Here is a 115343-nt window from a genome sequence, read left to right as displayed (position 1 = left end):
GAAAGCGCCACGCCAATGATACTGATCATGGCCGTGCTATCAATAAAATAGGTAAAGAGCATCAAGACCAAACCACAGACTAAAGGCACGGTCATTTTTTGCTTTTTGCCATACATAAAATAGCCTAAGCCAATTGAGCTAAAGATGACACCTAGAAATAGTTGGGTTGCATTCATGTGCTTTGCCATGCGTTATTTTTATCGCGAATATATTATGACAAGATTCTTAAATGAAAATTATGGTAACGCGATAAAATATCCAATACGATAATATTCACTATTTGGTCAAAACAATTATAAGGGCGTGGGATGAGTGTAATTCTACCAGTAGCACAACGTGGTGAAGAGGTTTTAAAAATTAAAGCGGCTGCTGTCGCGAACGGGGAGTTTAACAGTGAGTGGTTATTGCAACTGGCATCTGCGATGCATGCGACTATGCTGGAGCGGAATGGGGTTGGGATTGCGGCACCACAAGTTTATATTTCTAAGCGATTAATTATTGTGGCATCGCGTCCCAATCCACGCTATCCCGATGCGCCTGAAATGGATGCGGTGGTGATGGTCAATCCTGAAATTTTAGCGTTTTCTCAAGAATCTTGTTTGGGTGAGGAAGGTTGTTTAAGTGTGCCCGATGAGCGTGGGCAAGTAGAACGGGCGCAAGCAATCAAAGTACGTTATTACACTTTACAGGGTGAAGTGGTTGAAACAGCTTTTGAGGGATTTCCTGCGCGAATCATACAGCATGAGGTGGATCATTTGGATGGAATATTATTTGTAGAACGTCTGAGTTAGTTGTGTATGTAAGCACATAAAATCATTACAAAAGCTATAATTTTAATATGATCAGTCCTCTGTACTATAAGTGCTTATCTTAATTAGAACTTGAAACATTTAAAGGCTAGATGACCATGAAAACTCCACTTCCTGATTATTTGGCACATGTGATTGATGCCTGCGATATTGATAACAGTGGGCATCTCGCTGACTATATTCCTGAGTTAGCCAATGCTAATCCGAATCAACTGGCACTGGCCTTATCTACAGTTGATGGTGAAATCTATTCCGTTGGCGATGATGAGATTGAATTCACCATTCAATCCATGTCTAAACCATTCACGTATGCCTACGTGCTACAACAGCTTGGTATTGATGCTGTACTAGAGAAAGTTGGGGTTGAACCTTCGGGCGAGGCATTTAATGAAATTTCACTGGGTAAAGATCGCCGTCCGAAAAACCCAATGATTAACTCAGGTGCAATTACTACACATTCATTAATACCTGCCAAAGAAGATGTATCAGGCGCAGAAATTTTACGTCGATTTATGAGTGAACTGGCAGGACGTGAGCTGCAATTTGATCATGCGGTATATGAATCTGAGGTAAAAACGGCTTACCGTAATCTCTCGATTGGTTATATGTTAAGAACCGTGGGGATTTTGGAATCCGATCCTGAAGAGATTGTGAACGGCTATATTCGCCAATGCGCGATCTTGGTCACGGTCAAAGATCTAGTGCGGATGGGCAGTGTTTTTGCCAACGGTGGAGTTGATCCAAAAACTGGTAAACGCCTATTGAATCGGGCCGTGGTACGCCAAGTCCTGAGTGTGATGATGAGCTGTGGGATGTACGATGCAGCGGGGGATTGGCTCACAACGGTGGGTATTCCTGCTAAAAGTGGCGTGGCAGGTGGAATCTTGGGTGTGTTGCCAGGTCAGGTGAGTATTGCAGCCTTTTCTCCTCGACTCGATGAACATGGTAACAGTGTACGTGGCATAGATATCTTGGAACGGCTCTCCCGTGATATGGGCTTGCATTTGATGGAAGGCACGCCGTCTGCGCAAACCATTGTGCAGAGCCATTATCGCACTGGAAAAGATGCATCTTTGAGTGTGTATGTGCTTCGCGGTGTATTGAAATTTACTGAAGCGGAAATGTTGTTACGGACCTTGCAATGTGAGCCTGTCGATAAAAGTTCTATTGTGATTGATTTAACTCAGATTTCACTGATTCATGATGTCGGGAAACGGATGTTTCTGGAAGGGATTGATCGCTTGATTGATGATGGTCATAGTTTGCTGTTAGTTGATCCTGAGCAGCGTTTGGATCATGCACGAACGCATAAAGATCGGGTGTTGCATGTTTATCAGAATCTAGAGGATTTGATTGAAAAGCATAAAGAGCTGTAGGCGTAGAGAGCCTATATTGAAATGATATAGGTTCTAAATTAGTGCGATGTTTTTCCGATGTAAGGTTTAAACATCGTATTAAATAATATTGTTGGTTGAATTGTCGCTTGTGGGGCGTATTTACTTCAAATTTTATTTATACTGAGCCGATTAGTTTTTGCAGAATATCTAAAATGAAAAATAAAATATTGGGTTTAGCATTGATGAGTATGGTTTCACAGCCACTCTTTGCAGCTCCATTTGTTCAACCTGTGATTCAGGGTAAAACGTACAATAATTGGGAGGTGCCTATACGTTCATTGGGTAAACCGAAAAGTGTTGTTAAAGGAAAACCAGATGAATGTAACGGTGGCTATTTCCCTGATGAATATGATTATGGCAGTTTTAAACTTTTAGACACGGGTGTCATTAAAGAGGTTTATTTTAGTCAGAACAATGCGCTAGTGTTTCATGGACAAAAGATTCGTAGTGGGATAGATCAAAAGAGTTTTATGCAACAATTCAAAAAATATGAATTGTGGATGGACGCTGAAAATAAGAATGTTGTTTATAGTGGGTTGGCTGAAAGTGGAAATGATTCAATAGAATTTGTTTTTAAAAATGGAAAACTTCTAAAATATAAGTTGTTCTTTGATGATTGTTAATGATTAGGAGAGCATAAAAGTAAGAAGATAAGCCAAGGGCTAAAATTTAGGTATTTTAGCCAATTTAAAAATTAGAAGCGTGGAGAATAAACTAGATGGCGCTGATTTTTTTTAAAATAAATTGATAGATGTTCCCCCAAAAGATCATAAAAAATCCTCCACAGCTCAACAATAAGAAGCCTGCTATCGCTACATAGGAGACTTTGCTCTTAGCTTTATAGAAGTTAATGAGTTGGTCATCTTGCCATGTCTGTTGAAATTGATTTTTAGTTACGGAGTCAACCCAAGTCATCTGTTTGATCATAAATTTGTCGTTTATTTTTATAATATCTAATGTTTTGATGATTGATGACTTTTTTTGCTCATGTTTACAGATAGTTTCCAAATAATGAGAACAGTCAAAAAGATAAATTCTTTTTTGATTTTCAGTGATAAATATCGTATCTAACTTATTAAATTTTTTAATGCTGAATTCATAATTCATGCGTTTATCTGTTTCCAGATGCTGATACGGCGTTACTTTAATTATCTTCTTTGGTGTGAGAAGTTTATGAATCGTTAAAGTCAATATAAGAAGAAGAGGAACTAGGGCGCTGAAAGCGACGAGTGTTGCTAAGTTTTTTTTCTGTTTTTGATTTAATTTGAAGCTTATAGTCATTTAAAATGGAATGAAGATCAATTCTATGAACATTTAATTTTACTACAATCTCTTAAAATTTTAAAAACTAAGTTTTGATATCAAAAATTTCAAAAGTAGTTTTATTAATGAGCTATAGATCTATTGATGACATAATCATTTTAATTTTTAATCATAAAAAAACCCCTCAATCGAGGGGTTTTTTTCTTACAGCTTAAGCAATCGAATCATCTAAATTCGGTGCTAACCAACGCTTCGCTTCGTCCAGTGTCCAGCCTTTACGTTTCGCATAATCCTCAAGCTGATCTTGAGAAATCTTGCCCACATTAAAGTATTCACTTTCAGGGTGTGAATAATAGAAACCACTGACAGAAGAAGGCGGCATCATCGCAAAGTGTTCAGTCAACTTGGTACCGATCTTCGCTTCCGAACCTAACCAGTCAAATAACACCGCTTTTTCTGAATGCTCTGGGCAAGCAGGGTAACCCGGTGCAGGACGTATGCCGACATACTTCTCTTTGATCAATTCTTCATTGCCCAAAGTCTCATCAGCTTTATAGCCCCAGAATTCTTTGCGGATACGCTCATGCAAATGCTCAGCAAAGGCTTCGGCAAAACGATCCGCCAAAGACTGAACCAAAATTGCAGAGTAATCATCGCCTTTGGCTTTATATTCATTTGCCAATTCTTCAGCACCAAAGATCGATACCGTGAAACCACCCAAATAATCGGTATTCTCTTTAGAAGCACTAATAAAGTCCGCGAGAGATAAATTCGGTTTGCCTGTGACTTTGTCAGATTGCTGACGAATATGCTCAAAGGTATGCGTAACATTTTGGCCAGATTCATCAAACACGCTAACTGTATCCGCAGCTGTACGTTGTGCAGGGTATAGACCAAACACCGCGCGCGCATCAAAACGATGATTTTCGATGATGTCTTTCAGCATCTCTTGTGCTTGGTTATACAAATCAGTGGCAGCTTCACCCACAACTTCATCTGTCAGGATTTTCGGGAATTTACCTGCCAAGCTCCAAGAAATAAAGAATGGCGTCCAGTCAAAATACTCAACCAATGTCGCCAATGGATAGTTGGTAATGACTTGCGTGCCTAAACGATTTGGAATTGGTGGCACATAGTTGTCATCCACCTTGAAACCATTTTCAATCGATTCGGCATAGCTGAGTTTGGCTGCTTTCGGTTGCTTGTTGGCTAAACGCTCACGGATCTTGGCATATTCAGCACGATGTTCTGCAATAAAATTACCACGCATTTCTTTCGAGAGCAGGGTCGTTGCAACACCCACTGCACGAGAAGCATCGGCCACATAAATCACAGCATCATTCTGATATTGCGGATCAATCTTCACTGCGGTATGCGCTTTCGATGTGGTCGCACCACCAATCAATAACGGAATGTCAAAGCCTTTGCGCTGCATTTCTTTGGCAACAAATACCATTTCATCCAAAGATGGGGTGATTAAACCAGACAAACCGATGATGTCGCATTTCTCATCAATCGCAGTTTGCAGGATTTTTTCCGCAGGAACCATCACGCCAAGGTCAACGATGTCGTAACCATTACAGCCCAAGACTACACCCACGATATTTTTACCAATATCGTGTACGTCACCTTTTACGGTTGCCATTAACACTTTACCTTTCGACTGGCTACCCGTTTTTTCAGCTTCGATGTACGGGTTTAGCCATGCCACGGCTTGTTTCATTACGCGTGCAGATTTCACGACTTGCGGCAGGAACATTTTGCCTGAACCGAACAGGTCACCAACCACGTTCATGCCATCCATCAATGCGCCTTCAATCACATCAAGAGGACGTTTGGCTTTTAAACGGGCTTCTTCGGTATCTTCATCAATATACGTGGTGATACCTTTAACTAAGGCATATTCAAGACGTTTTTCAACCGATTCATTGCGCCATTCAAGGTTTTCAACTTCACGCTGAGCACCAGTATGACCACGGAATTTTTCTGCGACTTCAAGCAGTTTCTCTGTGGCATTTTGACCAGACTCACCTTGGTTTTGATTCAGAACAACATCTTCTACCGCATCTTTCAGTTCTTTGGGAATATCGTCATAAATCGCCATTTGACCCGCATTCACGATCCCCATGGTCATGCCTTGTTTAATGGCATGGTAAAGGAATACTGAGTGAATTGCTTCACGCACTGGCTCATTACCACGGAAAGAGAACGAAACGTTAGAGACACCACCTGAGATCATGGCATGCGGCAAGTTCTGCTTAATCCAACCTGTGGCTTCAATAAAATCGACGCCATAGTTGTTGTGTTCTTCAATCCCTGTTGCCACTGCAAATACGTTCGGGTCAAAAATAATATCTTCAGCAGGGAAGCCGACATCATTGACCAAAACATCATAAGAGCGTTTACAGATTTCACGCTTCCGTGCAGCGGTATCGGCCTGACCCGTTTCATCGAAGGCCATCACAATAATCGCAGCACCATACTGGCGGCATAGGCGTGCTTTTTCGACAAACTCGTCATAACCTTCTTTTAAGGAAATTGAGTTAACAACAGGTTTACCTTGTACACATTTCAAGCCTGCTTCAATGATTTCCCATTTCGATGAGTCAATCATGATCGGCACACGTGAGATATCAGGTTCAGATGCAACTAAATTGAGGAAATGCACCATCGCATTTTGCGAATCGAGCATGCCTTCATCCATGTTGATGTCGATGATCTGTGCACCAGCTTCAACCTGTTGCTGAGCCACTTCTAAAGCTTCGGCAAAGTTTTCTTCACGGATTAAACGTAAGAATTTTTTTGAACCCGTCACGTTGGTACGTTCACCAACATTCACGAATAATGAATTTTCATCAATGTTAAATGGTTCTAAACCACTTAAACGGCAAGCAGGAACAGTTTCAGGCACTTGGCGTGGCTGAATGTCTTTGACTGCATTATAAATAGCGCGGATATGGTCGGGTGTGGTACCACAGCAACCGCCCGTGATATTGATCAAACCACTTTCAGCAAATTCTTTGATGAATGCTGCCGTTTGTTCAGGTGTTTCATCATATTCGCCGAAGGCATTCGGTAAACCAGCGTTTGGATGGGCAGAAATAAAGGTATCTGCAACATCAGAAATCGTTTTCACATGTGGACGCATGGCATCTGCACCCAAGGCACAGTTAAAACCAATCGACAGTAAATCACCATGACGCACCGAGTTCCAGAACGCTTCTGCGGTTTGACCTGTTAAGGTACGGCCAGATGCATCGGTAATGGTGCCTGAAATCATCAACGGCAGTTCATGACCAAGTTGCTTGAAGACTTCCTTCACCGCAAAAATTGCAGCCTTACAGTTCAAAGTATCGAATACGGTTTCGATCAACAGAATGTCAGCACCGCCTTCAATCAAGGCATGAGCGGCTTCAATGTAGTTTTCTTTGAGTTCATCAAAAGTAATATTACGAAAGGCTGGATCATTGACATTCGGCGAGATCGAACAAGTACGTGAAGTGGGGCCGAGTACGCCTGCAACAAAACGAGGTTTCTCTGGGGTCGAGTATTTGTCACAGGCTGCACGTGCTAAACGTGCCGCTTCACGGTTGATCTCTGGAACAAGATCTTCCATGTGGTAATCCGACATTGAAACACGGGTGCCGTTAAAACTGTTGGTTTCAATAATGTCCGCGCCTGCATCTAGGTAGGCTTCATGGATGCCTTGAATAATCTGGGGTTGGGTTAAAACCAATAAGTCGTTGTTGCCTTTCAGGTCTGATGCCCAATCTGCAAAACGTTCACCACGATAATCTTCTTCTTCTAATTTATGGCGTTGAATCATGGTTCCCATCGCACCATCAATAATCAGGATACGTTGGGCAAGAAGTGATTGTAGGGTGGTAAGCGTGGACATTCAGAAACCCCAGTCGATGATGAAGATAAAAAAGCAGGGGCATTGTAACAGAAGCGAGGCAAAAGCGCGTATTTTCAGCAGTCAGCAGTGATGATTCATTGGTTCATTTTAAAATGTCATAAAAGCTTCATTTAATTGTCACAATTGAGATAGATAATGCCTAAAAAGCAAACAGTTTGTTCGAAATATGACAGTTTGATTTCATATTTCTTTGCATTTGTTGCAAAATCAGACAAACAGTTCTATCGCTGTTTTTGAATTTATAATGCATTGTTTTTTATTAATTAAAATAAAGAGTAGGGCGGGTTTATCGCAAGAAAATACAAAAAAATGTGATGAAAACATGAAATTTTGGCTTTATGTGACAGTCCTTTGTCATATAATTGTCATAATTTAATTAAACAATACAGGGGATTTTATTATCCTCTAACCGTCTACATGAATTCTAATCTTCCTCCTGTTTCGGATTCACCGCTTGCCAGCTCTCAGGCAAAATCGACGAATGTACATGTACCAACACCGAAATTCTTTATGCCGGTGTTCTTAACTGTTATTGTTGCGACACTGATTTATATCGGTTTTCAGCTTAGTGCTGACTTGGCACATGTACCGCCTTTAAGTTTATATTCAGTTATTCTTTTATCGACGGCACTCTTCATTGCTTTAGGCTTTGAGTTTGTAAATGGTTTTCACGATACGGCAAACGCTGTAGCGACGGTTATCTATACCAATGCATTACCTGCTCCAGCAGCAGTCATGTGGGCTGGTTTCTGTAACTTCCTTGGGGTTATGGTGGCGAGTGGCGCAGTTGCGTACGGTATTATTGCATTACTCCCTGTAGAGATGATCATGAATGTCGGCAGTGGTGCTGGCTTTGCGATGGTTTTTGCTCTGTTAATCGCGGCAATCCTATGGAATTTAGGGACGTGGTTTTTGGGGATTCCTGCATCAAGCTCACATACTCTTATCGGTTCGATTTTGGGTGTGGGCATCATGAACCATATCTTGAATGCGTCTGCTGGTGCGACCAGTAGTGGTATTGATATGGATCAGGTGATTAAAGTAGGTAAGGCTTTATTGTTCTCGCCATTGATTGGTTTCGCCTTTGCAGCAATCCTATTCTTATTGGTGAAGAAAGTCTTTAAACGCCAAATGGAGCTGTTTCAGCCACCAGAAGGCAATAAGCCACCACCACCACTGATTCGTGCAATCTTGATTTTTACCTGTACAGGTGTAAGTTTTGCGCATGGTTCAAACGATGGTCAAAAAGGCATGGGCTTGATCATGTTGATCTTGATCGGTTTGGTTCCATTGGCTTATTCATTGAATAAAAACTTGGATGCTCAGCATTTACAGTCTTTCGAACAACTTTCTTCACAAACTGCGACGGTTTTAAATGTTAATCAAAACGAGCTGACAGATGAAAAAGCGCGTGATGTATTAACCAAGTATATTCAAACCAAAGAGCAGACTGCTGAAGTTGTACCTGCACTTGCAAGTATGACGGCTCATTTAGGTACACGTGTTGCAGGTTATGGCGATCTTAAAGCGATTCCTGAAGCTGCTGTCAGTGAAATCCGCAATGACATGTATTTAAGTACGACAACGTTCAAACGTTTAGACAAAGCGGAAGCTTTACCAGAAATGGATAAAGACCAAGCGAAAGTGGTTAAAGAATATCGTAGTAGCTTGGATTCATTCCTCCAATATATTCCGAACTGGGTGAAAGTTGCAGTAGCACTGGCACTTGGTCTAGGTACAATGGTGGGTTGGAAGCGTATTGTAGTGACTGTTGGTGAGCGTATTGGTAAGAACCATATGACTTATGGTCAGGGGATGTCGGCTGAATTGGTCGCAATGAGCACCATTGCTGCGGCGGATGGCTTAGGTATGCCAGTATCAACCACACACGTGTTAAACAGTGCGGTTGCAGGTACCATGGTTGCGAATCGATCAGGTCTGAATTTCGCAACGGTGAAAACCATTCTTTCAGCGTGGATCTTTACCTTACCCGCGACGATTGCATTGTCAGGTGGCTTATACTGGTTGTTCTTACAATTCGTTTCTTAATCTTGAATTTCTAAGTTTAAAACAGAATTTAAAAGCTTTGCTTCGGCAAAGCTTTTTTTATTCCTGTTACTTTCATTTTTCTTCAAGATTGTCTGATTTTAGCTATCAGTTGTCCTTTTAAAGTGGGTGAGCATACTTTTGTCAATTTATGATGCCCTGAATGGCTGAATGGCTGAATGGCTGAATGGCTGAATGGCTGAATGGCTGAATGTGAATGGAATGGCTGAATGGCTGAATGGCTGAATGGCTGAATGGCTGAATGGCTGAATGGCTGAATGGCTGAATGGCTGAATGGCTGAATGGCTGAATGGCTGAATGGCTGAATGGCTGAATGGCTGAATGGCTGAATGGCTGAATGGCTAGATAAGGTGCTCGCTTAGGATAAATGATCTTAATAAAATTGGGTTTATTCCCCAAAAGAGGAATGGTTTTTCTATAATTATATCCGTTAGTATCAATAGACTGATCGTGCTAGGTTGTGTTTTCACGGTAATAATAAGCATAAAACGTTGTTCTATTTACACTCCGCCATTCTCCGATATAGAGAGTGGCTTTTTTTAGCTTTGATTTCTTGTGTCTATCATATTCAGCTAATAAAAAAAGAGCTGTCGAAACAGCTCTTTTGACATCAATAAAACAGATTAAGCTTGTTGAATACCAGCAACAACCCAGTCTTGCTGTGAGCCAGCTGGCTTCACAAAATGCCAGATTTCAGCAAAGGGTTGCGGCAAGCTATTTAAGTCTTCACTGACAGTACCTGTAAAGCGTACGCTCACGATGTATTGACCATTTTCAGTCGAACTTTCCACAACCATTGCATTGAGGTTGCTAAATTCAGCAACGTCTTGGTCTTGGTTCGACATAATGTCGCTGTACATTGAGCTATAGAGCTCAGGTGTTAAGTAACGGCGAATTTCTTCGATATTGCTTGCGCTGTTCACTGACTGGATGTGGTTAAAGCGTTGACGCGCGATACGCAAGAATGCAGCAGGTTCAGTGCCATCTGGTAACTGGTTGCCACTACTCATTGACGCGCCACCAAACGGTGCTTGTGTTGGCGCACCACCACCAACTGACTGACCAAAAATATTGGTGTTGTCGCCAGTCTGGCGAGCAGTTGGTTGAGGTGGAGTTTGACGACCAAAATTATTTTGGCCGCCATTGTTTGGAGCGTATGGGTTATTGGCTGCTAATTTTTTTTTTGCGCCTAATTTGCGGAACACAAAGAAGGCGATCGCAGCAGCAAGAAGCACCCAAAGCCAGCTAGGAATGCCACCTTTTTCTTCCTGTTGTTGCGCTTGTTGAGTTGCTTGTTGCTCAGTTGCAGTTGGGTTCTGTTGTTTATCATCTGCCAACGCATTCGCTGCAACAGCACCTACTGCAGCACCTGCGACACCCGCAGCAACCATTGTACCAACACCTGGGCCAGATTTTTGTGGCGCAGTTTGTTGTTGAGGTGCTGGAGTTGCTTGGCGTGATGGTTGGTAAGATTGGCTAGATGAACTAGATCTGCTCATGCCGTGGCTTTTACCGCCACCTGCACGCTTTGCTTCCGCAAGTGGTGCAGCAACCAAAGTTGCCATTAAAAGAGCTGCCATCAAGCCACGCTGGTGTACTTGCATCGAAAATTCCTATTTAAATCCAATTTGTAAATGTATTTATGCATGTATTTCGATGGAATTTCAATAACAAAAGTATGTTTTTTTATGTCAAGCCATTAGCCTAACTCATCACTCAACTGCATAGCTTCGGTCAGGGCTTCATGTAAGCGTGCTACGGCAATGATTTGTACGCCATCAATTGACTTCTGTGGTGCATTGCCTCGAGGTAAGATCACATACTTAAAGCCATGTTTTGCTGCTTCTTTCAGTCGTTCTTGACCATTCGGTACAGGACGAATTTCGCCAGAGAGTCCGACTTCACCAAACACAGCCAATTGCTGTGGCAAGGCTTTGCCTCTTAAACTAGAAGCACATGCCAGTAGTACCGCTAGGTCAGAACCTGTTTCGGTAATTTTTAAACCGCCAACTACATTGACATAGACATCTTGTCCTGAGGTTTGTACGCCACCATGTCTATGCATCACTGCTAATAACATATTCAAACGATTTTGTTCCAAACCGAGTGCCACACGACGAGGTTGTCCATGTGCATCATCAACCAATGCCTGTACTTCAACGAGTAGTGGGCGTGTCCCTTCACGGCTAATCATTACAATAGAACCCGGAATGGCTTCATCATAACGACTTAAGAAAATCGCCGATGGATTGGCAACTTCACGCAGACCTTTATCGGTCATGCCGAACACACCGAGTTCATTGACTGCACCAAAACGGTTCTTTACCGCACGAATCATGCGATAACGTGAATCTGATTGGCCTTCAAAATACAGTACACAATCGACCATATGTTCTAGAACACGAGGACCAGCAAGTGAACCTTCTTTGGTCACATGGCCGACAATGAATAAAGCAGTACCGCTATTCTTGGCGAAACGGGTTAGCAAAGCTGCGGATTCACGGATCTGTGAAACACCCCCAGGGGCAGATTGTAATGTTTCGGTATAGAGGGTTTGAATCGAGTCGAGGATTGCGACGACAGGACGCTCTTGTGCCAGTACTTCACAGATACGCTCGACGCAGGTTTCAGCCATCACCTTGAGTGAGTCTGTCGGTAGATCCAAACGCTGGGCACGTAAAGCCACTTGCGAAAGTGATTCCTCACCTGTGACATAAAGGGCAGTACTTTTTTTACTGGCCATATGAGTGGCTGTTTGCAACAGAATGGTAGATTTACCAATCCCTGGATCACCACCAATCAGCACCACCGAACCAATGACTAGACCGCCACCGAGCACGCGATCAAATTCGCTAATTCCTGTCGGAACGCGGGTTTCATTGGAGACTGTGACTTGATTGAGCGTAGTAATACTGGCTGCTTGCCCCGCATAGCCGCCTATTTTAGCTTGGCCGCGATGTGTTACTGCTGGCTCAATTCGAACCTCAAGCAGGCTATTCCATTCGCCACATTCAGTACATTGACCTGTCCATTTGGGATGATCTGCACCACATTGTTCACATCGGTAAACAGTTTTAATTTTTGCCATAAGATAAAATTGAAAAGTTTCTTAAAATTAGATAAAAAAGAATCAGGACGAAAATTTCTAACAATGCTGATCGTTCTTTAAGGAATAACAAAACGAAGACGGCATGATTTCGTCGCAGATTGGTTAAAGGGAAGTGCTCAGAAAAATAACATGATATACAACTTTTACAAGGTGTAGACAGTGTGTTTTTAGCAATCGCTTTTTTTGTTCAATTCACTTTTTCCATGGATGGTGTTGGTGTGTTCGCTTATTTGTTGTCATGAGGTTTTGATCGAATGGCATAGATATTGCTCATGCTCAGACGAATGGAAATTTAGCAGTGGCTATTTTTTCAAAATATATAATAAAGGTTGATGTCTATGAGTGCAGCAGAAATTGTAAATTGGGTAAATGGAATTATTTGGAGTCCAGCGCTGATCTATTTATGCCTAGGCGCTGGTTTATTTTTTTCTATTTTAACTCGGTTTGTGCAGGTTCGCCAAATTAAGGAAATGGCAAAGCTGTTAATTAATGGTTCATCCTCCGCGCAAGGGATTTCCTCGTTCCAAGCCTTGTCAGTGTCCTTATCTGGACGTGTCGGGGTCGGTAATATTGCGGGAGTGGCGGCGGCAATTGGGTTTGGTGGTCCAGGTGCTGTATTTTGGATGTGGTTGGTTGCATTTTTGGGTGCAAGTACCGCGTATGTCGAATCCACCCTCGGTCAAATTTATAAGGTCGAATATCAAGGTGAATATCGTGGTGGGCCTGCATTTTATTTTGACCGTGGTTTAGGCCAGCGTTGGTTAGGGATTCTCTTTGCGATTGCTGCAATTGTTTCTTGTGGTTTGTTCCTGCCTGGTATTCAAGCCAATGCGGTCGGTAATGCATTTACCCAAATTACAGGTCAGGGCGCCATCGTGTTTGGCAATGTCGGGACTTATAAATTATTGGCCTTAATCGTGATTGTTTCTTTATTGGCAATCATTATTTTTGGTGGAATTAAACGTATTGCCCGCTTCGCAGAGCTGGTTGTTCCATTTATGGCCTTGGGTTATATCTTGATGGCTGTAATTATCGTTGCGATGAATATCCAAGAATTACCTGGCGTGATCAAACTCATCTTTGAAGATGCATTTTCGCCAATGGCAGGGATTGGCGCTGCAATTGGTTGGGGGGTAAAACGTGGTGTTTACTCCAATGAAGCAGGACAAGGTACTGGACCGCATGCCGCTGCAGCCGCAGAAGTTCAGCATCCAGCACAGCAAGGTTTTGTGCAAGCTTTCTCCATTTATGTCGATACGCTATTTGTATGTTCTGCAACAGCCTTTATGATTTTGATTACGGGCATGTATAACGTACAGGGGACTTTAGAAGCTGGACAATTTATCGTGCAGAATGTTGCGCCTGGCACTGAGATAGGCTCACCTGCATTTACACAAATGGCGGTCAGCACGGTGTTTGGTGGTTTTGGTCAGATCTTTGTCGCTTTGGCGGTGTTCTTCTTTGCCTTTACCACGATTGTGGCCTATTACTATATTGCTGAAACAAATATCACTTATCTGAGCTATATCACCAAAACACCATCTCTTTTATTCATCACCAAATGTTTCATTATGATTTCCGTGGCTTATGGTGTACTCAGCGCAACGGGTTATATTTGGGGGATTGGTGATATTGGGGTCGGTTTGATGGCATGGATTAATATCATTGGTATTATCGTGACCTATTTTGTATGGAAACCGACCATTAAAGCACTTCGAGATTATGAAGAACAACAAAAAGCAGGCGTTAAGGAGTTTACATTTGATCCAATTAAATTGGGTATCCGTAATGCAACTTTTTGGGAGGAGCGTCTCAAAAATAAACAGAAGCAATCTTCTAATGATTGAATTATAAATCAATATTTTCTCGAGTAGAAAAAGAGTGGCTTAAATCGCCACTCTTTAATTTTGAAGTACCTTTTTATGACTGATGAGTTGCCCTCATAAGTTCATTGTATTGTTTTGGCCTTGTGCGTATGATCGAATTCAATTGTATTTAACTTGAAAAATACAGGTAAAAAATTGCTTAGCTGGAGTCAGCCAACCTAGAGATAACGAGAAAAGATACCGAAAACAGTACGAATCGTTATTGAGAGCGGACTTTGGCTAATGAACTAAAAACACTGGAGAGTTTTTGTAAAATGTCGAATCAAAATCTGAGTGAGGCTGCTGAGCAAAGCGGACTTCACCGTAGTCTATCTAATCGACATCTACAGTTGATTGCGATCGGCGGTGCAATCGGAACAGGGCTGTTCATGGGGTCTGGTAAAACCATTAGTTTGGCTGGACCATCTATTCTGTTTATTTATATGACCATTGGTTTGATGGTGTTCTTCGTAATGCGTGCATTAGGGGAACTGTTACTATCTAACCTTAACTACAAATCTTTTATCGACTTATCGACGGATTTAATTGGCCCTTGGGCTGGTTATTTTGTTGGTTGGACCTACTGGCTCTGTTGGGTCACCATTGGTATCGCAGATTTATCAGCCATTATTTACTATCTGGAATTCTTTAATGGTGGTGAGTCATTTACACCATTGGGTGGTTTACTGATCAGTACGGTGGCGATCCTGTTTGTACTGGGCTTGAACTTGGTCACTGTAAAACTATTCGGTGAAATGGAGTTCTGGTTTGCGATGGTGAAGATCACCGCGATTATTGTCTTGATTGCTGTTGGTTTATGGATGATCTTTACTGGATTTACCAATGCTTCTGGTACGGTTGCAAGTGTTTCCAACCTTTGGACACATGGTGGCATGTTCCCGAAAGGTCTTGATGGCTTCTTGGCAGGCTTCCAGATTGCGATTTTCGCCTTTGTCGGGGTGGAGTTGGTTGGGACCACGGCTGCTGAAACGCAAGATCCGAAGCGCAACTTACCGAAAGCGATTAACTCGATTCCAATTCGTATCATCATTTTCTATGTATTGGCATTATTCGTGGTGATGTGTGTAACACCGTGGGATCAGATCAATCCTAAAGTCAGCCCATTCGTTAACATCTTCTCACAAGCAGGTATTGCTTCTGCGGCAATTATCATGAACTTAGTAGTGTTATCGTCAGTGATGTCATCGATGAATAGTGGTGTATTCTCAACCAGCCGTATGTTATTTGGCTTATCAACCGATCAACAAGCACCGAAGCTATTTGGTAAATTATCGAAGTCTGCAGTTCCTGCAAAAGCATTGATTTTCTCATCAATCTGTATCTTTATTGGTGCCTTTGTTCAGTTTGTTTATAAATTACAAACGGGCACCAATGATGAAGTGACGGCGTTTACCTTAGCAACAACGCTCTCTACGATTCTGTTCATCTGTGTATGGATGATCATTATGTGGAGTTATATCAACTACCGCAAAAATCGTCCTGAACTGCATGCGCAATCAACATTTAAATTGCCTGGCGGCGTGTTTACTTGTTGGGTGGTGATTATTTTCTTCCTTGCAACGATCTACTTCCTTGCCTTGGATGAAACGACGTTGGAATCACTCAAAGTTAGCCCGCTTTGGTTCGTTATTTTGGCAATTGGTTATTTCTTCTATAAGAAGAAAAAGTAATTATTTGGCCGATTTAATCCAAAACGCCGACTTCAAAGTCGGCGTTTTTTTATGGTTATTGTTTGATTCATTCAAGTTTAGACTTTAGCCGATCTAATGATCACGCTATACTGCTCCGAATTGTAAAAGTTAGGTGCACAGATGCTTAAAGTCATTTGTTCTATCAGTGTGTTGCTGAGCAGCGTTATTTTAACTGCATGTGGTCAGTCAGGTGCATTGCAATTACCGTCTGATCAAAATCAGGATAAGCGCGCTAAATATCTGCTTTATAAAAATGAAGCACCTCAGGCTAAGGCTTCATCTGACGCAAAAGCAGATCAAGCAGAGGTAGAACGCCAAGCAACATCGTCAACGACTCAATCACAGACCATCTCACCTTAAGTTTGTAAATAAGGACATCTTCATGAGTTTCACTCGCATTAATGGAGTATTGCACGCTGAGCAATGTTCACTGGATCAGCTCGCACAGCAATATGGCACGCCTTTATATGTGTATTCAAAAGCAACTTTTGAAAAGCATTATTTGGATATGCACCGTGCTTTTGATTTTATTGATCATCAAATCTGTTTTGCGGTGAAGTCAAACTCAAATATCGCTGTTCTGCGTGTATTGGCAAAAGTCGGTGCGGGTTTTGATATCGTGACCGGTGGGGAACTGGCACGTGTTCTGGCGGCAGGTGGTGAACCGTCGAAAATCGTATTTTCTGGTTTAGGTAAATCTGAAGCCGATATCGAAAAAGCCTTAAATGTTGGGATTGCTTGCTTTAATGTGGAATCACATGCTGAGTTAGATCGGATTCAGAAAGTTGCAGCAAAACTTGGTAAAAAAGCACCGATTTCTTTACGTGTAAATCCAGATGTAGATGCCAAAACACATCCTTATATCTCAACAGGGTTGAAAGAAAACAAGTTTGGTATTCCAAGTGATGCGGTGAATGAAACCTATCAATATGCAGCGTCGTTAGCAAATCTTGAGATTGTTGGGATTGATTGTCATATCGGTTCACAGTTGACCGAGACCAAGCCTTTTGTGGATGCACTTGATCGTGTCATTTTAATGATTGAGCAATTGAAAAGCTTGGGGATCAACCTCAAACATATTGATATCGGTGGTGGTTTGGGGGTTCGTTATAAAGATGAAACCCCGCCAAGCGTTGAGGAATATGCCAATGCGATGCGTCCAGCTTTAGAAAAGTTGGGACTCAAAGTCTATATGGAACCTGGGCGTAGTATTTCTGCCAATGCAGGCGCATTATTAACAAAAGTTGATTTATTGAAACCAACAAACCATCGTAACTTTGCCATTATTGATGCGGCGATGAATGATTTAATTCGTCCTGCTCTATATGAAGCGTGGATGGATATCCAATCTGTCAATCCAAATCCTGATGTTGCAGTTAAAACTTGGGATTTGGTCGGTGCAATTTGTGAAACAGGCGATTTCTTAGGGAAAGAGCGTGATTTAGCACTTCAGGAAAATGATGTGTTGGCGGTATTAGGTGCGGGTGCATACGGTTTTGTGATGAGCTCGAACTACAATACCCGTGGTCGTGCCGCTGAAGTTATGGTCAGTGGTGATCAAGCCTATTTAATTCGTGAACGTGAAACCATAGAATCACTTTGGGAAAAAGAGCGTTTGTTGCCTGAGGAGTAAATTAAGATGTATTTAGAATTTACCAAAATGCATGGGTTGGGCAATGATTTTATGGTCGTTGACCTTGTGACCCAGCGTGCTTATTTAGATACAGTCACGATTCAACGTTTGGCTGATCGTCATTTCGGTGTGGGTTTTGATCAACTACTGATTGTTGAGCCACCTGATTTACCAGATGTCGATTTTAAATATCGAATCTTTAATGCCGATGGTTCTGAAGTCGAGCAATGTGGTAATGGTGTGCGCTGTTTCGCTCGCTTCGTACATGAGCGTCAACTCACGACCAAAACCAAAATTCGTGTGCAAACCAAAGCAGGTATCGTTGAGCCTGAGTTGGGTGCCAATGGCTGGGTTCGTGTGAATATGGGACCACCAAAATTCCTGCCAGAAGAAATTCCATTTGTGACCCAAGAGCATGAAGATATTGAAGGTTTATACGCATTAGAGCTTGCAGATAATCAGAGCATTAATATTGATGTGGTGAACATGGGTAATCCGCATGCGGTCACCATTGTTCCTGATGTATTGACTGCGGATGTTGAGCGTATTGGTCCACAAGTGGAATCACATGCACGTTTTCCTGCACGTGTGAATGCAGGATTTATGCAAATTCTGGATGAAAAGCATATCCGTTTACGTGTGTTTGAGCGTGGTGTCGGTGAGACTTTAGCCTGTGGTACAGGGGCTTGTGCCGCAGCGGTCAGTGGTATGCGCCGTGGTTTGCTGGCCAATGAAGTTGAAGTGCAGCTTGCTGGTGGTAAGTTACATATCGCTTGGCGTGAAGGTGATGTGGTGTGGATGACTGGTCCAACCACGCATGTTTATGATGCCCGTTTGGATTTAAGATATTTCCAAGGCTAAATTAGGCTGATTGTAGGTAAAAAGTCTGAGGTTAGGCTTTTTACCTTTTGTTTTTACAATAATAAAATGTGAGAAAAATGAAAAATAAGATTCGTGGTGCTATTTATGGTTTATTAATCGGTGATGCGGTTGGTGTGCCTTATGAATTTAACTTACCTGAACAACTCCCTCATATTGTTGATATCGATATGATTCCGCCTAAAAATTTTAGTCGAACCTATCCTGATATTCCAATTGGCACATGGTCAGATGATGGTGCACAAGCTTTGTGTTTATTGGCATCTTTACTTCATTGTCAAAAGTTAGATCCAGTTGATTTAATGAATCGCATTGCGAATTGGTATCAGTTTGGATATATGGCTCCTGATTATCATGTATTTGATGTGGGTGTGCAGACAGCAACAGCCATTCGACAATATTTACAAGGCACGCCAATTATGCAAGTCGCGATTGATGATGAACATGCTAATGGCAATGGGGCATTGATGAGAGTTCTACCATTAGCGTTGTGGCATCAAGGGACAGACGAGGCATTAATTTTAGCTGCCTATTTACAATCTCATATTACCCATGCGCATCTACGCTCAAAAGTATGTTGTGCTTTATATTGTTTATGGGCGAGATATATTTTAAAAGGGATGACGATTAATGCCGCGTGGTCACATGCTGTGACTATCTTAAGAGGGTATTATGGAAATCGACCAGATGAATTGGAGCAATTAGAATTTTTCATCCGCCCTGATGATTTAGAGGGAGGAACGGGAAGCGGTTATGTTGTGGATTGCCTCAAATCAGCTTATTTAGCCTTACAAGAGTCCAGCTACCAAGCCGTGATAAAAAAAGCAATTTCTTTGGGGCGTGATACGGATACAACAGCATGCGTGGCTGGTGGATTGGCAGGACTTGCTTTTGGGTATGAGGATATTCCTGCTGTATGGTTACAGCAGTTAAGAGCCAAGGAAATGGTTGAGCCTTTGCTTGCACAATTGATAGATGGCTTATGAGATGAACTTAGTCTTTCTTGCGGGCGCATCAGGCAATACACAATTTTGGAATCCGCTGATTGCACAGATTCCTCATCATTATACAAAGCAAGTGATTGCGTACCCTGGTTTTCATGGGGTGGCAACAGATCCAGACATTAACAGTTTTGATGATCTGAGTCATTATGTGCTTGCACAGATTCAACAGCCTTCTATTCTGATTGCCCAATCCATGGGTGGAATCTTTGCGATTGCAGCAGCATTACAGAAATCAGATTTGGTGAAAGGTTTAGTGTTGATTGCAACTTCGGGTGGAATTAATTTAGACCGATTTCAAGTTCAAGACTGGCGGCAGTTTTATCAGCAGGAATATATTGAATATCCTGATTGGTTTGTGACCACGAAAGTCGACTATGAGCAACATTTACCAGATATCGAGGTGGGTACTTTATTGATCTGGGGTAATCAAGATCCGATTAGTCCGATTGAGGTTGGACAATATTTAAATCAGATCTTGCAAAAAGCCAAACTCTATATCGTTGATGATGGTGATCATCAACTTGCAGAGAAATGTGCAGATGAAGTCGTCATACAAATTAATGATTATTTAAAAAATTTAGAGCAGGAATGAAATGGATATTGAGCGTGCCGTGAACAGCACGCTTTTTATTGTTTATCGTTTGCTGAAAGCCAGTTTCAATGCAAACAAAATAAAAATACTGCCTGTGATGCGATCCATGTAGCGAATAAATTTAGGTTGTTTTAAATAAGCAGAAATGGACTGCATTGCAGCGATCAGAAAAATTGACCAGATCAAGCCGATCACGACATGAATCATCACCAGCCCCATAGTCCATATAATTGGAGACGAAGACTGTGGAATAAACTGTGGCAAAAAGGAAATATAGAAAATACCGACTTTGGGATTGAGTAAATTGCCCCAAAAACCTTTAATAAACCAGTTTTGTGTTGTCACTGTTGAATCGTTTACATTCGCAAGTTGGCTACGGGGTTTTAAAAGGAGATTGAGTCCTAACCATGTCAGGTAAATTGCACCCATCCATTTCAAGGCATTGAAGGCCAGATCCGAAGTCATCAGCAACGCACCTAAACCACAGGCCACAATAATTCCCCATACAATACAGCCAAGATTAATCCCCAAAGCCGCCTGAAAGGCTTTTGCTTTGCCCTCCAAGGTGGCAGTACGAATAATCAGCGTGGTATCTAAACCCGGAGTAAGCGTGAGCAAAGTAATTGCAATGAGATAAGGAATAAGCATGGCTGTCATTGGTCAAGCACCATTTAAAACTTGGAAATGATTGTAGTACAGAGCAATAGATTCTTCGATATTTGTTTAATGATAAAGAGAAGTAAAATTTGCTAGACTGTAGCCGTAGTTATAGGCATAACACTGGAGAGCAACTTGGAAAGCCCTGAAAAACTGCTGTCCATGTGGTTAAAAGAACGGATCATTCAAAATCAGTCTGAACATACCATTGCAGCCTATCAGCGTGATTTAACCGATTTCTTTAAGTTTTGTGAATATAAACAACTGCAACTGCAAGATGTTGAAGCTTCTGATTTGCGGGAATATCTGGCGGCAAGGGTTGAGCGAGATCAACTGAGTAGCAGTAGCTTACAGCGTCATTTAACGTCAATTCGCCAATTTATGAAATGGGCAGAACAAGGTCAGTATTTAGAACAGAATCCATCTGAAGATTTTCGATTAAAACGCCAACCGCGACCTTTACCAGGGATGATTGATATTGAAACCGTTCACCAAATTTTAGACCAAGCAGCACCAGAGAAACCGATCGAACAACAATTATGGTTACGTGATAAAGCCATGCTCGAATTGCTTTATTCCAGTGGTCTTCGTTTGGCAGAATTACAAGGATTGACGATTAAAGATGTCGACTTTAATCGGCAACTGTTACGGATTACAGGGAAGGGCAATAAAACACGTATTGTTCCTTTTGGTTTAAAGGCCAAAGACAGTTTGGTTGAATGGTTGAAAATCTATCGAATTTGGCTAGGTGGCTTTAATGCGGATTCATCGGTTTTTATCTCACAACGTGGTAATGCCTTAACACCACGTCAAATTGAAAATCGGGTCAAGTTACAAGCACAACGTGCAGGTGTGAATGTCGATTTACATCCTCATTTATTACGCCATTGTTTTGCCAGTCATATGCTGTCTGCCAGTGGGGATTTACGTTCTGTGCAGGAGATGTTGGGGCATAGTAATTTGTCGACCACTCAAATTTATACCCATGTTGACTTTGAACAACTGGCAAAAGTGTATGATCAAACCCATCCGCGTGCGCAAAAAAGCTAATTCTTGATATATTATGTTGCAAAATTGAGCGTTTAATAGTCGACTACTTTTCCTGTTTATTTCTGGTATTCGTTTAATTGCTGTTCTTACTTAATTGCCACGTTTTTGCAAAATCCAAAACACTTGTAATTTTGCTAGAAACGATCAGTTACAGATCATCCTTAGTTAAATTAAAATGCCTGTTTTAGATCGTTGAATTTTATAAAATATTAAAAAAATCAAAGTTTAATATTCATCAAGTTTATAAGCTAAATTTGTAGCACCGATAATTATTTTCAATATGTGAACTGAGCGTTTCATCTTTTTTATTGCCATAGCGGAAATTGTGACTTGACCGAAATGCCAAATACATTGCAAGATAGGGCACCTAAAAAGTTTCAATCGAAGAGTTAGAATGCTCTTCATTACATTTACTTGCTTAGAACAGCCGAGGATTACATGAAGGCTCTTGTCGCTGTAAAACGTGTGGTTGATGCCAACGTAAAAGTTCGTGTTAAGCCGGACAATAGTGGGGTTGACCTTACCAATGTTAAGATGTCAATCAACCCATTCTGTGAAATCGCAGTGGAAGAAGCGGTTCGCTTAAAAGAAAAAGGAACAGTTTCTGAAATCGTTGTTGTTTCAGTGGGTTCTAAAGACGCTCAAGAACAAATTCGTTCTGCAATGGCTTTAGGTGCTGACCGTGGTATTTTAGTTGAAACTACTGATGAAGTTGGCGCTCTAGAAGTTGCTAAAATCTTGAAAGGCGTTGTTGATGCTGAAAAACCAGAACTTATTCTTCTTGGTAAACAAGCAATTGATGACGACTCTAACCAAGTAGGTCAAATGCTTGGTGCTTTACTTGGTGCAGGTCAAGGTACTTTCGCATCTGAAGTTAAAGTTGACGGTGGTAAAGTTCAAGTAACTCGTGAAGTTGACGGTGGTTTACAAACTGTTGAGCTTGCACTTCCTGCAATCATCACCACTGACTTACGTTTGAATGAGCCACGTTATGCTGCTCTTCCAAACATCATGAAAGCGCGTAAAAAACCGCTTGATACCAAGTCACCTGCTGACTATGGCGTTGCAACAGGCACTAAGCTTAAAACAATTAAAGTTGAAGCTCCTGCTGAACGTAAAGCTGGCGTACAAGTGAAGTCTGTAGACGAGCTTGTTGAAAAATTGAAAAACGAAGCGAAAGTGATCTAATACAGAAGGATAAAATCATGAGTATTTTAGTTATCGCTGATCACAACAACCAGACACTTAACGGTGCAACTTTAAACGTTGTTGCGGCAGCTCAAAAAATCGGTGGTGATATTACTGTATTAGTTGCTGGTTCTGGCGCTCAAGCAGTTGCTGACGCTGCTGCTAAAGTTGCTGGTGTAAGTAAAGTATTACTTGCTGACAATGCAGCTTATGCAAACCAATTGGCTGAAAACGTTGCTGGCTTAGTTGCTGACATCGCGAAAGGCGGATACAAATACGTATTGGCTGCTTCTACAACAACAGGTAAGAACGTTCTTCCTCGCGTTGCTGCGCTTCTTGACGTAAGCATGATCTCAGACATCATCGCTGTTGAATCTGCAAACACGTTCAAGCGTCCAATCTACGCAGGTAATGCAATCGCAACTGTTCAATCTGACGAAGCAATTATCGTGGGTACAGTTCGTGGTACAGCCTTTGATGCAGTTGCTGCTGAAGGCGGTTCTGCTGCAGTTGAAGCGGTTGCTGAAGCGAAAGATGCGGGTATTTCTAAGTTTGTAAGTGAAGAAATCGTGAAACTAGATCGTCCAGAGTTAACTGCTGCACGTATCGTTGTTTCTGGTGGTCGTGGTGTCGGTTCTGGTGAAAACTATCACAAAGTACTTGATCCATTGGCTGACAAGCTTGGTGCTGCTCAAGGTGCTTCACGTGCTGCGGTAGATGCTGGCTTTGTACCAAACGACTTCCAAGTTGGTCAAACTGGTAAAATCGTTGCGCCAGATCTTTATATGGCGATTGGTATCTCTGGTGCGATTCAACACTTGGCAGGTATGAAAGATTCTAAAGTTATTGTTGCAATCAACAAAGACGAAGAAGCGCCAATCAACAGTGTTGCTGACTACTGGTTAGTAGGCGATTTGAACACTGTAGTACCTGAATTGGTATCTAAACTTTAATTCGCTCTGAATAAAAGTTGAAGAACGCTCCGAAAGGGGCGTTTTTTTATGCCTTAAACGCTTGGGTAATTGTAATCACAGTTTATTTTGTTGTTTTAGCCATCAATGGTGGGGTATGGCTATTTTTACTGATCTGGGTTAATAAAGATCGTGTTGAGCATAATGTGCGTCGTATTGAGGTTATCTGGACAAATACATTCTGGATCCCCAGGCGGTACTTAAATAGCACTAGAATCAAAAATAAGAGCTATTTGTCGTGGGAGTCTGGGGAGGAGCTAAAGAGGGCTTGTTTACGCCGATTGGCATATCATTCATTTTCAGATGGTTTTTATTAAACAAGCTTTTGGTTGCGTTTTGCTATTTTATAAGTCAGCGACAGAATTCCATACATAAAAGGTTTAAATAAGGCTTGGATTTGGTGATCTGTAGGCTAAAACTTAATATGCATTATCGCTCTGAAACAACCAGCTAAATCTTATTTGATTCAACAGTTTTATTGAATCATTTGATGAACTTTTGCTTAAAAAGTCTACGAATCCATTTTTATTGGTGGATATGATATTTGATAATTTTAAGTTATTCATTTATATAATTTTTTTATTGTAAAAAAATGCTATTTTTAGATGCTTAAACTCACAGTTGATTTGTGCTTTGTGCTATAATTTTTCGCTGTATTTTTTATTTTTAGTTCAAGCCCTTGAGCTAAAATTTTGCAAGATTGAAGACATAAAAACAGGTACAACTCTCTACCTGTAAACAAGGAGTATGCATGAGCGTATCGGAAATCAGACCGATTGCCATTGAGGACGAACTCAAGCATTCATATCTAGATTACGCGATGAGCGTAATTGTATCTCGTGCATTGCCAGATGTTAGAGACGGTCTAAAACCTGTTCATCGTCGCGTATTATATGCGATGCACGAATTGGGCAATGATTATAACAAAGCGTACAAAAAGTCTGCTCGTGTTGTCGGGGACGTGATCGGTAAATATCACCCTCATGGTGACAGTGCAGTATACGAAACAATTGTTCGTATGGCGCAGGACTTCAGCTTGCGTTACATGTTGGTTGATGGTCAGGGTAACTTCGGTTCGGTCGATGGGGATAGCGCGGCAGCAATGCGTTATACCGAAGTTCGTATGCAAAAACTCACCCATGAAATTTTGGCTGATCTAGAAAAAGATACGGTTGATTGGGAAGATAACTACGACGGTTCTGAGCGTATTCCTCAAGTAATGCCAACGCGTATTCCAAATCTACTGATTAACGGTACGACAGGTATTGCGGTGGGTATGGCGACCAATATGGCGCCACACAACATGACCGAAGTGGTCAATGCATGTTTGGCCTATGCCAATAACCCGAATATCTCTGTAGAAGGTTTGATGGAGCACATTACTGGCCCAGATTTCCCTACAGGCGGTATTATTTACGGTAAATCAGGTATCGTAGATGCTTACCGTACCGGCAAAGGCCGTTTGCATATTCGTGGTAAATATCATTTCGAAGAAGACCAGAAAACAGGTCGTACCACGATCGTCTTTACTGAAATTCCTTATCAGGTCAACAAGGCAAAAACCATTGAGCGTATTGCCGAGTTAGTCAAAGAAAAGAAACTTGAAGGGATTTCTGAACTTCGAGACGAGTCTGATAAAGACGGTATGCGTATTGCCATCGACTTGAAGCGTGGTGAAAACGCTGAAGTTGCGGTGAATAATTTATTCTTGCATACACAATTACAAAACTCGTTCAGCATCAACATGGTCTGTCTCGACAATGGTCAGCCAAAGTTGATGAATCTGAGAGAGATTATTGCGGCATTTATTCGTCACCGCCAAGAAGTCGTGACACGTCGTACCATGTACGAATTGCGTAAAGCACGCGAGCGTGGTCATATCTTGGAAGGTTTGACGGTTGCCTTAGCCAATATTGATGCCATTATTGAAACCATCAAAACTTCGGCTAACCCAGCTGAAGCGCGCGAGCGTTTACAAGCAGGTGAGTGGGCTGGTGGTGGTGTGGTCGCATTGCTTGAAAAAGCAGGTGCTATCTCTGTTCGCCCAGATGAGATTGAAGGTGAAGACCCAACACGTCCATTTGGCTTGTCGGGTGATATCTATCGTTTGTCACCGACTCAAGTTGGCGCGATCTTAGAGTTGCGTTTACACCGCTTAACAGGCTTGGAACAAGACAAGTTACACGCAGAATATACTGAAATCTTAGGTCAAATTGCCGAATTAACTGCAATTCTGAATGATTTTAACCTACTGATGAATGTGATTCGTGAAGAGCTTGCGTTGATCTTGCAACAATATGGTGATGGTCGTCGTACTGAGATTGTCGAGTCTGGTGTTGATTTCTGCCGCGAAGACCTGATTCCTGAAGAGCAAGTTGTATTGACTGTATCTCAAACAGGTTATGCGAAAACTCAGCCACTGTCTGATTATCAAGCGCAACGTCGTGGTGGTCGTGGTAAGTCTGCAACAGCAATGAAAGATGATGACATCATCCAACATTTAATTGTGGCGTCAAACCATGCAACGGTACTGTGCTTTACCAATGTGGGTAAAGTTTACCGCTTACGCGTATTTGAAGTTCCGCAGGCTTCGCGTGGTGCAAAAGGTCGTCCGATTATTAATTTGCTTCCACTGGATGCGAATGAGACTGTGACGGCGATCTTGCCATTGACGGAATTCCCTGAAAATCACTATGTGTTTATGGCAACTGCGTCAGGTACGGTCAAACGTGTTGAACTTGCACAATTTAGTAATGTTCGTTCAAACGGTTTACGTGCAATTGAGCTGAATGAAGAAGATACCTTGATTGGTGTTGCGATTACCGATGGTAATCAGCAGATCATGTTGTTCTCGAATGAAGGTAAAGCAATTCGTTTTGCTGAAACTGATGTTCGTGCCATGGGGCGTACTGCCAAAGGTGTACGTGGTATGCGTGTCAGCTTCGCTAGCAATACCATTGAAGCTGAAGATGCCGATGTTGAAAATGATGATAGTGATGACAATGATGATTCATCAGATTCAAACTTAGTCAGCCGCATTGTTTCACTGGTTGTTGTGCCTGAAACGGGTGAAGTGCTGTGTGCATGTGCCAATGGTTATGGTAAACGTACCCCAGTTGATGACTTCCCAACCAAGAAACGTGGTGGTAAGGGTGTAATCGCGATTAAGACCAGTGAGCGTAATGGTGAGCTTGTCGGCGCAGTATCAATTGATGAAAGCAAAGAACTCATGTTGATTTCGGATGGTGGTACTTTGGTACGTACACGTGCTGCCGAAGTGGCAACCACGGGCCGTAATGCACAAGGTGTTCGTTTGATTCGTTTAAGTGATGCTGAAACTTTAGTTGGTGTGGTATCTATTGAAGCAGTAGAGGATGACGAAGAGTTAGATGCGATTGACGAAGTAGAAAATACTGAAGCTGAAGCAATCACTTCTGAACAAGTGGCGGCTGAGCCGAAAGATGATACATCTGAAGCGTAAACAATAATGTTTTTAAAAAACCCAAAGTGATCTTTGGGTTTTTTTATAACTATTGCTCAATTGACTTTGATTTTTATATATTGGTCAATCTAATGTTTTTAATTTAAATGCATAAAATATATTGATAATAAAATAAAGGAATATAAAGATGAAAGAAAATTATGCGCCTGTTTACCCCCATGATCCGATTGTTGAAATTTTTGAAAATATTTACTTACTAAGAGGCAGTATCAAGCTTGGATTTGGTCTCTCTATGAATCGTAATATGGTTATTATCAAACAAAACAATGAGCTGACTCTAATTAATGCAGTTCGGATGTCTGAAACAGAATTAGAAAAATTGGAAGCTTTAGGGGCGGTTAAACATGTCATTCGCTTAGGTGACTTTCATGGCTTAGATGATCAGTTTTATATTGATCGCTATCAGGTAACATTTTGGAGTCAATCACACCATGTGAACTACTCTGGTTTATTTCCGACAAAGACCATTCAAACAGATGTCGTTCCACCAATTAAAAATGCTGAATTTTTTATTTTTGAACAGGCAACTTGCCCTGAAGCTATTTTATATATGGAGGATAAAAAGCTTTTGATCACTACGGATAGTATTCAATACTGGAGTGATTGGAAATATTTTAGTTTACTGAGCAAAATCATCATTTACCTTATGGGATTTCGACTCGGTTTATTTATTGGCGGGCCTTGGTTGAAAAGAGTTACACCAAAATCTGGTAGCCTAAAAAGTGATTTTGATCGTCTATTGCAACTGGATTTTCAGCATCTTATTGCTGCACATGGCACAGTTCTAGAAAACGCAGCTAAAGAAAAATTAGGAAACGTCGTCAAAAAGCAATTTGGTATCTGATGATAGAAAGGAAGCTATTCAGCTTCCTTTTTTATTGGTTCCATTATAACCAAGCGATAATAAGAAATCGCCAATAATATTGCAGCAACAGTTGCAAGATAAATCAGTTTTGGTACCACAATGGCAGTTGGTACGCCCATCTGATTGAGCTGAACAAACATTTGTACACCATGGGTTGAAGGTAGTGTCCATGCAAAGTATTGCATCCAATGTGGCATGGCTTCATGTGGCCACGCAGTGCCTGTCAGCAAAAATAGGGGGACGGACGTCACCACAATCAAATGACCCACTCGTTCTGGTATATCGACCAGTGAACCGACCAGCATCCCTAATCCAATCACGCAGCTGACATAAATCGGTACGGCAAGCAGCATGCCCCAGAAATTGCCGCCATGTGGATACTCATATAACCAGAAGGTAAAGCCAAATAAATACAGGCAGCCTAAACAACCCGTGGTAAAGATTGCTGCAAAAGTGGCCCAGAACTCGACGGGTTTTGCCCCCCAGCCTTGTTCACGATAACTGGCAATCAGCATGGCAAGGCCAAGCAAAATAGTCTGATGAATAATCAAACTGGCCACAGCAGGGAAGATATAACTGCCATAACCCGACAGGGTATTAAACAAAGGAATTTGATGAATTGAAAGTTCTGGTTCAAAAGCAGAAGCATTGCCAAATTTTTCCAAATGCTCTTTTAAGGTATATTCAATTGAGCCTGCTAAGCCTACACCAACTTCTTTGGTTCGAATGAAATAAGCGGTACTGAGATATAGACCAATTCCCCCCATCTCGCCATGTTTTAAGCTATTGGTGAGATTTTCAGGAAGTAGCAAAATACCTTCAGCTTGCTGGTTTTTCACCATCCGTTGTGCTTCGAGAAAGCTATCTGTCACGGTGATGATCTTAATATGCGGGCTATTCGATGCTTGGCTAATGATTTTTGAAGTTAAAATGCTTTGTTCTTCATCCACAATCACAATCGGGATATCTTCTGCAGATTGTGCTTTATAGGCAGTAGGATAGAAAAAACTATAGAGCAAGATTGCCGCAATGAGGGTGGTAAATACCGAGCTATTGGAAAAGATATTTTTAAAGGTCTGTAGGTAATAGCCGAAAAATGATTTCATGAGCATAGCTCCTGAGTATTTTTCTTTAACAGACGGACACTTAGCACAAAAAATAAGCCTGCAAAGATCAGTAGTATCCCTAATGGAAGCAGTGAAACATACAGATCACTGCCAATTATCCATTGCTCAGTTTGTAATTTGGCATAAGGGGTATAGGGAATAATGATTGACCAGAATTGAGTAAATGCAGGGGCATTATTCAAGGGTAGGGTAATGCCTGAGAAGCTCGGTGAAGATCCGCCATAAAGCGCGATAAAACCAAAGGTTTTGGGTAAATTCTGAGTAGCTAACACCACTGTACTGCTAATCACGGCATAGGCAAAATACAGCAAAAACTGTGCAACCAGAATGAGCGTCAGTGAACCCGCGATAAAGTAACCACGTATATGTGCGAGCCAGAACATCCAGCACCAAGTCCAAGCACAGAAAATAAAGACATAGAGCAGGATTTTACCCAGTAGGCTGGAGATAATTTGTTTTGAGTTCACCCATTCACCAACGGTCTTGCGCTTAAATTCCTGACCAATGGCAAAAGCCACACAGCAACATAGGAGTAAATGTAAGACTGCTGGTACCATAAACGGTTCCAGAAATAGTTCATAACTCATGCTTGGGTTATACAAGGTTGAGATTTTAATATGCGGCGTGGGCACGTCTAAATAAGGAATAGTATTGGCTAAATAACTTTGCCCCATATAATCCGCCAGACCATTTAAGGTACTGATCAGCATGGCAGAGGAAATGGTATTCCCGATACTAAAAAAAGACTGGTTATAGGCAATGCTAATCTGCGCATCTTGGGCTTTGACCAGACGTTGCTCAGCCCCTTCAGGGATCATCACGAATCCCCACGCTTCGGTTTTATTGATGAGTCGTTCGGCTTCATCTTGGCTAGCCGTAATGGTTTTAACCTTTAAGGTGTGATTAATGCTGAGCGCATGAATCACCTTACGACTCATTTCACTTTGATCTTGATCAATCACCACAATGGGTAAATGTTCAGCTTTACCCGCTGAAAACATGCTGCCAAACAACAGAATCACCAGTAACGGGGCAATAACCGCCATAAACAAATCAACTTTATGGCGTTTTAAATAGCGCAATTCCCGCAGCATCACTGCAAACATCGCTTATTTTGCCTCTTCAATTTTAAACAAGACACTCATACCAACTTTTAAGTCTGGAATGCTTTGCTCTGGAACCAAGTGGAACTTAAAACTGCGAATATCATAGCCGCCTGTCTGACGTGTAGTTTTGATGGTTGCAAAGTCACCTTCAGCATCAATATTTTTGACTTTAAAGGTCGCTTTCTGGTTCAGCGCAGGAATAAAGCCTTCTAAAGTTTTAGTTTTATAAACGGAACTATACATGTCTTCGCGAACATTCAAGCTGATCCACAAATCATGATCTTCGATAATGCTGACTACAGGAACACCCGTTGCGACAAGTTCGGTGGGCTTACCGTAAGTTTTAGATACGGTTCCGTCTGTTGGTGAATACAGTTTGGTTTCTTCAGTCAGGGCATTGGCTTCTTTTACTGCGGCTTGAGCCATCGCAACTTGTGCATCGGCAGTTGATTTTTGTTGTTCAGTACTTCCACGTTTGGCACGGGCATATTGTTGATAAGATGCTTCGGCAGTTTCACGGGCAGAGGTTTGTGCTGCCAGCATTTCATCACGGCGTTGACGCGAGATTACACCTTGTTGAAATAAAGTTTCACCACGCTTATAAGTTGTCGCTGCTAATTCTGCTTGGGTTTTCATCGCTTGCCAATTGGCATATAGCGTTTCGATATTCTCTTGTTGAGCACCACGATATACCGTTGAATGAAAAGCGGTCGCACTTTGTAATGCCGCTTGTGCTTGTTCTTTTTTCGCTTCTAATTCAGGACTGACAAAACGAACCAATGCTTGGCCTTTTTTAACAGTTTGACCTTCAGACACATAGAACTCTTCTATACGGCTTGGAACTTTGGTGCTGATATGCACTGTTTCTGATTCAACTCGACCTTGTAACTCAATCGCTTGGGGTTGATAGGCTTTCCATAAACCAAATGCAATCAGACCCAAAAGCAGGATTAAAATAATGAAGCCGATAATTTTTGCCTTGCCTTTTTTCGGTGGCTCAGCAGGTGGTTGTTGCTGATTTGAGGTGGTATCAGGTTTGAGTGGATCCACTTTTTCTACAGGTGCAATTTGCTCAGTCCGGGTGTTGGTGTCTTGAGTTTCAGCGGCGTTACCCACTTGATCTGTATCGCGTTCTGAATTGGATGATGATTGATCTTGGCTCATAAATTTCTCCAATTAGCGGATATAGTCAGTACGTGGTTGATTAACATAAAGCTTGAACTCATCAATCGAACCATAGCTTTGTAATAAAGTCGCTAAAGATAAGATGTATTTATATGAATTTATCGCCATCTCACTTCTTAATGCGCTGAAAGCATTTTGTGCATCAATCACTTGAGTCGCCGTACCCATACCTTCTTTAAATGAAAGCTGTTGGATACGTAAATTCTCTTGTGCGGCTTTGGTGTTTTGGGTTAACAGTTGATGGCTGGTTTGAGATGCATTTAATTCGCTATAAGATTTGTACAGCACATTTTCGACTTCTTGCTTGGTGCGCTCTGTCATTAATTCAGCAGCATATTTTTTCAGTTCGGCAGCACGGATATTTTTATTGTTATCAATGCCAGAGAATAAATTGTATTTGGCCATCACACCGACAATCCAGTTCTCTTTATTGTCCAGCCCATATTCACCAAAGGCAAACAAACTTGGTTTTTTCGCAGATTGTTGTACTTTGATATTTTCGTTGGCAAGTTGGGTATCCATTTGCAGCTTTTTAATCAAACTTGAATTTTGATCATAATTTGCAAGCAGTTTGTCCAGTGAATGATTTTGGCTTGTATTTACAAACAGGGGAGTAGTGAGGTTTAGGGCTTCTTTACTCTGTAATAGGTTTTTGAGACTAAACTGGCTCGCTTGTAGATTTGACTGGGCATTTTGATAGGTACGTTCTGCATTATTCCGCGCCACTTCAAATTGCATGCGCTGGCCTTTATTAATAAAGCCTTGTTTCTCTAATTTGAGCGCGTTGTTATAGTGTTCTTGCATTGCATTTAAATTAAACAGGCTGGCATTGAGTAACTGTTGTTGCAATTGCACATTAAAATACGATTGGATCATTTCAAAACGTTGTGAATCTTGTTGTTGCTTTTCACTGATGTTTGAGCGTTGTGCTTGAATCGATGCAATTTGCTTCGCACTGCTAATTTTACCGCCAGTATAGAGCGGCATGACCATTGAGATGGAGGTGCGGACATCATGATCTTTGACTGTAACATCTAAATTATTGGGAACCTGGTTTAACCCTTCATTAACCGTCTGATCAAAACCTTGACTGACTTGATCAATTACTTCTGGCGGAAGCACGTTGCCCCATTGTGATAATTTATCATCAAACCCACGAGTGAGTGAGTTTTCCAGTCGACGTTTACTCGATTCTAGGGGTACGCTGGTTTCACTATGAAATGAATAGGCACGGGCATTTAAATCAATGCGGGGTAAGCCGAGATGTTTTACAGCTTCCATTTCAAGTTGTGAGGCCTGTTGCAAGGCTTGTTGGGCTTGTGTCGAATAGGCATTTTCCACAACATATTGTTCAGCTTCGCTATAACTCAATGTTTGTGCAAATACAGCCGTAGAAAATAGGGCGCAGCTGATTAAGCCTATACTCAAGCTTAACATTTTAGGAAAGTGCTGGACCTTAAAACTCGGTCGATCATGTCGTTTCAACATTTGGTTATGTCGCAATTTAATAATATCCTGACTAAGTCTAAATTCTTTTTGTAAAATTAAAATAATATGTTTTTAATTAAATAGTTATATCTCCACTTTTGGTGTAGTGAAATTGTAAAAAGTAGAGTTTTTAATCTAAATAAATCTTTGAAAAAAAGACGAAAATGAGCTGTTTTAATCGACTATTGAACCTTGGCCTAAAATATCATTTATACATCCAATAGGATTGAAAAATTAATATCATTTTCTTGGTTAAATTGAAATATTTACGCGATAAGCTGCTGCAAGCTTCGCCAATCTATGGTTAAATTCCCATTCCAATTTGTTCCACTTTAACAAGGGAAAAACTCATGCGTGCTTATAATTTCTGCGCTGGTCCTGCTGCATTACCTACTGCCGTTTTAGAAAAAGCTCAACAAGAATTGTTGAATTGGCAGGGCAAAGGTCTATCGATCATGGAAATGAGTCATCGTAGCAATGACTATGTTGCTGTGGCAGAGAAGGCTGAAGCTGATTTACGTAAGCTCATGAATATTCCTGAAAACTATAAAGTCTTGTTTTTACAAGGTGGCGCATCCCTACAATTTTCAGCAATTCCATTAAATCTGCTTGGCAAGAATAATAAGGCAGATTATATCCATACGGGTATTTGGTCTGAGAAAGCACTCAAAGAAGCCAAGCGTTACGGCGATATCAATATCGTTGAAGCAGGTACGCTCATTGATGGTAAACATGCGATTACTGAGCAAAGTGCATGGAACCTTTCAAACGATGCTGCTTATGTGCATTATGCGGATAACGAGACCATTGGTGGTTTGCAATTTGCTGCGATTCCAGAGGTGAATGCGCCGTTGGTTTGTGATTATTCATCTAGTATTTTGTCTGCGCCATTGGACGTCAGCAAATTTGGATTGATTTATGCGGGTGCGCAAAAGAATATTGGCCCAGCGGGTTTAACGATTGTCATTATTCGTGATGATTTATTAGATCAAGCGAAACCTGAAATTCCAAGTATCTTAAAATATGCGGATCAAGCTAAAAATGGTTCAATGGTGAATACACCTGCAACCTACGCATGGTATTTATCTGGTCTTGTGTTTGAATGGTTGCTTGAGCAGGGTGGGGTAGATGCGATCTATAAAGTGAACCAAGAGAAAGCCAAACTACTGTATGGTTATATTGATTCTAGCGATTTCTATAATAACCCAATTGCCATTCCAAACCGTTCAATGATGAATGTACCTTTTACATTAGCGGATGAGGCACTTGAAAAGACCTTCTTACAAGAAGCTGAACAACATCACTTATTGAACTTGGCAGGCCACCGTTCAGTGGGCGGAATGCGTGCGAGTATTTATAATGCTGTACCGTTGCAAGGTGTGCAAGCATTGGTGAACTTTATGGATGAATTTGCGAAACGTCATGGTTAAGCCATAAGGTGTCGAGAAAATAAAAGCCCTCAACATTGAGGGCTTTTATTTGCGAATAGGGTAGTGGTCAAAAAGTTTAAAAAAAGCCAATTCGATGAAACATGAGTGCTGCTAAAAACATACCAAGTAAAAAAAAGCAAAAAGCACCAACATCAAGTTTAAGACCTTGATCACTCGAATGAATCAGACTGGTGGTCGTTTGTTCTGGTATAATTTTCATTAGAACGCCTAAAAATGCCATTTATGTGATTTTTTGTCACTTAACTGCAGTTTTAGCATAAATATCAGTATGAATAAAGATCAATTTAACTTTATTACATACCATTTCACAAAAAACATATAAACTTCAATTCTCAGCTTGTTTCACCATTACCAACCATTTCATAATACAACACTCTATTTCATGCCATTTGTGTACATATTCGTGTACATAATGGCTTATTCTGATTTTTAAATCAGTTTTGTGTACATATTATTTTTAGAGTTTGAAATGGCATTATCTGAAGCTTGGCTAAAAGCAAATAATGGTAAAGAGCGAGAAGCGGTTGAAGTTGTTGCCGACCGTGACTCTATGAGTGTAAGAATATCACCAAAGGGTAAGATTGTCTTCCAGTTGCGCTACAGATTCAATAATAAGCAAGAAAGGGTTGATCTTGGCACCTACCCCCACTTAAGCCTTAAAGATGCACGTTTGGAAGCTACACGGCTTCGTGGCCTGTTAGATCAAAATAAAAATCCAAAACTTGAACTACTGGTCGAGAAAGAAAAGAATATAAACCCTGTCACATTCAAAGAAGTTTTTTTAATGTGGTATGAATCATATTGCTCTAAAAATAAAAAAGAACATGAAAGCATTAAGCGCATGTTTGAGAATCATCTATTTAATAAGCTAGGTAATCACCCTATAGACCGAATTGATATAAGCGATTGGCTGGGGATTTTTGAGGAATTAGCAGGGCGTATACCCGGCACAGCAAAAAACCTTTTATCAAATACTAAACAAATGCTGAAATGGGCTGCTAAGCGTAAATATATTCAAACCAATATTCTTGCTGATGTTTACCCGAAAACTGATCTTAATATTACATCGATACCAACAAAGCGCGTTTTAACTGACGATGAAATTATAGTTTTCTATGAATGCTTAAAATGGTCGAGATTAACAACTAAAAATAAAATCTTTTTAGAACTATGTTTGATCTTTGCTTGTCGTAATGGCGAACTAAGAAGGGCAGAAAAGAAACACTTCGATTTGAAGCGTAAAATTTGGAAGGTCCCACCGTCAAACCATAAAACAGGATACAAGAACGACAAGACGCTGATACGTCCTATTTTGCCTTATATGGAGGATTTGATAAGAGAGGCTATGGAGTTAAGCGAGGGTAAGTATTTATTCAGCAATGGCAAAAATATTGATGAGTATCTAACTGATCCAGCATCTACAGCATTGCCGAATAGTGTCATTGGCTGGGTGAAGCGATTCAAAAAAGAAACCATGGAACATTGGTCGCTTCACGACCTACGCAGAACAGCACGAACAAACTTTAGTGCATTTTCAAAAAACAGGGATATTCACGAGATTATGATTGGGCATGTTTTGCCAAACAACCAAGAAGTATATGACTTATATGGGTATGTACTTGAACAGGCAGAGGTCTATGAAAAATGGATTGAGAAATTACAAAGACTGAAGGGGTAAAAAAGCGGCTCATGCAGCCGCTTTCTTTCCAATACATTGTCTTTCCCATTTGTGCACATCCGATAACAGATATCGTTTAGGTGCACCACCAACAGAAGGGAAAGTAGGAGCAGGGAAAGGAATGCCCCATTGTGTTTTAACCTCCCAGCGCCAGAGCGTAACCTTGGTAATGCAGAACATCTCACATACTTGGTCAGAAGTAATATATTTAGCCATTCACCCCTCCGCATCCGCTTTTGCTTCTACAACTGCACGACATTCTTCTAGTGAGCCAACTACAAAAGACCGTTCGCCATCTTGTTCAACCCAAGTTCCGTAGACCCGATTTGAAGGCAAATGAATTGTATGATGTTCTTCAATTTCCATTATTTCCTTATCACCTAGGCTCTCACCAATGGCAGGGATGGATTCAATTGTTGTTGCAAAGTTTTCAGGTTCTTCTGCATCTTGCCACCAAGTTTCAATTTGATTCTTTGGCACCACCACGCAGCCTTCAAGCTTTTTCTGCATGTGATTGATAGCGCGTTTCCACATTGACCAGCCTGTATTAATACGATGATATAAATCGTCAGCATCACCTTTAAAATCTGGATCTATATCATCACGAACAACAAAGTTACCTGCCTCCATATCGAACTTAAGCAGTTCAAAATGCTCAGGCAGCCAATATGCCTCTTTGAATAATGGCAATTGTTCAGTCCAAAACACCTGCTTTTCTGCCAATGTTGGCTTTTCTTTACTCATCACCACACTCCCAACACCGCAATTAATAAAAGCCCAACTGCTAAATCGAGCAAGATTGATAAACCTAAAGTGAGTTCTTTCATGGGGTTACCTTCGCTTTAATACGCTCTTGATATAGTTTTGAGTAATACTCTTGAGCGTGTGGAATTTTGTCTTTGATCTTTTGAATCATTGATTCGTCGCGCTCATATCGAACAGTTGTAAGACGCTCTCGTAAATCAATCTGCTCAACAAGATCAATCAATTGTTCTTTGTCATCCCAATCGCTTGTGAGTTCTACAGGGCAAGGGAATAGCCAGAAATCAACCTCGGCAGCTTGGCAACCGTACAACCACATATAGCCCTGCATCTGCCAGTCATATCCAGACTTTTTAGCCTTTTCTTGTGCTTCATCTTGGAAGAAAGGGTGGGTGCCAATATCCCAAGTGCATTTCGTGTCGATGATCAAATCATTATTTGAATCAAGGATGTCGCACTCACCAGTGATTAAATTGTTTTCCCAGCGACCTTGATGCTTTGCATACTGTTTAAAGCGAACCTTTCCAGACAGATCAATTGCAATATCTTCTAGAGCATTCCCTTTAGCTGTGTACTGGTTACCCTTAAAATACTTGAACGTGGTTAAGTCTTCTTTAACGATTGTTCTGATTTCGGACTTTGCTGTATCCGATAGAGATTGGACCTTAAGTTGTTCAATCATTTCGTTTTCACTGTCTGAACGCTTGCGCTTTTTAATAAGAGCATCAATTTCTTCTGTTCTAAGCTCCTGAGCAATGCTTTGAGCATCGCCCATTAACTTAGATAGGCTTGAGCATCTGAATAATTTCATACTGCATTTACCTCCGCTTTTTGAGCATCAGTAAGCGCATAACCTTCCAGAACGTAGTCCTTTGAGATTGCATCTGCTTTTAGCTGCTCAATTAGAGAAGGAAAGTCCTGCTCTGAAACAGTAGGCTTTTGCACTTCAACTTCACCAACTTCTTTAGAAACTGCATTTTTAAACCAGTCTTTAGGTGTGCTCATGCCATCACGTAGACTTGTGAAAATCTTGCGTAAGGACACAATGTTGGCAGCGGTGATAGCTTCTAGACGACGTTGGATATAATCCTCAATATCCTTTTTGCTTACACTGAACTGTTCAAAAGCTTGTACCAACTTCTGTACTGCTTCTGGTGAAGTATCAGCACTCGCATGAATTGTTCTTTCACATTGAGCAACTGCATCATCAATAACATCACCTGGAATGACACCCAAGATACATGCCCGAAGTCGGCGTGCACCGTTGTTCGCTACCAACTCGTAAATATCACGTGGATCAGAAAGCTTTTTAGATCCACTGCGGGTGTAACGCATATGTGGCACTTGGAACACTTTGGTTTGACGTGTATTTGTTTCTACATCCCAAGCAAATGCCTCAACAGTAGATTCACCATTTTCCGAAGATAGTTCCCGAATACCGTACTGAATATTCCCCCAGTTTTGAGCAAGCATTTCAGCCAGACGAATAGAAGGTCCTGTAACTGAGCTGCCACCACGGGCATAAGAATAAACAGCAGATTGGGCCAAGCCAGAACGCTGACATGCATTCATGATTTTGTCGTAAGCTTCAATCGGATTGCGTGGGAACTGTTTTGCAATAACTAAAGCAGCCTGAACTTCTGCAATCGCACGCTGACTATCTGCTTGAACAGTCGACATTGCATGAGTAGTAGGGGCTGATACCGCAAATGGATTCTGTCCTACGTGTTGTACTGGCGCATTCATAACCTTCTCCTAATTTTTAAACATTTCAATGGTTTCAACACGACCATCTAAATAATGAATTTTTGCTGCACCTTTTCTTGAACTGATGTAAGTCTGTCCATCTATAAATGCATCGCCATACCCATCATGAGGAAAGGCCTTCCCATCATCGTCACTGAACCAAGTACTCCAACGGACACCACAACAAGGGCAAAAATCAGAATAATCCTCAGTGATTTCTTCAATTCTCTTTTCTGCTTCTTTAATTGAATTGGCTTCCACACAGAGGTATTCATCTACCATTTCGTTTTGGATGAAATACCCACCAGAGTTATTTTGTCTAACTGTATAAAACATGGGCTTCTCCTAATAATTCTGTTCAATGTCAGTTTTGATTTTTGTGAAATCTCTGATTAAGCTTTTTGCATAGTTGATGCGATCAATTGTTTTGAATGCATCAGATAGACCTAAACCAAATATCTCTGAACCTCGGCCTAAATAGATCACCTGAAAAGATCCTTGATCAATCGTCGCAATCACATCCTCAGCTACTGCTGTCAAAGCTATAATGCTGTGAGCTAAAACAATCACTTCCGCATTTAACTTTGCCAATTCAATGCTTTCTAAGTTGACTTGAGCGTTCATCCCTTAATCCCCCTCAGCGCTGTAACAACTTGCTTGATTTCTTCTTCGGTGCGCCAACATCCAAAGCTTGAAATGAATAGGGATTGATTGTCATCAATTCCTCTAGTCCAGTCATAGCCACACTCAATTCGAGGGCTTAAGAACCAATACTGCTCACCCACTTTCGGCTCAAAAGGCGCAGGAATCTCTAGCTCAAGCTTTATGGTGCGGGGTTTGAGGCGGAATTTAAAAGAAGGGTGACTAAACGCGCGAATTTTCCATTCATCAGTCACATCCTGAAATACGTCACCAATCATCCATTGAACTAGTTGACCATCCGCCAAAGCTCTTAACGCATCAGCCCCACTAATCAGGCCTTGTTCAACTGGCTCAAGAGTCACAGGGATTGCTTTTAACCCTTCAGTATTAATGCCTACAGCTCGACTCTTATCCCATCCTTTCAATTGGCGACTGAACACATAGAAAACATCATCTGCCGTTTTATACAGATTCAATTCACCTTGGCTATCAGATATAAATAAGCTGTAATTTCCATCTTTAGGATCATTCCGATGCAAAACAACAAGGTCTCGAAGCTGAGGGAGAGTAACTGGCGCATAGGCATCCGCATCCATAAAAACACCGCCCATTAAAATCTTAGTGTTCCCATTGGCAAATATGAAACCTGAAGTTGTTTCCCAAAAAACACCCTTATCCTCTTTGTACCACTGGAAACCAAGCTCAAAAAACAACTCCTGAGCCTCTTTACTCTCAGCCTCATCATTCACTTTGATTTTGTAGTTATTCATCTCACACACTCCAAATCGCAGGGCAGATGTGCGCATAAAGCACATATAAGAAGGCGAAAAATGCCATGTAGAACACAACCATTAAGGCTTTGATTGATTTTTGGTGGTCGATCATGGGGTGTCTCCTTTTGGTGGTGCAGGGAGTGGCATCCAGTGGGTGACAGTTTCATCCATCAACCAAGATCCATAGTCGCTATTGAATAGAGATACTTCTGCATACCAATCTTCATCACGATCGTCATAATCCTCCATGGTTTGCTCAAGTTCTTCCTTGCTTACATAACTTGCGACTGTGATTTTTAAACCATCAACTTTGTATGGAGCTTTTGAGCACAACACTAGAACAGGGGTGCTATAAGCTGGCATCTGATCTTCAACACTAATCCAGTTCATTCTTCTTCTCCGAAGCCTTAAGGCTTTCTCAATTCTTGTTCGATGGAATTAACAATCTCTTGCACATCAAGACGATCAACATAGGCGTTTAGCACTTCGCCATCTTCGTTGTAGACGTGGATGTCTTTGATTTCTTTTACTTCTGCTGCATCGAATGAACCACCTTGAACGCCATAGCTGTCACGGTATTCATCAGATACAAAGTCAACTTCTAAAGTGAATTCCTTGTTAGAAGTTTCGAAAATGGCCTGATCTTTCTTCTCGAATTCAATGAAGGTGAAAGGAGCCATTACATAGACTGGTTCTACTACTGGCTTAATATCTTGTTGTTCTTTCGCGGGGCTAAATGCATAAGCAGCAATTGCAGCGCTTACTACGCTCGCACCTACTGCCAGTTTGACTACGTTCGTTTTTATGTTCATACTTAAATCCTCTTTGAGAGAAAGCTCCGCATCCTGCAAGATTGTTCGGAGCTTTTTAATGTCTGTATGAGATAAATATAAGACAGATTATAATTATGGTCAATAAGGAAACTTATAATAATATAAATAAATTTATAAAATATATTTTAGGCAATAAAAAAGCACCCGAAGGTGCTTCTTATTTTGTGGCTAGCTTTTAAAGCAAACCACCTTTCCAAACTACACGGCCTTCAATACGAAGGTTATTCATTGTTTCTGTACTGATTTCAATGTCTGGATGATCATTCTTATCAGGATTATCAGATCTAATTACCCAATGAGTAATCATATTAACTAACCGTTTTATAAAGTATTCATTATCAATGCACATAAAGTAAATTTTAGAGCTTCTTGGCGATGTATCAGAGGTATCTATTAGTAATACTTGACCATCTTCAATGGTAGGGTACATGCTATCCCCAATTGCATGAATAACTACCAATTTTTCTTTATTTAGTCTTTGTGAAACAATCCAATCTTCACTGAAAACCAAACCACCTCTAACATCCACGTGATCAATGATAGAGCCAGATCCACAAGAACCAGCTACATCAAATTTCGGGATCAAAACATACTCCTCTTTAGAGGGTGTTTCTCCAGCTTTGTCTCCGCCAATAATGACAAAGTCTTCAAGCGACCCTTTTTGTTTATCTATGTATTCTTGACCGCTCAGCAAGAATTCACTTGATACATCGAGAGCTTTAGCGATTTGAGGCAGGTACTTTGACTGATCACTGCTGTTGTTTTCAACATGTGAAATAGTAGCTTGTGTTACTTGAGCTTCTTTAGCCAATCTTTCCTGCGACCACCGCTTTAACTTCCTGCAATGACGGACGCGATCTCCAACTGTTAAGCCAACCATGAATAGACTCATTGAATTTATAAATACCCTTATAATTTACCAACTATCTTTATAAAATAAATTATTGATCTTTTATAAGTCAAGTTATATATTATAAGAAAACTTATGGTTCATAGGATTAATCATGGATAAACCAGATTGGGCAGAGCTAATTACACGCTTAATTGATGAACGTGGTTATACCGAAGAGAGTATTGCGGATCATGTTGAAACAACACAACCAACAATTCACTACTTAAAAACGGGAAAGACACAGGACGCAAAGTACAGCACAGGGGCAGGAATTATCCGCTTGTGTTCATTAAATGGAATTTCAATCACCAACAAAAAAGCCTCAGCTACGGCAAATAGCTAAGGCTCACATTCAAACAGAGGTTACCTGTATGAACAAAGTAAATATAACACAGCAGTCGAATACAGGAAAGCACGATGCAAATTGTGTGAATCCTGCATCTTGTAAGGTGTGTAAGTCTTATGTTGAATCAATCAAATTCACACCAGATAGAGCAATCCAAGCAATGCTCAAACAATGGGGAGGATGAGATGTCTCGACTCCTTATCAGTGAGCAGCCTTTGCAATTCTCTCCAACTCTAGCAATTGAGTTAGGCAGTATTGAGGCAACTGTATTTCTACAACAGCTTCATTTTTGGGTTGGTGTTTCTCAACACCAGTTCGATGGAAAAAACTGGGTGTATAACAACATCACTCAGTGTTTGGAGATGGTCAAAAATACAATCTCAAAACGCACTTTAGAGCGAATTATTTCGGACCTAAAAAAGCGTAATTTGATTGTTGTTGATCAGCTAAATTCCAACAAATGGAACAAAACTAATTACTTCACTCTTAACTATGAAGAATTAGCAAATATTGATGCTAAATATAGCTCAAACCTTTATGCACCAGATACCGCCAAAATGGCGGAATCGATACCGCCAAAAGTGCAACATCGATCACGCCAAAATGGCGGAATCGAATCTGCCAAAATGGCGGAATGTTTACAGAAGAATACAACAGAAGAATACAAACATAATTCTTATAGCGATTCGTTTGAAAAGTTCTGGTCTGAAGTTCCAAACAAGGATGCAAAAAAAGCAGCAGCTACTGCATTCAAAAAAGCTATCAAATTAGTTTCTGTTGACGACCTGATTGTTGCTTACAAAGCGTATATCCAATTCTGTGATTCACAACAGAGATTCAAGAAAAATCCATCTACTTGGTTAAATCAAGAATGTTGGAATGATGAATCAATCAAACACTTAATTGATCAACTCAAAGGTGTTGATTCTAGTACTCCAGTTGTGACAACACAATTAATCGATTTGTCTGGAAGTAAGCCAAAAGGTTTTTTAGGAGGTAACCAATGATTATCTCTGAAATCAAAAACCTTCAAATTGAGCAAGCTGTACTGGCAACTCTTATGACTGTGGCAGGTTCTTATGCTCAGGTTGAAAGCAAGTTGGGTGAGGAAGATTTCTTTGCTTCACGCCACAAAACCATCTTCAAAGCAATTGCAGACTTGGATTCTAAAAATTCGCCATATGACGCTGTATTGGTCCATGAGTACCTTGAAAGCCACAACCAGTCTGAGCAAGCAGGTGGTGAGCAGTACTTGATGAAACTTATGGGTGATGCACCTTCTAGTTTTTACAACCTAGCGTCATACACAGAGAAACTGAAAGACCTAACAGTTTGCCGCAAGGTTGAGTTGGAAGCTCTGGATGTATTGCGCAAGGCTCGCAACTTGACTGTCAGTCGTGGTGACTTGGTTCTCAATGCTCAGACCTCATTTGCTGAGATCAACACTGAAGCAGAGACCGAATCATTGGTCCATATCCATGATGCTGCATCTCAAACTTTTGGCTACCTCAAAGAGAAAATGGAAGCCGCAGTAATGGGAAAACCATTGATCAAAGGGATTCAAACTGGAATCTATGAGTTGGACCAAAAGCTTGGTGATGTCGTGCCAGGAAGCCTTGTTATTTTGGCTGCGCGTCCTGCAATGGGTAAAACAACTTTACTCCAAACGATTGCAAGCCACGTTTCGATCTATCAACAAAAGCCAGCACTCATCATGTCAGGTGAAATGCCGAAGGATCAGATTGCGATGCGTTTGTGTTGTGCGATTGGACCTGCTGATATTGGTTTGATTCGCAACACGCCACACTTGGTCTCAAAAGAAGAATTCTCAAACTACACACAAGCGGTCGCATTGCTTCATAAAGTCCCAATGGAGATCAATGATACCTCAAGACCTTCAATCGCCAATGTACGCGAATCTATGCGCAAGATGAAGCACAAATATGGGTCATTGGGTGCAGTGTTTATTGATTACCTTCAGATCATGAAAACCACAAAGCAATTCGCTCGTGAAGATTTAAAGATTGCTTACTTCACTGGTGAGCTCAAAGCGATGGCTAAAGAGTTTGATTGTGTTGTGGTCCTTTTATCTCAGTTGAACCGTGAGCTTGAGAAACGCCCTAACAAACGCCCAATCATGTCGGATCTACGTGAATCAGGTGCCATTGAGCAAGACGCGGACCAGATCATCTTCTTGTACCGCGATGAAGTCTACAACAAGGATTCGAAATACAAAGGCATTGCTGAAGCCGTTATAGGTAAAAACCGTCATGGAGAGATTGGAACTGCATACATGCATTCTCAGTTGAAATACTGCCAATTCTCAAATCTTGATCAAGATGCAGTTGCTCAATTGCATGCAGATAGCGTTGGAGGTGCAGCGTGAAACATAACCTCATGTTAGGCGATTGCCTCGAGCGTATGAAGCAAATTGAAACGGGTACCGTGGATATGATTCTTTGTGATTTGCCATACGGTACCACTTGCTGCAGTTGGGACGCGGTTATTCCATCCGAGCCACTTTGGGAACAGTACGAGCGAGTAATTAAAGAGAATGGCGCAATTGTTTTGTTTGCAGCTCAACCATTCGCAGCAGTACTTGCGACATCAAACCTAAAACTATTTCGCTATGAGTGGATTTGGGAAAAGCCTGCAGCTACTGGATTCTTTAATGCACATTTCCAACCATTGCGTGCGCATGAAAACATCCTCGTGTTTTACAAGTCAAAGCCGACGTTCAATCCAATCAAAACGTTTGGGCATGAACGAAAGACAGCGAAGCGCAAAGACATTGGTTCAGAGCACTATGGAAAACAAGTAAACATCAAAGCATACGATTCAACAGAGCGTTACCCGCGATCAGTTCAATTGTTCAGCAGTGATAAGCAGAAATCAAACTTCCATCCGACACAAAAGCCTGTAGCTCTTTGTGAGTACTTGATTCGTACATACACAAATGAAGGTGAAACAGTACTCGACAACACAATGGGAAGTGGTACCACTGGCGTTGCTTGTGTAAACACGGGCCGTTCATTCATTGGGATTGAGCAAGAGAAAAAGTACTTTGACATAGCGCAAGAACGCATTACTCAAGCAGGTACCGAGAAAGACATGCAGCCTGATCTATTTGGAGAAGCGGTATGAAACATCCTCTAGATAATCAAACTGTGGATTGGGTTGAGAATCGTATGGTTCCAAATCTAACCCAAGTACGACAAGCACTAAAACTATTAGCTGAGCGCAAAGGCAGACCAGACTATGAGTTATGCACGGCAAAAGAAGTTAAGTGTGCATTAGAGCATGGATTGGAGCATCCATTAATCAAAGAGCTTCCGTTCTTTGAGTTGGAGCCAAGAGAAGAGGACAAACCGTTAAAGCCAGTGGTTAAAACTCACAGAGTTTCTAAAACAAGAGCTGCTAGGCAAAAGATAGAAATTGATCCAGAAGTGAAGAAAGAATTAATTGACTGGCTTGTTAGCTATAAAGGGTCATTGGCTGAATTGGGGATGTTGTCTAAATGCTCAGCTTCTCTTTTTAGTCATATTAAGACTGGTAAGCGTGGTTTTAGCTTCGATGTTTATACAAGAATCATGAAAGCACGAAAAGAATTAGAAGGATCTGCGGCATGAATAAAACCATTACTAAACGTGACTCAAGTGACGGAGAAGGGCGATGAAGAAATTAAAAGTACTAAACGCCTTTGCTGGTCTTGGTGGAAATAGTATGCATTGGGATAACTGTGAGGTAGTTGCAATTGAAGAAAATGAAAAGATTGCTGCTGTTTATCAAAAGCTTCATCCAACTCATGAAGTAATTGTTGGGGACGCTTACCAGTTCTTCAAAGAAAACCATGAGAGTTTTGACTTTGCCTGGTTCTCACCGCCATGCCAAAAGCATAGTCGAATGATGAAGGCAACACGCCATAAAGTGGCTGATTACCCTGACTTTCGTTTGTACGAGTTGATCACATTTTTACAGCATTTCTTTAAAGGTGATTGGGTCGTAGAAAACGTAGTTCCTTATTACGAGCCTTTAATTAAACCGACTAAAAAAGTAGGACGGCATTTGTTTTGGGCAAGCTTCGATATTAATGCTGAAGAAGTTAAGCAGCCAAAAGGGTTTATTAATAAATCAAACCTTCAGGGTAAGAAAGAAATGATGGATTGGCTCGGAATGCAGTTTGATGAAGTTATTTATTACAAGGGGAATCACTGTCCAGTTCAAGTTCTTAGAAACTGCGTTCATCCAGTTTTGGGTCAGTCGATATTCAATAGCTATCGTGAGGAGCAAAGCCAATGAACGCGATCAATTTCATTCAGCAGCACGGTGTTGAGAAGGCGAGGGAAGTTGTTGAGGGTGCGCCAACTGTTTATATAGGCACAGAGCAAGCACAGCTTTGTTATCGAGAGAAAGACAAAAAATACTCCACTCGTTTTAAGCCAAGCAATCTACTTGTGAATGTTTCTAGTCTCAAGCGCCTAGTTGAGAGCGTTGATCTAGTTGAGCAGTTTGGTAATGACCTAGTTGGTGCTAAGCAAATGTTAGAGTTCTCTAAGGACTGCCAAACCATTGAGCTTTCAGGTTCTGTGATAACTGTAGAGCGCCTAAAACAAGCCATAGCAGACTACGAGGCAATTTATTCTGGAGCGAAAGAATGAGCATAGATAATTTATTGGACGCTATCTCTGATTTGTGCCCAGCCAATATTCCCGAGATCGAAGCCTTACCTGTGGTAGACCTAAAAGTTGGCGATGAGTGTGTTCTTGTATGGTCAGAAGAAAAAGAGGTTTGGAAAGTAAAAGCATTTTGTTCGGATGGTGATGTTGACATTGTTGACGAGAAATACAACGCACATATGAGTGTGCCACTGCATGAATTGAGATTAGCTAAGTTTCTTTTGAAGGACTGCGAAATCCTAGACTATCCCGAAGATTACACATCCCCAAATTGCAAGAAGTTTGATGAGAAGGTGAAGTGATGAGAAGTGATTTTGAGAAAAACAGATACTGGATAGGTTTATTCAGAACTGATGTTGAATTTAATGCATTGCTTGGCGAGTTTGGAAGATACGAATTAAACGGCTCTAGAGATGTGTGTCATAGCTACGTGGAAGCCTTTAATGCCAAGTGGGAAGCTTACGCAAATGCATGGCAACACCGCCAGACCGAGGTGGATGAGCTGCAAAAGCGGGTGGATGGCGCTTACATCAAATTAGCGATGTTAAGACAAACAGAGTTATGGCGAGAAGATGACATATTTGAACTGTTTGACGAGTTAGAGCAAGCGCTCAAGGGGGAAGGATGAAAGCAATCAAGATCCCATGTGAGCATGACTTGCTTAGCAGTAATCACAACACATGGGTTGATGCTGTTATGCGCTGTAAGGGCGGAAGCCCTTACTGTGGCGCAGACGGTTATTGCCATGCTGGTGGTAGTTGTTTTGCTGATCAAGAGCTAACAAGAGAGCAAGCAATTTTAGAGGTAGATCGCTTAGCTCAAGAATTACATAACTCAAAGATTGAAAACGACAAGTTAAGAAACTCAGCTAGTCAGCTTGTTAATCAACTTGAATTGGCAAAAGAGCAGAACCTTAAAAACGGTAATGATCAAAGAGTTTTTGCATTGAAGTTTTGTATTCACGAAATCAAGAAAGCGATGGGGTGACCAATGACCACATTCAAAGAGGCTCAAAGAAGTAGATCAAAACCTGTGGCGCGCTCTAAACGCGTTCACAAGGTGCCTACAGAAGATCAAGAGCAAATCACTCTCATGTCATGGGCTCATCATGTGAAGTTTGGGAATGGTCGCCTTTCTGATTATTTGATTCATATCCCTAATGGTGGATCAAGAAACGTAATTGAAGCGGCTAAGTTTAAGAAGATGGGTGTGAAAGCTGGTGTGCCTGATCTTCAGTTGTTAGTGCCAAATGGATTGATTCATGGCCTATGGATTGAACTCAAATCAAAAGCAGGCAAGTTGCAGCCAAGTCAAAGATTGATGATGCAGCGATTAGAAGAGCAAGGTTATTTATGCAAAGTCTGCTTTGGGGCGGACGAAGCAATACAAGAAATTAAAAAATATTTATGTATTTGAGGTGACGGTATGAATGCGGCAGTAAACACAAAAGTTATGGATTGGTCTAAACGTTCAGCTCATCAGTGGTTAGAACAATATGGACTGTGGGTTAGATCAACAAAAATGAACGTATCAGCTAATCCTTTGGCTGTACTAATTGACCAAAATGACAAAACTAGATTGCGTGCTAGCCGCATTTCCATCCCATGTGATTTAACAGATGTGGAAGGAGTTGAGGTAAGTAAGTTGTTGGCAAAAATGCATAATGATAAACGAGAGTATTTGTCAGAACGAGGATGGTTATTGATTCTCAAGTATGAGAATGAGTGGTCAGATCAGTCAATTGCCAATACACATAATGTCAGCCGTGCATATGTTCGTGCAGAGATTGCAAAAGGGCTTGCTTACTTAGATGGAGTAATTGATTCATTTACCTATTGACTTGGCTGCCATGTTTGTTTAAATTTGTGATATGGTAGAACTATGTTATGGAATTTTACCAACGTTATTTTAAAAGCTCATCGAAAGGTGGGCTTTTTTGTTGTCTAAAGTTTCCTCTTTAAGCTCCTCTTTTTTGAGGAGCTTTTGTTTTTCTAAGCATTACGTCAATGGTGCTTAGGATTTATGCCCTGCTTCGGTGGGGCTTTTTATTGGAGCATCGAAATGGATGACTATTCAAAAAGAATGCGAGAAAGAATAAGAAAGGCTGATCGTGATGCGGATATACATGGGTATAAGTGTTTAGGTTCTATTCTTACTATCCTTGGTTTGGCTGTTTATGGCGCATATAGATTAATAATGGGTTGAACATGGACACAATCGAAGCTAAAAAGAACCTCAAGCGTTATGAGGATGAGATAGAGAAATATCAAAACCTATCCAGAGGCCTAATGACCAGAGACGAAATGTTAATGATTGATAAGAAAATTGCTCAATTAAAACTATGGGCAAAGAATCTTAGAAACGAACTGTATGCGTGATGCAAAGCGACTAGAGGCTATCAGGAAGCTTCCTTGCATTAAGTGTGGTGGTGGGCCAAGCCAAGCAGCACACTCTAACTTCGGCGAACATGGTAAAGGCAAGGGGATCAAAGCAGATGATAAATACACTATTCCGTTGTGCCATTCTTGCCATAGTGATTTTGATCAATACAAAACGATGGGTAGAGAAGAATCAAAAGAATGGTTCGCAAAGATGCTAGAAAAGACTGAGAGGATGCTTAACTTACAAAAAGAGGATCTGTTTTGATCCCCTAAATTTACCCAACAAACACTAATACTTTTTAAACGAACCTGTCAGCAATGGCAGGTTTTTTTATGCCTGTAAAAAGGCAACCACTGGCTAGGTTGATCCCCGAAAAGCATACTTTTCATGTTCAGTGTGCCTGCCAGTTCTTTTCTTTGAACATGAGCAAGTAAGAGGAACTCTTATGAACATGATGACAGCGCCTATTTATCATCAGAATTTAGTTACTTTCAATAATGCAAATTTAAGTATTATTGATTACAACGGTCAGCCATATGTACCAATGAGGCCCATTGTAGAGGGTATGGGCTTGGACTGGATGGGGCAATATACCAAGCTAAAACAACGCTTTGCTTCAACCATAGAGGAAATCTCTACAGTTGCCCAAGACGGTAAACAACGTGTGATGATTTGCTTGCCACTTAAAAAGCTGTTTGGTTGGATGATGACTATCAGCCCAAATAAAGTAAAGCCAGAATTAAAAGAGACCATCATTAAATATCAGGATGAATGTGATGATGCGCTTTGGAATTACTGGACAGGTAAGGTAAGCGCAAGACGTAAAGCATTTGATGAGTTAAATGAAATTGATATGGATGACAAGGTGTCAAAAGGGAAAGCCACTTTCCATAGTTTAGGCATGCACCAACGCAAAAAGGAAAAGAAAATTAATGAGCAAAAGCGCTTGAGTTGGATGAGTAAACACATAGGTTTCTTGGATTTTTAAGAATGGTTAATGTGATAGATAAAAGCCGCCAAAAAGGCGGCTTTTTCTATTTTAAAATTTAGTTTTTATAGAGGTGGGTATGAATCAAGCAGTGTTCACCATCAAAGATCATTCAGACATAACTAAAACAATGTCGTTTTTGCATACCAACTACACGCAGGCTAATTTTGAGAATAAGCCTTTGGTTGTGACGATCACACCTGAATGTAGAAAGCGTTCCCTTGCGCAAAATTCTCTGTATTGGAAATGGCTTTCTGTGATTGAGAGAAAGACAGGTAACGATAAAGATCAATTGCATTTTGAGTTTAAGAAGAAGTTTCTAATAAGTATATTGAAGCGTGACGACAAACAATATGCTGAGATGTGTTTAGCCTTGTCAGTATTAAAACAAAGCGAATCTGAGCAATTTGAGGCCATTGCAAATGGTGTTATTCGTGAGACTTCAACAACTCGGATGGATACAAAGCAATACACTGAATATTTACAGCAGATCGAGGCTTATGCACTGGCAAAGCTCGGTATTTCTCTGCCAGTACCTGATGATCTTAAATATGCATTGGAATAGAGATTAGTCTGATATATATTATTTTTTCTTAAATCAATTAAATAGGAAGAATAATGTTTGTTCAGCATAATGAATACTTTATCAACACCTCAAATATTAATTACTTTAAGTCTAATGAAAATGCATTAAAAGTTTATGTATATTTTGGGGCTACTGGTGAGGGTACTGGAGGTGGGATGGTAACTCTCAACTGTGACAGTGAAATAGAGTTTGATGAACTAATAGAAAATCTTAAGAAATGAATAAAACCGCCCAAGTGGCGGTTTTTTAATGAGGTAAATCCATGGCGGCTAAACAAACAGGTCGCCCTTCTGACTATTTGGTAGAAGTGGCTGACGATATATGCTCACTTTTAGCAAAAGGTGAGAGTTTAAACAGCATTTGCAAAAAAGAAGGCTTTCCAAGTCGAAACACTGTTTATCGATGGTTAAGAGAAAATACGGAGTTTCGTGACAACTACGCGAGAGCAACAGATGATCGTGCAGATTCAATATTCGAAGAAATGTTGGATATTTCAGACAATGTGGATCCTGAAAACGCTGAGATTGCCAAAGCTAGATTAAGGATTGATACCCGTAAATGGGTTCTATCTCGTATGAATCCTAAAAAATATAGTGACAAGCAATCTGTCGAACATACAGGAAAGGATGGAGCTGACTTAACAATCACAGTGGTTAGAAAATTTGTAGACTAAGAGGTGCCATGTGGAATTGCTAATAAAAACTCCACGATGGGCACAACCTTGGTTTAAGCCTGCAAGGTACAAAGGTGCCCATGGTGGTCGTGGTTCAGGGAAATCGCACTTTGTAGCGGAACAACTTGTCGAAGAGTGTGTGGTTGATAAAGATCTACGCGCTGTGTGCATTCGTGAAATTCAAAAATCAATTAAATACTCAAGCAAGCAATTAATAGAAGACAAAATTAAGGCCCTTAATGTCTCGCACTTATTCGAGGTGCAGAGAGATCTGATCAAGCGTAAGGGGGGTGACGGCGTTATTCTTTTCCAAGGTATGCAAGACCACACAGCAGATTCTATTAAATCTTTGGAAGGATTTAAGGTTGCTTGGGTAGAGGAAGCCAATAGACTTTCAGCAAAATCTTTACGGTTATTAAGACCCACCATGCGTGCCGAAGGTGCACAGATATGGGCAACTTGGAACCCTGAGTCAAAAGATGATCCTATTGATGATTTTTTGCGAGGTGAATTTGCACCTGAAAATGCGATTGTCATTGAAGTAAACGTCAACAATAACCCCTTTGCACCCCAAACCCTGATTGATGAATATGAAGAAGACCGCAAACGTGCGATTCGTATGCAAGCTGCAGGGGATCAAAATGCTTGGGCTATGTTTGAACACGTTTGGCATGGTGCATATATTGAGTTTAGCCAAGCAATTATCTTTTCAGGTCGTTATGTGGTTGATGAGTTTGAGCCACAATCGGATTGGACTGATGTTTATTACGGCTCAGACTGGGGATTTGCACAAGATCCAACGACATTAAACCGAATATTTATTCATGACGATGTACTTTATATTCGTAATGAAGCCCATCAAGTCGGATGTGAAATTGATCATTTACCTATGTTGTTTGATGAGGTGCCTGGTTCAAGATCACATAAAATTAGAGCAGATTGCTCAAGACCTGAAACGATTAGTTATATGAAACGGCAGGGTTTTAAAATTGAAGGTGCTGAAAAGTGGGCTGGATCAGTTGAAGACGGCGTAACCTTCATGAAGAAGTTCAAAAAGATTGTTATTCACCCAGATTGCCCAGAAACAGCAAGAGAATTCAAGCTCTATTCATACAAGGTAAACCGTGCAGGGGATGTGCTACCAGAGATTCTGGATATGCATAACCATCACATGGACGGCATTCGATATGGCATACAACCATTAATCAAAGGTCGATCTCCGAAAAAACCTGCAACTGCAGGCAGTCGAACATTTTAAAAGGTAAGAAAATGGCAAAGTCTAAGAAAGAAGACAAAGCTTCTAAAAAGGCTTTGTCTGGTGGTAGTTTATTTCAACAAAACGCCGTGTCAATGCTCTATAGCTTGGGTAAACAGCCCGATATAGATGAGGTGCTTCGCAAGGCTGGCGTTTCTCGGCATCGGCTTAAAATCTTGCTTGATGATGATGAGATTGCGCAGGCTGTTGAAACGCGTATTGATGCGCTACTTGCAACGCCGTTCCGCATTGAGCCGAGTGATACGCCTGAGGCGATATTGCTCATGCAAGAGCTTAAAGAGTGGTTCACTGAAGTAGCAACAGGCGCAATTAATGCGCTTTTTTTTGGTTACTCGGTTCAAGAGGCGGTTTACGAATTAAAGCCAGAAGGGCACATAGGTATTCAGTGGATTGGTGAAAAACCTATGCAGTGGTTTGAACCTAAGAATGATGGGCGTTTGATTTATCGACCAGAGGGCACAGGTCTAGAGATAGTTGTTGATCAAAAGCTTAAATTCTTTCTGACACGGCGCAAGGCAACCTATGAGCAACCATATGGCAAGGCACTATTGGCTACGTTGTATTGGCTAAACTTCTTTAAGCAGAATGGTTTTAAGTTTTGGGCAAAGTTTCTTGAGCGTTTTGGCACACCAATTTTATTGGGAAAATGCAAAAACTCTGAAACAAATGATATGAATCAGGCATTGCTTAACGCCCATGCTCAAAGTGTGCTTTCGATCGATGCGGAGGATGATGTTGTAGTTTTAACTGCGGGTGCAAATGGTACCGCAGGAGCATCATTTGAGACTTTCAATAATGTCCTAATTCGCCAGATTCAGAAAGTCGTACTTGGACAAACACTGACAAGTGGAACTGATGGCACAGGGAGTCGTGCATTAGGTCAGGTACATGAGAATGTTCGTAAGGATAAGCTCAATGCCGATGTTCGTCTGGTTACACCAACGTTTCAAGCTACTGTGAACGCATTGTGTTCTTTGAATGACTGGCCTAAACATGAGGTCTATTTGGGGGAGAAAACAAAGCAGCTCAATGCTGATCAAGCTGATCGAGATGTAAAGCTGAAAAATGCTGGTGCAAATCTAACTCAACAATACTTTAACCGCGAGTATGGTTTGCAGGACGGCGATGTTGCTGAGACTCCACAAGGGCAGCCAGAACAGAAATTTAAGGCAATTCCAAATCGCCGGTTTAGCTTTGCTGCAAGTGTTAAGGATATATCACAAGAACAGCAAGAGCTTGATGAATTGGCGGACGAGAAAATGCAGTTATTCTCAGATGCAACTATCAAGGATCTGATTGCAAATAGTACGAGCATTGAGGATTTGCGAGAAAAGTTGTTTGCCTTGGCTGGTGATGCTGATACTACTCAATTCAATGAACTGATGGATCGAGCTTTATTTGCTGCTGATATTCTTGGATATGTTCATTCAAAAGAGGGCCGTTAAATGGACAATATGACCCTCTTACAAGCTTTGGTGTATGCAAGATCCCGTAATATCGTTATGCCTGCTGAATATTACTTGCTTGACCTAAACTCAAGGCAATACGCATCAACGGTAAGTGGGCTTGCGAGTTTGGATCAAATTAAATCGGTTCTAAACGCCGTCTATAAGACTGTTGAGACTGGTGGAACATTTCTGGACTTTCAGAATCTAGTTGAGGCTGATGGTATTAATTTATCTGAGGCACAATTAGACAATGTTTTCAGAACGAATGCTCAAAATGCATATGCCCACGGCAAATGGTTGCATCAGCAACGCAATAAAGATAAACGGCCATACCTTGAGTATATGGCTATCAATGATAGTCGAGTGAGGCCAAGCCATTTAGCTTTGGACGGCGTTATAAGGCATATAGATGATCCATTCTGGAAAACTTATTACCCGCCTAATGGTTATCGTTGTCGATGCACAACAAGAGCGCTGACAGAAAAGCAAGCTCAATCAAAAGGTGTAACACCAGATGAGGAATTGCCAAACATTCAACCTGATTCAGGTTGGTCCTTTCAGCCATCTAATTATGATCAGCATCCCAAAAACATTCTAAATTCTAAGAATTCAAACCTGGCTAACACTCAGGATGAAAAGAAGATAATTGAAAATCTGAGTCGAGAGGCGATGACTGAGGGGGAAGCTATCAAGCAAATCAAGACGAATATTACTGAGCTTGATGATGCAAAGCGCCGTATTTTGGATGATATGGTGGATAAAACGATTAAATTAGATCCTAATATCCGCCCCAGTGACTTGCGTATCACTTTGGATTTATCAGATGACAATGAAAATGCTTTGACGAACATCTTGAAACAGTCGGAGATTCAGAAAGATCAACAAGGTACTGTGGCAAAAAGCATTTGGGACAAGATCATGGGGGCTTTTAACCGACTTTTTAGTTTTGCTAAGAACACGGCGAACAAACTCACCGGTAGTTCAATCCGTGGAATTGACGATTTAAACCTGAAGGCAGGTAATGTCATCGGGATTAAAACGCCAACGCTATTTCGAGAAGCCGAGAAAGTTGGCAAACAAATCATCATTCTTGATGCAAAAGGTGTAGCAATCGATCTGAGTAAAATCAGCAATCTAGATGGCTCACTATTAGCCCCTGATTTGAGTTTAGAAGTCGTTAGCAACTCAGATGATCAACTCGTGCTGAAACGAACTAAAGAGCAAGCTGTGCGCTATTTTATAGCAAATCAGAATGCATTCAGTCTGTATTAGTCATTTACTAATTAATTAAGCCGCCGTTTGGCGGTTTTTTTATGGAGAAAGAAAAGTGGCAGAAGAAACAAGTCAAACAAAGTTCAAGTTTGCGCTTTCTGATGTTGAACTTCCCAAAATTGAAGATGGTGATAAACGGCGAAAATTCATCGGAGTAGTTTACAACGGTGGCCGAATTGACAACCACTCATATTGGGGGCGTGAAGGCGTTGTAATCGATTTACAAAACATCAAGTTCAAGACAAAAACAGGACTTATTGAAGAGCATATAGGTGGCTTCCGCGTTGGAGTGGCAACCGAAACAACTATTGATAATTCAGTAAAGATTACAGGGCACTTTTTGAGCAATAAACGTGCTCAAGAGATTGTCAGTGATGCTGATGAAGAATTTCCTTTCCAGATGTCTTGGTGGGCAGATCCAGAAAGTGTTGAGCAGGTGCCATCAGGTCGCTCTGTCACAGTGAATGGGCAAACCTTTCAAGGTCCAGTGAATGTGTTCCGCAATGTCCGAATTCACGAATACACCATTTGCACAACTGCTGCTGATACTTCAACAACAATTGAAGCGTTTTCAGCAAAATCCAATTCAACCAAAGAGGACACCAACGTGACCGAGTTAGAGCAAGCACAAGCTGACAAAGCGAAGGCAGAACAAGAGCGTGATGACGCATTAAACAAGTTAAAACAGTTTGAAGCAAAAAAACGAACTGACGATATCACAGCACTTGAAACTGAATTAAAAGTTCAATTCAGCGCTGAAGATAAAACGGCTTATACAGCAATGGATGAATCGACATTTACTTTTACTGCTAAGCAGCTGCGTCAATTCTCATCCAAAACACCGCCATTAGGTAATTCTAATACTGGACACCTGTTCAGTCATCAGGCCAAAAATGAAGGTGAAGATCAACAAAACAAATTTGGCGCAGGTTCCCTTGTTGACCAAGCTAAAAACCGCAAGTAAAGGAGCTTGACATGGTTAAAACAGTAAATTTAACAGCAGCAATCATTACAAGCGTTATTGCTTGGGAATTAGATGGCAATCATCGTCCGAGTCGTGAAAACGCCGTCATCGCTGCAAGCCAAGATTTATCAAATGGCACAGTCATTTCTTACAACGCTAATGGTCAGGTTCAAATTTTTGGTGGTGCGACTGATGAGGTCGCTGTTGGAATCTTCATTGGTGAGCAAATTATCACTGCAGCTGGACAGACGGCGAAAGGGGTTGTGATTGCCCGTGATGCACGTTTTGTAGAAGGTAGTTTGATTTATAAATCTGGCTTGTCTAACGCCAAAAAAACGGAAGCTTTAGCAAGTTTAAAAGCTTTACACATTACACCAGTTCGAGCAGCTTAAAAGGGGCTAAAGCATGGAATTAGAATTTTCAACTGAAGAGCTATCATTAGCTATTACAAACCTACCAACACGAATTGGCGTGCCAACTGACACAGATTTATTCCGTGTTATTCCTGGTACCACAAACTCTTTTGGTGTTGAGTTTTATGAAGAAACTCAAACGTTGGTGCCAACAACAGAATGGGGTGGTGTGCCGCCAAAAAACACAAGTGGAAAGCGCCATGCTAAATCATGGAAGATTCCACACATGCCGCTTGAAGATACGGTGAATGCAGCTGATGTGATTGGCATTCGTGCATTTGGAAGTACTGCAGCGGAAACAGTAAGCGGAAAAGTGCTTGATAAGCTTCAGTTAATGAAAAATAAAATTGATGCGACTCTTGCTTTCCGCCGTATGAAAGCAAAACAAGGCGTTATTCTTGATGCTGATGGCTCTGTTATTGTCGATTATTTTGCCGATTTTGGTGTGACACGGACCGAGATTGATTTTGATCTTGGCACAGCAACAACCAATGTATTAGCGAAATGCCAGGACGTTATTGATGCAATTGAAGATGCGTTAGGCCAAGAAATGTATTCTTCAATTGAGGTTGAGGTTGATCGTGCCTTTTATGATGCTTTTACAAACCATAAAAACGTTAAAGAAGTTTTCTTGGGCTGGTCTGCAGCTGAGCAAAAATTAGGTCGCAGCAATACTTCAGGCTTTGAATTTGGCAGTATCAAGTTTGTTGTAAATCGTCAGAAAATTGGTAATACACCAGTTCATGAGCTGAAAACTGGTGCAGCTTATCCACGTGGTACACAAGATGTTTTCGTAACAGCGTTGGCACCTGCTGACTTTAACGAAACCGTTAATACTCAGGCATTACCGTACTATGCAAAACAAGACACGAAAAAATTTGACCGTGGTTTTGATTTACATACTCAGGCAAACCAACTTCCAATCGTGTTGAAGCCAAAAGCGCTTATCAAGGTTAAAACAACAACCTAAGGCGGGTGTCTATGTACGCAACACATGATGACATGGTGAAGCGTTACAGCCTGAATGAAATATCACAGTTAGAGCGTTATTTGATGGGGGATGAGTCTGTTGAAGCTGCCATAGCAGATGCAGGCTCAATCATTGACGGCTGGATTGGTGCAAAGTACGCAATCCCGCTTGAATATCCTCCCGATAATATAAAAATCTTTGTATGTGATATTGCTCGCTACTTGCTTTGGAAAAGCAAAGCATCTGAAGAAGTCCGAAGACGTTATGAAGATGCGATGAGTTATCTAAAGGGCGTTTCAAAAGGCACAAACGTTTTACTTGTTAAAAATCCAACAACCGAAGAAGTTAAACCTGCAGCAAAAACACCTGCCACTATGCCAATTGGCACAACTTACCGTGGTGGTGTTTTTAGTGATGATGTTTTAAATCAGATGCCAAGCATCAAGTGAGACAACCATGGCAGATAAAAAGGGTTTTTACTTTCAAGGTGAAGAAAAGCTGCGGGATTGGCTGCGTAAGGTTGAGGCGAAAGCTGGCGATCATAAAGATCTATATGACGAGCTGGGGGATATTCTGCTTGATGGTGTTCATGATCGCTTCAAGCGGGGTGTAGCACCCGATGGCAGACCTTGGCAGAAGTCATGGCGGGCAATCGCACAGAAAGGCCAAACATTAAGAGATACGGGCCGATTACTAAACTCGATCCGTACTCGTCTTAATAAAAACGGCGTTTCAATTCTCACTGATGTTCTATATGCAAAGCTGATGCATTATGGTGGAACTATCAGAGCCAAAGGCAAGCCATATCTTACTTTCAAAACTCCAACAGGTGGTTGGGTAAAACGCAAATCAATCTTTGTTCCTGCACGTCCTATCTTTGGTGTTTCGGAAGATGATGCACAAAACATGTTGATAGCGATTGAGGATTATTTGGAGGAGCTCTTAAAAAATGCCTGATAACTATTTTGCATTAGAGATGATCATCAAAGAGCGACTACAGGGGATTGACTCAATCCAAGCGATTTATACGCCGTTCTCCGTTGATGACATGCTTGAGTGTACGGCTGTTGCGCCGTCTATCAGCATTATTTATGTGGATGATCGCGTGGGAGAGTCAGCAGGCAACGGTTCAGCAAGTGTTGTGTACCAGCAATGGCTTGTTGTGCTCTGCGTTGAGGAAGCAGGTTCACAGCTTGAAGATACAACGCTGATTCGCAGAGCCGCTAGTCCGATGATCATTGAAATTTTAAAGCGTATGCAGGGTTTTAATCCTCAAACTTTAGGATTCAAACAATTCAAGCGAGCAAATGCTGGTGTGCAACATATGTCGGCAGCGGGCAAATTGTGGTTGCCGTATTTGTTCGAGTGTCAATTAATTAATAACTTTTGAGGTCTTTATGTCCAAGCTATATGAAGCGGTAAAGCCTATTGGTCGATTTGTACCAGGTGATTTTGTTGCTGGCTTATCTGATTCAGAGATTCTGGAGCATTTAGGCAAGGGCAACATTAAAGAGCATGTGCCTGAGCCAGTCGAAACAGCAAAAAAACTTACTAAAACGGAGGCCAAAACAGATGGCAACTGAATATATCTCGCTACAGGGTAAATTCCATTTAGCCCCAATCGTAAATGAAGTTGTTGGGGCGCTTCGCTATTTGGGCAATATGCCTGAATTCGAGGTGGGAATTACTGCAGATGTTCTTGAGCATCAAGAGAGTACAACAGGGAAACGAACAACCGATTTCACAATGGTTCAAACAACTGGCGTGACTTTCTCTGGAACGATTGAAGAAGCGAGCAAAGAGAATATTAAATATATTCTTTCTGGTGAAAACTTTGAAATCCCATCAGCAACTGTAACAGGTAAGTCATTGGGAACTGTTGTGGCTGATCAAGTGATTTTGCTTGATGCTTATAACTTGACTGCTGTTGTTGTTAAGGACTCGACAGGAACACCTGTTGAAGTACCACCAACAAAATATGTACTTGATCCAGTATTTGGAACCATCAAGTTCACTGATGTTGCTGGCCTTACAATGCCGTTAAAGATTGACTACACATCTGGTGCGGTTACTCAAACAACAATTGCATCAGACTTAGAACAAGAATACCTGTTGTATTTTGAAGGAGTGAATACGGCGAACGGTAATAAAGTTGCCATGAAGTTATGGCGAACCAAGAAATCACCCGAGGTGACTTTTCCATTGATTCATGAAGAGCTTGGGCAATACCAGATTCAAGGCCAAGCACTATCTGATATTTCCAAGGCAAGCGATTCAAAGCTTGGCTTGTATGGCCACTTTGTGAATATCCCAGCAACGCCGTAAACCCAACAACTACAGGCACAGGGGCGCTTAAGCGTCTTTTTTTGTGCCTGTACATTTAGGATTTTTTCTATGAATGACTTTTTTATTGCCAATAATGAATCATTGCCCCACACATTCATTGATCAGAAAATTGAAGTGAAGCAGATTCAAGTTAAGAACTTGGCTCGTTTCTCGGTTTATGCAATTAAGATCAAAGATGCTTTGGAAAGTTATTCAATAGAAACAATCACGCCGTTAATTGAGCCACAAATCCTCAATATCATGGGGTTGTGCTCAATAGCCACAACGTTAAGTCCAAAGGCTTTTATCGAGAATACAGCGCAAACCAAGGCCATTGCTGAGCTCGTTTTAAAAATACTTGAAGTAAATGAAGCATTTTTCAAAAAAGATAAAAGACAAAGCAGGTCGAAAAAGGAATCAAAAGAGGTCACTTGGTTTCATTCGTTCTCTTACCTGATCAAGAGTGGTCATCGCCATGATGAAATCATGAATATGACTTACGGTGCTTTCATGCATTACTTGAAAGAAGCCCAAGCACTGGAACGTCAGCAAATAAAATCGTATGCGATTGCAACTCGGGTTGCGAATAATGCGAAGCAACAGGGGTGGGATAAATATATTAAGCAATTGGATGAATAAATAACTCTAGGGTTATTGCATAAATATAACTCTAGGGTTATAATAGCATCATCAAGTTAAGAAGGTGGTAGTGTGAAAAGTCTGGATTTGATCAAGATGATTGAAACAGACGGTTGGTATCAAGTTAGGGTTACAGGAAGTCATCATCATTTCAAACACCCAACTAAAAAGGGACTGGTTACAGTTCCACATCCTAAAAAGGATTTACCAAGCGGAACTGTTAAAAGCATTTTGAAACAAGCAGGTCTTAATTGACCTGCTGTTTTCCGACTTTAGTAATACCAACCTAAAAACAAAACGCATATGGCGATTTGAGAAAGCTAATGGCTTGGAGTAAGTGAGATGTTATATCCGATTGCAATTGAAAGAGGATCTGATACTGAAGCTTTTGGTGTCATTGTTCCAGATATCGCAGGTTGTCATGGGGCAGGCGATACATTTGAAGAAGCCTTAGAAAGTGTAAAAGAAGCAATTTCAGGGCATTTAGAAATTTTGGCTGAGGATGGTGAAGATATTCCTTTAGCTTCATCAGTGGATAAATATATTGATTCTGATGAATATAAGGGCTTTATTTGGGCTGTTGTGGATGTTGATGTAAGCCGTTATCTAGGTAAGGCTGAAAAAATCAATGTCACATTGCCAAGTCGATTAATTCGTTTAATTGACGATAAAGTTGGCAAAGATCGACAGTTTAAATCTAGATCTGCATTTTTAGCTGCAGGTGCAGAAAAGCTTCTACATGCTTAATTTAAATTAACCTCCATATGGAGGTTTTTTAATGTCTGCAATTCACACAACCAAACAACATATCTTTTAAACGAACCTGTCCATAGCGGCAGGTTTTGTTGTTTTCAAAACAGGAAAAATGGAGAAAAAGTCATTTTTTCAACTGAAAGAATAAGCCTTGCAGCAAAGCGAGGTTTTTTTATGCCTGTCAAAAGGCAGTCACTGGCTAGGCTGATCACTGAAAGGAAGATGGTCATTTTGACTGTTCATGCATCTTCTTGCCAGTGCTTTTCTTTAATGAACGGTCGGAGTAAATATCATGAATATGCTTTCAACTTTAAATTTAAGAGCTGTTGTCACACAGGATAACGGTGAAGTAAAAACTACGAGTTACGCCGTAGCAGAGGCATTTGGGAAATTACATAAGAATGTCATCAGGGATATTGAAAAATTACGTTGTTCAGACGCTTTTAGAAAGCTCAATTTTGAGCTTTGTTTTGAAAACAATGAGTTACAGAATGGAAAGCCAAGAAAGTTTTATCGAATGTCGAAAGATGGTTGGATGTTCTTGGTGATGGGGTTTACAGGTGAAAAAGCGGATTTAATCAAAGAGCAATTTATTGAAGCCTTTAATTGGATGGCTCTACAACTTACCCAAAGTTTTCAATCCAAGTGGGCTAGATATAATAAAATGTGTCTTGAGTATAAAACAAGAAAAGAACAAGTGAGTTGTTCAGCGCGTAATATGCGTTATTGGCAGGACGATAAACCTTTAATTGAAAATGAATTGAATAAACTTGAAAGTGAATTATCACCACAATTAACACTTATGTGACAACGTTATGGTTTTGTCTAATTGAAGGGTCGTATTTAAAATGCGACCTTTCAATGGGTGGTTTTTAATGACTTCATTTCATCCATTTGATAAATTATGTGCGATAAATAACAATTGGTTGAAAAAATGAAATACTTAATATTAGGGGTTTTAACAGCTTTATTATCTTTCAGTGCATTTGCGTACGATACAAACTCTATGCGTTCATCATATGAGTTGGTAAGCGTTGGCGATAGTGAAAGCGACTTGTTAAGAAAAATGGGCAAACCCAAACCGCGATATTTCGTTTATCGTGATGGCCGATCATCATGCGCTGCAACTGAATACGTTTATGAATTTGATATGCATGTATATACCGTTTTAGTTTGCAACGGCGCTATTTTTAAAATTGATTTAAGCAATAAGTGAGATAAAGATGGGGATAAAATATTGCAAATCATGCAAAAAGCCCATGCGGTCCGAAGATGTTAATTGTCGAACATGTGGCGCAGAATACAAGAATAATCCTATAATTTTAATTGTAGTAGCATTACTGTTTTTTGTTGGGCTGTTATTGGCAGTGTATCTTTTCTTCTCTAAAAGCACTATGGCTCCTGTTAATGAGGGAATAAAATCAGATCCCGTAAAGAGTCTTAATACTAATTGGGTTATGGAAGAAGACACAGATAAGATGACGGATAAAAAAAATTTCTACTTGTTTAATCGGGCACTTAATGTGGATACAGGGAAATCTGTTGATGCAGGAATAACGATTGGGTGTTCTTTAAATGGTGGATTAAATGGTGTTTTTACATCAGATAAGCCAATTAAAACCAAAAACTTTAATAAAGATGGTGCTGAAGGTGAATACTCTATTAGGTTTGACGATAAACCAATGGAGAGTGGAAGCTCAACTCTAACATCCATTAATCGTGTTTTTGTTCTGAATAATAACCACCTACAACAGGTTGAAAGTAGCTCAAGGGTTTTGATTCGGATTACCACTGGGATAGATGAATCAAGAACATTTGAAATTAACTCAGTTGGCGGCGCTGATTTGTTTACAAAAATGAGAGAACTTTGCCTTTCTAGAGCTAAAGATAATAAAGCACCTTAGGGTGCTTTTTTAATACCAAAATTATACCCAACCAACACTAATACTCTTTAAACGAACCTGTCTGCAATGGCAGGTTTTTTATGCTTGAAGGAAAGTGAGATGGCTTCAAATAGTTTAGATTTTTTACTTAATTTACGTGCCAATACCACAGGATTCGACCAAGGAATTAACGGCGCAAAATTCGCCGTAAATGCCCTTGTTGGTGCTATGGCTGCTTTGGGTGTTGGTTTAGGGGTAAAGGAACTTGCAGAGGCTGCTGATAGTTATGCGAACCTTTCAGCACGTATCCAGTTATCAACAAAAGATACAGGTAATTTCACAACAGCCATGGCTGGTGTTCATCAAATTGCACTTACAACAAACTCTAGTCTAGATTCAACTGCTGAGCTTTTCACAAAGCTGAATACAGTTGCAAAAGACATGGGTATGACTCAGCAACAAGCACTGGATCTAACTAAGACTGTAACTCAAGCCATTAAACTTGGTGGAGGCTCAGTTCAAGGTTCTGAAGCTGCAGTTCAGCAATTCATTCAAGCCATGCAGGGCGGCGTTCTTCGTGGTGAAGAATTTAACTCCATGATGGAGAATGGGTACGGATTAGCCGAAGCCTTAGCCAAAGGGTTGGGAGTAACTACCGGTGAACTCCGCAAGATGGCCGAAAACGGCGAATTAGGTGCAGAGCGCGTACTAAAAGCACTTGAAAGCCAAAAGGCTGCTATTGAGGCTTCTTATGCTGAATTGCCAAACACCATCGGGAATGCCCTACAAAAGATTGCAACTTCATGGCAGATAGTTATTGGTGAGATGGATCAAGCAAATGGTGCGTCTGCAACAGTTGCATCTTGGCTTTCAGTGCTTGCTGATAATTTAGATATTGTTGAAGTTCTTTTAAATGATATTGGTGACGGATTTGTATGGTTTGGTGATCAACTTAAAAAGATTGATCCAGCAACAATTGAAGCACTTAAAACAGCTCTGTTATCTGCTTATGATGCAATTAAATCTCTTAGTTCGATAGTTGGCACAACTTTTGAAATAACAATTGATATTCTTAATACTGCACTTGCTCAAGTTTTTAATTTTTCTAGTGGCGTAGATACTGCAACTGATAATACAAATGGATTTACCAAAGCATTACAATATTTAAATGTAGCATTTGGATACCTAAATGACGGATTCAAAGCAATAAACATTGGAATACATCTAATTGCTGGTGGAGCGTATGATGCAGCTGCAGCATTTAGTTATTGGGTATCAAAAATAACATTTGGTGAAGTTTCTGCCCAAGCTCAAAGAGATTTTGAGAAACTGAGTATAGAAGCTCAAAAGCATTATAAGATTTCTGCAGACTCCGCTTTAGATTTTAAATCGGCAGGGGTAGAAGCTATTCGCCAGATTAGCTTAACTCAAGATGAGAAAAATGCTGAATTAGTTGCAAACAACCTGAAAACACTAAATGAATTAACAGCTCAAGAGCAAAAGCATGTAACTGACTATAAAGCAATTAGTGATGAGCGTATTAAGTTACAGCAACAATTGCTTGATGCGAGAAAAGCAGGTGATCAGGGTGCAATTGATGCAGCTTTAAAAGGTTTGGCTGAACTGGATAAGAAGGAAAAGGATTATCAGGCAGAAAGTAAAAAAATATCTGATGAGAAAATCAAATTAGCTCAGGAATGGGTTGATTCTCAGCTCAAGGCATCAGATGGAACAATCAAAGCAGCAGACGCAGCAACTCAGAAAACTTTGCAAACAGCTATTGCGGCACAGGGTCTAGCAATTGAGTTTGATAATGCTGGGAAAGCTACTGTTAAAGCAATGGATGAATCAGGAACGGCGGTTCAAAGCCTTGATTCGCGGTTAGCTGCTGGTCGAAAAGGTGTTGCTGCGCTTGGTTTAGACTTTGATGTATTGCTTAACAAAGTATCAGAAGGATTTACGGGTAAAATCAAAAATCTTGATGATTTTACTGATAGCCTTGAGCTGATGGGGGTTAAAGGAACGCAAGCGTCCGATACAGTTTATGCTGCATGGGTTAAGCTCTTGGAAACTGCAAAATCACCAGCCGAAATAGATGCAGCTAAAGCAAAACTCAAAGAGTATGAAGAACAGGGGGTGTTCTCAACTAGACAAGTTGAGAGTGGCATGCTTGCAGTGCAATTACAAACTGCTAAAGCGGCTGAAACTACTGATGAAGCCACCCAAGCTTTTAAGCGCCTTGGTATTCAAACTAAAGAAAATCTTGCATTACAAGCAAAGCAAGCATTATCTGATTTTGATGTTGTGCGTAATAGTGGGCAGGCTACTCAAGCCGATCTGCAAAAGGCTTATCAGAAAACGATTGACCTAGCTTATGCCAGTGGCAATGCAGCTCTAATCTCAACAGCAAACTCTAAAGCGGCTTCACTAGGGTTGCAAGTTCAAGTAGACGAAACAGGGAAAGCCTCTGTTAAGTCAATGGATGAATTATCCAATTCCGTTGCTAGAGTCGGCGACACGGCGAGAAACTCAGCAGCCCAAGGCTTTAGAGATCTAGGCCGAGTTGCGCGGGAAGAAGCGCAAAGCACTGCAGACGAGTGGGAAGCTGCTATGTCTAAGATTGATGCAGAACGCAAAGCACAAACTGCAGAAACTCAAAAAAGCTTGAACGGTATGGGTAGTGATATTTCATCAATGGCAAATGATTTTTATAAGAATCTAATTGCTACGGGCATGAGTGAAAGTCTTGCAAAAAGCTATACAGATCGTGCAAGCCGAATGATGTGGGAACAGTTGAGTCGCGGATTGGCTGGCGGCACTGTGCAGGGTCAATACGATGCTACAACAGGTCGGAATGAATCACTTGAATGGATGAATAAGATTCTTGAAGGCCAGAAGCGCAAGCAGAATGGCAAAGATGGGGTAGCGGTAGGCGGCGGTTCTAAATCACCTTCGATTCAATCACCAACAATTCAAGCGCCGTCCGTTGAGTCTCCTAAGATGCCAAACATAGATACCTCTTCATCGAAAAATGTCCGAATCGAGTTTACAAATGGCAGTGATTCTACATATGTTTATACAGATGATCAGAATGCTGATTTCACTGAGAGGTTCTTCAGAGAATTAGAGCAAGCCAAGAAAAGAACATAGGTTTAAATATGACTAAAATTATCAATTTCCCACGAAAGTCAAATGAGTTAAACAATATTGAAGAAGCATGGGAGGAAATAATGGGGGAGGTATATGCTCAAATTGGGCATAGAGTACCTAATGAATACATTGAAGAGTTTGCAAAGTTATTTAGACCTATGTTTGAAAACCTAATCCCTACCAACATTGTCTTGCCATTAATTTCAGCTCCTGAAGATCCATACTTTGAGTTAATGAAAGATACTGAAAGTTTCTTAAATTCTTATATTACACATTCAATTAGAACCCGAAGAGATAGAGAGTTGCTTTGGTTTCTTAGAGAGAAATATGGTTTTTGGGGGAACGAGTAAACATGAAATTAAAACGTAAATTGACCAATGAAACCGTCCCGCTAGAGGACGGTTTTTTATGGTCTGATGAATTTGCTTGGAAGCCGATTGAACAAAACCAAGATTACGCCGTGGACGGTACCTTGATTGTTCAGGAAGGTAAAAAGAAATCAGGCCGACCAATTACATTGTCACCACCTGAAGGCATGGGGTGGGTTAAACGAGCGGTTTTATCTAAGTTGCAGGATTGGTCAGCTTTACAAGGTGAACAATTCACACTGATTTTTGAGTATCCCCATGATACCCGCCAATTTAATGTGATTTTCAACCATCAAGACGGCGCAATTGAAGCAGATCCAGCAAAAGGGATTCCAACAGTTTCAGAGAGCGATTATTACCAAGTCACTATTAAATTCTTAGAGGTGCCAGATGCCAGTTGAAACAAACAATCTAGTTTTATATAAGTCTGAGCGCCTGACTGATACGGCGGACGGTGGCGGCAAGTATTCTGGTCAAGTCGTAGTAGATGGGGAGAGTAACAACCTTTTCCCTGATGTTTCTGAACTTGATAGAACTATGGGCCGCGTTTCGATGCGTAAGATCTTTGCAGGGATTAATAACAACGATACTGAATCGCTCATGGGTTCAACTGTTTTTGTATCGAAGAATCCACAAGACCCGAATGTTTCTGCATTGCTATTCAGTACACGTTCACATACTGATACCCGCGATTCAGCTCAAAACCGCGTTGAAAACTACTTGGCCAAAGGTGCTCAGGCCGTCGGATCTTTACTTGATGTTGCATATTCAGGTATGAAGTCAATTCAAGTGTGTATGACGCTCAACGAAACGGAAAACAGTGTCGGCGATACGATTGTTCTTGTTGCTAGTGAAGGTACAGTAAATGAATTTGCTCAATATGTACGACTAACCAAAGTTGAGACACGTTCATCATTCATTCGTGTAAATGACAAAGATGTTGAACTAAAGATTGCTACATATAGCTTTCAAGATGCGCTATCACGTGATTTTGTCGGTGTATCAGCTGTGCAATGGTACAACAACACCAAACCCGCAACAGTGGTGCGTGATACGATCATTGCAGATGCGGGCAAGTATTATGCGAGTGTAGGTCTTGCTGATAATGCAGCAGTGGGTAGTTTTTCGATTCAAGTTGATTCAATCTTTTCGCAGTTAATTCCATCTTCGCAAACTGAAACGCCGTTATTAGATTTGAATGCAGTCAGTGAGAATCCAGCATTGATTGCAGGTAACTCAGGAACGATCACTGTTCAATACACAACTATTGTGAATAATGCGCAGAGCTTATACATCGGCTCAAGTGTTTTACCTGGCTCAATGACATTTAATTTGTTTGGGCAGGCAATCACAGACAACGGCGGCACATTGCGGACTGTCAGCGGTACCCAAGTTGGTACCATTGATTATCAAACCGGCCACATTGTTTGGACCAATGCAATTGGAACTGGTACCACAACGATTAATATTGCTTTTACACCTGCATCAGCGCCTGTTCAGCCTTTTGAATCTTATGCGTTGCCTGTGACAGCAGCGAATCAAGGTACCAACTGGACTGGAACATTAACACCGATTCCTGCACCTGCTGCGCTTTCGATTTCGTTTATGTCACAGGGTAAGTTTTATACTTTAAAAGACAACGGAACAGGGCGATTGGTAGCTGCTACTGAATCCATTGGCAGTGGTTCAATCAATTATCAAACAGGCACTTGGTTGCTTACGACAGGTGCTTTGCCTGATGTGGGAACACCAATTCTCTTGCAATGGGGCAGTCCGATTGCAACTTTTGCCCGTGCTAATTTACCCGTTGCACCTGCAGGTTTAGATTTCCAGTTATTCCACAATGGTATTGTTAGTGCCACGGTGACTTGGTTGCTCGAAGGCGTTGAAAAGACCGCTACAACCAATAGTGCTGGTCAATTCGCAGGTGATGCCACTGGTAATATGACCTTTAACAATGGTAAAGGTCGGATTATTCCAAATAAGCTACCGCAGAAAAACACCGTTTTCACAATTTCATATAGTTACGGCGATGGTAAATCACAAACCAAGAATGCAACCCCTGATGTGAATCATAAGCTTATGTTCACCATTGGCACTGGTTCAGCTATTCAGCCTAGTTCTGTTGGCCTTGAAATTCCTTTGTCGCGTGATGTTGGCGTTGCAGTAGAGGGTACGTTGGTTTTGCGTGATGTGCCGATCGACAGTGTTACTGGAAATCTTGTTGATAACGCAGGCACAGTGCAAGGCACCATCATTTATGCAACTGGTGCATGTGAAGTAACTCCAGTACTGCAGAAAATGACTTACAAGACTGTCTATACACCTATTACATACTATACAGCGGGGTAATCATGGGATTTTATCTACCTCAGAATAAAGAAGTTGTTGGCTCTGTAATCAACTTAAAAGCATTTGATCCTACAGCCATTCAAGTCAGATATCGTGACACATCCGGTTCAGGGGCAAATTCAACAACAGTTACGGCGAGTAAGCTAAGCTTTGATTTAACGCAGGGTTTTGATGAGCAGATCCTGTCTGGCTCAGTGCGTTATAAGTTGGGCTCTGACACTTTTATTGATCGTTCTGGCTTGCTGTATCGCAATATTGACAGCGCAACTGGAAGCGGCACGCAGTCTGGTACCATTCAATACGGTACCGGTGTACTTGAAATGGAAAGTTGGACACCAAACGTTGATAACCTGCTTACGCTGCAGTCTTTAACAACGACGACTGATCTGTTGCCAACACATCATGTCAGCTTTCGTACTCCGACAATCCCAATTCGACCAGGTTCTTTAACAGTTGTTGTGGCGGCTATGGCTGGCGGTCAATTAACACTAACAGCCAATGAAGCGGGGATTATCGAGACTGATGAAGCGCATGGGTCAATCAACTATGAAACGGGCTTTGTAGATATCTATTTCTACAAGAAAACCAAAAAGTCTGATCATCCAGAAATTGTGAATGAGGATTGGTACGATCCGCTTTTAGACTATACAGACGGCGGGAACACTGTCTGGGTCAATGCGCCGTATTGGATCGATGCAACAACAGTCCGCTATAACGCCGTGGCATATACCTACATCCCGTTAGATTCTGAAATCCTTGGATTAAGCGCAACACGGTTACCTGCAGATGGGCGTGTGCCGATTTTCCGAGTCGGTGATATCGGTGTTATTGCTGCTTCTAAAAAGCAAGAATTACCAAGCCATGTGGCGGGTCAAACCTATGATCTAAACGATCAGCGCATCTCATGGTGTGAGCTCGAAGATAGCAACGGCGTTAAAGTACCGTTTGATATGTATGTTGTTGACTATGATTTTGGCAAAGTGACGTTAAGTGGTGACTTTGCTTTAAATACGTTGGTACCACCGATTTCGGCAGCATACCGCTATCAAGATATGGGGCTGATCAATGATGTTCAGATCAGTGGCCAAGTCACATTAACCAAGCCAATCACTCACAATTATGATGCAGCAAGTTCGATTGTGGGTTCAGCTTTGGTGATTGGGGACATGCAAAGTCGCTATTCAAATAAGTTTGTGCAAGGAACTTGGAATAATGTCTGGTCGAATGAAGCCACAGGGCAACCTATTTCGGCAAACTACAACGATGCGCTTTATCCGTTTGTTTTAACCAATAAAGGATCTATTCAAGAGCGCTGGGCATTGGTTTTTACTGATGTATCAACGTTCAGAATTATCGGTGAAGTGTCAGGACAAATTGGCACCGGTACAACTACTACAGATTGCATGCCAGTCAATCCAATCACGGGTGAGCCTTATTTTGTAATTAAGAAAGAAGGTTGGGGCGTAGGATGGGCGAGCAACAATGTACTTCGCTTTAATACTGTGGCATCAATGTATCCAGTGTGGTGCATCCGAACAGTGAAGCAGTCTGAACCAACTGTGCTTAGCGACAATTTTCAGATTATGTATCGTGGCGATATTGACCGAGATATTTAAAAATAACCCAAAGGGCTGCATGTGCAGCCTTTTTTATTGAGTAAAAATTATGGCTTCTGATGTAGATGTTCAATTCTTTACCCACTTGAATGGCCTTGTTTTATCAAACAACTGGGGTGATATGTGCCGCATGCTTGATATTTGTCTCGTCAATGGATTGGCTTTGCCGAGTGTGACAGCTGCAAGTGTTGATGCGCAGGGTGATATTAATCTAACTTTTTTTGCAGCTCATAATTCATCTTTGTTTCAAATCGTTGAGCTTTCTGGATTTTCACCATCCGAGATCAATGCGAAATACCGAATCAAAGGTGTGCCTTCAACAACACAATTGATTCTCAAGGCTGAGCATGCAGGGAAAACCATTACGGCAAGTGGATCTGCAAAATTACCATCATTTGGGTATGACCTCATTTTTAGAGATTCTGGTGATGTAAAACGAGTTTATCGAGCTAAAAACCCAAGAGCAGAGCATCCCTTTATTCGAGTTGATGAAACTATTTCGGACGGCGTAAATAGCTATAACTCGGCATATGCTAAATCAGCAATGGTCGGATTAATCGAGAACATGACCCATATTGATGATTACAACGACAACAGCAAACTTCAATTACCCTTAGATACAACAGACTTGGCAAAAAACTGGAAAATTACAGGTACCGGTGCCAATGTTGTAAAAGGTTGGGCAAGATGGCATTGGGCTGGTGGCGACTCTGAAGCAAGTACTCAGATAACCGGCAATCGACTATTCTCAATTGTGGGAAATAGAGATGCTTTTTATTTAAGTATAGAGATTGGGAAAACAACAGCGAATAGTTCAAATAATTTCTATCGACCAACTTTGTTGGGATGTGGTTTATTTGAAACCAGTTTAACAAATGATGTAATTCCGAATTGGTTTTTAATGTCTTACGGAAGTGGAATAGCGGCAAGTAGCACAACATTGAATATGAATAGAATAGGTCAATCAACATTGCCATCATGTTTACCTTTGTTCAGTAGTTCGACTCATGCAACATTTTTTACCCCGAAATATAGTATCAATCAGCGTTTTAATAATCATGTTTTAACAAATGGCATCATGCCTGATTTTCGGTCAGGATATACAAACAATTACCCCGCAAATCAAGTCAGTGCTTTAGAAATTCCAATCAATGATAATGATGGTTATTTAAGAGGTACTTTAAAACATGTTTGTTATGCTGGAAAAAATATAACTGGATTAGAAAAGCCAGCTTTCATTCTCAGCGAAAAATCAATGTATCTGGCAACTGATCAAATGGCTCTTACGGCATCTCCGTATATTGGCGGGTTGTATTTTTATTTGGGAGAATTAAGTTGAAACCTGTTTCTCGCAAAACATTTAAGTCAAATAACTTTCTTCAAGATGTTGGGTATGGCACAAAGAACACTGTTGCGTCAATCAAGGGCTCAGTTAAAAATCTGGGTGCAAAATATCAAGATGCACTGGTTGTTTTGTACAACAAAGCAAATTTAAACGTGATTACTGTTGTAAAGCCTGATGCAAACGGCGATTACAAAATCAATGCTTTAAACAATTCTGTTACGTGTTTCTTGGTGGCATTTGATAGCAAGAAGCAATATAACGCCGTGATCCAAGATGGAGTAGTGCCAAAATGAGTGTGATTCCTTCTTTAGCCGCAGGACTGGCCCAACTTCAAGCACTGGCCACGTTTTTAGATACAGGTAGCAGCAATGCTACTTTTATTTTTTATGACAATGCTAAACCCGCATCAGTGAATGTGGCTGCAGATCCAACTGCAAAGCTTGTTAAATTAACTTTCCCAAAGCCATGTTTCAAACAACTCAATACTGATGGGATAGAGCTTTTTCAAACCGATGCCGCACTTGTCACAAAAGCCGGTACGGCGGTATGGGCGAGAATCTATAACGGAAACGGCGATGCAGTTGCTGACTTTGCTGTTGGTACCGAAATTACATTGGCGCAGCCGAATTTAGCGCTTAGCAGCACATTGATGGTTAATTCATTTGTACTTAAACCAGTGACTTAAAAGAGGTGTTCATGTGTCTTACATTCCACCTGACCCGCATAATGTAAGTCTTGAGTTTAAAGATGAGTTTGGATCAATAGATCCGCACAATCTGATTTTAAATTTCGGTACTGATGAGCAAATCAATGCTGCGGTGAATGCAGTTGTTTCAACGTCATTTATAGCTGAAATTCTTGCAACGCAATACACGTACAATTCTGTTGAAGCGGTTGTCAGTACCAATTTTGAAGCTGAAATCAATGTATTAAATGGCTATTCAGCACAAGTATCTTCTGTTTTAAATACAGCATTTAATGCTGAGATTAGGGCAGTTGTAATTGATCAGTATTGTGGAGTAGAAGCAACAGTAAATACTGATTTTATCGCATTGATTAACGCCAAGTTTGATATAAATTTCACACGGGGCTTAAGCTTTGGTTGCGTGGCCATTTATCAAGATGCATTGCAAACATTGATTGAAAATCAAATAAGGTTCGGAAAACCAAGATTCAAGGCGCATAACAGCGCCTTTATTATTGAGCGTGGTTTGAACATATCAAACGCCGTGACGATAGGGTTTGATAAGGCTGCATTCTTAGAGCAGTCAGTTAGATCGGTCTTTGAAGAAACTACGGGGTTATCTAGTACTTCAAGAATTGTTTGGCAGGAAAACGATAAACGATTCATTTCTAGAACATTGGTGTTTGAAGAGTCTGAAAAGCTGTTAATCAATCGTCAAACCAGTTGGGATGAAATGATAAGAAAGCGTAAGAAATTTACGTTTAGTCATGAAGTCGCAGAAGTTTTAGAAAAGCGTTTCTGGTTCAAGCATGACAAAGGCTTGGAACTGGTCACAACTGATTCAATCCCATGGGATGTTGCAAAGTCAGTCTATTACCGCAAATCAAAAGTAGATCCAATTGAGCCACAGCCCAAGCCTGAATACGTTGGAACTTCTGATCTAAACTTTGTTTGTTTGTGTCATGACGTTGATTCTCATGATGTCATTTTAAATTTTGGTGCAGATGAATGCTTGCCAAACATTGCACCAGTCGATTGGTGGTATATCGTGAATGAAATTAAAGTAACTCGGTTAGACAATGGGCAAGTTATTCAGATTTATAATGGTGATTACAGTACCGACCGAAAGAGTTGGTCGTGGTCCTACAATCTCACAATCCCATTTTATGAAAAGTCAAAAACCGAGCCGATAGATGGTAAGCCGGTGATCTTGAAAATCATGATCAATGGCAATGAGCACAGGATGCTGCTTGAGAACATTACTCGTTCAAGACAGTTCGGCAAAGAAACTTATAAGCTTTCTGGCCGTAGTCCAACGGCGCTACTTGATGCGCCGTATTCACCGACAAGATCTTTCACTCAAGAAAATGAACGTTCTTCTGTGCAATTGGTGCAAGCTGAGCTTGATCGGGTGAATAGCGATATTGTTTTGAGTTGGGAATTAATAGATGCCTTAGGTTGGATCTTGCCGCCTGAGAGCCTGAGCTATTCAAATCTGACACCAATAGCAGCGATTAAATTGATTGTAGAGGCAGCGGGTGGTTTTATTTACAGTGAGCCCGCAAGTAATACGCTGACAATCAAGCCTCGCTATAAAAAGACTTGGTGGGATCCAATAGCGATTGATGAATATGATCGGGTAATCCCTCAAAGTGTTGTCACTGATCAATCAACAGATTATGAGCCTTATCCTGATTATAACGGCGTATATCTCACAAATGATCGTAACGGAGACACTGGGCGGGTCATCCGAACAGGTACCGCAGGTGATGTACTTCAAGAGTCGATCAATAGTCCATTACTGACATCAACTACAGTCATGCACAGCAAAGGCCGTGAAGTATTGGCCAAAGCTGGTCTAGTTGAAAATCACAGCTTATTGATGCCGATCACTCAAGAAATAGGCTTGTGTTTGCCTGGTGAGCTTGTTGTGTTTAATGGCGATTGGTGGGGTATTGTTGACGGTGTAAGCGGTTCATTCACTCATAAGCTTGTGAATCAAACTGCATCAATTGAGAGGGTGAATTGTGAGTAATATCTTTAACCGGTTCTTTGATATGTTGCCAAAAACTCCTGAGTTTATCGGGACCATTCAAAGTGCAGATCATCCAAATTACAAAGTCTTAGTCGCAGATGGTACGGGACTTGTGCTTTGTACTAGTGCAACAGTTTTTAACGTAGGAGCAAAGGTATATATCAGCGGAAATGAAATAAAGAGAAGTGCGCCCACGGGCGTTGTATATCAAATCGAAGTTTAACTAAAAGTCCAATGATGGATTGGACAATACAAGAATATCGCTTTAAGGCGATTTTTTATTATCTGGAGAAAAGTGAATGCAAGACCATGAGAAGACATTACTCACCTTATTCATCGTAGGAGGGCTAATCGGAATGAGTAGGCTCTTAGTTTCTAGCGACCCATTATCAGTACGTTTGATTGTTGGTCGAACTATTTTGGGTTCAGCTACTTCTTCTATTGCTGGTGTAGTTTTAATTCAGTTTCCAACATTAAGCCCTATTGCCTTGGTTGCTATTGCATGTGCGCTTGGAATCTTGGGCAGTACATTTATTGAAGAATACTTGAAGAAAAATGTTAATAAGTGGGGTGGGTGATGGATTGATCGATATTAATAGATAGGCAGAACAGCATGCGATCTATACATTTGTTAACTTTCTGATATTCTCTCCTTGTTTAATGGGAGAGAATAATGAATAAATTTCTTTTTATAATTTTATCTTTATTTGGAACAGGCGTTAGTGCTGCAAATTGGGAACGAGTTGGAGATAATCCATCTTCTGAATTTTACTTTGATACAGAAAGTATCAAACCAGTAAATTATAATGGTGAAACAATTATTAAAGCTTGGGAGAAGGTTATAGTTAAGAAACCAAAATCCAAAACAAAAGTTAATGATGAGATGTTATCACTAACTTATTTTGATTGTGAAAATAAACTCTCGGGTGCAAAACAAATTATAACGAGAAGAAATGGAGAAGTGTTTGACGACCTGTCTTCCACAATTAGTTCGCCAAAGCTCTCTGATTTGGTTCCAGAAAGTGCTTCAGAAGCAATGTTAGAGGCTGTCTGTTCAACCTATCAAATAAATACAGGAACTAGAAGCTACATGAAAGCAGTGAAGAATTAATTATGTAGATATTTTTATTTCAAACAGCTCAGCAGCATCAAGGATTACAGACGTATACTTGCTCAGAAGAGTAAAGGTGTTATCAAAATACTGCATTTAAAGCATGTGTTTATCTTGAATATCCTGAACTTAGACAACATAGAAGATAATTACCTAACAAACCAAACCGCCATCAGGCGGTTTTTTATTACCTAAAGGAAAGTAAAATGGATAGAAAACTTTTTTTTGATGCTGCACGTGTCATTGCTGGCGGCAAGCTTACACAAGCCCAAGTTGATGAACTTAATAAAGTTGTAGATGGATTATCTCCAGATAAGGAAATGACAACCAGCCGAGTCGGTATTGATCTAATCACAAGCTTTGAAGATACGCGTCTTAATGCTTATGATGATGGCGTAGGCGTTTGGACTATTGGCTACGGCACCACAGTTTACCCGAATGGAATTAACGTCAAAAAAGGTGATGTGTGTTCACTTGATCAAGCTAAAGCATATTTCGCTTTCGATCTAAAGCGCTTTGAACGTGCTGTGAATAGCTCTGTTAATGTTGCCATTAATCAAAATCAATTTGATGCGCTTGTAAGTCTTGTCTATAACATTGGCCAAACTGCATTTAGCAAATCAACACTTTTGAAAAAGCTGAATGGTAAGGACTATCAAGGTGCAGCTGATCAATTCCCACGATGGAACAAAGGTGGCGGAAAGGTGATGAAAGGCTTGGTTCGTCGCAGAGACGCTGAACGAGCACTCTTTCTAAAGAAGTAACTTATATGTGCCAACGATCAAAACTTGCTTCGCTTGTCACAGTGCTGTGTCTTCTGTTCTCAGGATGCACAGCTCACTCAATAAGAACAAATGTATCAGTCAGTGTTTGCTTGCAGTGTGTTCAGCATTAGCAAGCATCACTCCCTCGCAATCTCCACGCCTTTTAACTTTCTTCCTCTTGTCACCATGAATCTATTGGCCTCTCTAATTTCCAAAAACTTGATAGCCTCATCCTTTGTATCTAAAAAGACATACTGCTGAGTGATCATGCCGTTTATATCTGAATAGTCCTGGTAATCTTCAAAAAGTGATTGCTGGATGTGCAAGTATTGCTTGCCTTTCTTTATGTAGAAGTAGCGCATTTCAGATTCTCCAAAAAGTAGAAGCCCATGAGGGCTTTTATCTACTGTGTACATAAGTGTGTACATATTTGGATTTCAGTATGCTTTTATTGTATTTAAAGCATTGATATTTAATTTAAAAACAACTAAACACTAGTGGTTTTAGCATAAATATTGGCCTGAATCCATAGGTTGCCACGAATATATTGGCCAATGTTAAAGTTTTTATACAATTCATTTTTGGTGGCAATACGAATTAAGATTGCTGGTAAATCATCTTCTAATACCAGCGTGACATCATAAAGGGTATATTCATCCTGCATAAACTGCATTGATGTTTTACCGACGATATTACCTTGGAACCATGCTTCATCTTCTTGACCAAGCGTTTCACCGAATAAGTAAGCCACCATTTTAGAAAAGTCGACAGTGACAGGTTCTTGATCTTCTGGTGTTTTTGGTTGCCAGTCATTAATCAGTTCTTGTAAGTTTTCTGGTGCAATTCCATTATGTTCTGCCAAAATTGCATTTAATGCACGGTGATGTTTAATTGAAGCAGGGTCGTCAACAATGATTTTCTCATCGTCAGATACCGTTTCCAATTCATATGCCCAAGCATTAAATTGAACTTGATAGGTTTGATTCTTGTCATATTGACAGCTATTTACGCTGAATAAATTATCAAAGGCATAAATAATGGTATTTTTATTTAAGTTTAAACGTAATACCGCCTGAGTCGAAGAATTACAGCTAATAATTCGTTCGATTTGCGCATCATATTTATAAGGACTTTCAAAACTTGGAAATGCTGTTTTTAATGCACGTGGTTTTTGGTCTTCAACGGCAATAATCTGGTTGATCGAAACGGCTTGACCACTTGGGCCTTGAATCAACCAAAATGATTGATCCATCTCATGTTCATCTTGGCATAGTCCCATTGGCATTACGGGTGCATCAAGTGCCAATCCTAACCATTTGGGAACATCTGTTTCGGGCGTATCGGTCAATAAGTTCCAATGCTCGACATGATTACCGAAATTTTGATCTTGAATTTTAATGGTTTCTGGACTGTTTTGATTTTTCATAAAGCGTAATGCTAAAAAGATTGAACTTACTCTATTAAATCGAGGGTAACTGTCATATTTCAAGTCTGAATCTGTAATTCAGTACAAATTAATTTATTTTTTAGCGTGAAATATCAATATGCTGTTCAAGCACGAGACATAGCAACAATCAGCCTAATCACATGCATGATCGTCACTCTACTTTTACCGTAATCTGTTACACTCTGTTTTTTATTCTCAAGAGCTTTTGCCAACGTGCTGCCATTTAAATTGTGGGTAGATGCTGATGCTTTGCCTAAAATTTTGCGTGAAGTGATTCTGAGAGCATCTGATCGTTATCAACTCGAAGTTACTTTTGTTGCCAATCAGAATGTTGGTATTACCCCATCACTAAGGATTAAATCCATTCAAGTGATGAGTGGGGCGGACCAGGCTGATCAGGAAATCGTAGATCGCATGCAAGAGAATGACATTGTCATTACGCAGGATATTCCGCTTGCAGCACAAGTGATTGAGAAAGGTGGTATTGCCATTCATCCACGTGGTGAAATTTATACGACTGCCAATGTGAAAGCACGTCTGCATTTGCGTGATTTTATGGATACCTTACGCGGCGCAGGGGTTCAAACGGGTGGCCCGCCACCAATTTCAGAACGAGATAAGCGAGAGTTTTCTAGTTCACTGGATCAGACCATTTTAAAACAAAAACGTAAAACAGCTTCTTGAGTTTGCCATGCCATCACGTATCAATTTAATGCTGACTTATGGTCTGTTGGTCTTCATTTGGGCAACTACACCTTTGGCGATTGTATGGAGTGTTTCTGATATCCATCCGATGTGGGCATTGGTGATACGTTTTTTTATTGCCTTACCATTGTCGGTTAGTGTGTTATGGCTGTTAAAGGTGAAATTTCCGACCCATAAAGTTGCGTTATTGAGTTATGCTGCCGGTTCTTTAAGTCTGATTGGCTCACAAATTTTTACCTATGCTGCGACTGCTTATTTGAGTTCTGGTCTAATCGCTTTAATGTTTGGCTTAGCGCCAATTATGGCGGGATTGATTGGGCGTTTTGGCTTTCAACAGAAACTGGCAGGATTACAGTGGTTGGGTATGGCAACATCGATTGTTGGACTTGCGATGATTTGCTTAAGTGGCAGTCAGCAACATGTACAGCCAATTGGTATTATTTTAATGCTGGTGAGTGTTTTTTCATATTCATTATCCATTTTTTTAGTGAAAAAGATTAACGCAGACTTACCTGTTATGGCGCAGGCAACGGGTTCAATTCTAGTTTCAACACTATTGGCGATGTTATTGTTGCCTTGGATTTGGCAATATGCACCTACGCATTTTCCTTCTGTTAAATCGTTATTGGCGCTGATATATACTGTCGTTATGGCTTCGCTGATTGCGATGTTTTGTTACTTCAAATTAGTGCAGAACTTGAAAGCCACCACCTTGTCTCTGACCACGGTGATGACACCGATGCTGGCGATTTTGATCGGAGCATACTTGAACCATGAACAATTATCTGCTCAGGTTTTTATTGGGGCGAGCATTATTTTAATCGGGTTAGTCCTTTATTTCTTTAGAGACCTACGCGCATATCGCCGTTTAAAAATATAACTGATCCTTAGTTTTTAACTGGCTTCTGCGGGTTGCGTTTGTCGAATACTGGCAGCCAATTTAGCGCGATCCTGTGGGTTAAGAGTAATGAAATAGGCGCCAATTCGGAATTTACCTTGTTCTTCCGCAGTACTGTGCGCCACTTGCGCTGTTGCTGCAATATGGAAAAAGTTTTCAGGATGACTGAGGGTGATATGGATATAAGTACCTTCGTTAATATCTTGAGAACTAAAGAAACTTAAACCATTCTCAGAAAAATTGACTTGCTCGGGTACGGGCAGTAATGATTGCACGATATTGTCGTAAAAAGAGCCTGTAATCAGATTCAATTTTTGGTTAAAAAGGGATAAGATGCGAGCAATTTGTTGATCTTTTTCATTTAATTGTTCTAATTCGTAGCGAAACGCATGATCAAATTGATCTAATTCTGCAAGTAGTAGAAAATAGCGCGGTAATACGAAATGGGAATCATATGGGTCATTCAGCGCAACATCATCTGGAATGATTTGATAGTTGATTCTCAACACGGCATCAATACGAGACATCACTCGACGTTCAGTGTTGTCGTCAACAAGATGATGTTGTGAATTTTCCATAATAAATCACCTCGGACTAGATGGTATGTTTAAGCCAATTTCGCTGTATATAGGGTTGAGATACACTCGTGCTCAGCGGAGTAATCATTTTATTTCTTTTGTCGCTTTGGTTTCCATGATCGGCTTGACGCTTGGTGTCGCTGTGCTCATTACAGTATTATCTGTCATGAATGGTTTCGATCGCGAATTAAAAAATCGTGTCCTTGGAATGGTTCCACAAGCCACTGTTTCTTCTACTCAAATTCTAACAGATTGGCCTGAGCTTGTAAAAAGAGTTGAGAATCACCCACATGTAACTGGGGCTGCACCTTTTACTCAACTACAAGGCATGCTAAGTGGGCAGGGTCAAGTGGCTGGCATTATGGTGACGGGGATTGAGCCTGAATATGAAAAGAAGGTTTCGATTATCCAGAACCACATGGTCTCAGGTGATTTAAATGCATTGAAGAAAGGTGAGTTTGGGATTGTCTTAGGCAAGGACATGACCGATGCACTGGGCCTTGGCTTGAATGATAGTGTTACCTTAGTGCTGCCCGAAGCCACACCATCACCTGCAGGTGTCGTGCCACGTTTTAAACGTTTTAAAATCGTTGGTATTTTTAGTGTGGGTGCAGAAGTGGATTCAATGGTCGGTTATATCGCCTTGAATGATGCTTCTACCTTATTGCGTTTACCAGATGGTGCACAGGGTGTACGTCTTAAAGTGGACGATATTTTTGCTGCTCCCGATGTGGTTAATCAGATTGTTAAGCAATTACCTGATAATTTTTATGCCACAAGCTGGAAGGAAACGCATGGGAGTTTATTCAGTGCAGTGAAAATGGAAAAAAATCTGGTCGGTTTGCTCCTGTTTCTGATTATTGTAGTGGCCGCATTTAATATCGTATCGTCATTGGTCATGGTGGTCACCGATAAAAAGGCTGATATTGCGATTCTACGTACTTTGGGGGCTTCACCCGCATTTATCACCTCTGTTTTTATTGTACAAGGCACAATTATTGGTGTCGTGGGTACAGTGATCGGCGTTATTTTAGGGAGTGGTTTTGCATTAACAATAAGTGATTTGGTCGGCTGGTTAAATCATACTTTTGGACTGAATTTATTCAGTGGTTATGTTATTGGCTATTTACCCTCTTATTTACGTTGGCAAGATGTCCTCATTGTTGTGACCGCATCTTTGTCTATCAGTTTTTTAGCAACAATTTACCCCGCTATTCGTGCAGCGAAAACGCAACCAGCTGAGGCATTACGTTATGAGTAAGATCGTTCTAGAATCAAAAAATATCTTTAAGCATTTCGATGATGGCAAAAGTAAAGTTGAAGTGATCAAAGGCTTATCCCTTCAAGTCAACGCGGGCGAGTTCGTTTCAATTGTGGGTTCAAGTGGTTCAGGTAAGAGTACCTTATTGCATGTGTTAGGTGGCTTGGAGCAACCTTCACAAGGACAGGTGTTTTTACAAGGTCAACGCTTTGATAATTTAGGTGAAGCAGAGCGTGGCTACAAACGTAATCAATACCTTGGTTTCGTTTATCAATTCCATCATTTACTCCCTGAATTTTCTGCCTTGGAAAATGTGGCGATGCCGTTAATGTTGCGTAGAGAAAGCAACTTTAAGGATGTGAAGAAGCAAGCCGAATATTTGTTGGATCGCGTTGGGCTATCTCACCGTATGGATCATAAACCAGGTGAATTATCGGGTGGTGAGCGCCAACGTGTAGCTTTGGCGCGTGCTTTGGTCACCAAACCAGCGGTGGTGTTGGCAGACGAACCGACTGGAAATTTGGACCGTAAAACAGCGCTCAGTATTTTTGAATTGCTTACTGATTTGAAAAAAGAACTCAACATGGCGATGTTAATCGTGACACATGATGAGCAATTGGCGCAGTCAGCTGATTCAATTTTGCATATGCAGGATGGTATCTGGGTGGGTGAGCATGTTTAAACCCATTTCATTTTTTATTGGGCTAAAATATACACAAGCCAGAAAAAAAAGCCGTTTGGTGTCATTCATTTCCTTGATGACCATGATTGGTTTGACTTTAGGTGTGGCGGTACTGATTACGGTGTTATCCGTGATCAATGGTTTTGATCGGGAATTGAAAAACCGTATTTTAGGCATTGTGCCACAAGCGACCATAGCATCCAGTCAAATTATGACCAATTGGGAAGGTTTGGCGACAGATATTGCTAAACAACCCCATGTGCTTGCTGTTGCACCTTATACCCAGTTGCAAGGGATGTTAACGGCACATGGTCAAGTAACAGGGATTATGATTTCTGGGATCGAGCCGGAATATGAAAAGAAAGTGTCTATTGTTCATAATTACATGAAAGAAGGGCATTTAGAGTCATTACAAAAAGGGAAATATGGAATTGTTTTAGGTCAAGATCTAGCCGACAGCTTAGGACTGAAATTGAATGATCCTGTAACGCTAGTCTTGCCAGAAGCGAGCAATTCATCAGCAGGTGTTGTGCCTCGCTTTAAACGTTTTGAAGTGGTTGGTATATTTAAAATAGGGACTCAAGTTGATTCGATGGTTGCTTATATTGCCTTGAATGATGCAGCTACCTTATTACGCTTACCAGATGGTGCGCAAGGCATTCGCTTAAAGCTTGATGATATTTTTGCTGCACCTGAAATTTCTGAAAGCATTATCAAACAATTACCAAGTAATTTTTATGCTTCTAATTGGACTTATACCCAAGGCAATTTATTCAGTGCCATTCAAATGGCAAAAAATATGGTGGGGTTGTTACTTCTACTCATTATTATCGTGGCAACTTTTAATATTATTTCATCCCTGATGATGCTGGTCACCGATAAAAAATCAGATATCGCAATATTACGTACCTTAGGGGCATCACCGTTATTGATTACTCAAATTTTTATGGTACAGGGTACGATTATTGGGGTGATTGGAACGGGTTTAGGGACTGTTTTAGGCATTATTCTCTCTTTAAGTATTGGTGACATTGTCTCTTGGATCAATAACACGTTTGGCTTAAATTTATTAGATGCTTATTTTGTCCATTACCTGCCGTCATATTTACGTTGGCAAGATGTATTGCTGGTAGTGAGTGTCTCATTATTGTTGAGCTTGCTTGCAACAATCTATCCAGCATTGAGGGCTGCAAAAGTTCAACCTGCTGAAGCATTACGCTATGAGTAAGTGATAAATATTTTAATTTAATCTCTTGTTAAAGCCCTGAAAAAGGGCTTTAATTTTATCTTTAGAATAATTAAAACTTAATTTTAGAAAATGTTGAAAATTGTGTTAATCAGCTGGATTGCTGGTATTGCCCTGATGGGGCACGATGTTAGCTTTGCTGCACAGACTGGATGGATTTGGCTAACGCTCGCAATCGTAATCTTTGGTATGCGTTTATACTACCGAACTGTGTACTCCCAATCCGCTGCCTATACGTTTTTACTTTTGATTAGTACGAGTTGGGCCGTATTCTGTATGGGCTTTAATTATGCAGATTCAGCTTTAGAAAAACGATTAAAACTAAAAGAGCTGGAAGTACAAGCCTTTGAAGCCATTGTTTATATCAAGAAAATAGATCAGCTTTCGGCAGAGGGGCAGAAACAAATTGCAGAAGTATTGAATCGACATGCTCACCCCGTCGATTGGTTACTTTATCTGAATACAGCAAAACAACCCGCGATTCTGGACCAGACTTTGGCACTAGGCCATTATTATCGGATCTATGGCAATATCAAACCTGCACATAGTTATGCTGTTGCAGGTGCTTTTGATCAGGAAAAATGGTTTTTACAGCAAAATGTTATGTCGGCATTTTCGGTGACACAGATTCAGCCATTAAGCCGTGATGAAATCTATCGTCTCGGTTATCAACCGCATCTTAAGCAGCAGCAAACACTACAAGAAAATTTTTTGCTCAATGTTGAGATGCTGCGGTTGTCATTCCGTAAAATGCTGCAAGCGAGTAGGCTAGAGCACAACGGTTTGTTATTGGCTTTGCTGACAGGTGATGAAAGCTTGTTATCAAATCGTTTAAAGCAACAATTCCAACAATTGGGAATTTCCCATTTATTGGCAATATCGGGTCCACATGTCTTGGTTTTTGCACTGATGCTGACATGGGTGTTGACGTGCATGGTACAGCGTTATGTACCAAAATTATATTTATGGCAACCACGACAGGTTTTAGTACTGTTGCCTTTTGGATTCAGTGTACTGTTATATGTGGCCTTTGTCGGTTTTGAAATTCCTGCGCTGAGAACTTTATTAACTGTGATTATTGCCAGTATATTTATATGGTTTCGGCAGTCGATTCAGCCATTCGCACTATTGGTTTATAGCGCAAGCTTATTACTGATTTTTGATCCATTCAGTATTTTGTCTACTGCATTCTGGTTGTCCTATGGAGCGTGCTTTATTCTGATACGCATCTATCAAACCATTAGAGATACACCTCAAGAACAAGTCATCACAACGACTCAAAAACTACTTCTAGCTGCAAAACTTCTGATTGAGTCACAATGGAAAATATTTATTGCATTACTGCCTTTGGTGCTTATTTTCTTTCAGCAAATTTCATGGCTTGCACCAGTCAGTAATCTGATTGCCATTCCATTGCTTAGTGGCGTAGTGGTGCCTTTAGGGATTATCGCAGCATGTATTTGGTTATTGATTCCTGCACTAGGACAACTGCTCTTTCAACTGAGTGATGGATTACTGGCTATTTTGTTATGGCTACTCAATGGTCTACAGAAAATTTCACCTGAGTTATATGGCGTCAGTTATACACCTTGGATGCTGCTGAGTTTTATTGTTGCTATCGTGATTCTATTTCTGCCGAGAGGTATCGTCCCTAAGCTATGGTCGTTGGTATGTTTTTTACCAATTTTTCTCGGGATTAAAGTCCAGTCAACTGTATTGACTATTCTTGATGTGGGGCAAGGACAGGCCGTATTTTTACAGCATCCAGAACTGAGCTTAATGATTGATACGGGTGGGTCATATGATGAAACTAAGTTTAGCTTGGGGGAGCGCGTCATCATTCCTTTTTTAAGGCAGCAAGGGATACGGGCATTGGATCATGTGATTTTGTCTCATCTGGATCAAGATCATAGTGGCGCATTTGCAGCAATCCAAAATGCTTTTGCAATCACTCAAGTACAGTCCAATCAGCATAATGAAAAAATGCCATTTAAAAATAATTTCTCATTGTGCCAACAAGGTCAAACTTGGTCATATTCAAATCTAAAAATAGAGATTCTATCACCCGATCCGGAGGGCTTAGCTGTTGCAACACATCAGCAAAATGAACAGTCTTGTGTGGTCTATCTGCAATTCTTAAATGCTCAACCGTATCAAAATTTTCTGATTATGGGAGATGCAGGTTGGGAAACTGAATATAAACTATTGCAGCAATATCCTGATTTAAAAGTAGATATTCTAGTTTTAGGGCATCATGGCAGTAAACATAGCTCTGCCTATGATTTTTTAGCCGCATTAAATCCTAAATTAGCAATCGTTTCGGCAGGTTTTGAAAATCGTTATGGTCACCCAAGTCAGGAGCTACAAAGCCGTCTGCATGCTTTGAGAATCCCATTATTGAATACTGCTCAGACAGGCAGTCTCAGTTTTGTATTTAATAATGGTGTTACTGAATTGAAGCAACAAAGACAGCAACGAAAATGGTTACAACGAGAATAGCCTAAGTATTCTCTTGTTGTTGAGTTTGGAGACGTACTTCAGCCACTTTTGCCAGCGCTTCATTTTCATCAATATCATAGATTTTCTTTAACGCGGGATTAGCACGAAAACGCTTGTAGCTCCAGTGATAATGCTCGGGGTAACGTCGAATCAGTTGTTCTAAGGTTTGATGGATAATTAAGGTGCCATCTTCTGCTTTACCCTCATAAATCTGAGGATTGATTGGCTCGACATACATATCAAAACCATCTTGATCATTTCTCATGGCATAAAATAACAAAGCTCGCGCTTTGGTTTTTTGAATCAGTTTGGCACTGAGACTACTGGAGGCAAGCGGAATACCAAAATAATCAACCATATCTCCACCATGATCAGGGGTGTGGTCTGGAAGAATAACGGTAGTACCGCCTTGTTTTAATGCTTTAAAAATCTGTCGAACCCCACTTTCATCTGTAGGAACTAAATGGGCTTGTTCGCGACTACGTGCATCACGGACAAACTGGTCAGCATCTGGATTTTTAACTGGTTTATAGAGGATTGTCATTTGAGTGTATTTTGATAACCATGAGTTCATGACTTCCCATGTACCAAAATGAGGGATGACTAAAACTAAGCCTTTCTTTTCTGCTACAGCTTCATGGAAATAATGTTCGCCATGAATGTCGTGGATTCTTTGAATATTTTTTTCATTTGTTGAGCCCCAAATGCTTAAAAACTCGAAATAAGAGGTCAGTTCGTTTTGTATTGCCTGCTTAGTGAGTTTTTGTCTTTGTTGTTGTTCCATTTCAGGAAAAGCAATTTGTATATTCAAGCTGATAATTTTTGAAAGCTTAGAAAGCGAAAATGTATTGACTAAGGCCGCAACCAAGCGTGCAAAGAACCGCCCTAATCGGAGTGGCTGACGACTAACAAGTCTGATAAGACGATAACTTGAACTGTTTGATTTGGGCTGAGTCATGTATTCAAAATTAGAAAAATTACAAAGGGAAGTATAAAGCAAAAAATAATTATAAGTTAAAACAAGTTATTTAAACAGTTTTACGTAAATCCGCGTATATAATAAACTCACTTTTTAAAATATATTGGATTGGAATCTTATGTCCGATTGGCCACCAAAACCACAAAATGAATCTACAAATAGTAATAATGTGACAGGCAAAGAATGGCAAATTTTAGAAAAAGCTGTTCTTGCTTCTGTGGAAGAGCAACGTCGTAGTCGTCGTTGGGGCATCTTTTTTAAATGTCTAGGCTTTGCGTATTTGCTGATCGTACTGTTGGCAATGACCAAAAGTTGTACCTCGTCATCAGATAAAGCGACCACCAGTATCAGCAGCAATCACTTAGCTGTGGTCGATATCGTGGGAACCATTGATTCATCTGCAGGTCAGTCTACAGTGAATAGTGAAGATACCAATAAAGCGCTGAAACGTGCATTCGATGCCAGCGGCAGTAAAGCCGTTGCATTGAATATCAACTCACCAGGTGGTTCACCAGTACAGTCAGATGAAATCTGGCAAGAAATCCGTTACCTGAAAAAACAGTACCCCGATAAAAAAGTCTATGCTGTCATTGGAGATATGGGAGCATCGGGTGCGTACTATATTGCTTCTGCAGCAGATGAAATCATTGTTAATCCATCGAGCTTAGTCGGTTCGATTGGTGTGATTATGCCAAATTATGGTTTAAGTGGACTAGCACAGAAGCTAGGCATTGAAGACCGTACCCTGACTTCAGGCAGTAATAAAGATATTTTGAGTATGACCAAGCCACTTGATCCTGCACAAAAGCAACACGTGCAATCAGTATTGGATAATGTACATACTCACTTTATTAATGCAGTGAAAGAAGGACGTGGCAAGCGCTTGAAAAGCAATGATCCTGCAGTATTCTCTGGTTTGTTCTGGACCGGTGAGCAGGCGATTGCTTTAGGTGTTGCTGACCGTAGCGGTAGTTTGACCACATTGATGCGTGATCTAAAAGTCGAGCAAAAAGTGGACTACACGGTTCAGCGTAACCCATTAGAGTCAATCTTAGGGCGTATGGGTGCTAAAATTGGTGAGGGGATCAGTAGTTCGCTTGCGGCTCAACTTGAGACTCAGCAGAACGCGAAAATACAATAATATCTATGCTTTGATCAAAGCACTACGTTGATTTTAATGGGGCTGTGTATATCACAGCCTTTTTTATTCGAAAAATAACTGGACAGTTATCCTTTTAATTTGCAATACATCTGTAGAGCAGGATAATTGACCAATCAGTGAAAATAAAAGACAAGCTTATGAAACCTTTGATTCATTTTGCCCATGCCAATGGCGTTCCATCTAAAGTTTATCAAAAGCTGTTTGATCAGTTAAAAGATCAATACGACATTATCTATGTTGCTGAGATTGGAAATGACAAACGTTATCCAATTACCCATGGCTGGACGCATTTGGTTGACCAAATTATTGATAGCATTGTACAGCAAGCACAAGGGCGTACAGTGATTGGTGTAGGGCACTCATTAGGCTCGGTCTTGACACTGATGGCGGCTTATCGCCGCCCAGAGCTATTTTCACAAGTCATTATGCTTGATCCACCTTTAATTATTGGTAAGTCGTCTTTTATTTTTCATCTTGCCAAAATCTTTAAACCTAAATTAGTGGATAAAATCACCCCAGCAGGTTTGTCGGTACGTCGTCGTGATCATTGGGATTCGCGGGAGCAAGCTGCGGAGTTGTTAGGTTCGAGAGGTTTTTATCAGCACTTTGATCCAGATTGCTTCCAAGCCTATATTGCTCATGCTTTGACGGATGATCATCAAAATGGCGGTGTAACACTCACCATTCCTAAGGATGATGAAGTGGCCATGTTTAGAACTACGCCATCCATGTGGTGGTTACCAATGCCGAAACCTTCTGTACCTGTACATTTGGTTGTGGGACAAGACAGTGTTTTCTTAAAAGAAAAGTTCCCTCAAGTGGCGAAAAAGAAATTAGGTATTCCTTTTTCTGTCGTGGATGGTGGACATATGTTCCCCTTGGAACATCCAGTGGAAACGGTTGAGAAAATCAAAAGCTTGGTGGTTTGAGCTAATAAAAAACACATCCGAAGATGTGTTTTTTATTTTTAAAACTGAGCAAATTGAATCGGTCGTTCTAAGGGCTTCTGGTTGAAATAAGCTTGACCATTCCGCCAAGTCAGTTGGCCATTACATAGCCATTCTGCAACTTGAGGATAGATGAAATGCTCAAGTTCATGCACACGTTGTGCTAGGCTTTCTACGGTATCGTGTAAACCGACTTGAATTGCTGATTGTGCAATACTTTGTCCTGCATCGAGCTCCGCCGTGACAAAATGAACTGTACAGCCATGCAAGCGATCTCCAGTATTTAATACACGTTGATGTGTATTCACACCTTTATAAAAAGGCAGCAGAGAAGGGTGGATATTTAACATTTTACCTTGCCATTGACTGACAAAGTTCGGGGTTAAAATCCGCATAAAACCAGCAAGGATTACCAGATCAACTTGCCATGCTAATAATTGTTGATGCATGGCTGCATCGAAGCTTTCGCGATTTGGATAATCTTTATGTGAAATAACAGCGGTCGCAATATTGGCGTTCTCAGCACGCTGCAATGCATATGCATCAACTTTATTTGAGAGGACACCAATGATTTGCCCTGACAGATTTGCATCTATCAGGGCCTGTAAGTTGCTACCGTTGCCTGAGACAAGGACAGCAATTCTCATTATGCAAAGATCACGCGAATTTTTTCGTCTGCGCCTTCAACTGATTCAGCATTTTCTTGGATATAACCAATTTTCCACGCTTTTTCGCCTTGCGCATTTAATACAGCAATAGCTTTGTCAGCTTCGCTTGCATCGACTGCAATCACCATACCTACGCCACAGTTAAAGGTACGATACATTTCAAAGCGTTCTACGTTACCTTCACGTTGTAACAACTGGAATAATTCAGACCATTCCCAGCTTGACTCGTCAATGACAGCTTGTGCGCCATTTGGAAGAACACGCGGTAAGTTACCCGGTAAGCCACCACCAGTAATGTGTGCCATTGCATGCACATCAACTTGTTTGCAAAGTTCGAGTACTGGTTTTACGTAGATACGTGTTGGTTCCATTGCCACATCGGCAAGTGGGCGACCATCAACGATTTGAGTTAAGTCTACATTCTTAACATCTAAAATTTTACGTAGTAATGAGTAACCATTAGAGTGTGCGCCACTTGATGCGACACCAAGAAGTACGTCACCAGACTTCACTTTAGTGCCATCAATAATTTTGCTGTGTTCTACAACACCCACCGCAAAACCAGCAAGATCGTAATCTTCACCTTCATACATGCCCGGCATTTCAGCAGTTTCACCACCGACCAATGCACAACCAGCAAGTTCACAACCTTTACCAATTCCTGTTACGACATCAGCAGCAACATCAACATTTAAATGACCTGTTGCATAGTAGTCGAGGAAGAATAATGGCTCAGCACCACAAACAAGTAAGTCGTTTACACACATTGCAACGAGATCTTGACCAATCGTGTCATGACGGTTGAGGTTGAGTGCTAAACGTAATTTAGTCCCTACACCATCTGTTCCTGATACCAATACAGGCTCTTCATAACCTTTTGGAATTTTGCATAAAGCACCGAAGCCGCCAAGACCGCCCATTACTTCAGGACGAGTGGTACGTTTAGCGACAGATTTGATACGATCGACCAATGCGTCTCCCGCTTCAATGTCGACGCCAGCATCTTTATAGCTTAAACCAGTATTTGGGGTAGAAGTTGAGTTGCTCATAGTGAAGTCTCCGCAGTGGCGGCAGATTATAACCTGAATATACGAAACTCTTATGTTATTTATGCTCGAAAATGCTATCTTTAATTAAATTTTTTTTCCATTTATAACGATTACACGAAAAAAGGCTAGATTTTATGCAAGATCAGGTACTACGTCGTATCTTTATCCTCGCTGGGCTCGCATTATTGCTTTGGGTGCTTTATCTACTGAAGCCCATTGTGATTCCTTTTGTAGGTGCTTTTTTCATTGCCTATTTATTTAGCCCGCTGGTTGATGTTCTTGTAAAAATTAAATTGCCGCGCTGGTTAGCGATCAGTATCGTATTTATCGGGATTGGCGTAACTTTAACCATGGTTTTGTGGTTCTTAGTGCCTTTGATTTGGAAACAGTTAATGTATGCACGGGATAGTATTCCTGCAGGAATTCACTGGATTAATGCAACCTTCTTACCATGGGTGTCGCATACTTTTAATGTCGTGCCAATGGAAATTGACACGGAGCAGATCACTAAAGCTTTAATGGATTATATTCAGACCAATTACAGTGCAGATAGCATTCAAACCATGGCATTAAGAGTTGCTCAATCTGGTTTGAATTTTATCCAAATTGGCGGGGTCGTGATCCTGATTCCAATTATCTCTTTCTACTTTTTACTCGATTGGGAGCGAATGCTGCAAAGCTTTAGACGTTTAATTCCGCGTCCTTATGAAGCTTCAACTTTAACCATCGTTCGTGAATGCCATAGTGTATTAGGTGCTTTTGTAAAAGGCCAATTCCTCGTTATGCTTTTATTGGGTATCGTTTATGCTGTGGGCTTACAACTGATTGGTCTTGAAGTTGGCTTGATTATTGGAATGATTGCTGGTTTGGCCAGTATTATTCCTTATTTGGGTTTTGGTGTCGGCATTATTGCGGCGGTGATTGCAACATTGTTTCAATTTGGATTGGACTGGACGCAGATCCTTCTGGTTGGTGTTGTATTTATGATTGGGCAAATGGTCGAAGGCTATATTCTTCAACCATTCTTATTGGGCGATAAAATTGGTTTATCGCCAGTTGCGGTGGTTTTTGCTGTACTCGCTGGGGCGCAACTCGGTGGATTTTTGGGGATGCTGATTGCTTTACCTGTCGCAGCAGTCATTGTGGTACTGTTAAAACATGCACGTGATAATTATGAAAAAAGTCGACTGTATGGTTTACCAACAGAAGTTGTGTTGGTCGAAGGCGAAACTCAGCATATAAATGTTGAAACAGGTCATGTAGAACTTGATATTCATATTAAAAACTCTCAAGATACAGAGACTTCAAACTCGAATGACTTAAAGTAATTGAGGAACACATTAAACATATGCGTCAACTCCAACTGGATATAGAACCTCAACTCGATGCCCGAATCAGTGATTTTTCGGGGCCGGGTTGGGGACCTGTGGTTGATGCGGTAAGACAATTACATGCAGGCTTAGTAAGTCGATTCTATGTTTATGGTGGGGCGGGCACTGGTAAGAGCCATTTACTGTCTGCAATCTGTGACTCTTATTTGGAATTAGGTCGGCCAGCAATTAAAGTCTCATTATTAGAATTATTAGATGCTCCGATTGAAGCGATTACCTCCTTGGAGTTTTATGATCTAGTCGCGTTAGATGATATTGATGCAATTAGTGGTGTTCCGCACTGGCAAAAAGCCGTTTTTCATTTAATCAATAATCATGAAGGGCAGTTGGTTTTTTCCTCTCGTGTTGCACCTATTGAATTAAAGCTGGAACTACCAGATTTACAATCAAGACTTACCCAAGCCGTTAGTGTCAAAGTGCCAAATGGTAGTTCCTATATTGATCGACAAGCGCTACTACAGTCGGTCATGACCCGACGAGGGATTCATTTTGATCAACAGATTGTTGATTATTTATTAATGAATGGGCCGCATCAGGCATCCATTTTATTGCAAACATTAGCTCAACTTGAAAAAATGTTGAAAGGCGAAAAAACCAAGCTTTCAAATACAACGCTTAAGCAAATTTACGCATTGATTGATGAATATCGCCAATAGCATAAAATTTCTTGAGTAATTTCGAGAGCTATGACAAAGTACGCACAAAGGAATGTGCTTGCAAACTCCTAGTTTGTAAGACGAAGAAAAATGAAAAAAGAAGGAGATCGGTATGCTCAAACGGACGCTTGCCTGCGCTTTATTTGCGATTACAGGACATGCATATTCTGCGGATATTCAAGTGACAACGCTGCTTGATGATGAGAATTATACCGGTTGTTCGTTACGAAATGCTGTAGGGTTTATAAATAACAGAAGTCAAAAAGAATTCGAAAATGGTTATCGTGGATGCGGTAATAAAGATGCTAGCAGTATTATTATTTTACAGCGAGATCAGACCTATCAACTGAATAAAGCATTGGAAATTAAGGCATCAATGTCAATTCGCACCGCAAGTAGTGATGGCTTTAATGACAATAAAAAAGGTTTAAATAATGCGACACTCAAAATGGTGGGTTCGGATCGTCTTTTTGTAATTGACGATAATAATGTGGAAAGCACTTTACTTGAAGTTAAGTTAATTGAATTAAATTTACAAGGCGCCTCTCATAAAGTAAATAATGGTGGCTTGATTCTTAATCGTGAAAGTTTATCAATTGATTACTCAAGACTAACAGGTGGGTCAGCAAATCGAGGTGGGGCGATTTATAACGTTGGTATTCCATCTGGAGATAAAAAAACAGTTGGATATATTAAGGCCAGTTATAGTCTTTTTCAGAACAATAAAGCTGATCAAGGCGCAATTATTTTTAGTGAAATGCCAAGTTATTTAATTACTAGATCTGTACTGCGCGATAATGAGGGTGTGGCGGGCCCAGATGGCGCTTCACTGTATGTTTTGAATGGCTTTAATAATGACACCGTCGGCGGTGCATTAGCTGATGGAGTCTATGGAATTCGAAGCAGTACCATTTTTCATAACAAAGGTGGCTATGTTGCAAATATCCGTGAAGGCATGATTCTCAATAATAATACCATCATCAAAAATGCTGCTGGTTTGTATTTACAATCTTTAAATCGGAAAGTAACAACTAAAGAAAATGGTGAAACCAAAGTTGAGGAATTCCCAAGTGCTTATGTGTCCAACAGTATTCTGATTGCCAATGGCAATAGCAACTGTGGCAGTATTTCGACCGATACGACCATTGTACAAAGTAATTTGACGACAATGGACTGTAACCGAAATCCTGGTGACCGCTTGCCAAACTTTATGTGGAATGCAAATGATCCTGAGCAAGCAGTAATTGCTGGGGGCACAAACGATGAAGGTGTTTGCGCAGCGCCACCAGCAAAAGGTTTACTTTGCCCATATACGATTCCCAAAGACCAAATGTTAGGTTTCTTTAAGCCGCGTTTATTAACATCATATAAACAACTCACGGATTCCCTGATTGTCAACAAAGGGCGACTTTATAGTGATGGGACCAGTTTTAGTCTGGGGAATTGTGAGGCGAAAGATCAACGTGATCAAGATCGTACAGGTTTTGATGAGCTCTGTGACCTTGGTTCCATAGAATTAGTTGTGAATCGTAACAATGTCTCAGTTGAAGGAATGGATATTCGATTCAAGGAGATTGCCAAATTTAATATTTCTAGCAATTTATTAGATGGAGAGTTGTTAGATCCAAATACTTGTGAGCAGCTTTTAGGAAAACGCTCGGATGGGCAAGCTTGGCAATATGGTTGCTTGGACATCGTACAAAATCAAACACCATCTAAGGGTAAGACCACCATTGATCAAGATGGTAACGTGACCTATGTTCCTTATAGTGATTGGCATGGAGCCGATATATTTAAACTGCGTATCATGACGACGATTACACGCTTTAATAATGTAACGAACTATTATATTGAGATTCCTACAAATATTGTGCAAGACCCACCAGATACATTTAAAAGTAAAACCGTAAATGTGGGGAGTTTTGGGTTTGGTGCTATTCTTGCTTTATTCGGCTTAATAGGATTACGTCGTTTTAAATCATAATCAGGGATGTGATGAGATGAAACATTATAAGAAAACAATTTTAGCGACGATGATGTTGGCAACCATGCCATTGTTGGCTGCAACAAATAATGCACCGATCAAAGTCACAACTTTTGCAGATGAGGATGGAGAAAACGCCAATGCCTGTTCATTACGTGAAGCATTAAAAACAGCTGAAACACGCGTTGCTTACGGTGGATGTGCGGTAACAGATATCTCATCTACTAGGCAGAAGCTTATTCAGCTTGAAAAAGGCGTCTATACGCTAAAAAAAGAACTTGATCCAAATGTTAACGTATCAATTTTTGGTGCAAGTCCAGTTGATTGGGAAGGAAAGAATGTTCTTGTCAATGATGCTGTAAATCAATACCCAGCGCAAATTGAGTTGAAAACTACGATTAAAGCGGAAAACTCACGTATTTTTAATACGACACGAGGGGCCAAAAACTTAAGTTTAACCAATCTAATCTTAACTGGAGGTCGAGCTACGGATTTTGGTGGTGCCATCTATGCGGGTGCGGATGTTGTACTGCAAAGCAGCCAAATTTTAGATTCACAAGCCATCAAGGAAGGAGGGGCAATATTTATGGCAGGCCCTTCTTCGACACTGACGATGACCAAGAGTTTGATACAGGGCAATAAAGCTGAAAAAGGCAGTGTATTGTCTATGGGCTGTATGACAGACGCTCGATATATTCAAAATAACTCAGTTTTGACCGCGAATAGTTTTGTCGGAAATGGGTCGCAAAATTCAAGTAGTATGTTTGAGTTCTGTGGTGAGGTTGCTGCAAATATCAGTACCAATACAATTGCAAAAAATATTGTAAATAGCTCTACTGGTAATTTAATCAAATTTACTGGAGATACCAAAGTTGGCACTGATCCCAATAATCGTCCAAGCATTTTAAGTGATAAAAGCAAATTAGAATTAAAAAGCAATACTATTGTCGAAAATACGGCGTTCACTACGCTGCTCTACGATAAGTTGGGTCTTAAAAATTTGCTCTTTAATGTGATCGCCTATAATGGTGATAGTAATAGTTATGCTTGTCGATATTTGTTTGGCAATGTGGCTGATCAGGAAAAAGTTAATTTTGGCCTTAGCTATAATGCGGTGGTACTCAAAGAGACTGATTCAACCATACCTGTTAATAATGTATGTGATGTACCAAAGGAGTCGTTAAAAGATAATAAGACCAATTTGAATGTAAGTAATATTAGTATTACAACACTGTTAAGTCCAATGCAAACGCCTTCTGCTTACACGGCTTTTATGCCGATGTATTATCCAAAGCCGAATGTAACAGAGGTTAAAGTTGATGATAAGACTACCAAGAAAGTAGGTTTATTGGATATTGACGGTATTGGCTGTAGTGATGTTGACCAACGTGGCTTGGCTCGTATTACAGATGGCACATTACATTTTGATCCAACTTCTCGTAATCGTTGTGATATTGGTTCAGTTGAATTAATGCAATTCAAAGCTGGTGATTTACAAGATTTAAGAAATATTTCAATTAGTAATTCCGTACAGGCTTACCAAGATCAATCTGACTTTTTTGATAATTTGGTGAAAAATCCCAATGACCCAGATTTCTTGACGTATTATAAATACAGACTAGCTGATTACCAAAGACTATTAAAGTCTACAAAAGACAATTTGCATTATCGTGCCATTTATATTGACCTCAAAAATTATCAATTGCCTTTACCGCAAGATATAGAAGAGGGCGGTAAGTATAAACTACAATTTTTTGATCCTAATTTATTTGATGTTAAAGCTGAGCCTTTGGGTAAGGGCTTGATTGATGGTGATATCGTTCAGATTGATGAAGATGATAAAAAGAATTTAGTGTGTACTTGGAATAATGATCTGCAGCAAATTATTTTTTATCGACTAGATGATGAAACTACTGCAGATGTAGATAAGGTTTTCTGTAAATATACCATTACTTCTAAATCATCAACACCTGGCCCTGCAGTTAGCTCTTCAGGGTTGCTTAAAGCGTCTTTTACGAATATTGCACCTGTCGCAACGGATACTTCTTTAACTTTTAAATATCAGGCAAAGCAAAAGTTAAGTTTGAATTTACTGAATTTCGCAAACGATGATGGTGATACGGGCAAAGGTGGACCAGGGCCAGAACAGATTCCAAATAAACCTAAGTTCTGGAAGAATAAAGATGGTATAGAACTACCAATTCGATTGAGCGAAATTCCGACTAAAGATCTTACTATTACAGCAGACCGCCAAGGGCCTTGTCCTGAACCAGATCAAAAAGAAACTTGTTATGGTGGGAATATTTATGTACAGGAAGTTAACGCATTTAACCCATTTAACTTTGATTTTAAATATCAGGTTTATGATGCAGATGGCATGAAATCAAATGAAGCGATAGTGAGAACGATTAATACGGCAACAACGACAGATGATACTCGTACGGCAAATGGAGGCGGAGGCGGTGGTAGCTTTAGTTTCTACTCTGTATTTGGATTATTTGGATTATTGGCTTATCGTCGCTTTAGGAAATAAGTTAAACCAATAAAAATAGCGCCTTTAAGGCGCTATTTTTTATTCTAATCATTTAAAAATTAGTGTTCAGCGTATTTGGTGAGATACTCTTCTCTGATATTGATACGTTCTTCGGTACTGGCATTTTGCATACGTTTACGTAATGTATTCCGTTCTTGCATACTCATTTTTTGCCATACATCACGCATTTTTTGCTTTTCTTCTTCAGGTAATTGCGTGAACCACTCCATCCGCTGTTGCAATTGCGAACTCTGATTGGTCGGAATTTCCTTCAGGGTTTGATAACGTTGAATTAAAACGCGTTGCTCTTCAGGGGACAAGTCATCCCAAGCTTCTTCCGTTGTCGGTTTATTTGGTTTAGAGAATACCCAAAAGCGCTCTGAACCTGCAAAACTGGTTTGTAATAAGCCGAGTGTACACACAACAAGTGCTAATTTTTTAGCTGCCATGTGGAACTTTATCCTCACCTAAGACCAATAACATTTCCATATCTTCAACCATTTGTGGTGAAAGTTTTGGATTTACGACAACCTGATTTTGAGGTTGATCTGCTAATTGTAACGAGCTAGGCAGAACCACAATCCCCATAAGGGCGGCAGCAAACGCAAAACCAGTCATTTTCCAAACACTGTAATAAGAGGTTGGTTTCTTTTGCACAGTATCAAGAACATGATTCATCACCATCATTTTGTTGTGATGTTGTTCTTTCGCAAGTTGGTCGAGTCTGGATGTCACATGTTTAGTGAACTCATCTTTTTTCATTTGATGATCCTCCCGTATGCGGGTTTAAATGCTCTAAAGCAATTCTGAGTCCCTGAATTGCGCGGTGGTAATGTGTTTTCACACTGCCTTCACTGCAATCCATAATCTGTGCTGTGGTCATTGTATCGAAACCTTCCCACGCTCTAAGCATAAATGCTTGTTGTTGACGGACGGGTAATTGATTGATCGCCGCTTGAATTTCCTCCATCGTGACTTCTTGATCAAGAAACTCGAATGGGTTAGGGGTTGATTCATCGACAACATCAATAATTTCTTCGTCATCATCTAAACTAATTTTTTTAAATAATGAGAATGGACTGGCGCGGCGAGCTTCTTTGCGTCGCCAGTCTTGGAGTTTATTATTTAATATGGTGTAGAACAGGGGATACCATTCTTCAGTACTTTTATCTGCATATGATTTGTGCAATGAAATGAAAGCTTCTTGCACTAAATCCATTGCAATACCTTGTTGTCCCTGCGTTGCACTTTCCATCATAACCAAGGCACGACCTGTAACGTCTTGCATAAAAAAACGCAGACGTTGTTCAACGGTACTGCGATCAGTACTGTTTTCGGTTCGAGCCTGTTTCGGTGCTAAATCCATAGAGATGGAAAATCCTGTCATGGATACCCACCATTAATTCCAATTCATTAATCATATAACGTTGAAAATGGTGGGCGCGTTGACAACTTAAGCAATTATTTTTAGTAGTGTAATTGATTTTCTCAGTAAAAAAATCGTAATTAAAATAATTTAACGTTTTTACTGACGTTGACGAACCATTTCAAAAAAGCATACTGAGCCTGCAATTGCGACATTAAGTGACTCTTGTCCACCAGGTTGAGGGATCGCCACTGCTTGAGCATGCTCAAGTGCATAGTCACTCGCACCTTGACCTTCGTTGCCTAAAATCCAGACGCATGCTTGAGTTAAATCTTGGCTATATAAGCTGGTTGAGCGGTGTGAACTGGTCACAAAAACTGGAATTTGAAATTTTGGAAGAATATCCGTGAGCTGGAAGTTTTCAAAACATTGAAGACTAAAATGAGCACCCATCCCTGCTCGAAGCACACGTGGAGACCACAGTGCAGCTGAACCTTGTGTACAAATCACCTGTTTGATGTTTGCAGCGGCAGCAGAGCGGAGGAGTGTACCTACATTTCCAGGATCTTGAACATTTTCTAGAATTAAAGTGTCGGCCTTAAAATCAATGGTAGCAGCAGTTTTGGGCAGGTCGACAATCGCTAGACATGGAAGGGTTGTGCCTAATGTGCTTAAATCTTTATACAGGACTTCACTGATAACGAAGATGTGAGCTTGATGGAGTTCAATCACCTCTTGTAAATCTGGATGTTCTAAGGCTTGTTCGGTGGTAAAAAGAGAAAATATTTTTTTCTGCTGTTGCAACCAAGCCAAGCACAGATGTGTACCTTCTAGAACGGTTTGCTGATGTTTTTTTCGGGCACTGTTGAGCTCGATCAGACCACGCAAATGTTTGATTTTTGCATTGTCTTTGGATTCTAGGAAAATAACCGCCATAAGATAAACATCCAAAAGGGCATCATAACTTTATAATGCCCTGATTATAAAAAGTAATTAGTGGTAGCTTGTTACGCGTTCTACTTCGTTTTTAGAGCCAATAATAACAGGAACACGTTGGTGTAGTTCTGTTGGTTGGATATCCATAATACGAACACGACCTGTTGTAGATGCGCCACCTGCTTGTTCAATGAGCATGCTCATTGGGTTTGCTTCATACATCAAACGTAAGCGGCCTGCTTTCTTCGGATCTTTTAAATCGTAAGGGTAAAGGAAAATACCACCACGGCATAGAATACGGTGAATATCACCGACCATACATGCAACCCAACGCATATTAAAATCTTTTTCACGGACTGATGTTTTACCCGCTAAAAGCTCATCAATATAACGTTTCACAGGGTTTTCCCAGTGACGTTGATTTGATGAGTTAATTGCAAACTCTTGTGTATCCGCCGCAACTTGTACTTGTTCAGTGGTTAATAAGAAACTTTGAGTGGTTGGATCGAAAGTAAAGAACACCACACCTGCACCCACAGTAAGCGCTAACATGGTCGAAGGACCATAAAGCACATAACCCGCAGCAACTTGTTCAGTACCTGCTTGCATAAAGTCGGCAGATTGAGTCACAGCATTCTTTGCAGGAAGGATAGAGAAAATCGTACCCACACACATATTAATGTCGATGTTGCTTGAACCATCGAGTGGATCGAATAAAACGAGATATTTACCATTTTCCTGAGCAGGGGTGAAATCATCTAATTCTTCTGAAGCTAGACCGCCGACTTGAGGATGCGCTTTTAATGCATCAATCAGGTAATCATTTGAAATAACATCGAGTTTCTTTTGTGTTTCACCTTGCACATTTTCATTGCCTGCACTACCCAAAATACCTGCTAAAGCACCTTTTTGTAATGCTTGATCAATGGTTTGGCATGTAGCAGCAATGGTTTCGATCACTTGTGCCAACTCTGGAGTCAAATTCCCATTTTGTTGTTCTAGGTATTGGGTCAAATTAAGGTTTGACATATTGAATAGCTCCGATTTAGCCGCGTCAAAAATTGATAAAAAAGAATGAGGGTATTCTAGATGAGATCGTGCAAAAATAAAAATTATCTTACTTTATTTATGTTGCTTTTATGATTACAAGCACGTTATTACATGCTATGTTGCATAGATACTAAACAGGATGTTTGGAGGTTAAATATGACAACCAAGAATTTTGAGGCAACGCCCACGCCGAGCGAACCGATTAGCTTAGATACGATTTCCAAAGAAAATGTGCAGGATGCATGGAAACAGTATGAGGCGAAGCCAGAATACAAAGAGTTTAACAAGCATGATTTGATTGAGTCGATGCAAAACAAGTCTGACCCTCAATCTTCGTCTTGATGAATGATATAAAAATGCTCACATGAAGTGAGCATTTTTATTTAAAGCGGAACCACAGTTATTTTAATAGTGGTGGAACAGCTTCGTAGTTGATTTCTACACGGCGATTTTCTTTCCATGCAGCTTCATCATGACCTGCGTTCACTGGTGATTCTTTACCATAGCTAACTGCTTCAAGTTGCTGTGGGTTTACACCATTGGTAATCAAAAAGCTTTCAACCGCTTTTGCACGGCGTTCGCCAAGTGCCATATTGTATTCACGTGTACCACGCTCATCGGTGTGACCTGTAAGGGCAACACGAGAGTTAGCATTGGCAACTAAGAATTGAGCATGTGCTTGAAGGGTTTGATAGTCTTCATTCGATAAGTCACTGCTGTCATAGTTGAAGTGAACAACGCGCTTAGCCAAGAAGGCTTTATTTGCAGCAGTGACGCCTTTTGAAGATGCGCCCGCCAAGTTTTGCGCGTTTAATGCTGCATCTTCACTTAAACCATCTGTACTGACTGTGGTTGAGCCATTTGGATTGGTACCAGTGGTAATATCAGCAGCAGGTTTACGACTTGCACAACCTGTGAATACAAGCGTAGCAGCAATCAGCGGAAGCGTAAGATATTTAATGTTCATATGATTCTCCAATCGATTAAACTTATTTTGGTGCCCAAGCTGGTTCACGAACTTCACCTTGTTCGCTTGGTAAATTCATGCGGAAACGGCCGTCAGTAGACATAACCGATAATAAACCACGGCTGCCTTCACGCGTTGCATAAACCACCATCTGTCCATTTGGTGAGAAGCTTGGTGATTCGTCTAAACTGGTTGGTGTGAGAATATTGGTGATACCGGTATTGATATCTTGGATTGCAACTTTGTAGTTACTGCCACTTGGGCGGTGGACTAACGCAATCTTTTTACCATCAGCACTTAAGGTTCCACGTGCATTGAATGCACCTTTGAAGGTTAAGCGTTTGACCGAACTGTCATCAAAACTATAGCGATAAATTTGTGGTGAACCGCCACGGTCCGAGGTAAAGATAAATGATTTACCATCGGGTGCATAACGTGCTTCAGTATCAATCGCAGTATCATTGGTCATGCGTTGAACTTGGCGTGTGCTTAAATCCATTTGATAAACTTCAGGGTTGCCATGCATTGAAGCAGTGAACAACATTGATTTACCATCTGGTGAGAAGCTTGGGGCACCATTCAATCCACGGAAGCTGGCTAAAACTTCACGCTGGCCTGTGGCCAAATCTTGTAAATAAATTGCAGGACGTTTGGTTTCAAAAGATACATATGCAATCTTCTTGGCATCTGGTGTCCAGGCAGGAGACAGAATAGGATCTCGTGAGGTCAGGACAGTTTTAGGTTGTTCGCCGTCTGTATCTGCAATCTGTAAGGTATAGCGCTGAGCAGGCGTGGCCTGATTACGAAGTACATAGGCAATACGACCGCTAAAGTCACCTGCAATACCTGTCAATGCCTGATAGATGGTATCACTGATCATGTGGCCTGCTTGGCGAATACGTGAGCTAGGTACAGTCAGCACTTCATTGAGTAAATATTGTTGTTTTTGTACATCATAAAGTTGGTAATGAATTTCAAAAGTGTTGGCATCAACTGCTTTCATTTGCCCAACGACAACATAAGGCACACCTGCATTTTGCCAGTCACCCGCTTGAACCTGATTAAGGCTTGCGGTTGCTGGTAAATTTTGAGATGCGCTGGTAAAACGGCCTGAACGATTTAAATCACGCTCGACAATCGGATAGATTGCGCTGTCATTAGCAAACGGTACAATTGCGATTTTCGGCGCTTGTTCAGGTGCTTTGGCAATTTCAAGCTGTAACTGCGCAAATGTTGCTGTTGGAACAACTGCGCTAATTGCTGCGAAAACTGCTAAGGAGAGTAGGTGTTTACGAGTCTTATCCATAGTTACAATTACTTGCATTCGTATTTTTGTGGCTGTTGATTATTTAACATAGTTACAGGCTTTGTGCTATTAAAAGCCTGTAACGTTAACTATTCATTACTATTTTGCAGTAAAACTTGAAGTAAAGCTTCTAGCTTCACGGCGAGCAACTGGATCATCTGGCATTGGATAGGGTGCAGCAGCCCGAATTGCAGCCTCTACACTGGCTTTAACGTCTGGGTCACTTGCTGTTACCACAACTGATAAAACTGAACCACTATCGCTTAATGTCACGCGTGCGCTGGCACGTTGACCTGAAGAACCTGCTGGCATATTCCACGCACGATAGATTTTTTGTTCAAAATCTCGTTTCGCAGTTGATGCAACGCGTTTTGCATCGGCCTTTTTCTGAGCCGCTTCTTGTTCAGCTTTTTTGGCAGCTGCGGCTTTGGCATCTGCTTCAGCTTCGGCTTTACGTTTGGCATCTGCCTCAGCTTTTGCCTTAGCGTCAGCTTCGGCTTTGCGTTTGGCGTCTGCATCGGCTTTTGCCTTCGCATCTGCATTTGCTTTACGTTTTGCATCAGCATCGGCTTTTGCCTTCGCATCAGATTCCGCTTTACGTTTAGCGTCTGCATCAGCTTTTGCTTTGGCATCTGCATTCGCTTTGCGTTTCGCATCTGCCTCAGCTTTAGCCTTGGCATCAGCTTCGGCTTTACGCTTCGCATCTGCGTTGGCTTTTGCTCTCGCATCGGCCTCAGCTTTACGTTTTGCATCGGCTTCAGCACGTGCCTTTGCATCAGCTTCGGCTTTACGCTTCGCATCTGCGTTGGCTTTTGCTCTCGCGGCGGTCTCAGCTTTACGTTTTGCCTCAGCTTCAGCACGCGCCTTGGCATCGGCCTCAGCTTTGCGTTTAGCATCCTGTTGCGCTTGAAGTTTTGCGTTTTCGGCAGCTTTTTGCTGTCTTAATTTCGCATCTTGCTCCGCTTTTTGGCGCGCCTTAGCTTCAGCCTCTGCTTTGGCATTTTGTTCAGCTCTACGCTTCGTATCTGCTTCAGTCCTCGCTTTTGCCTCTGCTTGGCGTTTCGCTTCAGCGTCCGCACGTTGCTTTTGTGCTTGAGCTTCTGCAAGTTTACGTTGTTCTTCAACTTGCTGTGCACGAGCAGCTTCATCTGCTTTGCGTTTTTGCTCAGCAAGTTTGGCTTGCTGTGCCTGTTCAGTTTTTTGCTTTTCAGCCGCAAGTTGTTGTGCAGTTGGTGGTGGAGGGGTTACAGGAATATTTTCAGGAAGTGTTGTATCCACGACAGGGCTTTGCACTTCTTCTGCCTGATGTTCAGCAGAGACTTGTTGCTCAGGTTGCTGTAAAGACTGGGGTAAATCTTCTGGCTTCACCAAAATAGTGGTCAGTTTTTTAGGTTCTTCAGGGGGTTTACTCAAGCCTAAAAACAGTAAGCCAACAATTGCGATTGCATGGACACCGAGTGTGAAACCCAGTGCAATCGCATTTTGTTTAAAAGGTGGCTCTTGAAATTTTTTCATAGCTTATTTTAACGGCTCTGTCAGTAAGCCAACTTGAGTAAGGCCTGCTTCTTGTAGACTCGCCATCAGTGAAACAACTTCACCATAAGGACGAGATTTATCACCATTGACCAATACAGTCAGTTGTTTATTGTCCTGTTCAGCTTGCGTCTGGGCTTCACTTAAAACAGTTTCAAGTTGTTCAAGCGAAAGGGGATCACTGCCTTTGTACTCTTGATATTGCAAAAAGATATTGCCATCTTTACCAATGGTCACCATGGCTGGCATATCTTTGGATTCAATTGGATGATTGTTTGCTTGAGGTAAATCGACCTTAATACCACTGGTGATCATGGGTGCTGTCACCATGAAAATGACCAACAGCACCAACATGACATCGATATAAGGAACGACGTTCATGTCGCTTTTCAGTGGTTTTTTAATCCGTTCAAAACGTCCAGATCGTTGAATCGCCATTATGCATCTTCCTGTGTCGTTCCAATCGCTTGACGCTGTAAAAGGGCAACCATTTCTTCTGCAAATAATGCACGATCTGAATAAGTTGCTTCACCTTTAGCGGTAAAGTGGTTAAACGCAAGTACAGCAGGAATTGCTGCAAATAAACCAATCGCTGTTGCAATCAGGGCTTCTGCAATACCAGGTGCAACAGTTGCCAAAGTCACTTGGTCAACAGCAGCAAGACCGATAAAGGCATTCATGATGCCCCAAACTGTACCGAACAAGCCGATATAAGGCGCAACTGAACCAATACTGGCAAGCGCACCTAAACCGACTTCTAAGCCGCCTTGATCACGGCTTAAGCCTACACGCAGGATACGTTCAGTTCCCTCGATGGTTTGTGTGGTATCCGCTTTACGTTTTTGTAGCTTAAAAAACTCACCGAGGCCTTGATAGAAAATATCTTCTAGGCCACGGCGTTTAGAGTTTAGTTGAGCATTATTGTAAAGCGTATTTAATTCGGCACCTGACCAGAACATTTTTTGAAAATGCTCATCCTCTTGTTCTGCTTTTTTAAAGCCCATATATAATTTGGCAATTAAATACCAGCTATAAATTGAAGAGAGTAACAGGATCAGCATGACCAGTTGTACAACAGGACTTGCTTGTAAAATTAGGTCAGAAATATGCAGGGAAGATTCTAAGTTAGTTGCCATAAGTTGCTGTGCCGAAAGTTTATTTTAGTCCTGTGCTAATTCTTTTTGAATCAGATCACGAATTTCATCAGGAAGTCTACGTGGCATTAACTCTTTGTTTAAACATGCCAACACAACCTCACCTGAAGCCAGCAAGATTTCACCACGATAAATATTTTGTTGCAACACAAAAGATGCGGCTTTACACGAAATAACACGTGCTGTAACGGTAATTAAATCATCCATTAATATTGGGCGTACATATTTAACAGCAATTTGATGTACTACGAAGTTGTAATCTTTTTGATGCCAATAATGGTCAACACCTGCTGCACGTAACCATTCGGTACGAGCACGCTCCATAAAACGGATATGATTGGCATGGTAAACGATACCGCCTGCATCTGTATCTTCGATATAAACGCGAATGTTGAACTCAAAATGATTTGCCATGATAAAAATCCATTCTTGATACGAGGTGTTGAATAGTGTCGCAGTTTAGCATATTGATTTTTGGGGCAAATGGCACAACAGATCAAGCAAGCTATTCGTTTGAGTTTTTATCTAAGATTAAAGTCTGCGTTGCATAATCTTCTAAATGTTCAGCAAAATAGCCTGCAACAATCAAGGTTTTTAGAGGATCATCTTTTACTTTATTGTATTGAATGTAATCTTTTACATGGTCGTATAGCATACATAAACCTAAAAAACCAACTGCAAAAATGATAAATACCAACCATTCTGGGGCTTGGTTAAATAAGTAAAGTGAAATGCCGAGCATACAGCAACTGATCAATAGAATTGCCAAGTTTTTAAAAGTCAGTATAGGTTTGCGCGGTGGGCGATGTTCCTCGACCATCTGCTTTAGATCGTCTTGAAAGCATAATGAAATAAAGATTGTAGCGTGTGTATGGTCAAAGGCAAGGCTTGTGAGTGACCAGTCCAAATGTGAGGTAGTGTTGAATTGTTCAAGCTGCTCACTAGAAAGGGAAACAGCTTGTTGTGTTGAATCGACAAGTTGACAAGAGAGCGACAATGCAGAATGAGCTTGGAGAAGCGCATCTAAAAATTGTCTTTGTTCTTGGCGATATTCCGAAAACATCACATATCGAGGCAACTCTTCGATAGGCGGTAAATCAGAAATAACGTCTTGATACGATACTTTAATTCTTTCTATAAGTTGTTGTTCATCTAGGGTTTGAGTCATGATTTATCTATATTTATGATTCAGGTGGTGTCATACCAAATTGTAAATATGCCATATTGGTTGCAATACGGCCACGTGCGGTACGCATCACATAACCTTGTTGAATCAAATAGGGCTCAATTACGTCTTCAAGCGTTCCGCTATCTTCCGCCATGGCTGCGGCTAAGGCTTCAACACCAGTTGGTCGACCCTCAAAGCGTTCCAGTAACATACTGAGATAACGCCGATCGAGCGTATCTAAACCTGCTTTATCGACATTGAGCATGTCCAAAGCCCGTTGCGCCATATCCTGAGTCACTTCACCAGTGCCTTTGACTTGGGCATAGTCACGGACACGACGTAATAATCGATTGGCAATACGGGGCGTCCCGCGTGCACGACGGGCAATTTCTGTTGAACCTTCGTGAGTAATCGGCACATCCATTAGGTTCGCTGAACGGGTCACGATATGGGTCAGGTCTTCAACTGAATAGAACTCTAAACGCTGTACAATCCCAAAACGGTCACGTAACGGGGAGGTGAGCAAACCTGCACGTGTTGTGGCTGCGACTAAAGTGAAGGCTGGCAGATCGAGCTTGATTGAACGAGCCGCAGGGCCTTCACCAATCATAATATCCAGTTGGTAATCTTCCATGGCTGGATAGAGAATCTCTTCAATCACGGGTGAAAGACGATGAATCTCGTCAATAAACAGCACATCACCTTCTTCTAGATTGGTGAGCATTGCGGCTAAGTCACCAGCACGTTCCAATACTGGGCCAGAAGTTGATTTTAAATTACCGCCCATTTCTCTTGCGATAATATTCGCCAATGTGGTTTTACCTAAACCTGGTGGACCAAAGATCAAGGTATGATCCAGTGCTTCACCACGACCACGCGCTGCACCAATGAAGATTTCCATTTGCTCACGAACCACGGGCTGACCAATATAGTCAGCCAATGAGGTTGGGCGAATGGCACGATCAAAATGATCTTCAGGCTTTTCTGTTCCGCTAATAAGACGATCTTGCATATATCTATTACTTCATCATGGATTTGAGCGCAGCACGGATAATGTCAGCCGATTCAGTATAGTCTGCTTTGACTGCTGCCACTGCTTTTTGTGCTTCTGCTGGTTTATAACCCAGCGATTGTAAAGCGGCTTCAGCTTCGGCAACTGGTGAATTTGCCATAAATTGAATTTGAGCAACTGCTGCATTCGTGGTACCGCCGGTTGAATGCGCTAATGCTTTGAAACGATCACGTAATTCAATCATTAAGCGTTCTGCAGTTTTCTTGCCCACGCCAGGGACTTTAATCAGCGTATTAATATCATCATGTTCAATCGTGTGAATCAGTAGCTCAACACTTAATGTCGATAAGATGCCCAAAGCCATTTTAGGACCAACGCCATTCACTTTGAGTAGTGTGCGGAAAATGATTTTTTCTTGTGCATCACTAAAACCATAAAGTTGCTGAGCATCTTCACGAACCACTAAGTGCGTCCATAAAGTGACTTTCTGTCCTTTTTGTAATTGGCAAAATGTCGAAAGTGGTGTGTCAATTTCATAGCCAACGCCGTTTACGTTGAGTAATACGGTTGGGGCTTCTAGGGCAAACACTTCGCCAATTAAACATCCGATCATTGAGTCTTTTCACTTATTTGTTAATGGTTGAATAGTAGATGCCATTTGTTCTAAACGCAAAATGGCTTTGAGAATTTCTTTACGATTTCGTGTGGATTTTATCCAAGCAGGTAAACGGGAAAAATAACTACCATTTCCTGTTTGAGAGGTTCGCTCTCGCAACCCAGCTTGAATATATGTTTTTAACTCTTTTAAGTGCTCAATATTATAAACGGAAATCTCCCCATGCCGAGTTGGGGTTTTTAAATATAGTTCTAAGCCATAGATTGTGCGGCCCATATTTTGATCCATAATAAAATTAAGCCCAAATTGGTCAAATTTTGAGATATGTTGGCAAAGGTGGCATCTTGCCTGAATAAATGGTGGTAATGAACCTGCATTAAGCAGCTTTTGCTTTGCGCTTAACCATGCTCCACCACATTTTTGACAACGTTTGTACGTTGTAGCGTAATAATGACCATTATGAAGCTGAGCAGTATCACTTTGGCTTGGATTAATTTGGTAAGCACAATGTAAACAACTCAATAAAAATATACCTTGATACCTATTTTTTTTAGGTGTTTGTGGTTCTTTGTATTTTAAAATACATGGCTGATTGCACTTAGGGCATTTAACCCATTGATCAAGATAAATAAAATTTGATAGATAAACTCCATTATCTACATGCCGCTCCAGCATTAAAAGAACCCTATCTTATTGCCTTGCAACTCTTGAGCCAGACTATAAGCCTGATGATCCGAGAACTTACTAATAATATCGAGAACTTGCATAATATTATTATAGTGGTTGTTTTGCAGATTTACCCCTGAATGTTGCAAAATAGACATTAAGCGTTGCTCTTTAAAGCTTAAGGTTTTATGTGGCATGGTCAGTGGGATAAAGGCATCCAGAATGGTTTGTAGGCTTTGATGGGCAATAATCTCCAAACCTGATTTTTGAGGATGCTCAAAAATACGGTCTCTTGCAAGATTCTTTGCAGTTTGAATTCCTGCTTCAATATCGGGTGAGCAATATTGTAATAGGCTACCTTTAAGTTGGCCGGTTAAAATTTCATAATGATGTTTGGCGAAAGCGGTGGTGACTTCATCGACTAAGCGCTTCATGACACGACCGCGTAAAGCTGCAATCTTTTGCTGCCAAGTGGTATGCGGTAAATGTAATTCTTCTGGATAACCATAATCAGCAATCAGATTCAGAAAAATCGGCTCAACTTCAGCATAGTTCAACATATTGAGAATGATGCCATCTTCTAAATCAATCAGCGCATAACAAATATCATCAGCCGCTTCTAATAAATAGGTCAGCGGATGACGACAATAATGGTATTCACCAAGCTGAATGAGACCGAGCTGTTCTGCCAACTGTCTTAAAATTTCTTTTTCAGATTGATAACAGCCAAATTTTGCCCGTTGATGTGAAGGCGTATCACCTTGTTCTTCAATTGTTTTTGAGAGCCATGGATATTTTAAATAAGCACCCAATGTGGCACAGGTCAGTCGCATACCACCATCATCAGGGTGGTAATCAATACGACTTAAAAGGCGAAGTCCTTGAGCATTGCCTTCGAATTGGCGTACATCTGCTGCCTCTTCTGGAGTGAGCCTAGCCAGAAAGTCGCGATGTGAAGCATCATCAAACCATTCCCGAATGGCATATTCACCTGCATGGCCAAAAGGAGGGTTTCCAATATCATGTGCTAAGCAGGCTGCTTGAATAATCGCACCAACATCCGCAGGTGAAATCCACATCGGTAATTCATCTTTGATTTTTTCTGCGGCGAGCATGCCGAGTGAACGACCGATACAAGAAACTTCAAGCGAGTGTGTTAGACGGGTGTGAATCCCATCATGTTGAGTCAGTGGGTGAACCTGTGTTTTTCTATTTAGCTGACGAAAACTTTGAGAAAATATAATTCTGTCATAATCTTTGTGGAATGGGCTTCGAGCCAATTCAGTACTACTTTTTTTACTACCTAAACGAATTGCAGAAAGCAATTCTACCCAACGCATTTGTTCCATTCATCATTATTCACTATGAGTTCAGGATCATCATGCCAAAAAAAAGATTAAAGCACTAGAGTAGGGCGACATGGTTTGGCGTTTAAAATATTTTGAGTTCGCGTTAGGATTGCTGTGTTGCAAGTATATGTCTTGGAGTGAAAATAGTAAATTTTGTTAATAAGGTTAATCAGTTTGGCATTCCACCGTACAACGGTGGAACGAGGTAATTTAGATCTTTCTGAACGTATTGTTAGGTATGGGAAAGTATTACCATGAGTGAATATTTTAAGACGTACACAGAATCGCACGATGGAATAGAAGGAACGTTCTATTGTGAAGTGGAAAAAGGGTTGATAATCCGTCATATTAGCGTTTTTGAAGGTATTTTTTATTGGGCAACTCCTAAGGAATATTTTCATGAACGATATGATTTTACAGATCAACCAGAGTTTGGAGAGCCTGATGAGAGTACAATTTCTATATCAAAAGTTGAGTTTGATAAGATATGGAATCATGCATTAAGGCAGAATTTAATTTGAATATCATCAATGGTGATCTTATTGATCTAACAAAAAATGGAAATTTTGATGTAATTATTCATGGATGTAATTGCTTTTGTACAATGGGTGCGGGAATAGCAAAAGTAATTAAACAAGAATTTCCTGAAGCTTATTTGGCAGATATACAGACTGAGGTTGGTAGCAGGGAAAAATTGGGCTCTTATAGTCTTGCATCGATTACAAGAAATGATATTAACTTTATTATTGTTAATGCATATACACAATATAATTGGAGGGGGAAAGGCGTGAAAGCGGACTACCTTGCTATTAGATCTGTTTTTTCAAAAATTAAACAGGATTTCTGTTCTTGTAAGATAGCTTATCCTATGCTTGGTGCTGGTCTTGCTGGAGGAGATTGGAATGAAATATCAAGAATTATTGATAGTGAGTTACAAGGTTTGAATCATACCCTTGTTAAATTACTATAATAGTATTGTCTCCATCCGCCGTTGTACAGTGGAATATCAAACTGGTTTGTTCATGAATGTCTCGTTCCACTGTAAATGAATTGTTACGAATAAAGTAAAATGGATAAAGCTACAAGAAATTAAGCCATTTGCAGTAGAAAACTCTGATTTTTAAGATGGATATAGCTAGCTGAAATGAGCCTTTCACAGTAGAATATGCGCTCTTTCATAAGTCACATTGTGGTAGGTTCTTTAGACCCACCCGTGGAGCCAAAGTCAACATGTTTATCGTGGCCGGTGCATCAGCACATTCTTCTTTCAAGAAAGCTCAACTCTTAAACCGATTAACGTCAATGAGTTCTGTTCAATCTTTTGACAGCCAGTGGGTTTATTTGTTTGATCAAGCGCTCAACGAGCAGCAACATCAATCGGCATTACAACTTTTAAACGATGGTCAATCTTTCGAACTTCGCCAAGCTGCAAGTGATGAAATCCAGATTTTAGTCACACCGCGTGTAGGGACAATCTCGCCGTGGTCATCTAAAGCAACCGATATTTTCCAAAACTGTAATACCCCAATTCACCGTTTAGAGCGTGGTCTGCTGTTTACACTGAAAGGTGTGAAAGAGATCTCAAATGAAGTGAAATTGGCCTTACATGACCGTATGACAGAGAGTGTTTTTGCTCAAATTGATGATGCAAAAGCTTTATTCTCAGAAACTGCGCCGAAGCCATTGAACTCAATTGATATCTTGGGTCAAGGAAAAGAAGCGTTAGTTAAAGCCAACAATGAGTTTGGCTTTGCTTTATCTGAGCAAGAAATTGATTACCTCACCGAAGCATTTACCAAGTTGGGTCGTAATCCAAACGACATCGAATTGATGATGTTTGCACAAGCAAACTCAGAACATTGTCGTCATAAAATCTTTGGTTCTGAATGGACAATTGATGGTGAAAAACAACCATTATCATTGTTCCAAATGATTAAAAATACCTATAAAGAATCTCCGACCGATGTGTTATCGGCATATAAAGATAACGCATCTGTGATCGTGGGTTATGACACCATGCGTTTTTATCCGAAAGCGGATGAAAATGGTCACTTCGTTTATAAATATAAGAGCCAAGCTGCTCATATTTTAATGAAGGTTGAAACACACAACCATCCAACTGCCATTGCTCCATTTGCTGGGGCTGCAACAGGTTCGGGCGGCGAAATCCGTGATGAAGGTGCAACGGGTCGTGGTGGTAAACCAAAAGCGGGTTTAACAGGCTTTACTGTTTCGAACTTAAATATTCCTGGTTTTGAACAGCCTTGGGAAGATAACTACGGTAAACCTTCACGTATGGCTTCGCCATTACAAATCATGATTGAAGGTCCATTGGGTGGCGCTGCGTTTAACAACGAATTCGGTCGTCCAGCATTGAATGGTTATTTCCGTACTTTTGAACAGAATGTCAATGGTGAAGTGAAAGGCTTCCATAAGCCAATCATGATCGCTGGTGGTTACGGCAACATTCGTCCTGACCATGTTGAAAAAGATGCAATTCAACCGGGTGACTTGCTCATTGTGTTGGGCGGTCCTGCAATGTTGATCGGTCTTGGTGGTGGCGCAGCGTCTTCTGTAGACAGCGGTACCATGGGTGAGAGCTTAGATTTTGCTTCGGTACAACGTGAAAACCCAGAAATGGAACGCCGTTGTCAAGAAGTGATTGATACCTGCTGGCGCTTAGAAGACTTTAACCCAATCGTGTCTGTACATGATGTGGGTGCAGGTGGTGTATCTAATGCTATGCCAGAACTTGTGAATGATCATGAGTTGGGTGCAGTACTTAACCTGCGTAAAATTCCATCATTAGAGCCAGGTATGAGCCCGATGGAAATCTGGTCAAACGAAGCGCAAGAACGTTATGTGCTTGCCATTCGTCCAGAGTCTTTAGAACAGTTTGAAGAAATTTGTGCACGTGAGCGTTGCCCGTTTGCGGTATTGGGTGAGGCGACTGAAGCGCGTCACTTAACGGTTGAAGATCCGTTGTTTGAGAACAAGCCTGTTGATATCCCAATGCAGGTGATCTTAGGCGGTACACCGCGTATGCAACGTTCGTATGAAACGATTGAGCGTACAGGCAATGACTTTGACGCTGGAAAAGTTGATTTGAAAGATGCGATTTTCCGCGTATTGAAGAATCCTACAGTCGCATCTAAATCATTCTTGATCACCATTGGTGACCGTTCGATTACGGGTATGGTTGCACGTGATCAGATGGTGGGTCGCTGGCAGGTTCCTGTTGCAGATGCAGCAGTAACCACCACTAGCTTGCAAGGCTTTACAGGTGAAGCAATGGCAATGGGTGAACGCCCACCAGTAGCATTATTGAATCCTGCTGCATCGGCTCGTTTAGCCGTTGCTGAAGCGATTAGCAATATTGCCTGTGCTAACATTGAACAAATCAGTGACATCAAGCTTTCTGCAAACTGGATGGCTGCGGCAGGTCAAAAAGGTGAAGACCAAGCCTTGTTTGAAGGTGTAAAAGCGATTGGTATGGAAATGTGTCCTGCATTAGGTATCGCAATTCCAGTCGGTAAAGATTCACTTTCAATGCGTACCACTTGGAACGATGGTGAAGACAAAGCGGTGACTTCGCCAATGACTGGTGTGATCACTGCATTTGCTCCAGTTCTAGATGTTCGTAAAACCTTAACGCCTGAATTGAAAAACTTAGCAGACTCAGTACTGGTACGTATTGATTTGTCTAAAGGCCAGTTCCGCCTAGGTGGTTCGATCCTTGCGCAGGTGTATAAAGCCATTGGTTCGGTGACACCTGATGTCGATAGTTTTGATGACTTCAAAGCATTCTTTGCCTTGATTCAAGATTGGAACAATCGTGGTGTGATTAAGGCTTATCATGACATCGGTGATGGCGGTTTATTGGCGACTGTTGCTGAAATGATGTTTGCTTCACGCTTAGGTGTGGCATTAGAAAATCAAAGCACTGAAAGCTTATTTGCTGAAGAAATTGGTGCTGTACTGCAAATTACAGCGGCTGATTGGGCGCAGTTGGAAGTCGAGGTTGCAGCATCAAGTCTGAAAGATGCAATTGCTGTTGTGGGTCGTGTCAATACAACCGACCAATTAGCTGTGAATGGTTTGACTTTAGAACGTGCTGAATTACAACAAGCATGGGCAGAAGTATCGCATCAGATCCAACGTTTACGTGACAACGTTGAAACTGCTGATCAAGAGTTTGCTTTGATTGCAGATCAAAACCACAAAGGTTTAATTGCTCAAGCAACTTATGATTTGAATGAGCCAGTTGAAGCGCCGTTTATCAATACACGTCGTCCTAATATGGCGATCTTGCGTGAGCAGGGTGTTAACGGTCATGTTGAAATGGCAGCT

General features: G+C 40.8%; 126 protein-coding genes (2 of these 126 running past the window's edge). 82 read left to right on the top strand and 44 right to left on the bottom strand.

Features of this window, described 5'->3' with window-relative positions; genetic code table 11:
• On the bottom strand, positions 1–176 hold the 5' portion of the coding sequence (locus NG55_RS04645; RefSeq protein WP_016541744.1) for a hypothetical protein. Its footprint begins 28 nt before the window's first position; the window shows 176 of its 204 coding nt (coding positions 1–176); its start codon is at positions 174–176; the stop codon falls past the left edge of the window.
• Positions 177–308: 132 nt separating this feature from the next.
• Between NG55_RS04645 and def the strand changes: the two genes are divergently transcribed.
• From def to NG55_RS04630, 3 genes are all read left to right on the top strand, one after another.
• Positions 309–791 (top strand): peptide deformylase, encoded by a 483-nt coding sequence (gene def / locus NG55_RS04640; RefSeq protein WP_065342480.1) that lies wholly within the window; start codon positions 309–311, stop codon positions 789–791.
• A gap of 116 nt (positions 792–907) precedes the next feature.
• Complete coding sequence (locus NG55_RS04635; protein WP_065342479.1) at positions 908–2185, top strand: glutaminase; 1278 nt, start codon at positions 908–910, stop codon at positions 2183–2185.
• Between the two features lie 173 nt (positions 2186–2358).
• Complete coding sequence (locus NG55_RS04630) at positions 2359–2829, top strand: hypothetical protein (RefSeq protein WP_065342478.1); 471 nt, start codon at positions 2359–2361, stop codon at positions 2827–2829.
• Between the two features lie 91 nt (positions 2830–2920).
• On the opposite strand, the gene NG55_RS04625 is transcribed toward NG55_RS04630, so the two are convergent.
• Positions 2921–3313, bottom strand: coding sequence for a ferritin family protein (locus NG55_RS04625; protein WP_228704150.1), 393 nt, complete (start codon positions 3311–3313; stop codon positions 2921–2923).
• Between the two features lie 367 nt (positions 3314–3680).
• On the bottom strand, positions 3681–7367 hold the full coding sequence (metH, locus tag NG55_RS04620) for a methionine synthase (protein WP_065342476.1): 3687 nt from the start codon (positions 7365–7367) through the stop codon (positions 3681–3683).
• A gap of 438 nt (positions 7368–7805) precedes the next feature.
• Between metH and NG55_RS04615 the strand changes: the two genes are divergently transcribed.
• The gene (locus NG55_RS04615; RefSeq protein ID WP_065342475.1) at positions 7806–9437 is read left to right on the top strand and encodes an inorganic phosphate transporter; all 1632 of its coding nucleotides are present in this window, start codon (positions 7806–7808) and stop codon (positions 9435–9437) included.
• 141 nt (positions 9438–9578) lie between these two features.
• On the opposite strand, the gene NG55_RS04610 is transcribed toward NG55_RS04615, so the two are convergent.
• The 3 genes from NG55_RS04610 to radA all read right to left on the bottom strand — a co-directional run bounded on the left by NG55_RS04610 (position 9579) and on the right by radA (position 12543).
• On the bottom strand, positions 9579–9854 hold the full coding sequence (locus tag NG55_RS04610) for a hypothetical protein (protein WP_065342474.1): 276 nt from the start codon (positions 9852–9854) through the stop codon (positions 9579–9581).
• 224 nt (positions 9855–10078) lie between these two features.
• Positions 10079–11059, bottom strand: a complete 981-nt coding sequence (locus NG55_RS04605; protein WP_016540839.1) for a Tim44 domain-containing protein — start codon at positions 11057–11059, stop codon at positions 10079–10081.
• A 95-nt stretch (positions 11060–11154) separates the two neighbouring features.
• A complete protein-coding gene (gene radA / locus NG55_RS04600) occupies positions 11155–12543 on the bottom strand; it encodes a DNA repair protein RadA (RefSeq protein ID WP_004654686.1) in 1389 nt (462 codons plus the stop codon).
• A gap of 359 nt (positions 12544–12902) precedes the next feature.
• Between radA and NG55_RS04595 the strand changes: the two genes are divergently transcribed.
• The 7 genes from NG55_RS04595 to NG55_RS04565 all read left to right on the top strand — a co-directional run bounded on the left by NG55_RS04595 (position 12903) and on the right by NG55_RS04565 (position 20249).
• Positions 12903–14411 (top strand): alanine/glycine:cation symporter family protein, encoded by a 1509-nt coding sequence (locus tag NG55_RS04595; protein WP_065342473.1) that lies wholly within the window; start codon positions 12903–12905, stop codon positions 14409–14411.
• A gap of 293 nt (positions 14412–14704) precedes the next feature.
• The gene (locus NG55_RS04590) at positions 14705–16120 is read left to right on the top strand and encodes an amino acid permease (RefSeq protein ID WP_065342472.1); all 1416 of its coding nucleotides are present in this window, start codon (positions 14705–14707) and stop codon (positions 16118–16120) included.
• A 141-nt stretch (positions 16121–16261) separates the two neighbouring features.
• Entirely contained in the window at positions 16262–16501 is a 240-nt protein-coding gene (gene lptM, locus NG55_RS04585) for an LPS translocon maturation chaperone LptM (protein ID WP_004654681.1), read from the top strand.
• 22 nt (positions 16502–16523) lie between these two features.
• On the top strand, positions 16524–17774 hold the full coding sequence (gene lysA, locus NG55_RS04580; RefSeq protein ID WP_065342471.1) for a diaminopimelate decarboxylase: 1251 nt from the start codon (positions 16524–16526) through the stop codon (positions 17772–17774).
• 6 nt (positions 17775–17780) lie between these two features.
• On the top strand, positions 17781–18635 hold the full coding sequence (gene dapF / locus NG55_RS04575) for a diaminopimelate epimerase (protein ID WP_004805579.1): 855 nt from the start codon (positions 17781–17783) through the stop codon (positions 18633–18635).
• Between the two features lie 77 nt (positions 18636–18712).
• Entirely contained in the window at positions 18713–19639 is a 927-nt protein-coding gene (locus NG55_RS04570; RefSeq protein ID WP_065342470.1) for an ADP-ribosylglycohydrolase family protein, read from the top strand.
• A gap of 1 nt (position 19640) precedes the next feature.
• Entirely contained in the window at positions 19641–20249 is a 609-nt protein-coding gene (locus tag NG55_RS04565; RefSeq protein WP_065342710.1) for an alpha/beta fold hydrolase, read from the top strand.
• Between the two features lie 42 nt (positions 20250–20291).
• Here NG55_RS04565 and NG55_RS04560 read toward each other — a convergent pair whose 3' ends face one another.
• Positions 20292–20906, bottom strand: coding sequence for a LysE family translocator (locus tag NG55_RS04560; protein ID WP_023270348.1), 615 nt, complete (start codon positions 20904–20906; stop codon positions 20292–20294).
• Positions 20907–21068: 162 nt separating this feature from the next.
• Between NG55_RS04560 and xerA the strand changes: the two genes are divergently transcribed.
• The 5 genes from xerA to NG55_RS04535 all read left to right on the top strand — a co-directional run bounded on the left by xerA (position 21069) and on the right by NG55_RS04535 (position 28461).
• Positions 21069–21956, top strand: a complete 888-nt coding sequence (xerA, locus tag NG55_RS04555) for a site-specific tyrosine recombinase/integron integrase (protein ID WP_167539947.1) — start codon at positions 21069–21071, stop codon at positions 21954–21956.
• Between the two features lie 438 nt (positions 21957–22394).
• Entirely contained in the window at positions 22395–23144 is a 750-nt protein-coding gene (locus tag NG55_RS04550) for an electron transfer flavoprotein subunit beta/FixA family protein (protein WP_065342469.1), read from the top strand.
• Between the two features lie 17 nt (positions 23145–23161).
• On the top strand, positions 23162–24097 hold the full coding sequence (locus NG55_RS04545; protein WP_016540847.1) for an FAD-binding protein: 936 nt from the start codon (positions 23162–23164) through the stop codon (positions 24095–24097).
• A 769-nt stretch (positions 24098–24866) separates the two neighbouring features.
• Entirely contained in the window at positions 24867–27596 is a 2730-nt protein-coding gene (gene gyrA / locus NG55_RS04540; protein ID WP_065342468.1) for a DNA gyrase subunit A, read from the top strand.
• A gap of 148 nt (positions 27597–27744) precedes the next feature.
• The gene (locus NG55_RS04535) at positions 27745–28461 is read left to right on the top strand and encodes a hypothetical protein (protein ID WP_065342467.1); all 717 of its coding nucleotides are present in this window, start codon (positions 27745–27747) and stop codon (positions 28459–28461) included.
• 14 nt (positions 28462–28475) lie between these two features.
• On the opposite strand, the gene NG55_RS04530 is transcribed toward NG55_RS04535, so the two are convergent.
• From NG55_RS04530 to NG55_RS04515, 4 genes are read right to left on the bottom strand one after another with little or no spacing between them, the layout of a single operon-like run.
• On the bottom strand, positions 28476–29588 hold the full coding sequence (locus NG55_RS04530; RefSeq protein ID WP_065342466.1) for an ABC transporter permease: 1113 nt from the start codon (positions 29586–29588) through the stop codon (positions 28476–28478).
• Positions 29585–30715: an ABC transporter permease gene (locus NG55_RS04525; protein ID WP_065342465.1), complete on the bottom strand. Its 1131-nt coding sequence runs from the start codon at positions 30713–30715 to the stop codon at positions 29585–29587. The genes NG55_RS04530 and NG55_RS04525 overlap by 4 nt, the downstream gene beginning before the upstream one ends.
• Before the next feature lie 3 nt (positions 30716–30718).
• Complete coding sequence (locus NG55_RS04520; protein ID WP_065342464.1) at positions 30719–31879, bottom strand: HlyD family secretion protein; 1161 nt, start codon at positions 31877–31879, stop codon at positions 30719–30721.
• Between the two features lie 12 nt (positions 31880–31891).
• Positions 31892–33388 carry a TolC family protein gene (locus NG55_RS04515; protein ID WP_032865620.1) on the bottom strand — a complete coding sequence of 499 codons (1497 nt, stop codon included), beginning with the start codon at positions 33386–33388 and terminating at the stop codon, positions 31892–31894.
• A 350-nt stretch (positions 33389–33738) separates the two neighbouring features.
• Here NG55_RS04515 and serC point away from each other — a divergent pair, with 350 nt between their 5' ends.
• Positions 33739–34818 (top strand): 3-phosphoserine/phosphohydroxythreonine transaminase, encoded by a 1080-nt coding sequence (gene serC / locus NG55_RS04510; RefSeq protein ID WP_065342463.1) that lies wholly within the window; start codon positions 33739–33741, stop codon positions 34816–34818.
• Positions 34819–34894: 76 nt separating this feature from the next.
• On the opposite strand, the gene NG55_RS20970 is transcribed toward serC, so the two are convergent.
• Entirely contained in the window at positions 34895–35038 is a 144-nt protein-coding gene (locus tag NG55_RS20970; RefSeq protein WP_004654651.1) for a hypothetical protein, read from the bottom strand.
• A gap of 270 nt (positions 35039–35308) precedes the next feature.
• On the opposite strand from NG55_RS20970, the gene NG55_RS04505 reads away from it, so the two are divergent.
• Positions 35309–36517, top strand: coding sequence for a tyrosine-type recombinase/integrase (locus NG55_RS04505; RefSeq protein WP_065342462.1), 1209 nt, complete (start codon positions 35309–35311; stop codon positions 36515–36517).
• Between the two features lie 9 nt (positions 36518–36526).
• On the opposite strand, the gene NG55_RS04500 is transcribed toward NG55_RS04505, so the two are convergent.
• The 10 genes from NG55_RS04500 to NG55_RS04455 form a co-directional block, all read right to left on the bottom strand.
• Positions 36527–36733 (bottom strand): helix-turn-helix transcriptional regulator, encoded by a 207-nt coding sequence (locus NG55_RS04500; RefSeq protein WP_065342461.1) that lies wholly within the window; start codon positions 36731–36733, stop codon positions 36527–36529.
• Positions 36734–37261, bottom strand: a complete 528-nt coding sequence (locus tag NG55_RS04495) for a hypothetical protein (protein ID WP_065342460.1) — start codon at positions 37259–37261, stop codon at positions 36734–36736.
• A gap of 79 nt (positions 37262–37340) precedes the next feature.
• On the bottom strand, positions 37341–38090 hold the full coding sequence (locus NG55_RS04490; protein ID WP_141669877.1) for a hypothetical protein: 750 nt from the start codon (positions 38088–38090) through the stop codon (positions 37341–37343).
• Positions 38087–39025, bottom strand: coding sequence for a hypothetical protein (locus NG55_RS04485; protein WP_065342459.1), 939 nt, complete (start codon positions 39023–39025; stop codon positions 38087–38089). Before NG55_RS04485 ends, NG55_RS04490 begins: the two co-directional genes overlap by 4 nt.
• A gap of 9 nt (positions 39026–39034) precedes the next feature.
• Entirely contained in the window at positions 39035–39361 is a 327-nt protein-coding gene (locus NG55_RS04480) for a DUF7296 family protein (RefSeq protein WP_065342458.1), read from the bottom strand.
• 9 nt (positions 39362–39370) lie between these two features.
• Positions 39371–39649 (bottom strand): hypothetical protein, encoded by a 279-nt coding sequence (locus NG55_RS04475; RefSeq protein ID WP_065342457.1) that lies wholly within the window; start codon positions 39647–39649, stop codon positions 39371–39373.
• A complete protein-coding gene (locus tag NG55_RS04470; RefSeq protein ID WP_065342456.1) occupies positions 39646–40437 on the bottom strand; it encodes a hypothetical protein in 792 nt (263 codons plus the stop codon). Before NG55_RS04470 ends, NG55_RS04475 begins: the two co-directional genes overlap by 4 nt.
• A gap of 111 nt (positions 40438–40548) precedes the next feature.
• Positions 40549–40830 carry a DUF551 domain-containing protein gene (locus NG55_RS04465; protein ID WP_065342455.1) on the bottom strand — a complete coding sequence of 94 codons (282 nt, stop codon included), beginning with the start codon at positions 40828–40830 and terminating at the stop codon, positions 40549–40551.
• Positions 40831–40847: 17 nt separating this feature from the next.
• Positions 40848–41252 carry a hypothetical protein gene (locus tag NG55_RS04460; RefSeq protein WP_065342454.1) on the bottom strand — a complete coding sequence of 135 codons (405 nt, stop codon included), beginning with the start codon at positions 41250–41252 and terminating at the stop codon, positions 40848–40850.
• 196 nt (positions 41253–41448) lie between these two features.
• The gene (locus tag NG55_RS04455; protein ID WP_065342453.1) at positions 41449–42153 is read right to left on the bottom strand and encodes an XRE family transcriptional regulator; all 705 of its coding nucleotides are present in this window, start codon (positions 42151–42153) and stop codon (positions 41449–41451) included.
• 124 nt (positions 42154–42277) lie between these two features.
• On the opposite strand from NG55_RS04455, the gene NG55_RS04450 reads away from it, so the two are divergent.
• The 48 genes from NG55_RS04450 to NG55_RS04225 all read left to right on the top strand — a co-directional run bounded on the left by NG55_RS04450 (position 42278) and on the right by NG55_RS04225 (position 77185).
• On the top strand, positions 42278–42508 hold the full coding sequence (locus NG55_RS04450) for a hypothetical protein (RefSeq protein ID WP_065342452.1): 231 nt from the start codon (positions 42278–42280) through the stop codon (positions 42506–42508).
• Between the two features lie 119 nt (positions 42509–42627).
• A complete protein-coding gene (locus NG55_RS04445; RefSeq protein WP_213029716.1) occupies positions 42628–43518 on the top strand; it encodes a hypothetical protein in 891 nt (296 codons plus the stop codon).
• A complete protein-coding gene (locus NG55_RS04440) occupies positions 43515–44897 on the top strand; it encodes a replicative DNA helicase (RefSeq protein WP_065342450.1) in 1383 nt (460 codons plus the stop codon). Before NG55_RS04445 ends, NG55_RS04440 begins: the two co-directional genes overlap by 4 nt.
• 11 nt (positions 44898–44908) lie before the next feature.
• Complete coding sequence (locus tag NG55_RS04435) at positions 44909–45655, top strand: DNA-methyltransferase (protein ID WP_065342708.1); 747 nt, start codon at positions 44909–44911, stop codon at positions 45653–45655.
• Entirely contained in the window at positions 45652–46140 is a 489-nt protein-coding gene (locus tag NG55_RS04430) for a hypothetical protein (protein ID WP_081408953.1), read from the top strand. The genes NG55_RS04435 and NG55_RS04430 overlap by 4 nt, the downstream gene beginning before the upstream one ends.
• A gap of 43 nt (positions 46141–46183) precedes the next feature.
• Complete coding sequence (locus NG55_RS04425) at positions 46184–46810, top strand: DNA cytosine methyltransferase (RefSeq protein ID WP_065342449.1); 627 nt, start codon at positions 46184–46186, stop codon at positions 46808–46810.
• Positions 46807–47169: a hypothetical protein gene (locus NG55_RS04420; RefSeq protein WP_065342448.1), complete on the top strand. Its 363-nt coding sequence runs from the start codon at positions 46807–46809 to the stop codon at positions 47167–47169. The genes NG55_RS04425 and NG55_RS04420 overlap by 4 nt, the downstream gene beginning before the upstream one ends.
• Positions 47166–47489, top strand: a complete 324-nt coding sequence (locus NG55_RS04415) for a hypothetical protein (RefSeq protein WP_065342447.1) — start codon at positions 47166–47168, stop codon at positions 47487–47489. The genes NG55_RS04420 and NG55_RS04415 overlap by 4 nt, the downstream gene beginning before the upstream one ends.
• Positions 47489–47815, top strand: a complete 327-nt coding sequence (locus NG55_RS04410) for a hypothetical protein (RefSeq protein ID WP_065342446.1) — start codon at positions 47489–47491, stop codon at positions 47813–47815. Before NG55_RS04415 ends, NG55_RS04410 begins: the two co-directional genes overlap by 1 nt.
• Positions 47812–48174 carry a hypothetical protein gene (locus tag NG55_RS04405; RefSeq protein WP_065342445.1) on the top strand — a complete coding sequence of 121 codons (363 nt, stop codon included), beginning with the start codon at positions 47812–47814 and terminating at the stop codon, positions 48172–48174. The genes NG55_RS04410 and NG55_RS04405 overlap by 4 nt, the downstream gene beginning before the upstream one ends.
• Positions 48175–48177: 3 nt before the next feature.
• Positions 48178–48603 (top strand): VRR-NUC domain-containing protein, encoded by a 426-nt coding sequence (locus NG55_RS04400; RefSeq protein WP_065342444.1) that lies wholly within the window; start codon positions 48178–48180, stop codon positions 48601–48603.
• A 9-nt stretch (positions 48604–48612) separates the two neighbouring features.
• A complete protein-coding gene (locus NG55_RS04395; RefSeq protein ID WP_065342443.1) occupies positions 48613–49026 on the top strand; it encodes an antiterminator Q family protein in 414 nt (137 codons plus the stop codon).
• 368 nt (positions 49027–49394) lie between these two features.
• Positions 49395–49565 (top strand): hypothetical protein, encoded by a 171-nt coding sequence (locus tag NG55_RS20965; protein ID WP_171257917.1) that lies wholly within the window; start codon positions 49395–49397, stop codon positions 49563–49565.
• A complete protein-coding gene (locus tag NG55_RS04390; RefSeq protein ID WP_065342442.1) occupies positions 49558–49833 on the top strand; it encodes a DUF968 domain-containing protein in 276 nt (91 codons plus the stop codon). Before NG55_RS20965 ends, NG55_RS04390 begins: the two co-directional genes overlap by 8 nt.
• 181 nt (positions 49834–50014) lie before the next feature.
• Positions 50015–50557 (top strand): phage antirepressor N-terminal domain-containing protein, encoded by a 543-nt coding sequence (locus tag NG55_RS04385; RefSeq protein WP_065342441.1) that lies wholly within the window; start codon positions 50015–50017, stop codon positions 50555–50557.
• A 79-nt stretch (positions 50558–50636) separates the two neighbouring features.
• Positions 50637–51122, top strand: coding sequence for a recombination protein NinB (locus NG55_RS04380; RefSeq protein ID WP_065342440.1), 486 nt, complete (start codon positions 50637–50639; stop codon positions 51120–51122).
• Positions 51123–51175: 53 nt separating this feature from the next.
• Entirely contained in the window at positions 51176–51364 is a 189-nt protein-coding gene (locus NG55_RS04375) for a hypothetical protein (protein ID WP_065342439.1), read from the top strand.
• A 41-nt stretch (positions 51365–51405) separates the two neighbouring features.
• Positions 51406–51816 carry a terminase small subunit-like protein gene (locus NG55_RS04370; RefSeq protein ID WP_065342438.1) on the top strand — a complete coding sequence of 137 codons (411 nt, stop codon included), beginning with the start codon at positions 51406–51408 and terminating at the stop codon, positions 51814–51816.
• A 10-nt stretch (positions 51817–51826) separates the two neighbouring features.
• Positions 51827–53074: a PBSX family phage terminase large subunit gene (locus NG55_RS04365; protein WP_065342437.1), complete on the top strand. Its 1248-nt coding sequence runs from the start codon at positions 51827–51829 to the stop codon at positions 53072–53074.
• An 11-nt stretch (positions 53075–53085) separates the two neighbouring features.
• Positions 53086–54537 carry a phage portal protein family protein gene (locus NG55_RS04360; protein WP_065342436.1) on the top strand — a complete coding sequence of 484 codons (1452 nt, stop codon included), beginning with the start codon at positions 53086–53088 and terminating at the stop codon, positions 54535–54537.
• Positions 54538–55812, top strand: coding sequence for a phage head morphogenesis protein (locus tag NG55_RS04355; RefSeq protein ID WP_081408952.1), 1275 nt, complete (start codon positions 54538–54540; stop codon positions 55810–55812).
• Positions 55813–55867: 55 nt separating this feature from the next.
• The gene (locus NG55_RS04350) at positions 55868–56776 is read left to right on the top strand and encodes a hypothetical protein (protein WP_065342435.1); all 909 of its coding nucleotides are present in this window, start codon (positions 55868–55870) and stop codon (positions 56774–56776) included.
• A gap of 11 nt (positions 56777–56787) precedes the next feature.
• Positions 56788–57168 carry a head decoration protein gene (locus NG55_RS04345; protein WP_065342434.1) on the top strand — a complete coding sequence of 127 codons (381 nt, stop codon included), beginning with the start codon at positions 56788–56790 and terminating at the stop codon, positions 57166–57168.
• 13 nt (positions 57169–57181) lie between these two features.
• A complete protein-coding gene (locus NG55_RS04340; protein WP_065342433.1) occupies positions 57182–58159 on the top strand; it encodes a major capsid protein in 978 nt (325 codons plus the stop codon).
• 11 nt (positions 58160–58170) lie between these two features.
• Positions 58171–58608: a gp436 family protein gene (locus NG55_RS04335; protein ID WP_065342432.1), complete on the top strand. Its 438-nt coding sequence runs from the start codon at positions 58171–58173 to the stop codon at positions 58606–58608.
• A 7-nt stretch (positions 58609–58615) separates the two neighbouring features.
• Positions 58616–59116, top strand: coding sequence for a phage virion morphogenesis protein (locus tag NG55_RS04330; RefSeq protein ID WP_065342431.1), 501 nt, complete (start codon positions 58616–58618; stop codon positions 59114–59116).
• The gene (locus NG55_RS04325) at positions 59109–59549 is read left to right on the top strand and encodes a phage tail terminator protein (protein WP_065342430.1); all 441 of its coding nucleotides are present in this window, start codon (positions 59109–59111) and stop codon (positions 59547–59549) included. Before NG55_RS04330 ends, NG55_RS04325 begins: the two co-directional genes overlap by 8 nt.
• Positions 59550–59556: 7 nt before the next feature.
• The gene (locus NG55_RS04320; RefSeq protein WP_065342429.1) at positions 59557–59742 is read left to right on the top strand and encodes a hypothetical protein; all 186 of its coding nucleotides are present in this window, start codon (positions 59557–59559) and stop codon (positions 59740–59742) included.
• Positions 59732–60484 carry a phage tail tube protein gene (locus NG55_RS04315; RefSeq protein ID WP_065342428.1) on the top strand — a complete coding sequence of 251 codons (753 nt, stop codon included), beginning with the start codon at positions 59732–59734 and terminating at the stop codon, positions 60482–60484. Before NG55_RS04320 ends, NG55_RS04315 begins: the two co-directional genes overlap by 11 nt.
• Positions 60485–60553: 69 nt before the next feature.
• Positions 60554–61123, top strand: coding sequence for a hypothetical protein (locus NG55_RS04310; RefSeq protein ID WP_065342427.1), 570 nt, complete (start codon positions 60554–60556; stop codon positions 61121–61123).
• 72 nt (positions 61124–61195) lie between these two features.
• Positions 61196–61378, top strand: coding sequence for a type II toxin-antitoxin system HicA family toxin (locus NG55_RS04305; protein ID WP_032878940.1), 183 nt, complete (start codon positions 61196–61198; stop codon positions 61376–61378).
• Positions 61379–61465: 87 nt separating this feature from the next.
• Positions 61466–61870 (top strand): type II toxin-antitoxin system HicB family antitoxin, encoded by a 405-nt coding sequence (locus tag NG55_RS04300; protein ID WP_065342426.1) that lies wholly within the window; start codon positions 61466–61468, stop codon positions 61868–61870.
• A gap of 298 nt (positions 61871–62168) precedes the next feature.
• Positions 62169–62684, top strand: a complete 516-nt coding sequence (locus tag NG55_RS04295) for a Rha family transcriptional regulator (RefSeq protein ID WP_065342425.1) — start codon at positions 62169–62171, stop codon at positions 62682–62684.
• 126 nt (positions 62685–62810) lie between these two features.
• Entirely contained in the window at positions 62811–63092 is a 282-nt protein-coding gene (locus tag NG55_RS20475; protein ID WP_081408951.1) for a hypothetical protein, read from the top strand.
• 43 nt (positions 63093–63135) lie between these two features.
• A complete protein-coding gene (locus NG55_RS04290; protein ID WP_141669876.1) occupies positions 63136–63780 on the top strand; it encodes a hypothetical protein in 645 nt (214 codons plus the stop codon).
• 99 nt (positions 63781–63879) lie between these two features.
• Positions 63880–66909 carry a tape measure protein gene (locus tag NG55_RS04285; RefSeq protein ID WP_065342423.1) on the top strand — a complete coding sequence of 1010 codons (3030 nt, stop codon included), beginning with the start codon at positions 63880–63882 and terminating at the stop codon, positions 66907–66909.
• A gap of 8 nt (positions 66910–66917) precedes the next feature.
• The gene (locus tag NG55_RS04280; protein ID WP_065342422.1) at positions 66918–67259 is read left to right on the top strand and encodes a hypothetical protein; all 342 of its coding nucleotides are present in this window, start codon (positions 66918–66920) and stop codon (positions 67257–67259) included.
• A 2-nt stretch (positions 67260–67261) separates the two neighbouring features.
• A complete protein-coding gene (locus NG55_RS04275) occupies positions 67262–67678 on the top strand; it encodes a hypothetical protein (protein ID WP_065342421.1) in 417 nt (138 codons plus the stop codon).
• Positions 67668–69629 carry a hypothetical protein gene (locus NG55_RS04270; protein WP_065342420.1) on the top strand — a complete coding sequence of 654 codons (1962 nt, stop codon included), beginning with the start codon at positions 67668–67670 and terminating at the stop codon, positions 69627–69629. The genes NG55_RS04275 and NG55_RS04270 overlap by 11 nt, the downstream gene beginning before the upstream one ends.
• Before the next feature lie 2 nt (positions 69630–69631).
• Complete coding sequence (locus NG55_RS04265) at positions 69632–71245, top strand: hypothetical protein (protein WP_065342419.1); 1614 nt, start codon at positions 69632–69634, stop codon at positions 71243–71245.
• Positions 71246–71294: 49 nt separating this feature from the next.
• Positions 71295–72584, top strand: coding sequence for a hypothetical protein (locus NG55_RS04260; protein WP_065342418.1), 1290 nt, complete (start codon positions 71295–71297; stop codon positions 72582–72584).
• Entirely contained in the window at positions 72581–72883 is a 303-nt protein-coding gene (locus NG55_RS04255; protein ID WP_065342417.1) for a hypothetical protein, read from the top strand. Before NG55_RS04260 ends, NG55_RS04255 begins: the two co-directional genes overlap by 4 nt.
• Complete coding sequence (locus NG55_RS04250) at positions 72880–73275, top strand: hypothetical protein (RefSeq protein ID WP_065342416.1); 396 nt, start codon at positions 72880–72882, stop codon at positions 73273–73275. Before NG55_RS04255 ends, NG55_RS04250 begins: the two co-directional genes overlap by 4 nt.
• Before the next feature lie 13 nt (positions 73276–73288).
• Entirely contained in the window at positions 73289–75310 is a 2022-nt protein-coding gene (locus NG55_RS04245; protein ID WP_065342415.1) for a hypothetical protein, read from the top strand.
• Entirely contained in the window at positions 75303–75533 is a 231-nt protein-coding gene (locus NG55_RS04240) for a hypothetical protein (RefSeq protein ID WP_032865784.1), read from the top strand. Before NG55_RS04245 ends, NG55_RS04240 begins: the two co-directional genes overlap by 8 nt.
• Positions 75534–75609: 76 nt before the next feature.
• The gene (locus NG55_RS04235; RefSeq protein ID WP_065342414.1) at positions 75610–75888 is read left to right on the top strand and encodes a phage holin family protein; all 279 of its coding nucleotides are present in this window, start codon (positions 75610–75612) and stop codon (positions 75886–75888) included.
• A 95-nt stretch (positions 75889–75983) separates the two neighbouring features.
• Positions 75984–76421: a surface-adhesin E family protein gene (locus NG55_RS04230; RefSeq protein WP_065342413.1), complete on the top strand. Its 438-nt coding sequence runs from the start codon at positions 75984–75986 to the stop codon at positions 76419–76421.
• A gap of 206 nt (positions 76422–76627) precedes the next feature.
• Positions 76628–77185 (top strand): lysozyme, encoded by a 558-nt coding sequence (locus NG55_RS04225; RefSeq protein ID WP_065342412.1) that lies wholly within the window; start codon positions 76628–76630, stop codon positions 77183–77185.
• A 137-nt stretch (positions 77186–77322) separates the two neighbouring features.
• On the opposite strand, the gene NG55_RS04220 is transcribed toward NG55_RS04225, so the two are convergent.
• Both NG55_RS04220 and NG55_RS04215 read right to left on the bottom strand, forming a co-directional pair.
• Positions 77323–77547, bottom strand: a complete 225-nt coding sequence (locus tag NG55_RS04220; protein ID WP_065342411.1) for a hypothetical protein — start codon at positions 77545–77547, stop codon at positions 77323–77325.
• A gap of 125 nt (positions 77548–77672) precedes the next feature.
• Positions 77673–78611 (bottom strand): hypothetical protein, encoded by a 939-nt coding sequence (locus NG55_RS04215; RefSeq protein WP_065342410.1) that lies wholly within the window; start codon positions 78609–78611, stop codon positions 77673–77675.
• 234 nt (positions 78612–78845) lie between these two features.
• Between NG55_RS04215 and NG55_RS04210 the strand changes: the two genes are divergently transcribed.
• On the top strand, positions 78846–79316 hold the full coding sequence (locus NG55_RS04210; protein ID WP_016540857.1) for a YaiI/YqxD family protein: 471 nt from the start codon (positions 78846–78848) through the stop codon (positions 79314–79316).
• 7 nt (positions 79317–79323) lie between these two features.
• On the top strand, positions 79324–80217 hold the full coding sequence (locus NG55_RS04205; protein WP_016540858.1) for a DMT family transporter: 894 nt from the start codon (positions 79324–79326) through the stop codon (positions 80215–80217).
• A 14-nt stretch (positions 80218–80231) separates the two neighbouring features.
• Here NG55_RS04205 and NG55_RS04200 read toward each other — a convergent pair whose 3' ends face one another.
• Complete coding sequence (locus NG55_RS04200; RefSeq protein ID WP_016540859.1) at positions 80232–80813, bottom strand: PilZ domain-containing protein; 582 nt, start codon at positions 80811–80813, stop codon at positions 80232–80234.
• 25 nt (positions 80814–80838) lie between these two features.
• Here NG55_RS04200 and NG55_RS04195 point away from each other — a divergent pair, with 25 nt between their 5' ends.
• The 4 genes from NG55_RS04195 (at position 80839) to NG55_RS04180 (ending at position 86501) form a co-directional block, all read left to right on the top strand.
• A complete protein-coding gene (locus tag NG55_RS04195; protein WP_016660275.1) occupies positions 80839–82074 on the top strand; it encodes a lipoprotein-releasing ABC transporter permease subunit in 1236 nt (411 codons plus the stop codon).
• Complete coding sequence (gene lolD, locus NG55_RS04190) at positions 82067–82756, top strand: lipoprotein-releasing ABC transporter ATP-binding protein LolD (RefSeq protein WP_016540861.1); 690 nt, start codon at positions 82067–82069, stop codon at positions 82754–82756. Before NG55_RS04195 ends, lolD begins: the two co-directional genes overlap by 8 nt.
• The gene (locus NG55_RS04185) at positions 82749–83984 is read left to right on the top strand and encodes a lipoprotein-releasing ABC transporter permease subunit (RefSeq protein ID WP_016540862.1); all 1236 of its coding nucleotides are present in this window, start codon (positions 82749–82751) and stop codon (positions 83982–83984) included. Before lolD ends, NG55_RS04185 begins: the two co-directional genes overlap by 8 nt.
• 90 nt (positions 83985–84074) lie before the next feature.
• Entirely contained in the window at positions 84075–86501 is a 2427-nt protein-coding gene (locus tag NG55_RS04180; RefSeq protein WP_065342409.1) for a DNA internalization-related competence protein ComEC/Rec2, read from the top strand.
• Position 86502: 1 nt separating this feature from the next.
• Here NG55_RS04180 and NG55_RS04175 read toward each other — a convergent pair whose 3' ends face one another.
• On the bottom strand, positions 86503–87459 hold the full coding sequence (locus tag NG55_RS04175; RefSeq protein ID WP_065342408.1) for a lysophospholipid acyltransferase family protein: 957 nt from the start codon (positions 87457–87459) through the stop codon (positions 86503–86505).
• A gap of 139 nt (positions 87460–87598) precedes the next feature.
• On the opposite strand from NG55_RS04175, the gene sppA reads away from it, so the two are divergent.
• Positions 87599–88621: a signal peptide peptidase SppA gene (gene sppA, locus NG55_RS04170; RefSeq protein WP_065342407.1), complete on the top strand. Its 1023-nt coding sequence runs from the start codon at positions 87599–87601 to the stop codon at positions 88619–88621.
• Positions 88622–88779: 158 nt separating this feature from the next.
• Entirely contained in the window at positions 88780–89571 is a 792-nt protein-coding gene (locus NG55_RS04165; protein ID WP_016660277.1) for an alpha/beta fold hydrolase, read from the top strand.
• Between the two features lie 38 nt (positions 89572–89609).
• Here the strand turns inward: NG55_RS04165 and purN are convergent, their stop codons facing one another.
• Both purN and purM read right to left on the bottom strand, forming a co-directional pair.
• Positions 89610–90239 (bottom strand): phosphoribosylglycinamide formyltransferase, encoded by a 630-nt coding sequence (gene purN, locus NG55_RS04160; RefSeq protein WP_171257936.1) that lies wholly within the window; start codon positions 90237–90239, stop codon positions 89610–89612.
• Positions 90236–91306 (bottom strand): phosphoribosylformylglycinamidine cyclo-ligase, encoded by a 1071-nt coding sequence (gene purM / locus NG55_RS04155; RefSeq protein WP_016540868.1) that lies wholly within the window; start codon positions 91304–91306, stop codon positions 90236–90238. Before purM ends, purN begins: the two co-directional genes overlap by 4 nt.
• Positions 91307–91440: 134 nt before the next feature.
• Here purM and cxpE point away from each other — a divergent pair, with 134 nt between their 5' ends.
• From cxpE to NG55_RS04135, 4 genes are all read left to right on the top strand, one after another.
• Positions 91441–92634, top strand: coding sequence for a chloramphenicol efflux transporter CxpE (gene cxpE / locus NG55_RS04150; RefSeq protein WP_016540869.1), 1194 nt, complete (start codon positions 91441–91443; stop codon positions 92632–92634).
• Between the two features lie 20 nt (positions 92635–92654).
• Entirely contained in the window at positions 92655–93353 is a 699-nt protein-coding gene (locus NG55_RS04145) for a DnaA regulatory inactivator Hda (RefSeq protein ID WP_016540870.1), read from the top strand.
• 112 nt (positions 93354–93465) lie between these two features.
• Complete coding sequence (gene rbtA, locus NG55_RS04140) at positions 93466–95337, top strand: rhombotarget A (RefSeq protein ID WP_065342405.1); 1872 nt, start codon at positions 93466–93468, stop codon at positions 95335–95337.
• 16 nt (positions 95338–95353) lie between these two features.
• Positions 95354–97870 carry a CSLREA domain-containing protein gene (locus tag NG55_RS04135; protein WP_065342404.1) on the top strand — a complete coding sequence of 839 codons (2517 nt, stop codon included), beginning with the start codon at positions 95354–95356 and terminating at the stop codon, positions 97868–97870.
• A gap of 59 nt (positions 97871–97929) precedes the next feature.
• On the opposite strand, the gene NG55_RS04130 is transcribed toward NG55_RS04135, so the two are convergent.
• The 5 genes from NG55_RS04130 to NG55_RS04110 all read right to left on the bottom strand — a co-directional run bounded on the left by NG55_RS04130 (position 97930) and on the right by NG55_RS04110 (position 101201).
• Positions 97930–98319 (bottom strand): DUF3106 domain-containing protein, encoded by a 390-nt coding sequence (locus NG55_RS04130; RefSeq protein ID WP_016540873.1) that lies wholly within the window; start codon positions 98317–98319, stop codon positions 97930–97932.
• Complete coding sequence (locus NG55_RS04125; protein ID WP_004654617.1) at positions 98309–98632, bottom strand: hypothetical protein; 324 nt, start codon at positions 98630–98632, stop codon at positions 98309–98311. The genes NG55_RS04130 and NG55_RS04125 overlap by 11 nt, the downstream gene beginning before the upstream one ends.
• On the bottom strand, positions 98619–99236 hold the full coding sequence (locus NG55_RS04120; RefSeq protein ID WP_065342403.1) for an RNA polymerase sigma factor: 618 nt from the start codon (positions 99234–99236) through the stop codon (positions 98619–98621). Before NG55_RS04120 ends, NG55_RS04125 begins: the two co-directional genes overlap by 14 nt.
• 159 nt (positions 99237–99395) lie before the next feature.
• Positions 99396–100172: a TrmH family RNA methyltransferase gene (locus tag NG55_RS04115; protein WP_004805656.1), complete on the bottom strand. Its 777-nt coding sequence runs from the start codon at positions 100170–100172 to the stop codon at positions 99396–99398.
• 57 nt (positions 100173–100229) lie between these two features.
• On the bottom strand, positions 100230–101201 hold the full coding sequence (locus NG55_RS04110) for a class 1 fructose-bisphosphatase (RefSeq protein ID WP_065342402.1): 972 nt from the start codon (positions 101199–101201) through the stop codon (positions 100230–100232).
• A 177-nt stretch (positions 101202–101378) separates the two neighbouring features.
• Between NG55_RS04110 and NG55_RS04105 the strand changes: the two genes are divergently transcribed.
• Positions 101379–101564: an NF038105 family protein gene (locus NG55_RS04105; protein WP_016540876.1), complete on the top strand. Its 186-nt coding sequence runs from the start codon at positions 101379–101381 to the stop codon at positions 101562–101564.
• A 58-nt stretch (positions 101565–101622) separates the two neighbouring features.
• On the opposite strand, the gene pal is transcribed toward NG55_RS04105, so the two are convergent.
• The 11 genes from pal to NG55_RS04050 form a co-directional block, all read right to left on the bottom strand.
• The gene (gene pal, locus NG55_RS04100; RefSeq protein WP_016540877.1) at positions 101623–102189 is read right to left on the bottom strand and encodes a peptidoglycan-associated lipoprotein Pal; all 567 of its coding nucleotides are present in this window, start codon (positions 102187–102189) and stop codon (positions 101623–101625) included.
• A gap of 22 nt (positions 102190–102211) precedes the next feature.
• Positions 102212–103495, bottom strand: a complete 1284-nt coding sequence (gene tolB, locus NG55_RS04095; protein ID WP_016540878.1) for a Tol-Pal system beta propeller repeat protein TolB — start codon at positions 103493–103495, stop codon at positions 102212–102214.
• Positions 103496–103594: 99 nt separating this feature from the next.
• Complete coding sequence (gene tolA / locus NG55_RS04090; protein WP_065342401.1) at positions 103595–105010, bottom strand: cell envelope integrity protein TolA; 1416 nt, start codon at positions 105008–105010, stop codon at positions 103595–103597.
• Positions 105011–105013: 3 nt separating this feature from the next.
• On the bottom strand, positions 105014–105466 hold the full coding sequence (gene tolR / locus NG55_RS04085) for a protein TolR (RefSeq protein WP_016540880.1): 453 nt from the start codon (positions 105464–105466) through the stop codon (positions 105014–105016).
• Positions 105466–106164 carry a protein TolQ gene (tolQ, locus tag NG55_RS04080; RefSeq protein WP_016540881.1) on the bottom strand — a complete coding sequence of 233 codons (699 nt, stop codon included), beginning with the start codon at positions 106162–106164 and terminating at the stop codon, positions 105466–105468. Before tolQ ends, tolR begins: the two co-directional genes overlap by 1 nt.
• Before the next feature lie 24 nt (positions 106165–106188).
• Complete coding sequence (gene ybgC, locus NG55_RS04075) at positions 106189–106596, bottom strand: tol-pal system-associated acyl-CoA thioesterase (RefSeq protein WP_004654599.1); 408 nt, start codon at positions 106594–106596, stop codon at positions 106189–106191.
• Between the two features lie 91 nt (positions 106597–106687).
• Positions 106688–107350 carry a hypothetical protein gene (locus tag NG55_RS04070; RefSeq protein ID WP_065342400.1) on the bottom strand — a complete coding sequence of 221 codons (663 nt, stop codon included), beginning with the start codon at positions 107348–107350 and terminating at the stop codon, positions 106688–106690.
• Between the two features lie 13 nt (positions 107351–107363).
• A complete protein-coding gene (ruvB, locus tag NG55_RS04065; protein ID WP_008941766.1) occupies positions 107364–108362 on the bottom strand; it encodes a Holliday junction branch migration DNA helicase RuvB in 999 nt (332 codons plus the stop codon).
• Positions 108363–108369: 7 nt separating this feature from the next.
• On the bottom strand, positions 108370–108975 hold the full coding sequence (gene ruvA / locus NG55_RS04060) for a Holliday junction branch migration protein RuvA (protein WP_065342399.1): 606 nt from the start codon (positions 108973–108975) through the stop codon (positions 108370–108372).
• A gap of 9 nt (positions 108976–108984) precedes the next feature.
• A complete protein-coding gene (locus tag NG55_RS04055) occupies positions 108985–109653 on the bottom strand; it encodes a hypothetical protein (protein ID WP_065342398.1) in 669 nt (222 codons plus the stop codon).
• A complete protein-coding gene (locus NG55_RS04050; RefSeq protein WP_065342397.1) occupies positions 109653–110993 on the bottom strand; it encodes a deoxyguanosinetriphosphate triphosphohydrolase in 1341 nt (446 codons plus the stop codon). Before NG55_RS04050 ends, NG55_RS04055 begins: the two co-directional genes overlap by 1 nt.
• 254 nt (positions 110994–111247) lie before the next feature.
• On the opposite strand from NG55_RS04050, the gene NG55_RS04045 reads away from it, so the two are divergent.
• The 3 genes from NG55_RS04045 to purL all read left to right on the top strand — a co-directional run.
• Positions 111248–111514 (top strand): hypothetical protein, encoded by a 267-nt coding sequence (locus tag NG55_RS04045; RefSeq protein WP_065342396.1) that lies wholly within the window; start codon positions 111248–111250, stop codon positions 111512–111514.
• A complete protein-coding gene (locus NG55_RS04040) occupies positions 111511–111963 on the top strand; it encodes a macro domain-containing protein (RefSeq protein ID WP_065342705.1) in 453 nt (150 codons plus the stop codon). The genes NG55_RS04045 and NG55_RS04040 overlap by 4 nt, the downstream gene beginning before the upstream one ends.
• Before the next feature lie 260 nt (positions 111964–112223).
• Positions 112224–115343 carry the 5' portion of a phosphoribosylformylglycinamidine synthase gene (gene purL, locus NG55_RS04035; protein ID WP_065342395.1) on the top strand. It continues 711 nt past the right edge of the window, so only the first 3120 of its 3831 coding nucleotides appear in the window; it begins with the start codon at positions 112224–112226; the stop codon falls past the right edge of the window.

It is taken from the genome of Acinetobacter gyllenbergii, assembly GCF_001682515.1.
GTDB classification, from domain to species: Bacteria; Pseudomonadota; Gammaproteobacteria; order Pseudomonadales; family Moraxellaceae; genus Acinetobacter; species Acinetobacter gyllenbergii.
This window is presented reverse-complemented; position numbering and strand designations above follow the sequence as displayed.

Excerpts from the sequence above, each read along its gene's own strand:
- NG55_RS04125 (WP_004654617.1), bottom strand. The coding sequence starts at position 98,632 with ATGAAAAAAGATGAGTTCACTAAACATGTGACATCCAGACTCGACCAA.
- NG55_RS04565 (WP_065342710.1), top strand. The coding sequence starts at position 19,641 with ATGAACTTAGTCTTTCTTGCGGGCGCATCAGGCAATACACAATTTTGG.
- NG55_RS04605 (WP_016540839.1), bottom strand. The coding sequence starts at position 11,059 with ATGCAAGTACACCAGCGTGGCTTGATGGCAGCTCTTTTAATGGCAACT.
- NG55_RS04390 (WP_065342442.1), top strand. The coding sequence starts at position 49,558 with ATGCGTGATGCAAAGCGACTAGAGGCTATCAGGAAGCTTCCTTGCATT.
- NG55_RS04480 (WP_065342458.1), bottom strand. The coding sequence starts at position 39,361 with ATGTTTTATACAGTTAGACAAAATAACTCTGGTGGGTATTTCATCCAA.
- NG55_RS04455 (WP_065342453.1), bottom strand. The coding sequence starts at position 42,153 with ATGGTTGGCTTAACAGTTGGAGATCGCGTCCGTCATTGCAGGAAGTTA.
- NG55_RS04370 (WP_065342438.1), top strand. The coding sequence starts at position 51,406 with ATGGCGGCTAAACAAACAGGTCGCCCTTCTGACTATTTGGTAGAAGTG.
- NG55_RS04505 (WP_065342462.1), top strand. The coding sequence starts at position 35,309 with ATGGCATTATCTGAAGCTTGGCTAAAAGCAAATAATGGTAAAGAGCGA.
- NG55_RS04515 (WP_032865620.1), bottom strand. The coding sequence starts at position 33,388 with ATGTTGAAACGACATGATCGACCGAGTTTTAAGGTCCAGCACTTTCCT.
- radA (WP_004654686.1), bottom strand. The coding sequence starts at position 12,543 with ATGGCAAAAATTAAAACTGTTTACCGATGTGAACAATGTGGTGCAGAT.
- NG55_RS04250 (WP_065342416.1), top strand. The coding sequence starts at position 72,880 with ATGAGTGTGATTCCTTCTTTAGCCGCAGGACTGGCCCAACTTCAAGCA.
- NG55_RS04445 (WP_213029716.1), top strand. The coding sequence starts at position 42,628 with ATGTTGAATCAATCAAATTCACACCAGATAGAGCAATCCAAGCAATGC.
- rbtA (WP_065342405.1), top strand. The coding sequence starts at position 93,466 with ATGCTCAAACGGACGCTTGCCTGCGCTTTATTTGCGATTACAGGACAT.
- NG55_RS04500 (WP_065342461.1), bottom strand. The coding sequence starts at position 36,733 with ATGGCTAAATATATTACTTCTGACCAAGTATGTGAGATGTTCTGCATT.
- NG55_RS04290 (WP_141669876.1), top strand. The coding sequence starts at position 63,136 with ATGCGGTCCGAAGATGTTAATTGTCGAACATGTGGCGCAGAATACAAG.
- NG55_RS20965 (WP_171257917.1), top strand. The coding sequence starts at position 49,395 with ATGGACACAATCGAAGCTAAAAAGAACCTCAAGCGTTATGAGGATGAG.
- NG55_RS04405 (WP_065342445.1), top strand. The coding sequence starts at position 47,812 with ATGAAAGCAATCAAGATCCCATGTGAGCATGACTTGCTTAGCAGTAAT.
- NG55_RS04270 (WP_065342420.1), top strand. The coding sequence starts at position 67,668 with ATGCCAGTTGAAACAAACAATCTAGTTTTATATAAGTCTGAGCGCCTG.
- NG55_RS04225 (WP_065342412.1), top strand. The coding sequence starts at position 76,628 with ATGGATAGAAAACTTTTTTTTGATGCTGCACGTGTCATTGCTGGCGGC.
- NG55_RS04310 (WP_065342427.1), top strand. The coding sequence starts at position 60,554 with ATGAATGACTTTTTTATTGCCAATAATGAATCATTGCCCCACACATTC.
- NG55_RS04135 (WP_065342404.1), top strand. The coding sequence starts at position 95,354 with ATGAAACATTATAAGAAAACAATTTTAGCGACGATGATGTTGGCAACC.
- pal (WP_016540877.1), bottom strand. The coding sequence starts at position 102,189 with ATGAACATTAAATATCTTACGCTTCCGCTGATTGCTGCTACGCTTGTA.
- NG55_RS04570 (WP_065342470.1), top strand. The coding sequence starts at position 18,713 with ATGAAAAATAAGATTCGTGGTGCTATTTATGGTTTATTAATCGGTGAT.
- NG55_RS04265 (WP_065342419.1), top strand. The coding sequence starts at position 69,632 with ATGGGATTTTATCTACCTCAGAATAAAGAAGTTGTTGGCTCTGTAATC.
- cxpE (WP_016540869.1), top strand. The coding sequence starts at position 91,441 with ATGCAAGATCAGGTACTACGTCGTATCTTTATCCTCGCTGGGCTCGCA.
- ruvB (WP_008941766.1), bottom strand. The coding sequence starts at position 108,362 with ATGCAAGATCGTCTTATTAGCGGAACAGAAAAGCCTGAAGATCATTTT.
- gyrA (WP_065342468.1), top strand. The coding sequence starts at position 24,867 with ATGAGCGTATCGGAAATCAGACCGATTGCCATTGAGGACGAACTCAAG.
- NG55_RS04295 (WP_065342425.1), top strand. The coding sequence starts at position 62,169 with ATGAATATGCTTTCAACTTTAAATTTAAGAGCTGTTGTCACACAGGAT.
- NG55_RS04315 (WP_065342428.1), top strand. The coding sequence starts at position 59,732 with ATGGCAACTGAATATATCTCGCTACAGGGTAAATTCCATTTAGCCCCA.
- NG55_RS04070 (WP_065342400.1), bottom strand. The coding sequence starts at position 107,350 with ATGACTCAAACCCTAGATGAACAACAACTTATAGAAAGAATTAAAGTA.
- NG55_RS04195 (WP_016660275.1), top strand. The coding sequence starts at position 80,839 with ATGTTTAAGCCAATTTCGCTGTATATAGGGTTGAGATACACTCGTGCT.
- xerA (WP_167539947.1), top strand. The coding sequence starts at position 21,069 with ATGTGGTTAAAAGAACGGATCATTCAAAATCAGTCTGAACATACCATT.
- NG55_RS04460 (WP_065342454.1), bottom strand. The coding sequence starts at position 41,252 with ATGAACATAAAAACGAACGTAGTCAAACTGGCAGTAGGTGCGAGCGTA.
- NG55_RS04205 (WP_016540858.1), top strand. The coding sequence starts at position 79,324 with ATGCCATCACGTATCAATTTAATGCTGACTTATGGTCTGTTGGTCTTC.
- ybgC (WP_004654599.1), bottom strand. The coding sequence starts at position 106,596 with ATGGCAAATCATTTTGAGTTCAACATTCGCGTTTATATCGAAGATACA.
- NG55_RS04430 (WP_081408953.1), top strand. The coding sequence starts at position 45,652 with ATGAAACATCCTCTAGATAATCAAACTGTGGATTGGGTTGAGAATCGT.
- sppA (WP_065342407.1), top strand. The coding sequence starts at position 87,599 with ATGTCCGATTGGCCACCAAAACCACAAAATGAATCTACAAATAGTAAT.
- ruvA (WP_065342399.1), bottom strand. The coding sequence starts at position 108,975 with ATGATCGGATGTTTAATTGGCGAAGTGTTTGCCCTAGAAGCCCCAACC.
- NG55_RS04325 (WP_065342430.1), top strand. The coding sequence starts at position 59,109 with ATGCCTGATAACTATTTTGCATTAGAGATGATCATCAAAGAGCGACTA.
- NG55_RS04300 (WP_065342426.1), top strand. The coding sequence starts at position 61,466 with ATGTTATATCCGATTGCAATTGAAAGAGGATCTGATACTGAAGCTTTT.
- NG55_RS04595 (WP_065342473.1), top strand. The coding sequence starts at position 12,903 with ATGAGTGCAGCAGAAATTGTAAATTGGGTAAATGGAATTATTTGGAGT.
- lolD (WP_016540861.1), top strand. The coding sequence starts at position 82,067 with ATGAGTAAGATCGTTCTAGAATCAAAAAATATCTTTAAGCATTTCGAT.
- NG55_RS04560 (WP_023270348.1), bottom strand. The coding sequence starts at position 20,906 with ATGACAGCCATGCTTATTCCTTATCTCATTGCAATTACTTTGCTCACG.
- NG55_RS04165 (WP_016660277.1), top strand. The coding sequence starts at position 88,780 with ATGAAACCTTTGATTCATTTTGCCCATGCCAATGGCGTTCCATCTAAA.
- NG55_RS04275 (WP_065342421.1), top strand. The coding sequence starts at position 67,262 with ATGAAATTAAAACGTAAATTGACCAATGAAACCGTCCCGCTAGAGGAC.
- tolB (WP_016540878.1), bottom strand. The coding sequence starts at position 103,495 with ATGGATAAGACTCGTAAACACCTACTCTCCTTAGCAGTTTTCGCAGCA.
- NG55_RS04425 (WP_065342449.1), top strand. The coding sequence starts at position 46,184 with ATGAAGAAATTAAAAGTACTAAACGCCTTTGCTGGTCTTGGTGGAAAT.
- NG55_RS04470 (WP_065342456.1), bottom strand. The coding sequence starts at position 40,437 with ATGAATAACTACAAAATCAAAGTGAATGATGAGGCTGAGAGTAAAGAG.
- NG55_RS04375 (WP_065342439.1), top strand. The coding sequence starts at position 51,176 with ATGTTTGTTCAGCATAATGAATACTTTATCAACACCTCAAATATTAAT.
- tolA (WP_065342401.1), bottom strand. The coding sequence starts at position 105,010 with ATGAAAAAATTTCAAGAGCCACCTTTTAAACAAAATGCGATTGCACTG.
- NG55_RS04335 (WP_065342432.1), top strand. The coding sequence starts at position 58,171 with ATGTACGCAACACATGATGACATGGTGAAGCGTTACAGCCTGAATGAA.
- NG55_RS04435 (WP_065342708.1), top strand. The coding sequence starts at position 44,909 with ATGTTAGGCGATTGCCTCGAGCGTATGAAGCAAATTGAAACGGGTACC.
- NG55_RS04280 (WP_065342422.1), top strand. The coding sequence starts at position 66,918 with ATGACTAAAATTATCAATTTCCCACGAAAGTCAAATGAGTTAAACAAT.
- lysA (WP_065342471.1), top strand. The coding sequence starts at position 16,524 with ATGAGTTTCACTCGCATTAATGGAGTATTGCACGCTGAGCAATGTTCA.
- NG55_RS04285 (WP_065342423.1), top strand. The coding sequence starts at position 63,880 with ATGGCTTCAAATAGTTTAGATTTTTTACTTAATTTACGTGCCAATACC.
- purM (WP_016540868.1), bottom strand. The coding sequence starts at position 91,306 with ATGAGCAACTCAACTTCTACCCCAAATACTGGTTTAAGCTATAAAGAT.
- NG55_RS04545 (WP_016540847.1), top strand. The coding sequence starts at position 23,162 with ATGAGTATTTTAGTTATCGCTGATCACAACAACCAGACACTTAACGGT.
- NG55_RS04495 (WP_065342460.1), bottom strand. The coding sequence starts at position 37,261 with ATGAGTAAAGAAAAGCCAACATTGGCAGAAAAGCAGGTGTTTTGGACT.
- NG55_RS04420 (WP_065342448.1), top strand. The coding sequence starts at position 46,807 with ATGAACGCGATCAATTTCATTCAGCAGCACGGTGTTGAGAAGGCGAGG.
- NG55_RS04550 (WP_065342469.1), top strand. The coding sequence starts at position 22,395 with ATGAAGGCTCTTGTCGCTGTAAAACGTGTGGTTGATGCCAACGTAAAA.
- NG55_RS20970 (WP_004654651.1), bottom strand. The coding sequence starts at position 35,038 with ATGAAAATTATACCAGAACAAACGACCACCAGTCTGATTCATTCGAGT.
- tolR (WP_016540880.1), bottom strand. The coding sequence starts at position 105,466 with ATGGCGATTCAACGATCTGGACGTTTTGAACGGATTAAAAAACCACTG.
- NG55_RS04050 (WP_065342397.1), bottom strand. The coding sequence starts at position 110,993 with ATGGAACAAATGCGTTGGGTAGAATTGCTTTCTGCAATTCGTTTAGGT.
- NG55_RS04525 (WP_065342465.1), bottom strand. The coding sequence starts at position 30,715 with ATGTTTGCAGTGATGCTGCGGGAATTGCGCTATTTAAAACGCCATAAA.
- NG55_RS04590 (WP_065342472.1), top strand. The coding sequence starts at position 14,705 with ATGTCGAATCAAAATCTGAGTGAGGCTGCTGAGCAAAGCGGACTTCAC.
- NG55_RS04630 (WP_065342478.1), top strand. The coding sequence starts at position 2,359 with ATGAAAAATAAAATATTGGGTTTAGCATTGATGAGTATGGTTTCACAG.
- NG55_RS04130 (WP_016540873.1), bottom strand. The coding sequence starts at position 98,319 with ATGGCAGCTAAAAAATTAGCACTTGTTGTGTGTACACTCGGCTTATTA.
- NG55_RS04535 (WP_065342467.1), top strand. The coding sequence starts at position 27,745 with ATGAAAGAAAATTATGCGCCTGTTTACCCCCATGATCCGATTGTTGAA.
- NG55_RS04345 (WP_065342434.1), top strand. The coding sequence starts at position 56,788 with ATGGTTAAAACAGTAAATTTAACAGCAGCAATCATTACAAGCGTTATT.
- NG55_RS04120 (WP_065342403.1), bottom strand. The coding sequence starts at position 99,236 with ATGGATTTAGCACCGAAACAGGCTCGAACCGAAAACAGTACTGATCGC.
- NG55_RS04110 (WP_065342402.1), bottom strand. The coding sequence starts at position 101,201 with ATGTCAAACCTTAATTTGACCCAATACCTAGAACAACAAAATGGGAAT.
- metH (WP_065342476.1), bottom strand. The coding sequence starts at position 7,367 with ATGTCCACGCTTACCACCCTACAATCACTTCTTGCCCAACGTATCCTG.
- NG55_RS04615 (WP_065342475.1), top strand. The coding sequence starts at position 7,806 with ATGAATTCTAATCTTCCTCCTGTTTCGGATTCACCGCTTGCCAGCTCT.
- NG55_RS04045 (WP_065342396.1), top strand. The coding sequence starts at position 111,248 with ATGAGTGAATATTTTAAGACGTACACAGAATCGCACGATGGAATAGAA.
- NG55_RS04440 (WP_065342450.1), top strand. The coding sequence starts at position 43,515 with ATGATTATCTCTGAAATCAAAAACCTTCAAATTGAGCAAGCTGTACTG.
- dapF (WP_004805579.1), top strand. The coding sequence starts at position 17,781 with ATGTATTTAGAATTTACCAAAATGCATGGGTTGGGCAATGATTTTATG.
- NG55_RS04200 (WP_016540859.1), bottom strand. The coding sequence starts at position 80,813 with ATGGAAAATTCACAACATCATCTTGTTGACGACAACACTGAACGTCGA.
- NG55_RS04175 (WP_065342408.1), bottom strand. The coding sequence starts at position 87,459 with ATGACTCAGCCCAAATCAAACAGTTCAAGTTATCGTCTTATCAGACTT.
- NG55_RS04520 (WP_065342464.1), bottom strand. The coding sequence starts at position 31,879 with ATGAGCCAAGATCAATCATCATCCAATTCAGAACGCGATACAGATCAA.
- NG55_RS04475 (WP_065342457.1), bottom strand. The coding sequence starts at position 39,649 with ATGAACGCTCAAGTCAACTTAGAAAGCATTGAATTGGCAAAGTTAAAT.
- NG55_RS04530 (WP_065342466.1), bottom strand. The coding sequence starts at position 29,588 with ATGAAATCATTTTTCGGCTATTACCTACAGACCTTTAAAAATATCTTT.
- NG55_RS04635 (WP_065342479.1), top strand. The coding sequence starts at position 908 with ATGAAAACTCCACTTCCTGATTATTTGGCACATGTGATTGATGCCTGC.
- NG55_RS04450 (WP_065342452.1), top strand. The coding sequence starts at position 42,278 with ATGGATAAACCAGATTGGGCAGAGCTAATTACACGCTTAATTGATGAA.
- NG55_RS04385 (WP_065342441.1), top strand. The coding sequence starts at position 50,015 with ATGAACATGATGACAGCGCCTATTTATCATCAGAATTTAGTTACTTTC.
- NG55_RS04330 (WP_065342431.1), top strand. The coding sequence starts at position 58,616 with ATGGCAGATAAAAAGGGTTTTTACTTTCAAGGTGAAGAAAAGCTGCGG.
- NG55_RS04180 (WP_065342409.1), top strand. The coding sequence starts at position 84,075 with ATGTTGAAAATTGTGTTAATCAGCTGGATTGCTGGTATTGCCCTGATG.
- NG55_RS04215 (WP_065342410.1), bottom strand. The coding sequence starts at position 78,611 with ATGAAAAATCAAAACAGTCCAGAAACCATTAAAATTCAAGATCAAAAT.
- lptM (WP_004654681.1), top strand. The coding sequence starts at position 16,262 with ATGCTTAAAGTCATTTGTTCTATCAGTGTGTTGCTGAGCAGCGTTATT.
- NG55_RS04465 (WP_065342455.1), bottom strand. The coding sequence starts at position 40,830 with ATGAACTGGATTAGTGTTGAAGATCAGATGCCAGCTTATAGCACCCCT.
- NG55_RS04380 (WP_065342440.1), top strand. The coding sequence starts at position 50,637 with ATGAATCAAGCAGTGTTCACCATCAAAGATCATTCAGACATAACTAAA.
- NG55_RS04625 (WP_228704150.1), bottom strand. The coding sequence starts at position 3,313 with ATGAATTATGAATTCAGCATTAAAAAATTTAATAAGTTAGATACGATA.
- serC (WP_065342463.1), top strand. The coding sequence starts at position 33,739 with ATGCGTGCTTATAATTTCTGCGCTGGTCCTGCTGCATTACCTACTGCC.
- NG55_RS04230 (WP_065342413.1), top strand. The coding sequence starts at position 75,984 with ATGAATAAATTTCTTTTTATAATTTTATCTTTATTTGGAACAGGCGTT.
- NG55_RS20475 (WP_081408951.1), top strand. The coding sequence starts at position 62,811 with ATGAAATACTTAATATTAGGGGTTTTAACAGCTTTATTATCTTTCAGT.
- NG55_RS04235 (WP_065342414.1), top strand. The coding sequence starts at position 75,610 with ATGCAAGACCATGAGAAGACATTACTCACCTTATTCATCGTAGGAGGG.
- NG55_RS04220 (WP_065342411.1), bottom strand. The coding sequence starts at position 77,547 with ATGCGCTACTTCTACATAAAGAAAGGCAAGCAATACTTGCACATCCAG.
- NG55_RS04395 (WP_065342443.1), top strand. The coding sequence starts at position 48,613 with ATGAATGCGGCAGTAAACACAAAAGTTATGGATTGGTCTAAACGTTCA.
- NG55_RS04355 (WP_081408952.1), top strand. The coding sequence starts at position 54,538 with ATGGACAATATGACCCTCTTACAAGCTTTGGTGTATGCAAGATCCCGT.
- def (WP_065342480.1), top strand. The coding sequence starts at position 309 with ATGAGTGTAATTCTACCAGTAGCACAACGTGGTGAAGAGGTTTTAAAA.
- NG55_RS04360 (WP_065342436.1), top strand. The coding sequence starts at position 53,086 with ATGGCAAAGTCTAAGAAAGAAGACAAAGCTTCTAAAAAGGCTTTGTCT.
- NG55_RS04105 (WP_016540876.1), top strand. The coding sequence starts at position 101,379 with ATGACAACCAAGAATTTTGAGGCAACGCCCACGCCGAGCGAACCGATT.
- NG55_RS04145 (WP_016540870.1), top strand. The coding sequence starts at position 92,655 with ATGCGTCAACTCCAACTGGATATAGAACCTCAACTCGATGCCCGAATC.
- NG55_RS04490 (WP_141669877.1), bottom strand. The coding sequence starts at position 38,090 with ATGAAATTATTCAGATGCTCAAGCCTATCTAAGTTAATGGGCGATGCT.
- NG55_RS04340 (WP_065342433.1), top strand. The coding sequence starts at position 57,182 with ATGGAATTAGAATTTTCAACTGAAGAGCTATCATTAGCTATTACAAAC.
- NG55_RS04185 (WP_016540862.1), top strand. The coding sequence starts at position 82,749 with ATGTTTAAACCCATTTCATTTTTTATTGGGCTAAAATATACACAAGCC.
- NG55_RS04055 (WP_065342398.1), bottom strand. The coding sequence starts at position 109,653 with ATGCTGGAGCGGCATGTAGATAATGGAGTTTATCTATCAAATTTTATT.
- NG55_RS04410 (WP_065342446.1), top strand. The coding sequence starts at position 47,489 with ATGAGAAGTGATTTTGAGAAAAACAGATACTGGATAGGTTTATTCAGA.
- NG55_RS04115 (WP_004805656.1), bottom strand. The coding sequence starts at position 100,172 with ATGGCGGTTATTTTCCTAGAATCCAAAGACAATGCAAAAATCAAACAT.
- NG55_RS04415 (WP_065342447.1), top strand. The coding sequence starts at position 47,166 with ATGAGCATAGATAATTTATTGGACGCTATCTCTGATTTGTGCCCAGCC.
- NG55_RS04320 (WP_065342429.1), top strand. The coding sequence starts at position 59,557 with ATGTCCAAGCTATATGAAGCGGTAAAGCCTATTGGTCGATTTGTACCA.
- NG55_RS04485 (WP_065342459.1), bottom strand. The coding sequence starts at position 39,025 with ATGAATGCGCCAGTACAACACGTAGGACAGAATCCATTTGCGGTATCA.
- NG55_RS04400 (WP_065342444.1), top strand. The coding sequence starts at position 48,178 with ATGACCACATTCAAAGAGGCTCAAAGAAGTAGATCAAAACCTGTGGCG.
- tolQ (WP_016540881.1), bottom strand. The coding sequence starts at position 106,164 with ATGGCAACTAACTTAGAATCTTCCCTGCATATTTCTGACCTAATTTTA.
- NG55_RS04260 (WP_065342418.1), top strand. The coding sequence starts at position 71,295 with ATGGCTTCTGATGTAGATGTTCAATTCTTTACCCACTTGAATGGCCTT.